General features: G+C 36.2%; 110 protein-coding genes, 1 tRNA gene, 4 pseudogenes and 3 other annotated features (2 of these 118 only partly in view). Of the genes and pseudogenes, 96 read left to right on the top strand and 19 right to left on the bottom strand.

The annotated features are described in order from the left end of the window. On the top strand, positions 1-559 hold the 3' portion of the coding sequence (sdhB, locus tag RCJ96_RS01970; protein WP_001291826.1) for a succinate dehydrogenase iron-sulfur subunit. Its footprint begins 203 nt before the window's first position; 559 of the gene's 762 nt are visible here — the last part of the coding sequence; the start codon falls outside the window, past its left edge; it ends in the stop codon at positions 557-559. A 92-nt stretch (positions 560-651) separates the two neighbouring features. Further along, positions 652-1,098, top strand: coding sequence for an acyl-CoA thioesterase (locus RCJ96_RS01975; RefSeq protein ID WP_000822740.1), 447 nt, complete (start codon positions 652-654; stop codon positions 1,096-1,098). A 36-nt stretch (positions 1,099-1,134) separates the two neighbouring features. Here the strand turns inward: RCJ96_RS01975 and RCJ96_RS01980 are convergent, their stop codons facing one another. Further along, entirely contained in the window at positions 1,135-1,914 is a 780-nt protein-coding gene (locus RCJ96_RS01980) for a M15 family metallopeptidase (RefSeq protein WP_074607620.1), read from the bottom strand. A gap of 267 nt (positions 1,915-2,181) precedes the next feature. On the opposite strand from RCJ96_RS01980, the gene motA reads away from it, so the two are divergent. Both motA and motB read left to right on the top strand, forming a co-directional pair. Continuing rightward, positions 2,182-2,976 carry a flagellar motor stator protein MotA gene (gene motA / locus RCJ96_RS01985; RefSeq protein WP_316148840.1) on the top strand — a complete coding sequence of 265 codons (795 nt, stop codon included), beginning with the start codon at positions 2,182-2,184 and terminating at the stop codon, positions 2,974-2,976. Beyond that, positions 2,966-3,751, top strand: a complete 786-nt coding sequence (motB, locus tag RCJ96_RS01990; protein WP_001256753.1) for a flagellar motor protein MotB — start codon at positions 2,966-2,968, stop codon at positions 3,749-3,751. Before motA ends, motB begins: the two co-directional genes overlap by 11 nt. A gap of 26 nt (positions 3,752-3,777) precedes the next feature. Here motB and RCJ96_RS01995 read toward each other — a convergent pair whose 3' ends face one another. Further along, positions 3,778-4,605 (bottom strand): 5'-nucleotidase, lipoprotein e(P4) family, encoded by an 828-nt coding sequence (locus RCJ96_RS01995; protein ID WP_316148837.1) that lies wholly within the window; start codon positions 4,603-4,605, stop codon positions 3,778-3,780. A gap of 344 nt (positions 4,606-4,949) precedes the next feature. Here RCJ96_RS01995 and RCJ96_RS02000 point away from each other — a divergent pair, with 344 nt between their 5' ends. The 3 genes from RCJ96_RS02000 (at position 4,950) to RCJ96_RS02010 (ending at position 7,607) form a co-directional block, all read left to right on the top strand. After that, positions 4,950-5,834 (top strand): ABC transporter ATP-binding protein, encoded by an 885-nt coding sequence (locus RCJ96_RS02000; protein ID WP_138321048.1) that lies wholly within the window; start codon positions 4,950-4,952, stop codon positions 5,832-5,834. A gap of 2 nt (positions 5,835-5,836) precedes the next feature. Further along, positions 5,837-7,057 (top strand): ABC transporter permease, encoded by a 1,221-nt coding sequence (locus RCJ96_RS02005; RefSeq protein WP_001225004.1) that lies wholly within the window; start codon positions 5,837-5,839, stop codon positions 7,055-7,057. Positions 7,058-7,175: 118 nt separating this feature from the next. Then, positions 7,176-7,607: an Rrf2 family transcriptional regulator gene (locus RCJ96_RS02010; protein ID WP_000512998.1), complete on the top strand. Its 432-nt coding sequence runs from the start codon at positions 7,176-7,178 to the stop codon at positions 7,605-7,607. A 59-nt stretch (positions 7,608-7,666) separates the two neighbouring features. Here the strand turns inward: RCJ96_RS02010 and RCJ96_RS02015 are convergent, their stop codons facing one another. Then, positions 7,667-8,332, bottom strand: a complete 666-nt coding sequence (locus tag RCJ96_RS02015) for an MIP/aquaporin family protein (RefSeq protein ID WP_316148831.1) — start codon at positions 8,330-8,332, stop codon at positions 7,667-7,669. A gap of 143 nt (positions 8,333-8,475) precedes the next feature. Beyond that, positions 8,476-9,441 (bottom strand): DMT family transporter, encoded by a 966-nt coding sequence (locus tag RCJ96_RS02020; RefSeq protein WP_074607626.1) that lies wholly within the window; start codon positions 9,439-9,441, stop codon positions 8,476-8,478. A 100-nt stretch (positions 9,442-9,541) separates the two neighbouring features. On the opposite strand from RCJ96_RS02020, the gene RCJ96_RS02025 reads away from it, so the two are divergent. After that, positions 9,542-10,114 (top strand): helix-turn-helix domain-containing protein, encoded by a 573-nt coding sequence (locus tag RCJ96_RS02025; protein WP_074607628.1) that lies wholly within the window; start codon positions 9,542-9,544, stop codon positions 10,112-10,114. Positions 10,115-10,184: 70 nt separating this feature from the next. On the opposite strand, the gene RCJ96_RS02030 is transcribed toward RCJ96_RS02025, so the two are convergent. After that, the gene (locus tag RCJ96_RS02030) at positions 10,185-10,370 is read right to left on the bottom strand and encodes a PspC domain-containing protein (protein WP_000044337.1); all 186 of its coding nucleotides are present in this window, start codon (positions 10,368-10,370) and stop codon (positions 10,185-10,187) included. Between the two features lie 180 nt (positions 10,371-10,550). Here RCJ96_RS02030 and RCJ96_RS02035 point away from each other — a divergent pair, with 180 nt between their 5' ends. From RCJ96_RS02035 to RCJ96_RS02055, 5 genes are all read left to right on the top strand, one after another. Further along, the gene (locus tag RCJ96_RS02035) at positions 10,551-11,792 is read left to right on the top strand and encodes an amidohydrolase family protein (protein WP_074607630.1); all 1,242 of its coding nucleotides are present in this window, start codon (positions 10,551-10,553) and stop codon (positions 11,790-11,792) included. Between the two features lie 97 nt (positions 11,793-11,889). Beyond that, positions 11,890-13,185 (top strand): purine/pyrimidine permease, encoded by a 1,296-nt coding sequence (locus tag RCJ96_RS02040; RefSeq protein ID WP_316148825.1) that lies wholly within the window; start codon positions 11,890-11,892, stop codon positions 13,183-13,185. A gap of 165 nt (positions 13,186-13,350) precedes the next feature. Next, positions 13,351-13,575 (top strand): spore germination transcription factor GerE, encoded by a 225-nt coding sequence (gerE, locus tag RCJ96_RS02045; RefSeq protein ID WP_000659484.1) that lies wholly within the window; start codon positions 13,351-13,353, stop codon positions 13,573-13,575. A gap of 101 nt (positions 13,576-13,676) precedes the next feature. Beyond that, entirely contained in the window at positions 13,677-14,339 is a 663-nt protein-coding gene (locus RCJ96_RS02050; RefSeq protein ID WP_074607634.1) for a type 1 glutamine amidotransferase domain-containing protein, read from the top strand. 155 nt (positions 14,340-14,494) lie between these two features. Continuing rightward, complete coding sequence (locus RCJ96_RS02055) at positions 14,495-15,133, top strand: TetR/AcrR family transcriptional regulator (protein ID WP_001233029.1); 639 nt, start codon at positions 14,495-14,497, stop codon at positions 15,131-15,133. A 42-nt stretch (positions 15,134-15,175) separates the two neighbouring features. On the opposite strand, the gene RCJ96_RS02060 is transcribed toward RCJ96_RS02055, so the two are convergent. Beyond that, positions 15,176-15,865, bottom strand: a complete 690-nt coding sequence (locus RCJ96_RS02060; RefSeq protein ID WP_074607635.1) for a type 1 glutamine amidotransferase domain-containing protein — start codon at positions 15,863-15,865, stop codon at positions 15,176-15,178. Between the two features lie 359 nt (positions 15,866-16,224). On the opposite strand from RCJ96_RS02060, the gene RCJ96_RS02065 reads away from it, so the two are divergent. The 10 genes from RCJ96_RS02065 (at position 16,225) to RCJ96_RS02110 (ending at position 24,335) form a co-directional block, all read left to right on the top strand. Then, positions 16,225-17,550 (top strand): MFS transporter, encoded by a 1,326-nt coding sequence (locus tag RCJ96_RS02065; RefSeq protein WP_316148796.1) that lies wholly within the window; start codon positions 16,225-16,227, stop codon positions 17,548-17,550. Between the two features lie 210 nt (positions 17,551-17,760). After that, on the top strand, positions 17,761-18,570 hold the full coding sequence (gene racE, locus RCJ96_RS02070) for a glutamate racemase (RefSeq protein ID WP_074607639.1): 810 nt from the start codon (positions 17,761-17,763) through the stop codon (positions 18,568-18,570). Between the two features lie 132 nt (positions 18,571-18,702). Then, positions 18,703-19,752: a spore germination protein GerM gene (gerM, locus tag RCJ96_RS02075; protein ID WP_001126762.1), complete on the top strand. Its 1,050-nt coding sequence runs from the start codon at positions 18,703-18,705 to the stop codon at positions 19,750-19,752. Positions 19,753-19,880: 128 nt separating this feature from the next. Then, positions 19,881-20,618 (top strand): ribonuclease PH, encoded by a 738-nt coding sequence (rph, locus tag RCJ96_RS02080; RefSeq protein ID WP_048551039.1) that lies wholly within the window; start codon positions 19,881-19,883, stop codon positions 20,616-20,618. A gap of 11 nt (positions 20,619-20,629) precedes the next feature. Continuing rightward, positions 20,630-21,238 (top strand): XTP/dITP diphosphatase, encoded by a 609-nt coding sequence (locus RCJ96_RS02085; RefSeq protein WP_071728517.1) that lies wholly within the window; start codon positions 20,630-20,632, stop codon positions 21,236-21,238. 13 nt (positions 21,239-21,251) lie between these two features. Further along, positions 21,252-21,755 (top strand): metallophosphoesterase, encoded by a 504-nt coding sequence (locus RCJ96_RS02090; RefSeq protein WP_316148794.1) that lies wholly within the window; start codon positions 21,252-21,254, stop codon positions 21,753-21,755. A gap of 109 nt (positions 21,756-21,864) precedes the next feature. Continuing rightward, positions 21,865-21,938 (top strand) — tRNA-Gly (locus tag RCJ96_RS02095). 773 nt (positions 21,939-22,711) lie between these two features. Beyond that, complete coding sequence (locus RCJ96_RS02100) at positions 22,712-22,912, top strand: hypothetical protein (protein WP_000124456.1); 201 nt, start codon at positions 22,712-22,714, stop codon at positions 22,910-22,912. Between the two features lie 327 nt (positions 22,913-23,239). Beyond that, the gene (locus RCJ96_RS02105) at positions 23,240-23,425 is read left to right on the top strand and encodes a hypothetical protein (RefSeq protein ID WP_074607642.1); all 186 of its coding nucleotides are present in this window, start codon (positions 23,240-23,242) and stop codon (positions 23,423-23,425) included. Between the two features lie 40 nt (positions 23,426-23,465). Next, complete coding sequence (locus RCJ96_RS02110) at positions 23,466-24,335, top strand: hypothetical protein (protein ID WP_074607719.1); 870 nt, start codon at positions 23,466-23,468, stop codon at positions 24,333-24,335. A gap of 205 nt (positions 24,336-24,540) precedes the next feature. Here RCJ96_RS02110 and RCJ96_RS02115 read toward each other — a convergent pair whose 3' ends face one another. Further along, positions 24,541-25,155 carry a PH domain-containing protein gene (locus RCJ96_RS02115; protein ID WP_000475206.1) on the bottom strand — a complete coding sequence of 205 codons (615 nt, stop codon included), beginning with the start codon at positions 25,153-25,155 and terminating at the stop codon, positions 24,541-24,543. A 156-nt stretch (positions 25,156-25,311) separates the two neighbouring features. Here RCJ96_RS02115 and RCJ96_RS02120 point away from each other — a divergent pair, with 156 nt between their 5' ends. The 8 genes from RCJ96_RS02120 (at position 25,312) to ysxC (ending at position 35,451) form a co-directional block, all read left to right on the top strand. Then, on the top strand, positions 25,312-25,725 hold the full coding sequence (locus tag RCJ96_RS02120) for a group I intron-associated PD-(D/E)XK endonuclease (protein ID WP_000274735.1): 414 nt from the start codon (positions 25,312-25,314) through the stop codon (positions 25,723-25,725). Positions 25,726-26,012: 287 nt separating this feature from the next. Next, positions 26,013-26,261: a hypothetical protein gene (locus RCJ96_RS02125; RefSeq protein ID WP_001983650.1), complete on the top strand. Its 249-nt coding sequence runs from the start codon at positions 26,013-26,015 to the stop codon at positions 26,259-26,261. Between the two features lie 197 nt (positions 26,262-26,458). Beyond that, the gene (locus tag RCJ96_RS02130) at positions 26,459-27,457 is read left to right on the top strand and encodes a hypothetical protein (RefSeq protein ID WP_270795182.1); all 999 of its coding nucleotides are present in this window, start codon (positions 26,459-26,461) and stop codon (positions 27,455-27,457) included. Between the two features lie 309 nt (positions 27,458-27,766). Then, positions 27,767-29,044: a trigger factor gene (gene tig / locus RCJ96_RS02135; protein ID WP_000729258.1), complete on the top strand. Its 1,278-nt coding sequence runs from the start codon at positions 27,767-27,769 to the stop codon at positions 29,042-29,044. 264 nt (positions 29,045-29,308) lie between these two features. Continuing rightward, a complete protein-coding gene (clpX, locus tag RCJ96_RS02140; protein ID WP_000472282.1) occupies positions 29,309-30,568 on the top strand; it encodes an ATP-dependent protease ATP-binding subunit ClpX in 1,260 nt (419 codons plus the stop codon). A gap of 106 nt (positions 30,569-30,674) precedes the next feature. Then, the gene (gene lonB, locus RCJ96_RS02145) at positions 30,675-32,345 is read left to right on the top strand and encodes an ATP-dependent protease LonB (protein WP_029141203.1); all 1,671 of its coding nucleotides are present in this window, start codon (positions 30,675-30,677) and stop codon (positions 32,343-32,345) included. Between the two features lie 182 nt (positions 32,346-32,527). Further along, positions 32,528-34,858, top strand: coding sequence for an endopeptidase La (gene lon / locus RCJ96_RS02150; RefSeq protein ID WP_316148792.1), 2,331 nt, complete (start codon positions 32,528-32,530; stop codon positions 34,856-34,858). After that, a complete protein-coding gene (gene ysxC / locus RCJ96_RS02155; protein WP_000869113.1) occupies positions 34,855-35,451 on the top strand; it encodes a ribosome biogenesis GTP-binding protein YsxC in 597 nt (198 codons plus the stop codon). The genes lon and ysxC overlap by 4 nt, the downstream gene beginning before the upstream one ends. Positions 35,452-35,483: 32 nt before the next feature. On the opposite strand, the gene RCJ96_RS02160 is transcribed toward ysxC, so the two are convergent. After that, positions 35,484-35,900, bottom strand: coding sequence for an organic hydroperoxide resistance protein (locus RCJ96_RS02160; RefSeq protein WP_074607658.1), 417 nt, complete (start codon positions 35,898-35,900; stop codon positions 35,484-35,486). 2 nt (positions 35,901-35,902) lie between these two features. Continuing rightward, positions 35,903-36,355, bottom strand: a complete 453-nt coding sequence (locus tag RCJ96_RS02165) for a MarR family winged helix-turn-helix transcriptional regulator (RefSeq protein WP_000133920.1) — start codon at positions 36,353-36,355, stop codon at positions 35,903-35,905. A 416-nt stretch (positions 36,356-36,771) separates the two neighbouring features. Here RCJ96_RS02165 and hemA point away from each other — a divergent pair, with 416 nt between their 5' ends. The 18 genes and pseudogenes from hemA (at position 36,772) to RCJ96_RS02255 (ending at position 58,941) form a co-directional block, all read left to right on the top strand. After that, positions 36,772-38,106 carry a glutamyl-tRNA reductase gene (gene hemA / locus RCJ96_RS02170; RefSeq protein WP_074607660.1) on the top strand — a complete coding sequence of 445 codons (1,335 nt, stop codon included), beginning with the start codon at positions 36,772-36,774 and terminating at the stop codon, positions 38,104-38,106. 17 nt (positions 38,107-38,123) lie between these two features. Next, positions 38,124-38,957: a cytochrome C assembly family protein gene (locus RCJ96_RS02175; protein ID WP_000008995.1), complete on the top strand. Its 834-nt coding sequence runs from the start codon at positions 38,124-38,126 to the stop codon at positions 38,955-38,957. A gap of 15 nt (positions 38,958-38,972) precedes the next feature. Next, positions 38,973-39,902: a hydroxymethylbilane synthase gene (gene hemC, locus RCJ96_RS02180; protein WP_074607662.1), complete on the top strand. Its 930-nt coding sequence runs from the start codon at positions 38,973-38,975 to the stop codon at positions 39,900-39,902. A gap of 2 nt (positions 39,903-39,904) precedes the next feature. Continuing rightward, positions 39,905-40,657, top strand: coding sequence for a uroporphyrinogen-III synthase (gene hemD / locus RCJ96_RS02185; RefSeq protein ID WP_074607663.1), 753 nt, complete (start codon positions 39,905-39,907; stop codon positions 40,655-40,657). 20 nt (positions 40,658-40,677) lie between these two features. After that, positions 40,678-41,667, top strand: coding sequence for a porphobilinogen synthase (hemB, locus tag RCJ96_RS02190; protein ID WP_001087058.1), 990 nt, complete (start codon positions 40,678-40,680; stop codon positions 41,665-41,667). Further along, a complete protein-coding gene (hemL, locus tag RCJ96_RS02195; protein ID WP_000712928.1) occupies positions 41,667-42,956 on the top strand; it encodes a glutamate-1-semialdehyde 2,1-aminomutase in 1,290 nt (429 codons plus the stop codon). Before hemB ends, hemL begins: the two co-directional genes overlap by 1 nt. A 78-nt stretch (positions 42,957-43,034) precedes the next feature. Further along, complete coding sequence (gene spoVID / locus RCJ96_RS02200) at positions 43,035-44,048, top strand: stage VI sporulation protein D (RefSeq protein ID WP_316148791.1); 1,014 nt, start codon at positions 43,035-43,037, stop codon at positions 44,046-44,048. A 62-nt stretch (positions 44,049-44,110) separates the two neighbouring features. Further along, positions 44,111-45,136, top strand: a complete 1,026-nt coding sequence (gene ysxE / locus RCJ96_RS02205) for a spore coat protein YsxE (protein ID WP_242304582.1) — start codon at positions 44,111-44,113, stop codon at positions 45,134-45,136. 121 nt (positions 45,137-45,257) lie between these two features. Further along, positions 45,258-45,490: a binding site (T-box leader), on the top strand. Positions 45,491-45,528: 38 nt separating this feature from the next. After that, positions 45,529-48,174 (top strand): valine--tRNA ligase, encoded by a 2,646-nt coding sequence (locus tag RCJ96_RS02210; RefSeq protein ID WP_074607668.1) that lies wholly within the window; start codon positions 45,529-45,531, stop codon positions 48,172-48,174. A 92-nt stretch (positions 48,175-48,266) separates the two neighbouring features. Then, positions 48,267-49,568 (top strand): bifunctional folylpolyglutamate synthase/dihydrofolate synthase, encoded by a 1,302-nt coding sequence (locus RCJ96_RS02215; RefSeq protein ID WP_074607669.1) that lies wholly within the window; start codon positions 48,267-48,269, stop codon positions 49,566-49,568. A 165-nt stretch (positions 49,569-49,733) separates the two neighbouring features. After that, positions 49,734-50,696, top strand: coding sequence for a stage II sporulation protein B (locus RCJ96_RS02220; protein ID WP_316148790.1), 963 nt, complete (start codon positions 49,734-49,736; stop codon positions 50,694-50,696). Positions 50,697-50,917: 221 nt separating this feature from the next. After that, complete coding sequence (locus RCJ96_RS02225; protein ID WP_270795199.1) at positions 50,918-51,493, top strand: Maf family protein; 576 nt, start codon at positions 50,918-50,920, stop codon at positions 51,491-51,493. A gap of 46 nt (positions 51,494-51,539) precedes the next feature. After that, positions 51,540-52,067: pseudogene (radC, locus tag RCJ96_RS02230) on the top strand (DNA repair protein RadC); the annotation flags it as partial. 92 nt (positions 52,068-52,159) lie between these two features. After that, positions 52,160-53,242 (top strand): tyrosine-type recombinase/integrase, encoded by a 1,083-nt coding sequence (locus RCJ96_RS02235; RefSeq protein ID WP_001031894.1) that lies wholly within the window; start codon positions 52,160-52,162, stop codon positions 53,240-53,242. After that, positions 53,232-53,546, top strand: a complete 315-nt coding sequence (locus RCJ96_RS02240; protein WP_000110210.1) for a helix-turn-helix domain-containing protein — start codon at positions 53,232-53,234, stop codon at positions 53,544-53,546. The genes RCJ96_RS02235 and RCJ96_RS02240 overlap by 11 nt, the downstream gene beginning before the upstream one ends. Then, positions 53,509-55,392 (top strand): hypothetical protein, encoded by a 1,884-nt coding sequence (locus RCJ96_RS02245; protein WP_154317595.1) that lies wholly within the window; start codon positions 53,509-53,511, stop codon positions 55,390-55,392. The genes RCJ96_RS02240 and RCJ96_RS02245 overlap by 38 nt, the downstream gene beginning before the upstream one ends. 133 nt (positions 55,393-55,525) lie before the next feature. Then, positions 55,526-55,627 (top strand): annotated as a pseudogene (locus RCJ96_RS02250) (hypothetical protein); the annotation flags it as partial. Positions 55,628-55,818: 191 nt separating this feature from the next. After that, positions 55,819-58,941, top strand: a complete 3,123-nt coding sequence (locus RCJ96_RS02255; protein ID WP_446699717.1) for an Eco57I restriction-modification methylase domain-containing protein — start codon at positions 55,819-55,821, stop codon at positions 58,939-58,941. Between the two features lie 97 nt (positions 58,942-59,038). Here RCJ96_RS02255 and RCJ96_RS02260 read toward each other — a convergent pair whose 3' ends face one another. Continuing rightward, entirely contained in the window at positions 59,039-59,302 is a 264-nt protein-coding gene (locus tag RCJ96_RS02260) for a helix-turn-helix domain-containing protein (protein WP_000036416.1), read from the bottom strand. Between the two features lie 111 nt (positions 59,303-59,413). Here RCJ96_RS02260 and RCJ96_RS02265 point away from each other — a divergent pair, with 111 nt between their 5' ends. The 21 genes and pseudogenes from RCJ96_RS02265 (at position 59,414) to pheA (ending at position 77,792) form a co-directional block, all read left to right on the top strand. Further along, a complete protein-coding gene (locus RCJ96_RS02265) occupies positions 59,414-59,638 on the top strand; it encodes a helix-turn-helix domain-containing protein (protein WP_000355838.1) in 225 nt (74 codons plus the stop codon). Between the two features lie 31 nt (positions 59,639-59,669). Beyond that, positions 59,670-59,828 (top strand): annotated as a pseudogene (locus RCJ96_RS02270) (JAB domain-containing protein); the annotation flags it as partial. A gap of 157 nt (positions 59,829-59,985) precedes the next feature. Beyond that, positions 59,986-61,005, top strand: a complete 1,020-nt coding sequence (gene mreB, locus RCJ96_RS02275; RefSeq protein WP_000466737.1) for a cell shape-determining protein MreB — start codon at positions 59,986-59,988, stop codon at positions 61,003-61,005. 41 nt (positions 61,006-61,046) lie between these two features. Further along, on the top strand, positions 61,047-61,898 hold the full coding sequence (gene mreC, locus RCJ96_RS02280; protein WP_001135483.1) for a rod shape-determining protein MreC: 852 nt from the start codon (positions 61,047-61,049) through the stop codon (positions 61,896-61,898). A 14-nt stretch (positions 61,899-61,912) separates the two neighbouring features. Continuing rightward, positions 61,913-62,458, top strand: a complete 546-nt coding sequence (gene mreD, locus RCJ96_RS02285) for a rod shape-determining protein MreD (protein WP_000975746.1) — start codon at positions 61,913-61,915, stop codon at positions 62,456-62,458. A 35-nt stretch (positions 62,459-62,493) separates the two neighbouring features. Further along, a complete protein-coding gene (gene minC / locus RCJ96_RS02290; RefSeq protein WP_000391517.1) occupies positions 62,494-63,180 on the top strand; it encodes a septum site-determining protein MinC in 687 nt (228 codons plus the stop codon). 2 nt (positions 63,181-63,182) lie between these two features. Next, positions 63,183-63,980 carry a septum site-determining protein MinD gene (gene minD / locus RCJ96_RS02295; protein ID WP_000503310.1) on the top strand — a complete coding sequence of 266 codons (798 nt, stop codon included), beginning with the start codon at positions 63,183-63,185 and terminating at the stop codon, positions 63,978-63,980. Between the two features lie 133 nt (positions 63,981-64,113). Further along, entirely contained in the window at positions 64,114-64,860 is a 747-nt protein-coding gene (gene spoIVFA, locus RCJ96_RS02300; protein ID WP_316148789.1) for a stage IV sporulation protein SpoIVFA, read from the top strand. After that, on the top strand, positions 64,853-65,713 hold the full coding sequence (gene spoIVFB / locus RCJ96_RS02305) for a stage IV sporulation intramembrane metalloprotease SpoIVFB (RefSeq protein WP_316148788.1): 861 nt from the start codon (positions 64,853-64,855) through the stop codon (positions 65,711-65,713). Before spoIVFA ends, spoIVFB begins: the two co-directional genes overlap by 8 nt. 67 nt (positions 65,714-65,780) lie before the next feature. Then, on the top strand, positions 65,781-67,169 hold the full coding sequence (locus tag RCJ96_RS02310) for an Rne/Rng family ribonuclease (protein ID WP_316148787.1): 1,389 nt from the start codon (positions 65,781-65,783) through the stop codon (positions 67,167-67,169). Between the two features lie 77 nt (positions 67,170-67,246). After that, positions 67,247-67,324 (top strand) — a sequence feature (ribosomal protein L21 leader region). A 14-nt stretch (positions 67,325-67,338) separates the two neighbouring features. Further along, positions 67,339-67,647, top strand: a complete 309-nt coding sequence (gene rplU, locus RCJ96_RS02315; RefSeq protein WP_000270908.1) for a 50S ribosomal protein L21 — start codon at positions 67,339-67,341, stop codon at positions 67,645-67,647. An 11-nt stretch (positions 67,648-67,658) separates the two neighbouring features. Next, positions 67,659-68,003 (top strand): ribosomal-processing cysteine protease Prp, encoded by a 345-nt coding sequence (locus RCJ96_RS02320; protein WP_087954200.1) that lies wholly within the window; start codon positions 67,659-67,661, stop codon positions 68,001-68,003. Positions 68,004-68,006: 3 nt separating this feature from the next. Beyond that, on the top strand, positions 68,007-68,297 hold the full coding sequence (rpmA, locus tag RCJ96_RS02325; RefSeq protein ID WP_000944958.1) for a 50S ribosomal protein L27: 291 nt from the start codon (positions 68,007-68,009) through the stop codon (positions 68,295-68,297). A gap of 63 nt (positions 68,298-68,360) precedes the next feature. Next, a complete protein-coding gene (locus tag RCJ96_RS02330; RefSeq protein WP_316148786.1) occupies positions 68,361-68,909 on the top strand; it encodes a sporulation initiation phosphotransferase B in 549 nt (182 codons plus the stop codon). Then, positions 68,909-70,195: a GTPase ObgE gene (obgE, locus tag RCJ96_RS02335; protein WP_000497125.1), complete on the top strand. Its 1,287-nt coding sequence runs from the start codon at positions 68,909-68,911 to the stop codon at positions 70,193-70,195. The genes RCJ96_RS02330 and obgE overlap by 1 nt, the downstream gene beginning before the upstream one ends. 139 nt (positions 70,196-70,334) lie before the next feature. Further along, a complete protein-coding gene (locus RCJ96_RS02340; RefSeq protein ID WP_000276721.1) occupies positions 70,335-71,042 on the top strand; it encodes a response regulator transcription factor in 708 nt (235 codons plus the stop codon). Then, positions 71,032-72,114: a HAMP domain-containing histidine kinase gene (locus RCJ96_RS02345; RefSeq protein ID WP_316148785.1), complete on the top strand. Its 1,083-nt coding sequence runs from the start codon at positions 71,032-71,034 to the stop codon at positions 72,112-72,114. The genes RCJ96_RS02340 and RCJ96_RS02345 overlap by 11 nt, the downstream gene beginning before the upstream one ends. A 93-nt stretch (positions 72,115-72,207) precedes the next feature. Then, positions 72,208-72,984 (top strand): ABC transporter ATP-binding protein, encoded by a 777-nt coding sequence (locus tag RCJ96_RS02350; protein WP_316148784.1) that lies wholly within the window; start codon positions 72,208-72,210, stop codon positions 72,982-72,984. After that, positions 72,959-74,881: an ABC transporter permease gene (locus RCJ96_RS02355; protein WP_316148783.1), complete on the top strand. Its 1,923-nt coding sequence runs from the start codon at positions 72,959-72,961 to the stop codon at positions 74,879-74,881. The genes RCJ96_RS02350 and RCJ96_RS02355 overlap by 26 nt, the downstream gene beginning before the upstream one ends. Positions 74,882-74,930: 49 nt before the next feature. Beyond that, a complete protein-coding gene (locus RCJ96_RS02360) occupies positions 74,931-76,844 on the top strand; it encodes an ABC transporter permease (RefSeq protein WP_316148782.1) in 1,914 nt (637 codons plus the stop codon). A 96-nt stretch (positions 76,845-76,940) separates the two neighbouring features. Continuing rightward, positions 76,941-77,792 (top strand): prephenate dehydratase, encoded by an 852-nt coding sequence (pheA, locus tag RCJ96_RS02365; RefSeq protein WP_000621725.1) that lies wholly within the window; start codon positions 76,941-76,943, stop codon positions 77,790-77,792. Between the two features lie 63 nt (positions 77,793-77,855). Here the strand turns inward: pheA and RCJ96_RS02370 are convergent, their stop codons facing one another. The 3 genes from RCJ96_RS02370 to RCJ96_RS02380 form a co-directional block, all read right to left on the bottom strand. Beyond that, complete coding sequence (locus RCJ96_RS02370) at positions 77,856-78,503, bottom strand: MOSC domain-containing protein (RefSeq protein ID WP_316148781.1); 648 nt, start codon at positions 78,501-78,503, stop codon at positions 77,856-77,858. A gap of 85 nt (positions 78,504-78,588) precedes the next feature. Next, a complete protein-coding gene (locus RCJ96_RS02375) occupies positions 78,589-79,131 on the bottom strand; it encodes a transcription repressor NadR (protein ID WP_000812272.1) in 543 nt (180 codons plus the stop codon). A gap of 2 nt (positions 79,132-79,133) precedes the next feature. Then, positions 79,134-80,273: an IscS subfamily cysteine desulfurase gene (locus tag RCJ96_RS02380; protein ID WP_316148780.1), complete on the bottom strand. Its 1,140-nt coding sequence runs from the start codon at positions 80,271-80,273 to the stop codon at positions 79,134-79,136. Between the two features lie 152 nt (positions 80,274-80,425). Here RCJ96_RS02380 and nadB point away from each other — a divergent pair, with 152 nt between their 5' ends. The 5 genes and pseudogenes from nadB (at position 80,426) to RCJ96_RS02405 (ending at position 87,037) form a co-directional block, all read left to right on the top strand. Further along, a complete protein-coding gene (nadB, locus tag RCJ96_RS02385) occupies positions 80,426-81,955 on the top strand; it encodes an L-aspartate oxidase (RefSeq protein ID WP_316148779.1) in 1,530 nt (509 codons plus the stop codon). 19 nt (positions 81,956-81,974) lie between these two features. Further along, entirely contained in the window at positions 81,975-82,808 is an 834-nt protein-coding gene (nadC, locus tag RCJ96_RS02390; protein ID WP_071728493.1) for a carboxylating nicotinate-nucleotide diphosphorylase, read from the top strand. 30 nt (positions 82,809-82,838) lie between these two features. Beyond that, positions 82,839-83,945, top strand: a complete 1,107-nt coding sequence (nadA, locus tag RCJ96_RS02395) for a quinolinate synthase NadA (RefSeq protein ID WP_071728492.1) — start codon at positions 82,839-82,841, stop codon at positions 83,943-83,945. Between the two features lie 374 nt (positions 83,946-84,319). Then, a pseudogene (gene safA / locus RCJ96_RS02400) lies at positions 84,320-84,482 on the top strand (SafA/ExsA family spore coat assembly protein); the annotation flags it as partial. Positions 84,483-86,395: 1,913 nt separating this feature from the next. Beyond that, on the top strand, positions 86,396-87,037 hold the full coding sequence (locus tag RCJ96_RS02405; protein WP_316148777.1) for a YhcN/YlaJ family sporulation lipoprotein: 642 nt from the start codon (positions 86,396-86,398) through the stop codon (positions 87,035-87,037). A 33-nt stretch (positions 87,038-87,070) separates the two neighbouring features. Here RCJ96_RS02405 and RCJ96_RS02410 read toward each other — a convergent pair whose 3' ends face one another. Then, the gene (locus tag RCJ96_RS02410; protein WP_139302770.1) at positions 87,071-87,505 is read right to left on the bottom strand and encodes a branched-chain amino acid ABC transporter substrate-binding protein; all 435 of its coding nucleotides are present in this window, start codon (positions 87,503-87,505) and stop codon (positions 87,071-87,073) included. 477 nt (positions 87,506-87,982) lie between these two features. Between RCJ96_RS02410 and RCJ96_RS02415 the strand changes: the two genes are divergently transcribed. Beyond that, positions 87,983-88,513: a BofC C-terminal domain-containing protein gene (locus RCJ96_RS02415; protein WP_000871182.1), complete on the top strand. Its 531-nt coding sequence runs from the start codon at positions 87,983-87,985 to the stop codon at positions 88,511-88,513. 12 nt (positions 88,514-88,525) lie between these two features. Here RCJ96_RS02415 and RCJ96_RS02420 read toward each other — a convergent pair whose 3' ends face one another. After that, complete coding sequence (locus RCJ96_RS02420; RefSeq protein ID WP_242304674.1) at positions 88,526-89,470, bottom strand: iron-hydroxamate ABC transporter substrate-binding protein; 945 nt, start codon at positions 89,468-89,470, stop codon at positions 88,526-88,528. A gap of 188 nt (positions 89,471-89,658) precedes the next feature. Between RCJ96_RS02420 and ruvA the strand changes: the two genes are divergently transcribed. Genes ruvA through yajC form a run of 6 tightly spaced genes read left to right on the top strand, consistent with a single transcriptional unit; the run spans position 89,659 to position 93,992 of the window. Further along, entirely contained in the window at positions 89,659-90,276 is a 618-nt protein-coding gene (gene ruvA, locus RCJ96_RS02425) for a Holliday junction DNA helicase RuvA (protein WP_000464508.1), read from the top strand. Between the two features lie 5 nt (positions 90,277-90,281). After that, a complete protein-coding gene (gene ruvB / locus RCJ96_RS02430) occupies positions 90,282-91,283 on the top strand; it encodes a Holliday junction branch migration DNA helicase RuvB (protein ID WP_000344459.1) in 1,002 nt (333 codons plus the stop codon). Further along, complete coding sequence (locus RCJ96_RS02435) at positions 91,280-91,480, top strand: DUF2905 domain-containing protein (protein WP_242304677.1); 201 nt, start codon at positions 91,280-91,282, stop codon at positions 91,478-91,480. Before ruvB ends, RCJ96_RS02435 begins: the two co-directional genes overlap by 4 nt. A gap of 19 nt (positions 91,481-91,499) precedes the next feature. After that, the gene (gene queA / locus RCJ96_RS02440; RefSeq protein WP_000354030.1) at positions 91,500-92,552 is read left to right on the top strand and encodes a tRNA preQ1(34) S-adenosylmethionine ribosyltransferase-isomerase QueA; all 1,053 of its coding nucleotides are present in this window, start codon (positions 91,500-91,502) and stop codon (positions 92,550-92,552) included. 12 nt (positions 92,553-92,564) lie between these two features. Then, a complete protein-coding gene (tgt, locus tag RCJ96_RS02445; RefSeq protein WP_000125362.1) occupies positions 92,565-93,704 on the top strand; it encodes a tRNA guanosine(34) transglycosylase Tgt in 1,140 nt (379 codons plus the stop codon). 27 nt (positions 93,705-93,731) lie between these two features. Further along, complete coding sequence (yajC, locus tag RCJ96_RS02450; RefSeq protein ID WP_001068066.1) at positions 93,732-93,992, top strand: preprotein translocase subunit YajC; 261 nt, start codon at positions 93,732-93,734, stop codon at positions 93,990-93,992. Between the two features lie 36 nt (positions 93,993-94,028). Here yajC and RCJ96_RS02455 read toward each other — a convergent pair whose 3' ends face one another. Further along, positions 94,029-94,412 (bottom strand): TIGR04086 family membrane protein, encoded by a 384-nt coding sequence (locus RCJ96_RS02455; protein WP_016718530.1) that lies wholly within the window; start codon positions 94,410-94,412, stop codon positions 94,029-94,031. A gap of 102 nt (positions 94,413-94,514) precedes the next feature. On the opposite strand from RCJ96_RS02455, the gene RCJ96_RS02460 reads away from it, so the two are divergent. Further along, complete coding sequence (locus RCJ96_RS02460) at positions 94,515-95,162, top strand: DUF421 domain-containing protein (RefSeq protein ID WP_242304679.1); 648 nt, start codon at positions 94,515-94,517, stop codon at positions 95,160-95,162. 29 nt (positions 95,163-95,191) lie between these two features. On the opposite strand, the gene spoVB is transcribed toward RCJ96_RS02460, so the two are convergent. Beyond that, positions 95,192-96,751, bottom strand: a complete 1,560-nt coding sequence (gene spoVB / locus RCJ96_RS02465; RefSeq protein WP_000198282.1) for a stage V sporulation protein B — start codon at positions 96,749-96,751, stop codon at positions 95,192-95,194. Between the two features lie 185 nt (positions 96,752-96,936). Between spoVB and RCJ96_RS02470 the strand changes: the two genes are divergently transcribed. From RCJ96_RS02470 to RCJ96_RS02520, 11 genes are all read left to right on the top strand, one after another. Beyond that, entirely contained in the window at positions 96,937-97,221 is a 285-nt protein-coding gene (locus RCJ96_RS02470) for a post-transcriptional regulator (protein ID WP_000886978.1), read from the top strand. Positions 97,222-97,491: 270 nt separating this feature from the next. Then, complete coding sequence (gene secDF, locus RCJ96_RS02475; RefSeq protein ID WP_152155029.1) at positions 97,492-99,756, top strand: protein translocase subunit SecDF; 2,265 nt, start codon at positions 97,492-97,494, stop codon at positions 99,754-99,756. 153 nt (positions 99,757-99,909) lie between these two features. Continuing rightward, entirely contained in the window at positions 99,910-100,803 is an 894-nt protein-coding gene (locus tag RCJ96_RS02480; RefSeq protein WP_000409725.1) for a cation diffusion facilitator family transporter, read from the top strand. Between the two features lie 101 nt (positions 100,804-100,904). After that, entirely contained in the window at positions 100,905-103,244 is a 2,340-nt protein-coding gene (gene recJ / locus RCJ96_RS02485) for a single-stranded-DNA-specific exonuclease RecJ (RefSeq protein WP_061132116.1), read from the top strand. Positions 103,245-103,291: 47 nt separating this feature from the next. Continuing rightward, positions 103,292-103,804 (top strand): adenine phosphoribosyltransferase, encoded by a 513-nt coding sequence (locus RCJ96_RS02490; protein WP_000346214.1) that lies wholly within the window; start codon positions 103,292-103,294, stop codon positions 103,802-103,804. Positions 103,805-104,014: 210 nt separating this feature from the next. Beyond that, the gene (gene relA, locus RCJ96_RS02495; protein ID WP_446699718.1) at positions 104,015-106,198 is read left to right on the top strand and encodes a GTP diphosphokinase; all 2,184 of its coding nucleotides are present in this window, start codon (positions 104,015-104,017) and stop codon (positions 106,196-106,198) included. 17 nt (positions 106,199-106,215) lie between these two features. Then, positions 106,216-106,656: a D-tyrosyl-tRNA(Tyr) deacylase gene (locus RCJ96_RS02500; RefSeq protein WP_001266956.1), complete on the top strand. Its 441-nt coding sequence runs from the start codon at positions 106,216-106,218 to the stop codon at positions 106,654-106,656. Between the two features lie 187 nt (positions 106,657-106,843). Then, positions 106,844-107,020, top strand: coding sequence for a hypothetical protein (locus RCJ96_RS02505; RefSeq protein WP_001242605.1), 177 nt, complete (start codon positions 106,844-106,846; stop codon positions 107,018-107,020). 54 nt (positions 107,021-107,074) lie between these two features. Continuing rightward, positions 107,075-107,305 (top strand) — a binding site (T-box leader). Between the two features lie 69 nt (positions 107,306-107,374). Beyond that, on the top strand, positions 107,375-108,646 hold the full coding sequence (gene hisS, locus RCJ96_RS02510) for a histidine--tRNA ligase (RefSeq protein WP_000027087.1): 1,272 nt from the start codon (positions 107,375-107,377) through the stop codon (positions 108,644-108,646). A 12-nt stretch (positions 108,647-108,658) separates the two neighbouring features. Then, the gene (gene aspS / locus RCJ96_RS02515; protein WP_074607704.1) at positions 108,659-110,434 is read left to right on the top strand and encodes an aspartate--tRNA ligase; all 1,776 of its coding nucleotides are present in this window, start codon (positions 108,659-108,661) and stop codon (positions 110,432-110,434) included. Between the two features lie 653 nt (positions 110,435-111,087). Next, a complete protein-coding gene (locus RCJ96_RS02520) occupies positions 111,088-111,855 on the top strand; it encodes a tRNA threonylcarbamoyladenosine dehydratase (protein WP_000903179.1) in 768 nt (255 codons plus the stop codon). Positions 111,856-112,371: 516 nt separating this feature from the next. On the opposite strand, the gene RCJ96_RS02525 is transcribed toward RCJ96_RS02520, so the two are convergent. Then, on the bottom strand, positions 112,372-113,013 hold the full coding sequence (locus RCJ96_RS02525; RefSeq protein WP_316149179.1) for an RsfA family transcriptional regulator: 642 nt from the start codon (positions 113,011-113,013) through the stop codon (positions 112,372-112,374). A 37-nt stretch (positions 113,014-113,050) separates the two neighbouring features. Then, positions 113,051-114,337 (bottom strand): replication-associated recombination protein A, encoded by a 1,287-nt coding sequence (locus RCJ96_RS02530; RefSeq protein WP_000812935.1) that lies wholly within the window; start codon positions 114,335-114,337, stop codon positions 113,051-113,053. Between the two features lie 292 nt (positions 114,338-114,629). On the opposite strand from RCJ96_RS02530, the gene cymR reads away from it, so the two are divergent. Further along, on the top strand, positions 114,630-115,046 hold the full coding sequence (gene cymR / locus RCJ96_RS02535; RefSeq protein WP_000704116.1) for a cysteine metabolism transcriptional regulator CymR: 417 nt from the start codon (positions 114,630-114,632) through the stop codon (positions 115,044-115,046). 35 nt (positions 115,047-115,081) lie between these two features. Continuing rightward, a protein-coding gene (locus RCJ96_RS02540) for a cysteine desulfurase family protein (RefSeq protein ID WP_000439909.1) crosses the window boundary here: on the top strand, positions 115,082-115,343 show its 5' end (the start). The gene runs 884 nt beyond the window's last position; 262 of the gene's 1,146 nt are visible here — the first part of the coding sequence; it begins with the start codon at positions 115,082-115,084; its stop codon lies beyond the right edge, outside the window.

Here is a 115,343-nt window from a genome sequence, read left to right on the forward strand (position 1 = left end):
TGGTGCATGTTCGATGGTGATTAACGGAAAACCACGTCAATCATGTACAGCGCTTATCGATCAATTAGAACAACCAATTCGCTTAAAACCGATGAAGACATTCCCGGTTGTTCGTGACTTACAAGTTGATCGTAGTCGCATGTTTAATGCTCTAAAACGTGTTAAAGCTTGGATTCCAATTGATGGTACGTATGACTTAGGACCAGGACCAAGAATGCCAGAGAAGAAACGTCAATGGGCTTATGAGCTTTCAAAATGTATGACATGTGGTGTTTGCTTAGAATCATGTCCAAACGTAAATAGTAAATCGGACTTTATTGGACCAGCACCGTTATCACAAGCTCGTTTATTTAACTCACATCCAACGGGTGAAATGCATAAAGCAGATCGCTTACGTGCAATTATGGGTGATGGAGGACTTGCAAACTGTGGTAACTCTCAAAACTGTGTGCAATCATGTCCAAAGGGTATTCCATTAACAACTTCAATTGCGGCGTTAAACCGTGATACAACAATTCAATCGTTCAAAGATTTCTTTGGTAGCGACAATAACTATTAAAAAATATTGCCTCTTCATTTCGAAGGGGCAATATTTATAACTGTATTTTTCTGTTTATTCTGTTTATTTTAAAATGAAAAGGAGAGGGAACAATGAAGAGGATTTCTTATATTGAAGACTTTGAGCAATGGGAAAGTGGTTTTTCGTTTTACAATCCTGTAAAGGTTCGTTTTGGTGAAGTAGATATGTTTGGACATGTAAATAATGTCGTTGCCTTCACCTATTTTGAAGAAGCGCGTATCGCATTGTTTAAAGAACTTGGATTTATGCAAGAATGGACGCATGAATCTTCAGAAACGATGATTGTTGTTGCGGATTTACAATGTAATTTTATTAAACAAATATATTTTGATGAACAGTTGAAGGTGTATGTAAAAGCGGGATCAGTTGGAAATTCTTCATTAGATTTGCATTATATGGTGAAGAATGCAGAAGGAGAGGTTTGTTTAGTTGGTCGTGGAATGATGGTCCAAGCGTCGAAAAAAACAGGAAGAGGCGAACCGTGGCCTGAAGAGTGGAAGAAAAAATTACTACAATAATAGAGTGAAAGAAAAATAAGAGAGCAACATGCTCTCTTATTTTTTGTCTTCCATCGCTTCTTCTAATGTTAAATGATGTTTATATATGTATGTAGCGTATGGATTTCCAACGTAGCGCAAATGCCACGGTTCATATGAGTATTCTGTTGTTTCTGTTTTATCTTCTAAATAACGAATGACAAAGCCAAATTCATGAGCATGTTTTGCAACCCATTTACCTTCGGCTGTCTCTCCAAAAATAGGCTCTAATTGGAATTTAGCAGATTTTGAACTAATATCCATTGCTAAACCAGTTTGATGTTCACTCGTACCAGGAATGGCGCTTACTGAATCTGCCTCAGCTTTTCCTTGACGTCTAACGTATGTATCATGTAATGATTTTTGGCGTTTGTATGAACGATAACCAGATACAGCTGTAAGTTCAAGTCCTTCTTTTTTTGCTGCTTCAAACATATTTTCAAGCGCATCTGCAGCATCTTTGCGTAGCAATGTTTTTTCTTTATCTTTTGGACTAGTAAATGGTACATTTGGTCTTGTTAAGTCTTCAGGTGTGTATCCATCTGGTAGTTTTCGATGTTTATTAACTAATACAAGGTTAGAATCTGGATTTGTTACAACGGAAAAATCATTGTCTAGCTTCTTGGCGTTATGATCAGCTTTTGGAAAAGCAGGAATCTCTTCTTTTTGGTGATTATTATGCTGTTGACTTTCGACAGCTTTCGCCTCATTTTGTAGTGGCGATTTAGAATCAAAGTAAGCGAAAGAAGTGATACCGATTACAATAGTAGCGGCAGAAATAAGGATTATTTTTTTCATGATGCCTTGTAATCACAATCCTTTCTTAATAAAATATGTATCGTTTTTTATTATAAGTCTAGTTTACTGAAAAAGAAATATAAGAGTCGTAACGTAATAGAAATGCAAAGAAAATGTCAGAAAATGTGTGGAATTGTAGTATTTTTTTATATAATTCATTTCTTATCTTTCATGAAATTCATTTTTTATGTAATATATATATACATAAGAAGATGTAGCGATTATCGAGAATAAAGAACTTCTTGTATAGACTAGGAGTGAATGGGAATGGATTTTGCAACACTTATTGGAATCATTTTAGGAGTAGTGGCGGTAGTTGTAGGGATGGTCGTCAAGGGCGCTGACGTAATGGCCTTAGTTAATCCTGCTGCAGCATTAATTATTTTTGTTGGTACATTTGCTGCAGTATGTATCGCATTTCCGATGGAGCAATTAAAAAAGATTCCAAAATTATTTAAAGTTCTTTTTGGTTCTAATAAAAAAGATTTAAGTTATGAACAGTTGCTAGAATTGTTTGTTCATTGGACATCTGAAAGTAGAAAATACGGTATTTTGTCTTTAGAGCAGCAATTAGACAAAATTCAAGATGAATTTCTTTTGCGTGGTATGAAGTTTGTGATTGATGGCGTATCTGCAGAAGATTTAGAGCAGATTTTAGAAGCTGAATTAGAAGCAATTGAAGAAAGGCATGCAAAGGGGGCAGCAATTTTTTCTCAAGCTGGTACATATGCACCAACATTAGGGGTTTTAGGTGCTGTTATTGGTCTTGTAGCTGCACTTGGTAATTTAACTGATATTGAAAAGTTAGGTCACGCTATTTCGGGTGCATTTATTGCAACGATTTTTGGTATTTTCTCAGGTTATATACTATGGCATCCATTTGCAAATAAATTAAAGCAAAAATCTGCAGCTGAATTAGAGAAAAAACGTTTAATTATTGATTGTTTATTAATGTTACAAGAAGGTACATATCCGTTTATTATGAAGAACCGCATTTTAGGTGCACTTTCTGCAACTGAGCGCAAAAAGCTTGAAAAAGGGGCAGAAAAAAATGCGGAGTAAAAAAAATAGAAGAAGTAAAAAGAAAAAACACGAAGAACATATCGATGAAACTTGGCTAATCCCTTATTCTGATATGTTAACGTTGTTGTTTGCATTGTTCATCGTTTTATTCGCAATGAGCAGTATAGATGCTGCTAAGTTTAAACAGATGGCTGTTGCTTTTCGAAGTGAATTAGCTGGTGGAACAGGTAACAAAGAATTTTTAAGTGATCAGAAGCCAAATGATGAAAAGGAATTATCAGCAAGTAGTTTAGAGTCTGAGAAGATTAAAAAGAATGCTGAAGCTGAAGTAAAGCAACAAGAAATGAACGAATTAAAAGCGGTACAAAAAGGTATTGATAAGTATATTGAGGAAAATCGATTATCTTCTTCTTTTAAAACTGATTTAACAGAAAAGGGATTGAAGGTAACGATATTAGAAAATGTACTATTTGATTCTGGGAAAGCGGACGTAAAATTAGAATCGTTAAGTATTGCGAAAGAAATGTCTAATTTACTTGTTTCAGCATCACCTCGTGAAATCACAGTATCTGGACATACAGATAATGTTCCTATTGCAAATGCGCAATTTGCATCGAACTGGGAATTAAGTACGCAGCGGGCAGTTAATTTTATGCAAGTATTACTGCAAAATAAAGAATTACAACCAGGAAAATTTAGTGCAGTTGGTTACGGAGAATACCGGTCAATTGCTCCAAATGATACGCAAGAAGGAAAAGCGAAAAATAGACGTGTAGAAGTGTTTATTTTACCTTTAACGAGAAATATGCAATAAAAGAGGAGGGCACATGCCATCCTCTTTTATTTTGCATCAAATGATTTTAAGTTGTCATGGCGGATTTTATCTTTTTCTGCATCTGATTTTTTGAAATCATAATCATATAAAGCGCCTTCCCAATCGCCATACATCGGATTAGGGAAAATAATAAATTTCTCACCAAATTGTGCTTTTGAATCTGTTACTGCTTGATTGCGATCTTTTACAGACTTTCCATCAAAACCAGTGAAGTCAGATAAGTTATCACCGAAGAATAAGACGATATCATGTGTTTGAGAAACGAGTTCACGTCGTTTTTCTTTTCCTTTTTCTTTCGGGTCTTGTAGTAATATATGTTCTTTTGTTGCTTGAGGAGCACCTACACGCTCAAGATTTTTAATTGTTGCATCTAGTTGGTTCGTTTTACGATTTGAGATGTAGTAAATATCTACACCTTTAGACTCTGTATATTTTAAGAAATCAATTGCACCTGGGAGGGCTTCAGCTTCAGCCTTATTAATCCAATCATCCCATTTATATGGATAGCCTTTGCCTGTTTTTACGCTCATTGCTTGATGAGGACTGTTGTCTAAAACAGTTTCATCTAAATCAAGTACGATAGCAGTTTTTTTTTCTGTCCCTTTTGCAAGAACTGCATCAAGCTTCAATTGACCGATATTGTATCCTTGGTAGTACAGTGCTTTCATTTCACCGGCTGTTTGATACCATAAATCAGCCATTAATTGCTGGTCTGTTAATTTTACTTTCTCTTCTTTCGCCACTGTTTTCTCTGTTATTCCTGAACATGCTACAAGCGATGTAGATAGAACCGCTACAGATAATAAAGTGGTAATGCCCCTTTTCATCTTCATATGTACCCTCCTTGATGTTAGAAAACCAGTTAATATTATATATCGAAAAATAATATTTTTTGTATGAACATTTGCATATTGTCTTTTGTATATATAGTAGTATGTCCTATATTAGAAAGATGAGAAAAAATGATGGGAATTATTTTGTCAATTATAATTGTCGAAATGACAATTATAATTGACGAATCACGTAATTTTATTTACAATTTTAACTAAATGAAACAAATGATGGATTAGAGAGATGCTACATAATAAGAGGATGGAGTGTAGTGCTATATTTTATCCTGAATAAACATAGTCTTTGAAAGAGAGTATGAATGATACTAAAGGGGAGGCTTTATACTTTGAGTTTACAAATTCAAAACTTAACGAAACAATTTGGGGAATCAAAAGCTGTTAACAGCTTGCAAATTTCATTACCAAAAGGTGAAGTGTTAGGATTGCTTGGACGAAACGGTGCAGGAAAAACAACGACAATCAAAATGCTTCTCGGACTATTAACGCCTAATGAAGGCTCTATTACATGGGATGGAAAACCATTTGGGACTAGTGGGGTAACGATAGGATACTTACCAGAAGAAAGAGGTTTATATACAAAAAGTAGAGTAATAGACCAGTTGCGATATTTTGGTAGATTAGAAGGAATGACGAAAAAAGAAGTAGATCTTGCTATTGATCACTGGTTAGATCGATTAGCAATACCAGAATATAAATTTAAAACAGCAGGAGAGCTTTCAAAAGGGAACCAGCAAAAAATTCAATTAATTGCTGCTCTTCTTCATAATCCAGAACTTCTCATTTTAGATGAGCCATTTAGCGGACTGGATCCAGTGAATGCTGGAATGTTAGCTAGCATTATTGAAGAACAAGTACAGAGCGGAAAGACAATTATTTTATCTAGTCATCGTATGGAACAAGTAGAGGCTTTTTGCCAACATGTATGTATTTTGAAAAAAGGCGAAGCAGTCGTAAAAGGCCAATTAAGTGATATTAAAAAACAATATGGTTTCCGTAATTTAACGATTGAAGATACAGAAGTGAATGAGAAGGGACTAGAAGCTATACATGTATCGTATGAAAAACAACAAGGCCTTCTTTATGTGCGAGTACAAGATGATGCAGAAGCTCTAAACATTTTACAACAATTACAAGAACAAGGCGTTACCTTACGACAATTTAAGATGTTAGAGCCGACGTTAAACGAAATCTTTGTAGAGAGGGCGAAATAACGATGCGTAAATTTTCTCACGTATTTTCATTTTATTTTAGAGAAGCATTTTTATCTAAAAAATCATTAATTACGAGTGCGATTTTATTTTTAGTTGTGTTTGGGCTTTTTGCTTTTAATCATTTCACAGCTGATAACGATAAAGGAAAAGATAAATTTGCTGTAGTAACAGAAAGCGATACGTATAAAGTGCAAGAAAGTGATGTAACAAAGTTACTCCCGTCTGCTAAAGTAACGGTAGAAAATAAGGATAAGTTTAATGAGTTACGTAAGCAAGTAGAAGATGGGGATTTAGACGGTTTATTCCGTATTACAGAAAAGAATGGTATTCCAGAAGTGACGTATATGTATAGTGGTTTTCCAAGTCAATCAACTGCTACACTTATGGCGAGTTATTTAAAAGAACAATATACAGCGGTAATGATCGAAAAAAATAATGTATCTGCAGAAGTAGCCAAACAGTTACAGATGGAAATTCCGTTAAAGCAAGAGGCAGTAAAGGATCATGCATCTTCCTTTGGAATTGGTTATGTTTTCTCGTTTGCTTTATATATGTTTATTGTTATCTTTGGTGCTGCAATTGGAACAACTGTGGCATCTGAAAAATCATCCCGTGTTATGGAGTTAATGCTTCCGAAAGTAAAACCATTAACAATGCTACATGCCAAAATTTTAGCAATTGTTTCTAGTGCTTTACTATTACTTGTTATTGCTTCTTTCGGTTTTCTTGTACCAAATTTATTAGGGTGGGTGGATTTAGATAATGCATCTTTAATAGGACTCACACTAGATTTTTCTAAATTGGATGCTGTAGTAATTAGTATGTTCTTTGTGTATTTTGTTACGGGTTACTTACTATACGCAATGCTATATGCAGCGGTTGGTGCTGTTGTATCAAAAATTGAGGATGTGCAATCTCTTTCGTTCCCAATTACAATGTTAGGTATGGCGGCATTTTTTATTAGTCTTAAATCATTATTTGATCCAAATAGTACATTAGCTATAGTTAGTTCATATATTCCATTCTTTACACCTATGGTTACTTTTTCAAGACTTGTATCTGGTGAAGCGGGCACTGTAGAAATTATTGTGACGTTAGTCATTTTATTGGTGACTATTGTTATCGTCAATATGCTAACAAGCCGCATTTACGTAAATGGTGTAATGAATTACTCAGACAAAGTGAAATTTAAAGACTTAGCGAAATTTATAAAGCGTCAATAATGAGAGAAAAGCATGATTTCCTAATGAAATCATGCTTTTTCTTTATGTATAAATTAAAAATAGTATATAATAATAAGAGTCGTCTTTTAATAGAATGAATAAAAAGGAGGGTGTGCAGATGGGAATTAGTAGTCGTTTTACAGTAGGTGTTCATATGCTGACATTACTTGCGATAGATCGAAACTCTCGCTGTACCTCTGAATGGATTGCCGGTAGTGTGAATACAAATCCAGTTGTGATTCGTCGCATTACAGGAATGTTGAAGAGAGCAGGACTTGTTGATGTACAAGCTGGTAAAGGTGGTACGACACTTGCTCGTGATTTAGAAGAAATTACATTACTTGATGTATATAAAGCAGTGGAAGTTGTAGAAGAAGGACAGCTATTTTCCTTCCATGAAAATCCCAACATTGAATGTCCAGTAGGAGCTAATATTCAATCAGTATTAGAAATTATTTTAATGCAAGCACAAGAAGCGATGGAAAATGTACTTGCAAATGTAACGGTAGATCAACTAGTTACAAATTTAAAGTCTAAAATGAAAGAGTAAAAAAGCGAGCATCCTCATAATGAGGGCTCGCCTTTTTTTATTCAGAAATATTGAAAATTCTATTTTTCAGTATTTAAAATGAATTTACCTACGATAGCTGCTACGATACCACCAAGAATTGGTGCAACGATGAATACCCATAGTTGAGAAAGGGCTTCTCCGCCAGCGAATAAAGCTGGGGCGATACTACGAGCTGGGTTAACAGAAGTTCCAGTTAACGGAATACCTAATAAGTGAACTAAAACTAATGTGAAACCAATTACTAATCCTGCTAGAGAAGAACTTCCTTTTTTACCTGTTACAGCAACGATCACTAAAATGAATACGAAAGTTAAAATAAATTCAACTAGAAATGCTCCAGATAAACCAAGAGTTCCAAAACCATTTTGTCCTAAATTATCTAAAGGTGTTTTAGCAGATTTTAAAGTTGTTACTAACGTTGCAGTTCCTAATAAACCACCTAAAATTTGAGCTAATACATAATAACAAAGTTCCATAGCGTTCATTCTTTTATTGATGAACATAGCTACTGATACTGCTGGGTTAATGTGACATCCAGAAATTGTTCCGATGCTATATGCCATAGCCACAATAGATAGACCGAAAGCCATAGCGATTCCTAATGTTCCAATTCCTTCAATTCCGCCGCCAATGACAGCTACTCCAGTTCCGAATAATACTAGTACAAATGTACCAATAAATTCAGCGATTGCTTTTTTTAACATAATTTACCTCCTATTGTTGCGCATGAACCGTATTATAACATAGGTTTTAGTATAAACCGTTAATGAAATACTATTCTGATAAGGCGCAATAGGGGGACAATAAAAAAGAGTATAGTTCTTTGTCACAGAACCATACTCTTTTTTTATGCTGTTTTTTTCTGTTTAACGACTGGAACAGAACGGTTTAAAATGCTATTTGCAACCATTCCTAACATAATAATAATCATTCCAAGTAGGGAAAGCCCGCCAGGAAATGAACCATTTAAGAAAACAATTTCGCCAAGCACGGTAAAGACCATCGTTCCAGCTTGCGTTGCTTCAACAGCTCCAAGTAGAGCGAGATTATCTTTGGCTAAGTCAGTAGCGAAGAAAAATGTCATTGTCGCTATAACGCCAGAACATAATGCTAACAAAAATCCTTGTAGCATTTGGCTTGATGTTGGAATACCAGTAGTAGAAAATCCGTATATACCAAGTAAAATTGTTATAGGAAGACTACCTATTGCCATTCCTAATACACGTTGGAATGTATCAAGACGCCCGCCAACAAGTTCCATCATTTTTCGGTTACCGAACGGATATAAGAAAGCAGCTAACACGACAGGTAAAAACCCTGAAATGAACTGAGTTATTGTAATGTGACCTGCTGCGGTTGCTTGCATACAAATTACACCAAGTAAAATAAATAAGGCGACATATAAACTACGAAGTGGAATTTTTCCGCGTACAAGTTTTGTACCTGATTTCGATTCTATTTTAACGAAAAATAGTGGTGATAGTAGTAAACCTGCTAATATCGTAACTTGCCAAGTTCCAGCAACGAGCCAAGCTGGAGAAAAGACAGCTGCAAAACTTAATAAAGAATAGAAACCAATACCAGCAACAGAACCCCACCCGATCCACGCCAATGGATGTTTCTTTAATTCTTCCCATAACTCCCTTAAGTTTTTGCGAAATAAAACGATAAGGAATAAAATAGGGAGAGCAAATAAAAAACGGAAGGAAGCTGTCCAAGCCCAGCTCGTTCCAGATACATTCATCGCTCTATTAATAATAAAGGTTGCAGAAAAAAAGGCCGATGATAAAAGTCCTAATAATATTGCGCGCATGAAGTATAACACTCCTTTTGGAATTAAATGATTATGTATAGTATAATATACTTTAATGTTTTAAAAGTAAACTATTTTATACTTTAAGGTGGTTTTATAGATGAAAGAACATGAAGATATGCAAACGAAAGAAGTCATTCAGCAAGTAGGTCAGCTATTAAGACAAATTCGAAATGAACAAAAATTAAGTTTAGAAGAATTAGCTCAAAAAACAGGAGTTAGTAAATTAACGTTAGGAAAGATTGAAAGGGGTGAAACGAATCCGACGTTAGCCGTCATTTGGAAAATAACGAAAGGATTATCGATTCCTTTATCGAGATTGATGGTTGTTGGAGAACCTGTAGCGGTTGCGCGCTGCGGAGAAGGATTTGCAGTAGACGTAGGACAAGCATGGCATCTAGAAACGATGTTCCGTTATACGAAAGAAACGGGGATGGAAATGCACCGTGCTTGTTTAAGGGCGAATAGTATATATGAACCAGAAGCTCATCATGAAGGTGCTATTGAGCTTGTAACAGTAATGAAAGGAAAAGTATCGATTCAAGTAGAAGGCGACGTATACGAATTAAATGAGTTTGACTCCATTCAATTTGAAGCGAATAAGAAACATAGTTATAAGAATGAAGAAGATGAAGTGGCAGTATTACATTTAACGATGAAATATTCTTCATGACAAAATCCCCTATAGAAAAATTTATAGGGGATTTTGTATACGCTATGCTCAAATGTATGAAAGAAGGTTATTAGTAAGAGCGTGGCATAAGTAATAGACAAATAAAATAAACTAAAAATCCCGTCCCAAAACATAAAACAGCAATGACCCAAAGTATGCGAATGAGAGTAGAGCTAATATCAAAATATTCTCCTAAACCACCGCATATACCAAATAGCATTTTATCAGTTTCGGATTTACATAACCTTTTTGACATCTTCCAATCCACTCCTTTTTATAGCAAACTCTATACTTTTATTCTATATGGAAATCTATGAGGAGACTATGAGGTTGTATTACATTTTTTTAGGGGACAGTCATATTAATTGTCTTAATTTTCAGTTGATATTAAAATTATAGTAAGACGTAACTTTTAATAAAGGGTGGGGAAATAGAGATGACAGCATATTGGTTGACTAATGTAACGCTTGAATCGGGGTATACATATGAAGAGGGGAGAATTTCAAAAACAGAAACAGAGTTATGTAGTTTACTTATTGAAGAGGGACGAATTAAAAACATCATAGCAGGGACTGTTCAAGAGGAAGGGTTACTCATTCTTGATGCCAATCGCTTATTAATTTTACCGGCTTTTGAAGAGATGCATATTCATATTGATAAAACCTATTATAGTGGCCCGTGGAAAGCTTGTATGCCAGCAGAAAGTATCTTTACACGTTTTAAAGAAGAAGAAAAGATTTTGCCAAAGCAACTAGCAACTGCTCAAGATAGAGCGGAAAATATGCTAGCGTTATTGCTTCGAAACGGTGCGACGAATATAAGAACGCATTGTAATGTTGATCCGATTATTGGACTTGGTAATTTGGAGGCGACGTTAGCGGCGTTGGAAACATATAAAGATCAGGTTTCTAGTAGAATCGTTGCGTTTCCGCAACATGGATTATTGCGCAGTAATTCTGTGCAACTCGTGAAAGATGCGATGCGTATGGGTGCGCAACTAGTTGGTGGAGTGGATCCAGCTACAGTGGATAATGATATTGAAAAATCATTACATACCATTATGGATATCGCGGTAGAATTTAATGCGGACGTTGATATTCATCTGCATGATGCGAACAATCTTGGAACGTTTACGATGAAAAGATTGGCAAGTTTAACAGAGGAAGCGGGATGGCAAGGGCGCGTAACGGTTAGTCATGCGCTTGGACTTGGTGGTGTTACGGATAAAGAAGCTGAAGAAGTGGCAGAAAGACTAGCTGCTTTAAACATTGATATTACTTCAACGGTTCCAATTGGGAAACAAGTAATTCCAATTCCGTTATTAGATAAAAAAGGTGTGAAAGTTTCATTAGGAAACGATAGTATTACAGATCATTGGTCACCGTTTGGAACGGGTGATATGCTGCAAAAGGCAAATCGATTAGCGGAACGTTTTGGATGGAGTGATGAAAGATCTTTAGGAAAAGCACTTCGCTTTATTACGGGAGGAAAAGAAACGTTAAACGATGATGGGAAGCGAGTTTGGCCGAATGTAGGAGATGAAGCGAGTTTTGTTTTGACGAATGCAACATGTACTGCTGAAGCGGTAGCGCGTCAAACAGAGAAGCGTTTAGTCGTGCATAAAGGAAATATTGTTGTTGGAAGTTTAAATGAGGTGGAATTAAATAATCTTGTGTAAAGGAATCGTTTAAATGTTTTGGAAGGGTTCTAATTGTGTGTGTAGAACCCTTCTTTTTTATGCTTACAATATATTTTTTATAAGGAAGCTAGAAGGGATGAAAAATTTGGACAATCAACATAATCAAAATCATATTATGGGAACTTTGCAATGGTTTATATTTTTATTAGCGAATTCAATCGCATTACCAATTGTCGTTGGCGGATTATTTCATCTTACGACGGAAGAAATATTTTATTTAATGCAGCGTACATTTTTTGTAGTTGGTATATCATCTTTTTTACAAGGGTGGCTTGGACATAGACTTCCAATTGCGGATGGACCAGCTGGATCTTGGGTTGGCGTATTTACCGTACTTGCTTACGCAACGGTCGGGCAAGGTCAATTACATAGTACGTTGCAAATTTTAGAATTGGGAATGATTATTTCTGGTGTTATTTTAATAGGATTAGGCGTAACTGGTTTTATCGGACGTATTTTATTTTTATTTACACCGCTTGTGACAGGGACGTTTTTACTTTTATTATGTTTACAATTAAGCGGTGTATTCCTAAAAGGGATGTTAGGAATTACTGCTACTGCTTCTCAAATTGATGGATTTACAGCGATAATTGCGTTTAGTATATTTCTTTTCGTTATTATACTATCTAATTTTGGGAAAGGTTTTGTCAAAAGTTATGCGGTTTTAATAGGATTAATTAGTGGGTGGATTCTTTTTCTAATTGCAGGAAAAGTGACGATTCCATCTCAAGTAACTCATTTTGTGCAACTTCCGCAAATATTTACTTGGGGACTTCCAAAATGGAATACAGGTATGGCAGTATCAAGTTTCGTTATGGTATGTATTTTAGTTTCAAATACAGTGGCAGCTATTATAGCGATTAATCAAGCTACCATTCAAAAAGCGACTATTGAACAGAAACAGTTGAAGGATGGAACGTGGGTTGGAGGCATTTCACACATCATTTCTTCCATATTTTCAACTGTAGGTGTCGTACCGTTACCGGCAACGGCAGGATTTATACGTTTAACGAAACAAAAATATATACGTTCGTTCTTACTAGCATGTATGTTACTAGTCGTAATGTCGCTGTTTCCAAGTATTATTCGTTATTTAGCATCTTTACCATCCGCTGTTGCATCTGCGGTTTTAATGGCTTCTTTCGTACAGTTAATTGGAATTGGGTTCAATAATATAAAACAAGTGGAGCTTAATGAAAGGAATGTAACAATTTTAGGCGTTGCAGTATTATTTGGTAGCGGCGTTATGTTTTTACCGTCTGGAGCACTCCAATCATTGCCGTCTGTTATACAATATATATTCGGAAATGGTTTGTTTGTAGGTACTGTTGTCAGCGTATTACTAGAACAAATATGGCGTATTGAAAAGTAAGTGGATAAAAAGAGTGTACGCACTGTATAAAAGTCTAAAATAACATGTGAAATAAAGCCCATTTTCATTCACCACCCGCACATTTCGTTCATACAATATCTTGACTAAATAAACACCCAACTTACACATACACAGCTCTGGCTTAAGCAAGGAGGGTTATACCAGTTGAAGGAAAAAGCGTATCAATCTAAACCTTTACTCACAAAGAGAGAGAGAGAAGTATTTGAATTACTGGTTCAAGATAAAACAACGAAAGAAATTGCAGGTGAACTTTTTATCAGTGAAAAGACAGTTCGCAACCACATCTCAAACGCAATGCAAAAGCTAGGGGTTAAAGGACGTTCACAAGCAGTTGTTGAGCTTCTTCGTATGGGAGAGCTCGAGTTATAAAAAGAAAGCCGACTTTTATAAGAGAGTCGGCTATTTTTTTGTTTGTTTCATACGCAATATTTAAGAACACTCCATATATAAATAGGTAGTAAGGAGGGGATATGTTGAAAAGGATATTGTTAGTTTCAACAAGCGCTCATGATATGAATGGACACCCGACTGGTTTGTGGTTGGAAGAGCTCGCAGCTCCTTATAATGTATTTAAAAAGGCTAAGTTCGATGTTGATATTGTGTCGATAAAGGGCGGTAAAGTACCGATTGATAGAGTGTCTATTCCGAACGGGATACCTCGTGAATTTAAGCATGTCGCTTCTTTATTGCAAAATACGAATCCGATCTCAACGGTTCATTTTTCGGATTATGATGCGGTTTTATTTGGTGGTGGGCACGGAGCGATTGTAGATTTTCCAGGTAATCCATATGTTGCAAGTTTAATTGAGAATATGTACAACAATAACCGGATTGTGGCGGCTGTTTGTCACGGAGTAAGTTCTTTAGTCGGTGTGAAAAATAAAGATGGCTCGTTTTTTGTTGCCGGTAAGCGTATAACAGGTTATACAAATGATGAGGAAAAAGCTGTGCATTTAGAAAAGCGAGTGCCGTTTTTACTAGAAAGTAAATTGAAAGAAGAAGGAGCTTTGTTTTATGTGGCTCCAAATTTCACGCCGCATGTTGTAGTAGATGGGCGTTTAATTACAGGGCAAAATCCACAGTCTAGCATGGAAATAGGGAAAGCGATAAGAAGAGCTGTAAATAAAGTATAGAAAAAGTGCTCGTTACTAATAAAGGTAGCGGGCATTTTTCTATAGTATAAATGACCCCTTAAACTAAAAAGATGTATTGAGTATAGTGACTTCATTTATAATTAATCGTGAATTTGCTATACTATTTTGTATGGACAAAAGGGGAGGCTCTTTTAATGAGAAAAGTTGCGTGTGCAAACACTTATATTAATAAAATAAAGCCTGTTATTAGAAAAACGAGTTTTAGTCAATTGAAAATAGATGAAATTGCGAAGTATATGGATATTAGTAAAGCTACTTTATATAAACGTTTTTCTTCAAAAGATGAGATTATTGAAGCTGTGGTAGAAGATTTTATGAACTATCTTCTTGAAGGAGATGCGTATAATCAAGATGAAAGTATGTCTTTTGCAGAACGTTTCCAAAAGACGTTTATTCACTCTTTAAAATGTGTGACGTATATTTCAGATGTCTTTTTACAAGATTTGAAAGAGGCATATCCGCACTTATCTGATCAGTTAGTCGCTGCACAACAAAATCGTAATCATAATTTGCAAATCTTTTTTGAAGCTGGTATGGAACAAGGCTACTTTAATAAAATGAACGCACAATTATTTATGGTGCAAGATGATGTGATGTTAAGACGTATTATAGATCATTCTTTTTGTATTCAGTACGATATTACGTTAAAGAAAGCGATACTTGATTTTTATCAACTAAAGAAGTATCAACTTTTTAAACCAGAGTATATAGAAGCAATTGATGATTCGGAAATTGAAAAAGAAGTTATTGCTATTTTGCAAATGATTTCGTAAAAAAGCAGGTTTTCCTATAGTAATGGAAAACCTGCTTTTTTATTACATGTTATTTTTTGCGTGTTGTAATACTAATTCAGCTACTGCACCACCTGAAGCTGGGTTTTGACCAGTGATAACACGATTATCTTCTACAGCGAAAGCTTCCCAAGGCTCTGCAGCTTTTTCGTAAAGTCCTCCATTTTTAATGAGTTCATCTTCTGTTAAAAATGGAACAAATTGATCTAATTCAGCTAGTTTTTCTTCTTCATTTGAGAATCCTGTTACTTTTTTACCACTAATTAAACGTTCCCCATTACTCAATGTGATATAAAATAAACCAGCAGCTCCGTGACAAACAGAGGAAACGATTCCGCCATTTTCATAAATGTTACGGCTAATCATTTGTAGTTCTTTATTTTCTGGGAAGTCCCAAATCACACCGTGACCACCTGCGTAATAAATAACAGCATAGTCTTCTGGATTCACCTCACTCGGTTTCATTGTAGAACCGAGACGATTCATAAATTCTTTCTTTTGATACCATTCCCAATCGATGCTCTCCGCCATTGCTAAACTATGCGGATCAATCGGTGTATAACCACCTTGTGGGCTAACATAATCTACTTCGTAACCAGCTTCTTCAACTTTTTTAACGAAATGGACAGCTTCGCCAAGCCAAAGGCCAGTAGCTCGATTTAAATTTGGATATTTTTCTACGCTCGTTAATACAACTAACATTTTTTTCTTCATCATAATCCTCCTGTAATGTTTCTTCTATATAAAAGTTTATTATTTTATTAAGTTAGAAATTGTGAATTTGAATAACCATGTCAGCCCTCCTTATATCGGATTCGAAATTAGTGTATAACAATTTTTAAACAAAGTAAACTAAAAACACTAAATTAGTTTACTTTGTATATTTTTCGTTGACAAACTGGAATGCCGAAACTATGATAGTTCCATGAATATCGAACAACGTACATGTTTCGTTTCGAATTCAATTTGTCGCGCGATAAATGTATACATTTGATGAAGTTGTTTAGCGGCGATAGAAGCGCTAACAACTTTATTTTCATTAACAGTTACTACAATCAGGAGAGGTGTTACACATGGGGAAAGATATAAGTAACCATTCAAAATGGTTTGTTTTCACATTATGTTTTATCGTTTTATTAGGACCGATGAATGCGGTTTTATTTAATGTTGCGTTAGAGGATATGGCTCATGATTTCTCCATTAGTCAATCGAAAGTAAGTTGGGTTGTAGTAGGTTATTCCTTATTTGTCGGTATTGGTTCGATGATATATGGGAAGCTTGCTGATCGTTATAGTGTAAAAAAACTATTGATTATTTCAATCATCATATTTGTAGCTGGGTCCATTATTGGATTTGTAAATCAATCATATGCGATTGTCATTTTTGCAAGATTAGTGCAGGCGAGTGGGGGCGCGGCGTTTATTGCGCTTAGTATGATTGCGGTAGCAAAATTAGTCGTTCCTGCTAAGAAGCCTGGTGCTTTAGCGATGATTAGTTCTTCTATTGCATTAGCGGTTGGTATTGGTCCTTTAGTTGGTGGGGCTATTACAAATACACTAGGGTGGCCATATTTATTTTTATTTATGGTTATTTCAGTATTGGGGATTTTCTTGCTTATAAAATTTATGCCAGAAGAAGCGCGTCATACGGAAGAAGCGTTTCATTTTGATTACATTGGAGCGGCGTTACTATTTGTATTGATTACGACTGTTTTGTTAGGTGTCAATATGAATAGTTGGCTGTTTGTGTTATCGATAATTTCCTTATTTTTATTCACGGTTCGTATGAAGAAAGCGGAGCATCCATTTATCGATATTGAGTTATTTTCGAACAAAGCATTTCTTCGTTTAATAACAGTTGGATTTATAATTAATGTGGCGCTATGTGCTAATTTATTATTATTGCCATTACTGTTAGGAAGAGTACACGGATTGTCGCCATTTGTTATCGGAATTGTATTATTTGTTGCATCACTTTTCGGTATTGTGTCTAGTTTTATTACTGGAAAGATTATCCCTTCGTTTGGAAATGTGAATATGATTAATGTGGCGTCTGTCATTATGATTGTTGGTTTTTTAATTTTTGGGTTTATTCCGAATGGAAGTATAGTCGTTATTGTATTGGCGATTATTTTAACGTTTATGAGTTATTCTGCCATTCAAGTATCATTGAACACATTTATACCGAAAACATTACATGTAGCTAAAGTTGGAGTCGGTCTTGGTTTATATAATTTGATTAACTTTTTCGGTATGGCATTTGGACCAGCTGTAGCGAGCAGAATTATGGAATCCACAAATAGTTATCGTTTGAATTTTATTTTAATCGTTCTGTTAATTTCTGCCCATTTCTTCTTATTAATAGGAATGTCTTCTTTCCAAAAAAAGATGGAGCATTAAATATGCGCTTTATATAGAAGAAACCGACTTTCCTATAGAAGGTCGGTTATTTTTCTGTCTTGCAAATTATGAAAAAAAGGAGCAAAATAAAAAAGGTCCTAGTCTATACAGGTACAAATGAAAATTTTCATACAGAAGCAGTTTAAGTGCGCGAACTTAAAGTGTGTAAAATATAATGATAAAATAAGATGATGAATGAGAAAACGGGTGATGAAGTTGAATAGAGCAATCGGTGTTATCGATTCAGGAGTTGGTGGCTTAACAGTAGCGAAGGAATTAATTCGTCAGTTGCCGAAAGAGCGCATTATATATTTAGGGGATACAGCACGTTGCCCTTATGGTCCACGTTCTCGAGAAGAAGTGCGCCAATTCACGTGGGAAATGACGGAGCATTTACTAGATTTAAATATCAAAATGTTAGTTATTGCATGCAATACAGCAACTGCGGTTGTATTAGAAGAGATGCAGAAGCAATTACCAATTCCAGTGGTAGGAGTTATTCACCCAGGATCACGTACAGCTTTAAAAGTGACAAACACATACCATGTTGGGATTATTGGAACCATTGGAACGGTGAAAAGTGGTGCATACGAAGAGGCGTTAAAGTCTATTAATAACCGTGTTATGGTAGAAAGTTTAGCGTGTCCACCTTTTGTTGAGCTTGTAGAGAGCGGTAATTTCGAAAGTGAAATGGCGTATGAAGTTGTAAGAGAAACGTTGCAACCGCTGAAAAGCACTGATATTGATACGCTTATTTTAGGCTGTACACATTATCCAATTTTAGGTCCTGTTATTAAACAAGTAATGGGAGATAAAGTGCAACTCATTAGTTCTGGTGATGAAACGGCGCGTGAAGTAAGTACCATTTTATACCATAGTAAAATGTTGAATGAGGGAGAGGAACAAAGTGATCATCTCTTCTTAACAACAGGGAAAATAGGTCTATTTAAAGAAATTGCATCAAAATGGTTCGGTCAACCGATTGAAAATGTGAAACATATTTATTTAGAAAAAGAATAATAATAGAATCCATATAAGTGAGCTCCTGAGAAATCAGGAGTTTTTTTTGTTTATAGGGAGCACAGCTTGTTCTAAAAAGAGAAACAGCTCGTATACATAATAGTACAAACTTAGATTTTAGGGGGGAATGGCATGCCTAAATCCACTTTTAAATGGGTTGTTGGTGCTACTGTGAGCGCTGTTTTACTAACAGGGTGTGGCTTTATAAATCAAGAGAAAGCAACGGAGCAAATTGATCCGCCAAAACAAGTTACGTATACAGAGGGTGGAAAGAAAGAAGTATCTAAGAAAGATAAGCAAGGACAAACGGTGAATAGAGAACTATACCTTGTTGATAAAAATGGCTATGTTGTACCGCAAACGTTAGCTATACCTACTCCGAAAGCAAATGAGGTTATTCAGCAAACGTTAGAGTACCTTGTGAAAGATGGACCGGTAACGAATTTGTTACCGAATGGGTTCCGTGCAGTCATTCCGGCGAATACATCGATGACCCTAAACTTGAAAAAAGATGGGACGGCAGTCATTGATTTTTCTAAAGAAATGAAAAACTATGCAAAAGAGGAAGAACGTCAAATCGTTGAATCTATTGCATGGACGTTGACGCAATTTAAAGAAATAAAACAAGTGCAGTTCCAAATAAATGGTGAAAAATTAGCGAAGATGCCTGTTGGTGGTACACCGCTCGGTGAAGGGGTGAGCCGTGCGAACGGTATTAACTTCGATGATGAGCAAGTAGCGGATGTAACAAATACAAAACCAGTAACACTTTATTTTATGGCACAAAATAATAATAAACAGCAATACTACGTACCAGTAACACGTCGCGTTGTAGAAGGGAAAGAAAATGATTATGCAGCCATTGTAGATGAACTTGTAAAAGGACCGATTCATCAATCGCTCTTAAATGATTTTAATCCAGGAGTTAAGCTGATTACGAATCCGAAATTACAAGACGGAAATCTTACATTAAACTTTAATGAAAATATATTTATAAACCCAGATAAAAATATGATTTCAAATTACGTATTGAAGTCGTTAGTTTTATCTTTAACAGAAAAGAAAGGCGTGAAAAGTGTTTCTATTGAAGTAAATGGCAAAGCAAATCTTATAGATGAAAAGGGCGGAAAGTTAATAAAACCTGTAGATCGTCCAGAAAACGTGAATACAGGTAGTTTTTAATCGCTAATAATTTGATATACTTAAGTAAGAAAGAGGAATTGCTTTTTGGGTTCCTCTTCTTTTATTGTATACATATCATACATTTAAATTTGGCTATACTAACAAGTAGTTATGAGGAGGTTATTTTTATGCGAGTAGATGGTAGAGAGAAAACAGAGTTACGCCATATACATATTCATACTAATTATTTAAAACATCCAGAAGGATCAGTATTAATTGAGGTTGGGGATACAAAGGTAATTTGCTCAGCGACAATTGAAGAGCGCGTCCCGCCATTTATGCGTGGAGAAGGAAAGGGATGGGTAACAGCTGAATATGCGATGATTCCACGTGCGACAGAACAACGTACAATTAGAGAGTCAAGTAAAGGAAAAGTAACAGGACGTACAATGGAAATCCAGCGCTTAATTGGACGAGCGTTACGTGCGGTAGTTGACTTAGAAGCGCTTGGCGAGAGAACGGTTTGGATTGATTGTGATGTTATTCAAGCGGATGGTGGAACGCGAACTGCTTCTATTACAGGTGCATATGTAGCGATGGTATTAGCTTTTGAGAAATTATTACAAGCAGAAAAAGTATCTAAAATTCCAGTAAAAGATTATTTAGCAGCAACGTCAGTAGGAATTGTTGAAGAGCAAGGCGTTGTTTTAGATTTAAACTACGCAGAAGATTCTAAAGCAGACGTTGATATGAACGTGATTATGACTGGAAAAGGCCAGTTTGTTGAAGTGCAAGGAACTGGAGAAGAAGCGACGTTTAGCAGAGCACAGTTAAATGAATTACTTGATGCTGCGGAACAAGGCGTTTTCCAACTGATTGATATGCAAAAAGAAGCATTAGGTGACATCGTATCTCATATAGAGTAGAGGTGGAAAATATGAAACAAGTTGTTGTAGCGACAAAAAATATGGGGAAAGTACGTGAATTTGCTGAGTTATTTGAGCAATTTGATTTAGAGGTAAAATCATTACACGATTTCCCTCATATTGAAGAAGTCGAAGAAACTGGTGAAACATTTGAAGAAAATGCGATTTTAAAAGCGGATAGTTTGAGTAGACAGTTGAATGCAATCGTAATTGCGGATGATTCAGGTCTTATTGTAGATGCTTTAAACGGAAAACCAGGCGTGTATTCAGCTCGTTTTGCTGGAGAGCCGAAAGATGATCAAGCGAATATTGATAAAGTTTTACAAGAATTAAATGAAGTAGCGTTTGAAAAGCGTAAAGCTCGTTTCTACTGTGCATTAGCAGTGGCTTTCCCTGAAGGGGATAAAAAGCCTGTCATTGTAAACGGGACATGTGAAGGATTTATTTTAGAACAACGCCGCGGGGAAAACGGCTTTGGATATGATCCAATCTTTTATGTGGAAGAATATAAAAAAGCGATGGCGGAACTAAGTTCAGATGAAAAAAATGCTATTAGTCACCGCGGACGTGCTCTACGTAAACTAGAAGAAAAAATCCCTGAATGGTTTTTAGGAGAATAAGGGAGAGAGATTGATGAAAGCTTTAATCGTAAGCGATAGTCATAGCTCTGTGAAGGAATTACAGCAGTTAAAAGAGAAATATGAAGGGAAAGTAGATATCATGATTCATTGTGGTGATTCAGAGCTAACGCCTGCTCATGAAGAATTGCAAGGTTTCCATGTTGTAAAAGGGAATTGTGATTATGCTAACTTTCAAGACGAAATTGTAACTGATGTAGATGGTATTCGTTTCATAGTTGTGCACGGACATCGTCATAACGTGAAAATGACGTTACAAACATTAGCGTACCATGCTGAAGAGGTAGGGGCGCAAGTTGCATGCTTCGGACACTCTCACGTATTAGGTGCGGAATTAATCGACGGCGTTTTATTTATTAATCCAGGCAGTATTTTATTACCGCGTCAGCGTGTAGAAAAGACATTTGCTTTATTAGAAATGGATGAAAATCAAATGGAAGTTCGTTTTGAAACACTAGACGGACAGCTAGTTGAACAAGCAGTTTTTAAAAGAGGATAAGAAAAATTATCCTCTTTTAAAAAAGGTGTTGACTTTATGTATGGTTATACATATAATAAATATTGTCGATAGGGCAACGGCGCTAACGAATGAAAATAAAATAACGTATGCGGGTGTAGTTTAGTGGTAAAACAAGAGCCTTCCAAGCTCTGGTCGAGAGTTCGATTCTCTTCACCCGCTCCATGTCCCAGTAGCTCAGCAGGATAGAGCAACGGCCTTCAAGAAAAATAGGAGCCTTTATAGGGAAACAAGAACCTATAAAGTGGACGACACTATATCGGTGAAGCCTTAACAGTTCGGCTGATGGTAATACCGAGGAAACTTACGATCTTGAAAAAGATTAAGGAGTTTTGAATGATTAAGTGAAACTTAATGGTAAAGACTCTGAAGTATGATGAAAATCATCGTGAGGTTCCGTAGAGACTACACGTGTCGCACCTGAAATGGTGAAGATATAGTCCAGACTACAAACAGTAATTGCTGGTAGCGAAAGCTATGGTGGTAAGCTAAGCCGTCGGTCGGGAGTTCGAATCTCTCCTGGGACGCTAACAAAACCTTGTTATCTTTTGATAACAAGGTTTTTTGTTTGTCTACAAATTGATATATGTGCAAAAGGTGTAAAAAAATAACGTAATATATGGTAATTATTATGTGTAACGGATTAAAGTGTATGAAGAAAAGAGCACCATTTATGCACCCTGTTCCTCATATTTAATTTTAAAAATCAATAGGCTTATAATGGAACTCAAATCCATATCCGTATTAACTTAATTTTTTACTTAGAATGTTATAAAACTCTTTACCATTCTAGTACGATTGAGCAACCGTTATCGAAACTTATCCCTGTTAGTGTGTTACAATGAATAGAAGCGGAAAACGAGAATCTCCAATTGACTAGACCTGTGATTGGTTAGACAGTTTAAGAAGGTTGTATAAAAAAGGGAGATGGCGCAAAGATGGCGAGATCAAATGAGAACGATTTAACGGAGAAATTGGCAGAAGGTCACCGAAAATATGGTGATGGCAACTTTACAGTACAGAACATCGGTGATGAAACCAACCCGGATTGGACTATCGTAAAAAATGTGAGGAAAGGATCGGCAGGTATTCGAGAAGAGGAAGATATATTAAGACTGCGATCAAAATATATAAAATAGTACGGAAATGGGCGGGCGGAGAGTTCGAACCTCTCCTAGGGCGCTAACAAAACCTTGTTATCTTTTGATAACAAGGTTTTCTGTTTGTTTAAAAATTGATTTTTGTTTAAAAATGGAAGATTATCACAATGGAATATGTGATAATAATTATATAGAAAAAATAAAATCGTATTACATATTGCTGATTAAATGGAGTAGTCGACTATTTCTGTAGAATAAGATACGTGATTAAGTTACTTGTTTGATTCGGCTAGAGGTATGGTGCGAGGATCTAGGCCAGAGGATACGAAAAAGAAGTAAGAGAAAAGTTGGTGTAGCAAAATTACAATGAAAAAGGGAAAGAAGGATACTATCAATCTAATGACGATTGCATTGCTGATGCTAATAGTTACAGGTATTATAGGAAATTCAATATTAGGTGGGCTTGCGGTAGTGTTAGCAATGGCTGTAGTCGCTGCGGTTATTACTGCACGGATTGGCAATTTTATACGAAAGAGGAAAGAAGACTCTTGAAGTTCGATTCAAAGAAGGTAAAGAGGGGAATTATACTGTGATGTTTAATAAGAAAGCATTTAAAAAGTTGTTTTTACTAGGTGCCATGTCTCTATTAACTCTTAGTGCTTGCTCCGCGAAAGAAAAAGCGAACTATGAGCCATATAAGAAACATGAATCTGTTGAAAATGCGCAGGGGGAAGAGGGCACATCTAATTCGGATAAGGGCGAGAAGATTGACGAAGAACCTGCTAAGGACGAGGAGTTACAACAAGTGGAGGAAACGACAAAAGAAGATAAGGAGATTAACGACAGGCGTCCATATTATAAAGATGCGAATAATGATGCACCAACCGTGTCGTTAGAACAGTACGAAGGAATTAAGGTTGGAATGTCTGCGAATAAAGTTAAAGAAATAGCGGGTGCGCCTAGATTTATCGAGAAATATAAGTCGTTTTCTATTTACGGGTATTTAGGTCATGGTGGAGAAGGCACCATGACTATAACGTTTAATCCTGATGGTAGTGTAACGAAGAAAGAGCAAGATGGCCTTAGAAATACTAGGATTCAAGATGCGAAAGCTAACGGAGGAAACGAAGGTCGAGTTACAAGCAACCATGAGCGTGATTCTAAACCAGCTACGAAATCTAATGCTAAAATTCCGAACGATTATTGTGGACACGGACATGATGAAACGAAGGAGTTAGCACACGGCTGCGACAAGATTATTGATAGGGAAGCTCATAGAAGGCATATAGAACAGCAGGAAAGAGAATATGAGGAACAACAACGTAAAGAAATGGAACAATATGAACTATCTGAAGAAGACAAGATGAGAATCAAAAGACAGGAAAAACGTTGGAATACGCCTAGCGGTGGTATCGGTGGTACGTGGCAAGATGAAATGAAAGAGATGGAAAGTCAGGAATAAAGTAACGTATATTTCATTTGTATATATAATAAGAAATTTAATTTTATTATATATCACTAATCTGAGTAGAAGATTAGTGCGGAAGGAAAGAAATTTTTGCTGGATTGTAATAGAACATAGGTAATAGATGGATCAGGAATTTAACTTTCTCCTGAGATAAAAACCTTGTTATCTTTTGGTAACAAGGTTTTTTGTGTATTTTAAATTAGTTATTAATAAACTTCTCAAATACAAAACCATAATCTTTCACATTATATTGTTTCTTCGTATCAACGAGCCAGTTAAAGGCGATTTCGTTCATTTCTTTAAATTGCTCTGCTAAATTTACTTGTGCATTTGAAATACGGCTAAAAGCGTTAGATGCCATATCTAAACTTTTATGTGCATACTGCAATGTAATATCGTTGTCGTATGAAATTTCTTCGATTTTAAGTAAAGCTTTATATAAATCTTTTAATTCCTCGATATGTTTTTTATGAACATCAATTGAATAATGTTCATCTCCCATTTGAAATTTAATTTCTACATCTAAATCAATCGTTCCCGCAGTTTCAAGCGCTACGTTTTTAATTTGATATTTACTATAGCTAAAGCGGCGTAGTGTACGTTTTTTGCTTGTCGCACTTGTACCATCTAGGTGAAGTAATCCTTTGTTTGTGAAGCAATATTCATCTGATTTCGATTTAATTAGAAAATAAATTTTCTCTCCATCTTCATGCATTACGTAATCATCAGCATCGACCTTGTCATAATCTTTCGGTGTAATGACAGAACCTACATCACTCAACCCTAAAACATCAGCAGCTACTTTTTTGAACATATATAATCCCCCTTATAAATTAAATTCTTAATTATACAAAAATATATTAACATGGTTTTAACAAAGAGTTTTCTTTTAATGAGAAAATGTTGGGAGGTAAGTTAAGAAAAGGAACGAATATTATTTTGAAAATATGTAAAAAGGTGCTGAGAAAAAGTGTACCATCATACAAAAACAAAAGGAGATTTAGCTGTTTTAAAGGCACAAGTTGATTTGTATGAAAAAGGATATATGATTTTAATACCACAAACAGAGCATTCGCCCTTTGATCTTGTAGTATATAAGGGCGGGGTATTTAAAAGGGTGCAAGTGAAATATAGAGAGTTGAATGCAAGAGGGATACTGGAAGTAAGATTCCGATCTAGTTATTCTACAGCAAGCGGAGTTGCTACAAAAGAAGTGAATAAAGAAGAAATAGATGTGTATTGTGTATATTGTCCTCAAACGGATTGTTGTTATTATTTCAATCCGAAATTATTTAGTAAATCTATTAGTTTAAGAGTGGATTCTCCGAAAAATAAACAAGAGAAAAAAGTTAATTTTGCAAGTGATTATAGAGAAATTCCGTGAAAGCACCTCAAGCGATATGGGGTGTTTTTTCAATCTCTCTTTGAAATCTTACAATTCTGTAAGGTAACTGTAAGGTAGTTCGATGGTAACAAATTGCTAATCCTCTATAATGAAGGTAACAACGATAAAACGAGGAGGAAGAAGTGATGAAAGGATTAATCGTAACGGGTTTAACAGTTGCTTTTGGATTTGTAGCGTATGAGAAATTAACGTATGTAGTTGATGTTGTAAAACATTTAATCGCGTAGAGGAAACTACCATGAGAGGGAAAGGGAATGAGTGAATGAATGGAATGGTTATTTGGAATTATAGGTACTTGTAGTGTTGTGTTATTGTTCTTTGTCCCAAGTGGTATACTTAGTTCGACAACGAGTTTGTTCTTCTTAAGTTTGTTTGCTTGTACAATGCTCATCATTATGTTTTTAATGAAGCGAAGTAAACCAATCTTCTACTTTAGCATGATTGTTATGGCAATTATTGTTCTCCAAATTATTACCCTTGTTATATACCCCACTATTATAAAAGCTTTCCATTAATGATGAATCCTCTGCTTGAATTGCTGAGGGTTTTTATTTGCATATTTTTAATTTTGAGTAAGAATTCACTTGTATTGAAATGTAAAAATTAAATATTTCTATATTTCAAACAAAGGGTTTCGGGATGTTGTGTTCTCATTACTCATTTGATATATTTACTTTAAAGATAATTAAAATCTAGAAAAAGAGGCGGACGTATGGATAAAAAAGAAAATACGGTCGTATTGTTTCCGCAACTATCAGAGCGCTATATTGATGAAGGTTTTTTAGCGCTGAAAGAGCGGAAATTCGAAGATGCATTGCGCTGCTTTGAAATATTACGTCAGTATAATGCAGAAACGGAACAAACGGAACTAGCTTCGGTTATTTGTTTGTTAGAATTAAAACATATGGAAGAAGCGAAAGAGAAATGTGAACAGTTACTGGAAACAGGAGCGGTCTTATTTGGTGATATTCTTGAAACGTATGTGACAATTTTAGTTCAAACAAATGATTATGAAGGCGTTATTGAAACTGTTGAAAAAGTTTTGCAAACGAAAGATGTAATGCCTGAGCAAAAGGACAAATTAGCACAGCTCGCTTTATTTGCAGAAGGTATGTTAAATGAAGTAGATACATCACGAGTTGATTCGAATTTCGAGTTAGATGAATTTACTAATGAAATATTTGGAGAAAACTTTGGGCAAAAGCTAAGAGCGATTCAGCAACTTTCGTTAAAAGACTTGGATCTTGCATTACCTATTTTAAAGAAATTTTTAATAGACGAAAAACAGCACCCTTATTTGAAAACTTCTATTTTATATAAAATGATAGAAAATCAAATAGAAGAAGAGATAGAGGTAGAAAAGTTTGGGAATACGATCAAGGTAATTCCGGCATTTACAGGTCATAATGAGGAGCAATCCGATAACATTATACATAGATTATCAAGTCGATTAGAGCAAAATTATCCTGATATATTTGATGCGATGGTTACATATTGGAAAGAATTACAAATTAGCATTTTCCCATTCGCTCTATTAATGGATAAAGTGGAGATTTGGGCTGCTGTTTTAGAGAGAATTGGTAGAAAGCGTTTCGGGTTGACTATTGATGAAGAAGAGCTTATGACAGCGTATAATATTGAATTAGAAGAGTTTCATATTGCCTATCAATGGTTATTACGTGTCGAAAGAGAAGGATATTTGCCCGTATAATTACGAAAAAGAATCGTTCGGTTCTTGAAACGAGCATATTCTATGTTATAATGTAAGGGTTGCAAAAGGCAGAAATCTGCCTGTTTGTAAGAGAAGAGAAGTGTAATTCTCTTACTTAATATGTTTCATATTATTCTCGAACAAAATATACCGTAGTTGTCTTTTAGGCAATTAGTAGATTGGAACATTATATCTGAAAGCTTTTGCTAGAGGATTATTTGTACTTTTGTTATTTCAAAAAAGAGATAATGAAGATCTTAATCTATAGAGGTATGTGCATACATTATTATAGTTGGAGGGAAAGAATAAATGGCTGCAAAATGGGAAAAATTAGAAGGTAACGTAGGCGTTTTAACAATCGAAGTTGATGCTAAAGAAGTAAACAACTCTATCGACGCTGCGTTCAAAAAAGTAGTAAAAACAATCAACGTACCAGGTTTCCGTAAAGGGAAAATGCCTCGTCCGTTATTCGAACAACGCTTTGGTGTTGAATCTTTATACCAAGATGCTTTAGATATCATCTTACCAAAAGCATACGGTGAAGCAATCGATGAAGCTGGTATCTTCCCAGTTGCTCATCCTGAAATCGACATTGAGAAGTTCGAAAAAAATGCTAACCTTATCTTCACTGCAAAAGTTACAGTGAAACCTGAAGTTAAATTAGGTGAGTACAAAGGTTTAGCAGTAGAAAAAGTTGAAACAACTGTAACTGACGAAGATGTAGAGAACGAATTAAAATCTTTACAAGAGCGTCAAGCTGAGCTAGTTGTTAAAGAAGAAGGAACTGTTGAAAACGGTGATACAGCTGTAATCGACTTCGAAGGTTTCGTTGATGGCGAAGCATTTGAAGGCGGAAAAGGCGAAAACTACTCTCTAGCAATCGGTTCTGGTACATTCATCCCAGGTTTCGAAGAGCAATTAATTGGTCTTAAATCTGGTGAGTCTAAAGACGTTGAAGTATCATTCCCAGAAGAGTACCATGCTGCTGAATTAGCTGGCAAACCAGCAACATTCAAAGTAACAGTTCATGAAATCAAAACAAAAGAACTTCCTGAGTTAAACGACGAGTTCGCTAAAGAAGCTGACGAAGCGGTTGCAACTCTTGATGAATTAAAAGCAAAACTTCGCACAAACTTAGAAGAAGGCAAAAAGCACGAAGCTGAGCACAAAGTACGTGACGAAGTAGTAGAATTAGCTGCTGCTAACGCTGAAATCGACATTCCAGAAGCTATGATCGACACTGAGTTAGATCGTATGGTTCGTGAATTCGAGCAACGTTTAAGCCAACAAGGTATGAACCTTGAGCTTTACTACCAATTCACAGGTACTGATGCTGACAAGTTAAAAGAGCAAATGAAAGAAGACGCTCAAAAACGCGTAAGAATCAACCTTGTTCTTGAAGCTATCATTGAAGCTGAAAACATCGAAGTTACTGAAGAAGAAGTAACTGCAGAAGTTGAAAAAATGGCTGAAATGTACGGTATGCCAGTAGACGCTATCAAGCAAGCTCTTGGAAGCGTAGACGCTTTAGCTGAAGATCTTAAAGTTCGTAAAGCTGTAGACTTCTTAGTAGAAAACGCTGCATAATAAAATAACAAGGCGCGATTTTAATCGTGCCTTGTTTTATAAATATAGAAATATATTTATAAAACTTTTCGATGAAGAAGGAAAACTTCCTTAATAAGTCGAATATACATATTTCAAAAGTTTTAAAAACTTTTTATTTGTACATAACTAGTCATATTATTTGTATTTCTCGCCACGTAGTGACATAATATGTATTTACATACGATACATTTATCGTGTACATACGAAGGCAAGAGGTTAGCACTTTGTAAGGGGTGTGAAAATATGTTTAAATTTAATGATGAAAAAGGGCAATTAAAATGTTCTTTCTGTGGTAAAACACAAACGCAAGTCCGAAAGTTAGTTGCAGGTCCAGGTGTTTACATTTGTGACGAGTGTATCGAACTTTGTACTGAAATTGTACAAGAGGAGCTTGCGAAAGACGAAGAAGTAGAATTCAAAGATGTACCGAAACCGGTAGAAATTCGTGAAATTTTAGATGAGTATGTCATCGGACAAGATAACGCGAAAAAAGCACTAGCGGTAGCGGTATATAACCATTACAAACGCATTAATTCTAACAGCAAAATTGATGATGTAGAATTAGCGAAGAGTAATATCGCACTTATCGGGCCAACAGGTAGTGGTAAAACATTACTGGCACAAACGTTAGCGCGTATTTTAAATGTTCCATTTGCAATCGCGGACGCAACATCTTTAACTGAAGCTGGGTACGTTGGGGAAGATGTAGAAAACATCTTACTTAAATTAATCCAAGCAGCTGATTATGATGTAGAGAAAGCGGAAAAAGGAATCATTTATATTGATGAGATTGATAAAGTGGCACGTAAGTCCGAAAATCCATCAATTACACGTGATGTATCTGGTGAAGGTGTGCAGCAGGCACTTCTGAAAATTTTAGAAGGTACTGTAGCAAGCGTTCCACCTCAAGGTGGCCGTAAGCATCCGCATCAAGAGTTTATTCAAATTGATACAACGAATATCTTATTCATCTGTGGTGGAGCGTTTGATGGCATCGAGCCAATTATTAAACGTCGTCTTGGTGAAAAAGTAATTGGATTTGGTTCTGAGAAGAAAAATGCTGATGTAAATGAGAAGCATGTTTTATCTCACGTATTACCAGAGGACCTTTTAAGATTTGGTTTAATTCCAGAGTTTATCGGTCGTCTTCCAGTTATTGCGAACCTAGAGCCGCTTGATGAAGATGCTCTTGTTGATATTTTAACGAAACCGAAAAATGCACTTGTTAAGCAATTCCAAAAACTATTGGAGCTTGACGATGTTGAGTTAGAGTTTGAAGAAGGCGCACTAATTGAGATTGCGAAAAAAGCAATTGAACGTAAAACAGGTGCTCGTGGACTTCGTTCTATTATTGAAGGCTTAATGCTTGAGGTAATGTTCGAGCTACCATCTCGCAAAGATATCGAGAAGTGTATTCTTACAAAAGAAACAGTAGCTGATAATGCAGCACCAAAATTGGTGTTACAAGACGGTACTGTACTTGATACAAAAACATCTGCATAATGCGAAGGAGAAACAGCAATTTTTATAATTGCTGTTTTTCTTTATGTTTAGCTATGTTCCTCCGCGGAAATACTAAGAGATAAAACATTGCGGGAGGAAATAAATGATGAGCTGGACAAATATATTTTTACTTGTTCAACTTGTTTTTGGTGTAATTGTCGGATTGTATTTTTGGCATTTACTTCGAAATCAGCGAACACAAAAAGTTTCAATTGATCGAGAATCGAAAAAAGAATTAGAACAGCTTCGTAAAATGCGCGAGATTTCTTTAACAGAGCCGCTTGCGGAAAAGGTGCGTCCTACATCCTTTTTAGATATTGTAGGGCAAGAGGACGGGATTAAGTCGTTAAAAGCGGCTCTTTGTGGTCCAAACCCGCAACATGTAATTATATATGGTCCGCCAGGTGTCGGAAAGACAGCGGCAGCGCGTCTCGTATTAGAAGAAGCAAAACGAAATCCAAAATCTCCATTTCGCACAAATGCAACATTTATTGAACTGGATGCGACGACAGCTCGGTTTGATGAACGTGGTATTGCAGACCCTTTAATCGGTTCGGTGCATGATCCAATTTATCAAGGTGCTGGTGCGATGGGGCAAGCAGGTATTCCGCAACCGAAAAAAGGTGCGGTAACAGATGCTCACGGTGGTATTTTGTTTATTGATGAGATAGGTGAATTACATCCGATTCAAATGAACAAAATGTTAAAGGTGCTAGAAGATCGAAAAGTGTTTTTGGAAAGTGCATACTATAGTGAAGAAAATACGATGATTCCAACGTATATACATGATATTTTTCAAAAAGGTTTACCAGCCGATTTTCGCTTAGTTGGGGCGACGACACGTTCGCCAGATGAGATACCTCCTGCTATTCGGTCGCGCTGTTTAGAAGTGTTCTTCCGTGAGTTAGATACAGAAGAAATTCAAAAAGTAGCGAAGAATGCGGCTGACAAAGTGGAAATGCAAATCGGTGAAAATGGTATTGAAATGATTGGGATGTATGCGAGAAATGGGCGAGAAGCGATTAATCTTGTACAAATTTCTGCTGGAATGGCAATAAATGAAGAACGTCCTTTCATTAAAGATGAAGATATAGAGTGGGTTGTTCACTCTAGTCAGCTCACACCGAAGTATGAAAAACGCATTTACCCTATTCCGAGAATCGGTCTTGTAAATGGACTTGCTGTATACGGACCAAATACAGGCGCGTTATTAGAAATTGAAGTAACAGCAATCAAGGCGAAAGATAAAGGATCGGTAAATGTTACCGGAATTGTTGAAGAGGAAAGTATTGGTAGTCAAACGAAATCCATTCGTCGTAAAAGTATGGCGAAAGGTTCTGTAGATAATGTATTAACAGTACTTCGATCTCTAGATGTATTGCCAGAAGGGTACGATATACATATTAATTTTCCAGGTGGTATCCCGATTGATGGGCCTTCGGCGGGAATTGCTATGGCAACAGGTGTGTATTCAGCAGTGCATCATACGTATGTGAATAATGAAGTAGCGATGACTGGAGAGATAAGTATACACGGGGAAGTGAAACCTATCGGTGGTGTGTACGCAAAAATAAAAGCTGCGAAAAAGGCAGGAGCTAAGAAAGTTATCATTCCTGCTGAAAACATGCAACCATTTTTGTATACAATAAAAGGAATTGAAATTATTCCTGTTCGGAAGTTGAAGGAAGTATTTGAGCTAACGTTTATACAGGAAAATATACATCGAGAGCTTGATGTACATACTACGATAGACGAAACAGATGCACAATCAATGTGAGAATGAACGATAATAGTATTTGCCAGACTTCGTTTAAGTTTGTATGCTTAAGCGGAGTCTTTTTTCTTTTATAAGGGAGAAAAAACGAGGGATTTACAGTTGCGGAGAATCTCTGCAATTGCATCTAGATGTATTGTAATATAAAATAGTTGAACAGGAGTTTAATTTATTATGGAGGTGCTATGTCTAGTATGAATACGAATGAAAGAATCGTGCCCCTCCTACCATTAAGAGGCGTTCTCGTATATCCAACGATGGTTCTGCATCTTGATGTAGGACGTGATAAATCGATACAAGCACTAGAGCAGGCGGCAATGGATGAAAATATCATCTTTTTAGCAATGCAAAAAGAAATGAATATCGATGATCCGAAAGAAGATGACATATATAGTGTAGGTACAGTGGCGAAAGTGAAGCAAATGTTAAAATTGCCGAACGGTACGCTTCGTGTCCTTGTAGAAGGTTTACATAGAGCAGAAGTAGTAGAGTTTATCGAAGAAGAAAATGTAGTGCAAGTTTCTATTAAAACGATAACGGAAGAAGTGGAAGCTGATTTAGAAGAGAAAGCCCTTATGCGTACATTACTGGAGCATTTTGAACAATATATTAAAGTTTCGAAAAAAGTTTCAAATGAAACATTTGCAACGGTAGCTGATGTAGAAGAGCCAGGAAGATTAGCTGATTTACTTGCTTCTCACTTGCCAATTAAAACGAAGCAGAAACAAGAGATTTTAGAGATCATATCTGTGAAAGAACGATTACATACACTTATTTCAATTATTCAAGATGAACAAGAATTACTTAGTTTAGAAAAGAAAATTGGACAAAAAGTGAAACGTTCAATGGAGCGCACGCAAAAAGAATATTTCTTACGTGAGCAAATGAAGGCGATTCAAACTGAACTTGGCGATAAAGAAGGTAAGGGCGGGGAAGTTGAAGAACTTCGTGAGAAAATTGAACAGTCAGGAATGCCTGAAGAAACAATGAAGGCTGCGCTGAAAGAATTAGATCGTTATGAAAAGTTACCAGCAAGTTCTGCGGAGAGCGGTGTTATTCGAAATTATATCGATTGGTTATTAGCGCTTCCGTGGACAGAAGCAACAGAGGATATGATTGATCTTGCTCATTCTGAAGAGATTTTAAACAAAGATCATTACGGTCTTGAGAAAGTGAAAGAGCGCGTACTGGAATATTTAGCGGTACAGAAGTTAACGAATTCATTAAAAGGGCCTATCCTTTGTTTAGTAGGACCACCTGGGGTCGGAAAAACTTCGTTAGCGCGTTCTATTGCAACATCATTAAATCGTAATTTTGTCCGTGTATCCCTTGGGGGTGTGCGTGATGAATCTGAAATTCGTGGTCACCGTCGTACGTATGTTGGAGCAATGCCAGGACGTATTATTCAAGGTATGAAAAAGGCGAAATCAGTTAATCCAGTTTTCTTATTAGATGAGATTGATAAAATGTCTAACGATTTCCGTGGAGATCCTTCAGCAGCATTACTTGAAGTGTTAGATCCAGAACAAAACCATAACTTCAGTGATCATTATATTGAAGAACCATATGATCTATCGAAAGTTATGTTTGTAGCAACTGCGAATACACTTTCCAGTATTCCAGGTCCGTTACTTGACCGTATGGAAATTATTTCGATTGCTGGCTATACAGAACTTGAAAAAGTTCATATTGCTCGTGAACATTTATTACCGAAACAATTACAAGAGCATGGCTTACGAAAAGGTAATTTACAAGTACGTGATGAAGCGCTTCTTGAAATGATTCGCTATTATACACGTGAGGCTGGTGTTCGTACACTAGAGCGCCAAATTGCAAAGGTTTGTCGTAAAGCAGCAAAAATTATCGTTACAGCAGAACGTAAGCGTATTGTAGTAACAGAGAAAAACGTTGTTGATTTACTTGGTAAGCACATATTCCGTTATGGGCAAGCTGAAAAAACAGACCAAGTTGGTATGGCGACAGGTTTAGCGTATACGGCAGCAGGCGGCGATACACTGGCGATTGAAGTGTCCGTAGCGCCAGGTAAAGGGAAATTAATTTTAACAGGGAAACTTGGGGATGTTATGAAAGAATCCGCACAAGCGGCGTTTAGTTATATTCGTTCTCGTGCAGAAGAGCTTCAGATTGATCCTGATTTCCATGAAAAAAATGATATTCATATTCATGTTCCAGAAGGAGCAGTTCCAAAAGATGGACCGTCAGCAGGTATTACGATGGCAACGGCACTTATTTCTGCGCTAACAGGTATTCCTGTAAGTAAAGAAGTGGGGATGACAGGTGAAATTACACTTCGTGGTCGTGTATTACCGATTGGTGGTTTAAAAGAAAAAACATTAAGTGCTCACCGCGCAGGTTTAACAAAAATTATTTTACCGGCGGAAAATGAGAAAGATTTAGATGATATTCCAGAGAGCGTAAAAGAAAACCTTACGTTTGTGCTTGCATCTCATTTAGATGAAGTATTGGAGCACGCATTAGTAGGAGTGAAACAATGAAAGTAACAAAAGCAGACATTGTAATTAGTGCTGTTAAACCAGAACAATATCCAGACGGTGACTTACCAGAAATCGCATTAGCAGGTCGTTCAAATGTCGGGAAGTCTTCCTTTATTAATAAAATTTTAAATCGTAAAAAGTTAGTACGTATTTCTTCTAAACCAGGAAAAACACAAACATTAAACTTCTTCTTAATTAATGAGATGATGCACTTTGTGGACGTTCCAGGTTACGGATATGCGAAAGTATCTAAAACGGAGCGCGCAGCTTGGGGTAAAATGATTGAAACGTATTTTACAACACGTGAGCAATTAGATGCAGCTGTACTAGTAGTTGATTTACGTCACAAACCAACAAATGATGATGTAATGATGTATGATTTCTTAAAGCATTATGACATTCCAACCATTATTATTGCAACGAAAGCCGATAAAATTCCGAAAGGGAAATGGCAAAAGCATTTAAAAGTTGTAAAAGAAACGCTTGATATTGAAAGTGGCGATGAAGTCGTTCTATTCTCTTCTGAAACAGGACTTGGGAAAGAAGAAGCATGGAAAGCAATTCATAAATTTACAAAAACAAAAAACGCGTGACGAATGTCGCGCGTTTTTTTCTTTATACACTTTTAGCGTACGTTTAATGTAACCTCAATATTTCCTCGTGTTGCTTTCGAATAAGGACATACGCCGTGAGCGGCTTCTATAAGTTCTTGTGCTTCGCTATGTGAAACGCCAGCGACATGTACATCAAGCACAGCGGATAGGCCGAAACCACCATCTGTATCTTTTCCGATAGAAACGTGAGCAGTTACTTCTGTACTTTCTACTTTCACACGTTTCGTACGAATGACAAGTTGTAACGCACTATCAAAACAAGCAGCATAACCAGCTGCAAATAGTTGTTCTGGATTTGTTGCCTCTCCGCCTGCACCACCTAGTGCTTTCGGCATTTTTACATCAAGATTTAATATGCCATCATCTGATACTACTTTTCCATTTCTTCCACCTGTAGCAGTTACTGAAGCAGTATATAATTTATCCATGTTTATTCCCCTTTTCTATCATTAATTGTTTTCATTGTTTCAATTAGTTTATTTAATTGAATTAATAAAGAACGATATTCTTGTTCTGTAATTCCTAAATTTGTTGCCATCGTTGTTGGCAATGAACAAGCCTTATCTTGTAAATCTTTTCCTTGTTCTGTTAATTCAATACACACTTTTCGCTCATCTTCTTTGGAACGAACGCGTTTTACAAGGTTTAATGATTCCATTCGTTTTAACATAGGTGTTAACGTACCGGAATCTAAAAATAGACGTTCTCCAATTTCTTTTACTGTTAGTCCATCTTGCTCCCATAGTACGAGTAAAGTAATGTACTGTGGATACGTAATGCCCATTTCTTCTAAATATGGTCGGTAAAAGCGTGTAACCTCTCTAGAACAAGCATAAATAGAAAAACAAAGTTGATTATCTAGATGCAAAGAATCTTCTGTCATGAATGACTCCTTTCTAATTAAGTTGTGCACAATTTAATTTTGTAAAATCAATATAACGAAAAATAAATACAATGTCAAATACATTGTATTGAGAAAGTTTGTGCTACAATTTGGAACAATCATACATATTTTCCTTCATGATGAAAGAAGATAGGAAAGATGATGTTATAATTCATATGGAATAGTTTCCATCACTTGATTATGAGGGCTTTTTTTGGTAACGTACAAATAGAGTTATTAATTTATAATCATTATAAAGTAGAAAGTTTTTATTCGTTTTACTGAATCTCCTTTCTTACATATGGAGAATAAATAAAAAAATAATCGGTTGTTCACACGATTGTCAGATTCATAAGAGGAAAGTTGTATTATGATAGTAGATAAAGTGATAAAACGGGTGAAGGGGGACATGCTGCGTGCATATTCTTGTTGTTAGTGTAAATTATCGAACAGCCCCTGTAGAATTTCGTGAGAAACTCACATTTCAGGCAGCAGAGCTAGAGCAAGCAATGACGACATTACAAAATCAAAAGAGCGTGTTAGAGAATGTCATTGTATCAACTTGTAATCGCACTGAGATTTATGCTGTTGTCGATCAATTACACACGGGACGGTATTATATTAAGAAGTTTTTAGCTGATTGGTTTCAGCTTGAAATAGAAGAAGTCGCACCATATTTAACTATATTTGAACAAGATGGTGCAATCGATCATTTATTCCGCGTAACGTGCGGTTTAGATTCTATGGTAGTTGGAGAGACGCAAATTTTAGGTCAAATAAAAGATAGCTTTTTAGAAGCGCAGCAAGTAAAAGCAACAGGGACAATTTTTAATGAATTGTTTAAGCAAGTCATTACATTAGCGAAACGTGCTCACTCAGAAACGACAATTGGTGAAAGTGCGATGTCTGTTAGTTATGCTGCTGTTGAGCTAGGAAAGAAAATATTCGGCGAGTTAACAGATTGTCACGTGCTTATTCTCGGTGCTGGTAAAATGGGTGAACTTGCACTACAAAACTTATATGGAAGTGGTGCTCGTAAAGTAACAGTCATGAATAGAACGCTTTCAAAAGCAGAAATAATGGCTGAGAAATATATGGGACACGCAAAACCTTTAAGTGAATTACAATGTGCATTATTAGAAGCTGATATTTTAATTAGTTCAACTGGTGCATCGGATTATGTCATTACGAAAGAGATGATGACAAAGGTAGAGAAAATGCGCTCTGGTCGTCCATTATTTATGGTTGATATTGCAGTGCCGCGTGATATTGATCCAGCAATTGATGAGCTAGAAGGTTCTTTCTTGTATGACATTGATGATTTGCAAGGAGTAGTAGAAGCGAACCGTGCTGAGCGTTTGAAAGAAGCAGAGAAAATTCAATTTATGATTGAAGAGGAAATTGTTGTATTTAAAACGTGGTTAAGTACACTTGGTGTCGTTCCGTTAATATCAGCTCTTCGTGATAAGGCACTTGCTATTCAAAGTGAAACGATGGAAAGTTTGGAACGAAAAATACCAACTCTTAGTGATCGTGAGAGAAAAGTAATTAGTAAGCATACGAAAAGTATTATTAATCAATTATTAAAAGACCCAATTTTAGTAGCGAAAGAAATAGCTGCTGAAGAGGGAGCAGACGAAAAATTAGCGTTATTTGCAAAGATTTTTGATTTAGAAATGGAAGACGTAGAGAGTCGTGCGGAAGAAGTAGAACATAAAAGAGCGTGGACACCATCCGTTCCATCTTTATAATTTGGAAGGATGATCGGATGAGTTTTTTAAATAACAGTATTATTTATCATATTGCAATTATTTTATATGCTTGTAGCATTAGTTTATATTTTATAGATTATTTCCAAAGTAACCGAAAGGCGAACCGATTTGCTTTTTGGTTACTTTCGATTGTATGGGTTCTGCATTCTATTTTTATGTTGCTTAGAGCTACAGATTCAGAAACGAACCCCCTTTTAACCTTATTATCAGGTATTTATTTTTATGTTTGGCTATTGATTACGATGTCGTTAGTCATTAATCGATTTATGAGAATCGATTTTTTAGTCTTTTTTACAAATGTTGTTGCATTTGGCGTAAGCGCTTTTTCTATTTTTACGCCGCTTGGAAAGATGTCGCCGGTACTTGCAGAGCAATTAGTTTCGGAGCTTGTATATGTACATGTCGGTATGGCTATTATTTCTTATGCAACTTTTACTGTATCGTTCATTTTTTCTATTATGTATTTATTGCAATATCGCCTATTAAAAAAGAAAAAATGGAATGCGAGATTAAGAAGGTTAGGGAATTTACCGAAGTTAGAATCGATGTCTTACGGATTAAATTTATTTTCTGTTCCATTTTTCTTACTAGCTATTTTATTAGGATGCATATGGGGATATACAAAATTGGACAATTTCCATTGGTATGATACGAAAGTAATCGGGTCTTTTGTCGTTTTATTTGTATATTGTGCGGGTCTTTATTTACGAGCGGCAGATGTATTGCTAGGGAAGAAAATCGTGCAGTGGAACATCGGAGCATTTCTCGTAATGCTAATTAACATTTTTCTATTAAGCAGTTTATCCAACTTCCACTTTTGGTATTTATAATGAGGAGAGAAAATTATGCGCAAAATTATTGTAGGGTCACGAAAGAGTAAATTAGCATTAACGCAAACAAACTGGTTTATTGATCAGTTAAAAGCGCTAGGTTTACCATATGAATTTGAAGTGAAAGAAATCGTCACAAAAGGTGATGTTATTTTAGATGTTACTCTTTCAAAAGTAGGTGGCAAAGGCTTGTTTGTGAAAGAGATTGAACATGCGCTACTTACGAAAGAAATTGATATGGCTGTACATAGTATGAAAGATATGCCGGCCGTACTTCCAGAAGGATTAATGATTGGTTGTACACCAAAGCGTGTTGACCCTCGTGATGCTTTTATCTCAAAAAACGGAGCGTCGTTTAAAGAGTTAGCAGAAGGCGCTATTTTAGGTACGAGTAGTTTAAGACGTAGTGCACAGCTACTCGCTGCGAGACCAGACTTACAAGTGAAGTGGATTCGCGGAAATATCGATACACGTTTACGCAAATTAAAAGAAGAAGATTACGATGCAATTATTTTAGCGACAGCAGGATTACAAAGAATGGGTTGGGATAATGAAGTTATTACAGAACATTTAGATGAGACGTTATGTGTACCTGCTGTAGGACAAGGTGCATTAGCGATTGAGTGTCGTGAGGATGATAAAGATTTACTGCAGTTGTTAGCTCATATGAATGATGGAGTAACAGAAAAAACAGTGGCAGCAGAACGCGTATTTCTTCATAAACTTGAAGGGGGATGCCAAGTTCCGATCGCTGGATATGCAACTCTTACGGAAAACGATGCAATCGAATTAACAGCTCTTGTCGGGTCTATGGACGGTTCTGTTTTATTGAAAGAGACAGTAGTAGGAACTGATCCAGAGAAAGTAGGATTAGAGGCTGCGGACCGTTTAATTAAACAAGGCGCAAAAGAACTCATTCTTGCTGCAAATAAGGGGCAACGATAAATATGAACGCTCTCGCTGGCAAAACGGTATTGGTTACGCGTGCCCAGCATCAAGCAAAACAAATGAGTGTAGCGGTGAAAGAAAAGAGCGGAATTCCATTGGAAATTCCGCTTTTGCGTATGGAAGGTATGTCTCATAGGCAAATTCAACATATAGCAGGGCAGTTACATTCGTATGACTGGGTTATTTTTACGAGTAAAAATGGGGTAGCTTTTTTTCTAGATCGTTTGAGACAGAAGCTACCTGTAACGACTAAAATTGCTGCAGTAGGTGTGAAAACAAAGTTAGAGTTAGAAAAGCGAGGCTATCGAGTGGATTTTGTTCCAACTTCATTTGTTGCAGAAGTATTTGCAGAAGAGTTTGTAAAAAGATTAAGTGGAAACGAACGTATTTTATTTCCGAAAGGGAATTTAGCAAGAGACGTAATTCCGGTTGCACTTCGCGAAATGGGTGTTTCTCTAGATGAGCTTATCGTATATGGTACGAAAGAAAATGTAGAGAAAAAGCAAGAGCTTATAGAAGCGTTAGAAGTAGGGAAAGTAGACATTATTACATTTACGAGCCCTTCCACTGTTACTAGTTTTGTTCGTTTACTTGAGGATACAAACTGGAGAGAATGGACAAAAAAATGTACAATTGCTTGTATAGGGCCTATTACGGAAAAAGAGGCGAGCCTTTATTTTCCGCATATTATTATGCCGAAAGAGTACACTGTAGAAGCATTACTACAATGTGTTTGTGAATCTATAAAATAAAAGAATGGGGATAGAAATCTATGAACTCTTTACAATTTAATCGTCATCGTCGCTTAAGACAAAGCGGGGGCATGCGTGCGCTTGTGCGTGAAACGTTTTTACATACGGAAGATTTTATTTACCCTATTTTTGTATTAGAAGGAGAGAATGTTCGTAATGAAGTGCCTTCTATGCCAGGCGTATATCAAATATCTTTAGATTTATTGCAAGCTGAAATGCAAGAAGTTGTTGATTTAGGTATTCGTTCTGTTATTGTATTTGGTTTACCTGCTGAAAAAGATGAAGTTGGATCATCAGCATATTGTGATCATGGAATTGTGCAACGTGCGATTCAGCAAATTAAAGGTGAATTCCCTGATCTAGTAGTAGTTGCGGATACATGTTTATGTCAATTCACAAGCCATGGTCATTGCGGTGTAATTGAAGATGGTATTATTTTAAATGACGAGTCTCTTGCAGTTCTTGCAAAAACAGCTGTAAGCCAAGCGAAAGCAGGAGCGGACATTATTGCGCCATCAAACATGATGGACGGATTCGTAACAGCAATTCGCCACGCATTAGATGAAAATGGTTTTGGACATGTACCAGTTATGTCGTACGCTGTTAAATATTCATCAGCATTTTACGGGCCATTCCGTGATGCGGCGCACGGTGCACCGCAATTTGGTGATCGTAAAACATATCAAATGGACCCAGCGAACCGCATGGAAGCATTCCGTGAAGCAGAATCAGATGTAATGGAAGGGGCAGATTTCTTAATTGTAAAGCCAGCTCTTTCTTACTTAGATATCGTTCGTGATGTGAAAAATAACTTTAATTTACCAGTCGTTGCTTATAACGTAAGCGGTGAATATTCAATGATTAAAGCGGCAGCGCAAAATGGCTGGATTAATGAAAAAGAAGTTGTACTTGAAAAATTAATTAGTATGAAACGCGCAGGAGCAGATTTAATTATTACGTATCATGCGAAAGATGCAGCGAGATGGTTACAAGAAGGAGGCGCTAAATAATGAAAAAGTTTGATAAGTCGATTGCAGCGTTTGAAGAGGCTCAAGATTTAATGCCTGGTGGCGTAAATAGCCCAGTTCGTGCTTTTAAGTCTGTCGGTATGAATCCGTTGTTTATGGAGCGTGGAAAAGGCTCTAAAGTATATGATATCGATGGAAATGAATACATCGATTACGTATTATCATGGGGTCCATTAATTCATGGTCATGCAAATGATCGTGTTGTTGAGGCTTTAAAAGCTGTTGCTGAAAGAGGTACGAGCTTCGGTGCTCCAACGGAAATTGAAAATAAATTAGCGAAACTTGTTATTGAGCGTGTTCCATCAATTGAGATTGTGCGTATGGTTAACTCTGGAACAGAAGCGACAATGAGTGCGCTACGTTTAGCTCGTGGTTATACAGGGCGTAACAAAATTTTGAAATTTATCGGTTGTTATCACGGTCATGGTGACTCGTTATTAATTAAAGCGGGTTCTGGTGTAGCAACGCTAGGTTTACCAGATAGCCCTGGTGTACCAGAAGGTGTAGCGAAAAATACGATTACAGTAGCGTATAACGATTTAGAAAGTGTGAAATACGCTTTCGAACAATTCGGTGATGATATTGCTTGTGTCATTGTAGAACCAGTAGCAGGGAATATGGGTGTTGTTCCTCCGCAACCAGGATTTTTAGAAGGTCTTCGTGAAGTAACAGAGCAAAATGGCGCATTGCTTATTTTTGATGAAGTAATGACAGGATTCCGTGTTGCTTATAATTGTGGACAAGGTTATTACGGTGTAACACCTGATTTAACTTGTTTAGGTAAAGTAATCGGTGGTGGATTACCGGTAGGAGCATACGGTGGTAAAGCAGAAATTATGCGCCAAGTTGCACCGAGCGGACCGATTTATCAAGCAGGTACTTTATCAGGTAACCCACTAGCAATGGCAGCAGGTTATGAAACGTTAGTACAGTTAACGCCAGAATCGTATGTAGAATTTGAGCGTAAAGCTGAAATGTTAGAAGCTGGCTTACGTAAAGCGGCTGAAAAACATGGCATTCCACATCATATCAATCGTGCGGGTTCTATGATTGGTATCTTCTTTACAGATGAACCAGTTATTAATTACGATGCAGCAAAATCTTCAAACTTAGAGTTCTTTGCGGCTTACTATCGTGAAATGGTAGAACAAGGTGTATTTTTACCGCCATCTCAATTCGAAGGTTTATTCTTATCGACAGCACATAGTGATGCAGATATTGAAGCGACGATTGCAGCGGCTGAAATTGCAATGTCAAAATTAAAAGCTTAATTGAATAAAAAAATCGCTCTCCGTAAGGGGAGCGATTTTTTTTATTCATAAAGTCAGCTTTCCGTACATAAATCTGTAATGACATATAGTTTGGGAGGGGGAAAAGAAGTGGCAACAGATCATTCATTACGTTTTTCATTAAAAGAATCTGTTTGGTTCCAAAAAGGACAGGAAGTCGAAGAACTTTTGTCAATTTCGTTAGATCCAGACGTTGAGATAGAAGAGCTTGATCATGAGGTAATTGTGAGAGGGCAATTAGATTTAACGGGAGAGTATGTTGCAAGGCAAGATGATTCAGCTTATTCATTAAGAGATCTATCGCCAGCGAAGTCCATTGATTATGTAGAAACGAGAGAAGATGGGGTTAATGAACTTGTTCATTCCTTCCCGCTTGAAATATCAATCCCAAGAAACCGTGTGAAAGTAATTGAAGAACTATATGTATCCATCGAGGAATTTGATTATGAATTAAAGGAAAATGGTTGCTTACAATTATTAGCGGATATATCTATTACAGGATTATGTGATGAAGAACGCATCGAGGATGAAGAGGAAGAGGAAGAAACGGCGTATGCTGAGTTGGAAGTTGATTCAGCGCAAGAGGAGGAAAATAGACCAACACCGCACGTAGAAGAACCAGCTTATAAGGAATCAGATGAGTGGGAAGATTACGCATTTGAACCGTTCCAACTAGAAGAAAGAAAAGAGCAGGAAGTAGAGGAAGAGGAAATAGAAGAACATGAATTTGTAGAGCGTGAAGAGGATATAGAAACAACGCCACAATTTGAATTGTTCGGACGAAAAGATTTCAAGAAAGAACACGCGAAAAAACAAGAAGAACAAGAAGAGGAAACGTATTCACAGCGAGATGAAAATGCACTTTATTTAACGAAATTATTTACGAAAGAACCGGAAGAAGAATTTACAAAGTTAAGAATGTATTTCGTGCAAGAAGGAGATACGATTGAATCGGTTGCAGAACGGTATGAAACATCTGTACAAAACTTATACCGCGTCAATCAAACAGAAGATATATATTTAACTACAGGACAAATTATTTATATTCCTGTTTCAAGAGCAAAAGCGAAATAAGTGAGTGTTTTCACTCACTTATTTTTCTAAAGGCTATGTTTTGAATAGAAAGGGTTATTCGTATGGATATGGAATTACGAAATCGCTATGAACCCATTGTAAGGCAATATAGATTGGATACGCAGCATATGGAAGAGCACGGAAGCGTAACGAAAATTTATACGAATCAAGGTCCATATGCGCTCAAGAAAATAGAAGGCAGGAAGTTAGAGCGGAATAATTTTCTGCACCATATTCAATATTTGAAGGAGAAAGGTTTTTCAAATTATGTACCTATATACCATGCGACGGACGGAAATTATATTTTAAGTGACGGTACGTATAATTATTATTTAATGCCTTGGTTAGAGCGTGCGGAAGGAAACGGTGAGGATAATGATCAATACCATAAAATGTTTCAGACTCTTGGAATGTTGCATCAAAAAACGGTAAAAGAAGAAACGTATACAGAAGAGGATTTAGAAAAACATTATACAAATATATCCGAGCGCTGGGAAAATGATGGCGAGATGCTAGAAGAGTTTCTTGTAGAATCGGAATCGAAGTGGTATATGTCTCCGTTTGAACTGCAATATTGTACGTATTATCATCATGTAATGAGGGCGCGTGAGTTTGCAACGAAGCAATTAAATGAGTGGAACGATGCGATGAAAGAAAAAGAGACAACACGCATTACTTTTGTACATGGTAATGTATCATTGAATCATTTTTTATTTGATTATGAACGGAACGGCTATTTTATTAGTTTAGAAAAATCGAAGTTTGCAACACCTGTGCAAGATATTGTAGGGTTTTATTCTCGGTCGTTAAACACATATCCAATTGCGCGAAGCGATCGGTTTGAATGGTATCAAATGTATCAAAAAAACTTCCCTTTTACGAAAGAAGAGCAACTACTCATGTTTGCGTATATGACGTATCCATCGCAATTTATTCGGCAAATCCAGTCTTATAAGAAAAGAAGAGAGCGTCGTAATGAGCAAAATGAACTTCTCGGAGTAAAGAGTTTGCAACAAGCGCATTGGCTCGTTAGTAATATAGAATATTTCCTTTCGCAATTACAAGCTGCCCAGCAAGGGAACGGATAAAAAGATAAGTAGAGGGTGCTACTTATCTTCTTTTTTTTACTCAAAAAGCTGTAGTATTAAATTTATCTTGACGAATAAGGTTTCGTTTTTTACACTATTGTATATAATAATTAACAATCATATAAATGCCTTGAAGGGGAAGAGTATAACAAGAAACGTCTTCAGAGAGGAGGATCATTAGCTGGGAGATTCTCTAGATAGTTATGTTAGAAGGTAGCCCTGGAGCATCTTTTCTGAACGGAATAGTTCTCATTAGGAAAAGACGGATTTGTCCGTTATCAAGTTAAGAGTATAAGCAAATTCCTGAATTTGTTTGTAAATAAAGGTGGTACCGCGATGTCCCTCGTCCTTTTTTGGATGAGGGGCATTTTTTATTTTAAGGAGGGAAAATAATGTCAAACACGGAAAAGAATTTACCAACTAAATATGATCATATGTCCGTTGAAGAAGGCCTTTATCAGTGGTGGCTAGAAGGCAAATATTTTGAAGCAACAGGAGACGAGAAGAAACAACCGTATACAATTGTAATTCCACCTCCGAACGTAACTGGTAAGTTACACTTAGGTCATGCATGGGATACAACACTTCAAGATATTTTAACTCGTACGAAGCGTATGCAAGGTTACGATGTATTGTGGCTTCCAGGAATGGACCATGCGGGTATCGCAACACAAGCGAAAGTAGAAGGAAAACTTCGTGAAGAAGGTATTTCACGTTACGATCTTGGCCGTGAGAAATTCCTTGAAAAAGCTTGGGAATGGAAAGAAGAATACGCTTCTCACATTCGTCAACAATGGGGGAAAGTTGGTTTAGGACTAGACTATTCTCGCGAACGTTTCACATTAGACGAAGGTTTATCTGATGCGGTTAATAAAGTATTCGTTCAATTATACGAAAAAGGCTTAATTTACCGCGGTGAATATATTATCAACTGGGACCCGGCAACACGCACAGCTCTTTCTGATATCGAAGTAATTCATAAAGAAGTTCAAGGTGCATTCTACCATATGAACTATCCGTTAACAGATGGATCTGGTCATATTCGTCTTGCAACAACTCGTCCAGAAACGATGCTTGGTGATACAGCGGTAGCGGTTCATCCAGAAGACGATCGTTACAAGCATTTAATTGGAAAAACAGTTACACTTCCAATCGTAGGCCGTGAGATTCCGATTATTGCTGATGAGTATGTAGAAAAAGATTTCGGAACAGGTGTTGTAAAAATTACACCAGCTCATGACCCGAATGACTTTGAAGTAGGTAACCGTCATGACTTACCACGTATCTTAGTAATGAACGAAGATGGAACGATGAACGAAAAAGCTGGTAAGTATAACGGTATGGATCGTTTCGAGTGCCGTAAAGCGTTAGTAAAAGATTTACAAGAAGCGGGCGTATTAGTAGAAATCGAGCCTCATATGCATTCAGTAGGTCATAGTGAGCGTAGTGGTGCAGTTGTTGAGCCTTACTTATCAACACAATGGTTCGTAAAAATGGCTCCACTTGCTGAGAAGGCAGTAGCGCTTCAGCAAAAAGAAGAAGAGAAAGTAACGTTCGTACCAGATCGTTTCGAAAACACATATTTACGTTGGATGGAAAACATTCACGACTGGTGTATTTCTCGTCAATTATGGTGGGGACACCGCATTCCAGCTTGGTATCATAAAGAAACTGGTGAAGTATACGTAGGTACAGAAGCACCAGCAGATATTGAAAATTGGAATCAAGATAACGACGTACTTGATACATGGTTCAGTTCAGCACTATGGCCATTCTCAACACTTGGTTGGCCAAATGAAGATGCAGCAGACTTCAAGCGTTACTATTCAACAGATGCACTAGTAACTGGTTATGACATCATCTTCTTCTGGGTATCTCGTATGATTTTCCAAGGTTTAGAGTTTACAGGCGAGCGTCCATTTAAAGATGTATTAATTCACGGTTTAGTTCGTGATGAGCAAGGACGTAAAATGAGTAAATCTCTTGGTAACGGTATTGACCCAATGGAAGTTATCGAGAAGTACGGTGCAGATGCAATGCGTTTCTTCTTATCAACGGGAAGTGCACCAGGTCAAGACTTACGTTTCAGCATGGAAAAAGTAGAATCTACTTGGAACTTCATTAATAAAATTTGGAATGCATCACGTTTCGTATTAATGAATATGGATGACATGAAGTATGAAGAAATCGATTTAACTGGTGAAAAATCAGTTGCAGATAAGTGGATTTTAACTCGCTTAAATGAAACAATCGAAAGCGTAACACGTAACATGGATAAATATGAGTTCGGTGAAGCGGGCCGTTCATTATACAACTTCATCTGGGATGATTTCTGTGACTGGTACATCGAAATGGCGAAACTTCCTCTATACGGTGAAGATGAAGCAGCTAAGAAAACAACTCGTTCTATTTTAGCTTACGTATTAGATCAAACAATGCGTCTGTTACACCCATTCATGCCATTCGTAACAGAGAAGATTTGGCAACATTTACCGCACGAAGGCGAATCTATTACAGTAGCAGCGTGGCCAACAGTTCGCGAAGATTTACAAGATACAGAAGCTGCAGCAGAAATGCACCTTCTAGTTGATATCATTCGCTCTGTTCGTAACATTCGTGCAGAAGTTAATACGCCAATGAGCAAAAAAGTTCAAATGCAAATTAAAGCAAAAGATGAGGCTGTACTTGCTCAACTTACGAAAAACAGTTCTTACATTGAGCGTTTCTGTAACCCAAGTGAATTAACAATTCAAACGGATTTACAAGCGCCAGAAAAAGCAATGACTGCAATCGTAACGGGTGCAGAGTTATTCTTACCGTTAGCTGATCTTATCAATCTTGATGAAGAGAGAGCACGTCTTGAGAAAGAGCTTGAGAAGTTCGACAAAGAAGTAGAACGTGTACAGAAGAAACTTTCAAACCAAGGTTTCGTAGCGAAAGCTCCTGCAGCAGTTATTGAAGGAGAGCGTGCGAAAGAGCAAGATTACCTAGAAAAACGCGAAGCAGTTCGCCAACGTCTAGCAGATCTTGAGAAATAAAATGCTTTTTAGAGACTCACTATATTGGTGAGTCTCTTTTCTTTGCGTATAATAGGGTTATGAAGGTTGTTTTTTGAAAGGGGAAAGCATACGTGATACATACATACGAAGAAGCGATAGGGTGGATTCATAGCCGATTGAAGTTTGGTATTAAACCAGGATTAGAAAGAATGAGATGGATGCTAGAAGAACTCGGAAATCCAGAACGTCACATAAAATGTGTTCATCTTGCTGGTACAAATGGAAAAGGTTCAACGTTAACATATATGCGCTACATGTTAGAAAATGCAAAATATAAGGTAGGAACATTTACCTCCCCTTATATTGAAACATTTAACGAGCGTATTAGTGTGAATGGAACACCAATTGCAGATGAAGAGATTACTGAACTTGTAAAGATGGTAAAGCCAGTCGTTGAAAAACTAGATGAGACGGATTTAGGGGAAGCGACTGAGTTTGAAATTATTACTGTTATGGCAATTTGTTACTTCGGTAAAGTTAATTTCTGTGATGTTGTTTTATTTGAAACAGGGCTTGGAGGGCGCTTTGATTCTACGAATGTGATTCACCCAGTTCTCACGATTATTACGAATATCGGTCACGATCATATGCATATTTTAGGTAATACACTAGGGGAAATTGCATATGAAAAGGCGGGAATTATTAAGTCTGGTGTTCCGGTTATTACTGGTGTGCAAGATGAGGAAGCACTGCAAGTCATTCAAAAAGTTGCAAAGGAAAATCATGCAAATGTATACGAGATGGGCAACCATTTTACATCGTTACATAAACAGTCTAGCGAAGATGGAGAACATTTCGATTTCACTTGCCCTTTCGCCTCTTTTGAAGATGTGCGAATTTCAATGAAAGGCAGCCATCAAGTAGGAAACGCAGCGCTTGCGCTTATGGCAGTCATGTATGTAAAAACATACTTATCATTTTTAATTGAGGAAGAAGAAATAAGAAGGGGATTACAGGAAGCGTATTGGGTGGGGCGCTTTGAAAAACTGCAAAGTAATCCGGATATTATTATAGATGGTGCTCATAACCCAGAAGGTATTGAAAGTCTTGTGAAAACGGTAGAATCACATTACAAAGATAAAAATGTAATAGTTTTATTTACTGCCCTTGGTGACAAACAATTGCACAATATGGTAGATCAATTAGAAACCATCGCCGATGAAATTATTTTTACAACATTCGCCTTTGATCGTGCTATTTCAGCAGGCGAGCTTGCATCGTATGCAAAGAAAGAGTCAAAATTAGTTTTTGAAAATTGGAAAGAGGCAATTGATACGAAGGTTGAAATGCTTGGAGAAAATGATGTTTTTATCATAACAGGTTCTCTTTATTTCATTTCGGAAGTTCGAAAATATATTCGCGAAAAAAACTAGATAGTCTTTGCTATCTAGTTTTTTTGTTCTACAAATGAAGTCAAATGCATACATATAAGATAAATATATAGGGTTATTTGGCGAATTCCTCTGACAAATATCTCGTTTTTTTGTGAAATGAATATGATATGATGCGGACAACGATAAGAGGTGAGGTGTGAGTGTATGGACAAGCAATCACGAACGATCTCAGTGAAAGTGAATGGAACAGAAGCGAAGTATGAGGAGAAGAAGAAAGATGAATTTGACTGGATGGTAGTAGAAAGTGAAAGGCCAAAAAACGTTGTTCCGTTTCAAAAATCGAAAGTAGCGTCTACGGAAAAAAATCGAAAGAAGTGGAGCAATACGTTAATTGCAATCGTTGCAACTGCAATTATTATTGGTACGGCGTTTGGGATGGGGATGCTACAGTTACTGAAAGGACAAGGTGCGACAGGAGGAAGCGAAGTAACAGCTTCGAAGCAGATGCGAAAGGAAGAATCAAAGGTGGGTGGAACGGCAGAACAAACACAAGCACCAAAAGAGGAAAAAACAAAAGCACAGACAGGAACGTCATTAGATCCAATGAAATTATTTTTTGTTCAAGGGGGAATGTATTCTTCTGAAGAAAAGGGACAGGCCGCTCTTGAAGAGTGGAAAGGTAATGGAGGTGTAGCAGCCTTAAAACCGAGCGGTGATAAGTATGCATTAGTTGTTGGTATTGCTAGCGATGAACAAGGCATAAACCAATTAATGACGCAGTATAAAAAAGATAATGTCTCCGTATTGAAAAAGGACTGGGATATAACAGATAAAGCGTTACTTAAAGATGATAAAGAAGTTGGAGCGTTTTTAACAAAAGTACAGCCATTATATACTCATTTAGCAAAATATGCTTCTAGCGTACAAGCTAGTGAAAAAAGTAATGCAAAAGATATAAGTGCAATCGAAAAAGAGTGGAAAGCGATTGAAAAAGAAGGGAAAAGTATGAAGCAGGAAGAAGCGAAGAAATTGTATATGTATACGTCGGTAGCTGTGCAAACAGTGAAGGACGGAAAAGATGATAAGGAATCTTTAGCGAAATTAAATCAAGTTATCATTGATGGTATACTTTCATACGAAAAAATTGTTTCACAAAAGGTGAAATAATAGGATAATGAAATGACGAAGGAAGAAGTATAGATGCTTCTTTCTTTTCTTTTGAATTTAGAGTAAAGTGCTTTCTTTATGACAGAAATATAATCGTGTTTTAGTAAGGAAGTATTATTTTGTTTAGAGAAAATAATATTTCTTTTATTTGTGGACAAACTATTCCTTTGATACGATTGATGTAAATGATTCTGTTTCATGTGAGAAAGGAAGGAGAAAATATGAGAAAAATTATTTTAGCTTCAGGATCACCTCGCAGGAAGGAATTGCTTGAGTTAGCGGGTGTGCCATTTGAAATTATTGTAAGTGAAGTAGAAGAAACGATTGGTGCGTATTCATCACCTTCTGATATTGTTATGTCCCTTGCCCTGCAAAAAGCATCTGCGGTAGCAGAAAATAACAGTGATCATATTGTGTTAGGTGCAGACACAATTGTTACATATGAATCGCGTATTCTTGGAAAGCCATCTAATGAGGCTGAGGCGAAAGAAATGTTGCAATTATTATCAGGAAAAACACATGAAGTGTATACTGGTGTTGCAATTATAGAAAAAGACAAAACAGTCACTTTTTACGAACGTACAGAAGTTACGTTTTGGGAATTAACAGAAGAGGAAATTGACGCATACATTGCATCAAAAGAGCCTTTGGATAAAGCCGGAAGTTATGGAATTCAAGGTAAAGGATCTATTTTTGTTCAACATATTCAAGGGGACTACTATAGTGTAGTTGGATTACCAATTTCACGTCTTGTTCGGGAATTAAAACAATTTAATATTGATGTAACCCATGCGTAAAATTGCATGGGATTTTCTTTGAGAGAACAAATAAAGGGGTGGAGAAATGAACGGTATTCGTGATGTTGTCAAAGAAGAACAGCCACGGGAGCGTTTATTGTTAGAGGGAGCTGGAAGTTTATCTAATCGGGAGCTTCTTGCAGTGTTACTGAGAACAGGTTCTAAAGAAGAATCAGTTTTGAAGTTATCAGATAAAATTTTACATCACTTTGATGGTTTACGTATGCTGAAAGATGCAACGTTAGAAGAGCTTGTCAGTATACATGGTGTCGGGGTTGCAAAGGCAACTCAGCTTATAGCCGCTTTTGAACTCGGTAGAAGAATGGTGCGTTTAGAATATCAAAATAGATACAGCATTCGAAGCCCGGAAGATTGCGCCACATACATGATGGAAGAAATGCGCTTCTTGCAGCAGGAGCATTTTGTATGTCTCTATTTGAACACAAAGAATCAAGTCATACATAGGCAAACGATTTTTATCGGAAGTTTAAATACTTCAATTGTACATCCAAGAGAAGTTTTTAAAGAAGCGTTTCGCCGTGCAGCAGCCTCTATCATATGTCTTCATAACCATCGGATTATGTGTAAGTTCGACACTTAATTTACCTTATGATATTATGGTAATACCTAAAAAAATTAGGTATTACCTAAATATAGGGGTGACTTATGAATAAATTTAAAATAGTAAATAATAATACATGTTCAAAAATAAATGTATTAGACCTAGATTTAGAGAAGTTCCAATATAAATTGATTGAAGATTGGGAAAGGCAGCAAGTGGTTAAGGGGTTTACTAAAGAGACGGTTGCTCTAAATTTAAGGAATATAGATGAATTTATTAAGTTTAATAAAAAGTATGTTTGGGAAATTTCAGCAGAAGATGTAGAAAAATTTTATTACAGTTTGGTTGGGAAGGGGTTATCTCATAGCACTAGAAGGAAATATCAGTCTAACATATCAACATTTTATTCATTTTTAAAAAGTCGTAAAAGTTTAGAGCTTTATAATTCGATTGGGGTTTTAGTTCCTGAAGTTATAGATGAGTTTAATAAATTTTTTCATAGGAAAGATGATGATGATGTCAGAGTGATACCACCTAAGAAGGAGATACTAGATATGTTTTTTAACGAACTTAAAAGTAGGATATTAACCAGTAGAAAATATTATACAGTTGCAAGAGATTATGTTTTCTTTAAAACTTTATCATTGAGTGGTTTAAGAATAAACGAGTTAGTAATGCTTGATATAAATGATTTAAGGTTTGATTTGGGGCATAATGGGAAAATTCATGTTCGTTATGGAAAAGGTAGTAGAGGGACTGGGCATAAACCTAGATGGGTACCTATGCTTTCTGGATTAGACAAACTATTAGAATGGTATCTGGAAGAAATTTTACCAGGTTTAAAAAATAATCAAGTTAATGCAGCTCTTTTCTTATCAGAGGCTGGAGAACGAGTTGGCAGAGACACCATGAGGAGCAACCTTATTAGAAGGCAAAAAGAAATAGGAATTCCAAAATCTGAGCAGTTTAGTGCTCATCAATTAAGACATGCATTCGCTACAAATTATGTGGAATTAGGAGTAGATATCTTAACAATGAGCAAACTGTTAGGACACTCTAATGTTTCAACTACAGCAGGATATTTAGAACCTAGCAGTAATTTTATAGAAAATAGAATTAGATTAGCTCAAAACAAATGGAAATCGCAATTAGAAGAGGTATTAAGGGAGGAGAAAAATGAGTGTTGAATGGAAATTGAGGCAAGTGATGGCTAAAAATGAAATATGGTCTGGTACAGAATTAGCGAGATTGATGTATGAAAAGACAGGTTATAAAATGTCAGCCCCATCAATATCAGCTTTAATTAATGAATCTCCTAAGCAAATGAAAATGACAACTTTGGATGCTCTTTGTACGACTTTAAATTGTAAGCCAGATGAATTATTAGTTCATACTCCAACTTTATTAGTTTCTAAAACTACAGTGCAAAATGAAGGAACAAATGAGGGGAAAGTTGTTAACGGAACTAATAGGAAGTTGCCTCCTGTATAAGATGGGTTACACAAGTTGCCCAAATTGTTCAAATAGAGTATCAGAAAATACAATTAAACTTTCTGGGGTATGTAATAATTGTTATTGTCATAGGACTTTGCAACGGTATAAAGATGATTATGAATTCTTAAAAAGTAGACTTAAAGATCCTTCATATGCAAGCCATGTTTTAAATGTAATTAATTTTGTGAGTAAAAGTAAATTTTCTAATGTGATTAAGTATCGAACAGTTGTTAATTTCATAAAAGTTCTTAATCAAATAAATGACTTGAAGTTAATAAAAGAACACTTGATTGAAAAAATATACTTTGAGAAATGTGCAGTAAAATCACCAAAAATATTGGAAATAATTAAGATATATTTTTATTCATTAGATTTAATAAAGTTTGATGAAGTATCAAATCCTTTTCCTAATATAGATATTAGACATACCTCAAGATATAGAGCTGATATATTAGATTATTTTTTTGATGATAATAGGTGTTCAGATTGTGGAGAGCAATTAACTGTAAAAAGTAAATATAGTTTTTGTTATAGTTGTGTGGATTATAGGTCCTTATATGTGTGTACTACTGAAAATTTCATCAATGAAGAGTTTAGTAAAGATCTAGCTAAAAATATGTATAGAGATTATTTGGAATATCTAAACCAATTGATCGTAAGTCCTTGTACATTTAACGAGGCACTCAGAGAAGCTGTGAAATTTATTAATTTTACAGTAGATTATTTACCTAATAATTTTAGTTTAAATAATCATATGAAAAATAATAATCAGTTATTATTAGTACATAATAGCGATAAACTATTTGAGTTTCATTTATCAGAGAAGTGGCTGGAAATTTTTAATGGGAAGTTTAAATCTTATAAGAAAAAGCACTTTATACAGTATCTAATAACTCTTGGATTAATAATAGAAAATGAAGATAAACCTAAAGAAAAAATATTAATAAAAATAAAGAAATTACCTATTAAATTTCAAAAATCACTATGTGCTTTTGTAGAAAAAAATGAACAAGAAATTGATAATTATCGAAAGAAAAATGCTTCTAAGGAAAAAAAGTGGGTCACAGTTAATCAGTATATTGATAATCTAATCTTATTTGTAAAATGGTTAATTGAGAATTATGAAATTGATAATTGGAGTCAAGTAACTGATAAAGAAGTTAATATATATTTACTTACTTTCCCAGAGAAAAGAAGAACTATCTTAAAAAGGTTACTATTTAATTTTTTTGAATTTTCTTTGAAAAAAAGGTGGATTTTTAATAATCCTATTGAAGAGTTTGTAGCAAGGGATTTTAAAGTAGATTCAAAACCTTTATCCTTAAAAGAACACGCAGAAATATATAATTCAATATTAAAGTATAAATCAGAGTTTGTTATAGAGGTCTTTATTACTTGTTTAGTTTATTTCCATTCACTTACTCCAAAACAAATTAGTGCAATAAAATTATCTGATATCAAATCATCATCTAAATTAATTGAAATACCTAATAGAACAGCAGTTTATTTATCAGATTTAGAGTTACTATTACTTACAAAGATTTTAATCTTAAGAGAAGAACAATTAAAAAACAGACCTAGTGAATATTTATTTTGTTCATTTAATTACTCGGTACAAAAAAGTGTGAGTAGAGTAGTGATAAAGAGATATGTAAAAAAAATTACAGGATATACAGCTAAAGATCTAAGAACAGCAAGTATACAGTACTGTACGCAATACTTTGGGATTGAATATGTTCATCAGTGTATAGGTTTGTCTTTAACACAAGCTAGCAGATATGGTGATATAGAAGACTATTTGATTGATGAAATAGTTGAAGAAAGTATAAATAAATTAAAGTAATTAAAAACCAATAAATACTATTTTAGATTTCTATGAAAAGACACCGATTAAAGAAAGAATGGGAAACTTATATTCAAGACTATAAAATAGCGGATTATCAAAGGTTTCCTGGTGTCAAAAACAGAACCTACCGGTTCATCGGCTATATTACTGGCTACACAAATTATCATCTGAAACGGAAAATCAAAATAAAATTGAACATTTTGGAGTTACTTTACGTTTATTTATAAACTGACCATCGGTATTATGGTGTAAAAGAAACCCCTGAGAAATCAGGGGGGTTCTTTTTTATGTGGAAAATTTGTAGAAAAACTTTTAATTTCAAAAAATAAAGATCTTATTTTAGCTGAGATATATTTATACTGTATAATATTAACTGTGAAAAACAATATCTATTCCTTTTGGGATATGAAGGAGGACTAGGAAATGCAGGGTTTGCTTTTTGATAGATACATTTTAAATAATAAAATTGATAATATTAAAATTGATGATATAGATAATAAACTAAAAATTTTAAAGGGGTGGGTAAATAAATTTGAAATCTTGAGTCAAAAAAATGAGAAAAATTTACAACCAATATTCTTTGAAACAATTTTTAAAAAGGTTTTAGACTATACGGATTTAATTACAGATGAAGATGTTTGGTCGATTCAATTTGAAGAAAAAACAGAAGTAGATTCTACAAAACCAGATGGGATCTTAGGAGTTTATACTAATTCAACAGCTGCTACATATGCAGTAATAGAATTGAAAGGCTTTGATGTAGATTTAGATAAAAAGCAAATGCGTGAAGGGAAAAATTATGGAACTCCTGTAGATCAAGCATATTCATATGCCCATAAATTTGATGATTGTGAATGGATAATTGTTTCTAATATGCTGGAGATTCGATTATATAAAAACGGTACTTCTCAAAACTTTTATGAAAGTTTCTATCTAAATGATATTCTCAATGAAGCTGACTTTAAAAAATTTTACTTTTTATTGACTAAAAACTCTATTGTTCAACCTGCAAAAAAATCACCTTTGCTAAATTTAGTTGAGAAAACTAATACTCAAAAACAAAAAATTACAAAGGAATTCTATACATACTACTCTCAAACACGTAGTTCATTATGGGAAACTTTGAAGAAAAATAATTCTGGATATGATGATGAAATCTTATTAGAAAAATCTCAAAAAATACTAAATAGAATTACATTCATTCGATTTTGTGAAGCGAATAATTTATTAAAGGCTAATACATTAAAATCTTTTTATGAGGAGGGAAAAAACTCTAAGTTATCATCTTGGGAATTTTTAGAAACTCTATTTAATTACATTGATAAAGGTAATACCAAAAATGATATAAACAGGTATAATGGTGGGTTATTTAAAGAAGATACTGTGTTAAACAATATCGTAATTCCAGATAAAGATTTTGAAGTTATAGAAAAGTTTTTTGATTATAATTTTAAAGATGAATTAACAATTGATATATTAGGGCATATTTTTGAACAATCTATTTCTGATATTGAAGCTCTGAAAGGAATTAAAAAAGAAGAAATTGGTTCTCGTAAGGCCAATGGGGTTTTTTATACTCCTGAATACATTACTTCTTATATAGTAAAAGACGCAATTGATGATTGGATTGAAAATGAAAAAGTGAGATTGGATTTTAATTCACTAACTGATTGGAAAAATGCTAAAAGTAAAAGTGCGGAGTCAAGAAGTATAAATCGACACATTGAAAAATTGAAAGAACTCAAAGACGCACTTAATAATATAAAAATATTAGATGCTGCTTGTGGTAGTGGAGCATTTTTAATAAAAGTATTTGAATATCTAGTTCAAAAGCATAAAGAAATTCAAAAAGAAATAGCAGATTTAAATGCTTTACATACAGGTGGGATAGAAAATAATTTAGCTTTAGATTTGGATATGGATAGAGAAATTCTAAAAAATAATATTTATGGAATTGATTTAAATAAAGAATCTGTTGAAATTACTAAGTTATCTTTATGGCTACAAACAGCTAATAATAAAAAACCTTTAACTACTTTAGATGACAATATTATTGTTGGTAATTCGATAGTCAATGATGAAGAAATAGCTCCAGCACGAGTAATCAACTGGGAAAAAGAATTTACCAGTGTACAAGAAAAAGGCGGATTCGATATTATAGTGGGGAACCCACCATATGTACCTATAGATTTTCTTGATAGCGATACTTCGGAATATTTCCAAGAAGAATACCAAGATATTCTCAAAAATAAATGGGATATTTCAGTTATTTTTATGCATAAGTGCGTAAGCTTTTTAAATTCTTCAGGAGTTTTGTCTATGATTGTTCCTAGGACTTGGTTAACAGGAGCAAACTATACTAAATTTAGAGAAGTATTTTCAAGTGAATTGAATCTAAATAAAATTATTAGTTTACCAAAAGATGTATTTCCAGATGCGAATGTAGATACCTGCATTTTTATTGGAACTAAAGATAATCCAGGTAACAAGATTGAAAAAAATTATTTAGCTTATAAGTATGACATAAAAGCTAAAATTTCAGTACTTAATGTTATCGATGATGATATGGATTCTATTCCCATCGATTTTATTAAACAACATCATATGAATAAAATCTTTACAGATATTAATTCTTATAAACTATATAACAAAATACAAGTATTATTAAAAGACGAAAGTAACTATACTCAATTAGGAAGTATTACAGATTCTACACAGGGACCTGTAGAAAGTAAATTTGAATATTCAACAAGACCTATTACTAAATATCACATTCCATATTTAAAAGATGGACAGGGATACCGTTACCGTTTAAATGTGGAAAGTTCTAATTATATTAATTTATCTGAAAAACAAACGCTGATATCTTATTATGTTAAACAACCTAGATTATACTGTCGGCGCATTGTTAATAGACAAGATAGATTAATGGTTTCCTATTGTGAAAATGACTTAGTTACAAAAAAAGAATTGAATCCATTTATTGTTACTGACAATAGATTTCATATTAAATATATATATGCACTGTTTAATAGCAAATTGTTGTCATATATTTATATTAATTTTTCGACGCTAGCACTAAAAGATGATTATCGTCAAACTACTTTAAAAGAATTACGGGAATTGCCAATCAAAATTATAAATAGTGATAAGCAAATACAGGTAGTGAAAAAGGTTGAAGAATTAGAACATAACATTTATCAATTTGATAAATTATATGAACAAGCATGTGCACAATTATCTGCTATATTGAATATAAAGCTTAATCAAGCATTGAAGAATTTTTATCGACTTAATTTTGCAGACTTCTTAAAGGCAGTAAAAAAAGTGACTAAGTTAAACAAAAATCTCATTCAAGAACTTGACGAACTACGAGATGTATATTCTATGGAATTATTAGAGTTAGAGAATAGTATTTTGGAAATTGATAATGAAATAGAGAACATTGTATATAAACTATATGAACTTACTGATGAAGAAATACAAAAAATAGAAGAACATTATTCTACTTTTACAAATAGTTCATCTTTATTCTCTTTAAAATAAGTTAAAAATCTGGCGTTTACATCTTTACAGTAGAATAAGTGATTAATAAAAAAATCAGATAGAGCCTATAAAAGTATAGGGCTTTATCTGATTTTTTTTATTTACTAACAGATAATATTTCAATTGCACTTTTTAAAATCTTAATTTCTTTTTTTAACTTGCGATTTTCAATGAGGATATCATTTAATTTAGTAATGTTATTTTTGTTGGTTTGATTTTTTACTTTAATTTCTTTAGTCCACCTATATATAGTACTTTTGGAAATTGAATATTTTTCAGTTAGTTCATTAATAGATGAGCCATTAATGTAATTACTGACTATCTCATCTTGCACTTTTTTGTTATATCTAATTTTGCTCATCGATATCGTTGCCTCCTTTAATTAAACTATATAAACAATATTCATTATGATGACTATAGTCTGTAGAGTCAATGGTGCTTCTTCTTAGTTAATTAGTTAAGAGGTGAGTACATGGATATTGTTAATGCATTTGGAACGGTATTAAAAAAACATAGAAAGTTAAATGGGCTATCACAAGAACAGCTAGCATTTTTATGTGATCTTGATAGGACGTATATTGGGTTACTAGAGAGGTCACAAAGACAGCCTTCATTAAAAACGATATTTAGAATTGCAAATGAATTAAATATATCAGCTTCGGACTTAATAAGAGAAGTAGAGGAACTAATTAACTGATTTAGATTAAACATCTATAAACGAACATACACATTTCCATCCCTCAGGAGACCCAGCGCCGAGCCGAGAAGATATTGAAGTAACAAAACGCTTAGTAGAATGCGGCCGAATTATCGGAATTGAAGTGCTTGACCATATTATAATAGGTGACCATAAATTCGTGAGTTTAAAGGAAAAAGGTCATATTTAAGACTATGCTTTTTACTTATTTTGTTTTATAATGTGATTTATGAGTTTTTTGTAGAAAATTATCTACAAAAAGGATAAAGATATAAAAAACGTACTGTTTTTATAATATAAAGTAAGAAAAAATGAGTCCGTGAAAACAAGAAAGGAAGATAAATAATATGTTTGGATTTGGTGGCTTTACTCGCGATCTTGGAATAGACTTAGGAACTGCGAACACGCTTGTATATGTAAAAGGAAAAGGTGTAGTGTTACGTGAACCTTCAGTAGTAGCGTTACAAACTGATACGAAACAAATCGTTGCTGTAGGTAGCGATGCAAAACAAATGATTGGTCGTACACCAGGAAACGTTGTGGCACTTCGCCCGATGAAAGACGGTGTAATTGCTGATTACGAAACGACAGCAACAATGATGAAATATTACATTCAACAAGCTCAAAAATCAAATGGATTCTTCTCACGTAAACCATACGTAATGGTATGTGTACCATCTGGTATTACAGCTGTAGAAAGACGTGCAGTAATCGATGCGACTCGTCAAGCTGGTGCTCGTGATGCTTATCCTATCGAAGAACCATTTGCAGCAGCAATTGGTGCAAACTTACCTGTTTGGGAACCAACTGGTAGCATGGTTGTTGATATTGGTGGCGGTACAACAGAAGTTGCAATCATTTCTTTAGGTGGTATTGTAACAAGTCAATCAGTTCGTGTTGCTGGTGATGATATGGACGATTCAATCATTCAGTACATTAAGAAAAGCTACAACTTAATGATCGGTGAAAGAACAGCTGAAGCATTAAAATTAGAAATCGGTTCTGCAGGCGAGCCAGAAGGTATCGAGCCTATGGAAATTCGCGGTCGTGATTTAGTAAGTGGTTTACCAAAAACAGTACTAATTCAACCAGAAGAAATTGCAGATGCATTAAAAGATACAGTAGATGCCATTGTAGAATCTGTTAAAAATACGTTAGAGAAAACTCCACCAGAATTAGCGGCAGACATTATGGACCGTGGCATCGTATTAACAGGTGGCGGAGCATTACTACGTAATTTAGATAAAGTAATTAGTGAAGAAACAAATATGCCAGTTCTTGTTGCAGAAGATCCATTAGATTGCGTAGCAATTGGAACGGGTAAAGCATTAGACAATATCGATCTTTTCAAAACTGCTGCTCGATAATATTGCAAAATAAAAATCAATGAAATTAAGAGGGTGTGAACGTGCCACAGTTTTTCTTAAACAAAAGATTAATTGTTTTGTTAGTTAGTATTATTCTTCTCGTGGCATTGATTGGAATCTCATTGAAAGAACGGAACAGTTTAACATGGCCAGAGCAGTTTGTTAAAGACACTGTCGGTGTTGTAGAACGTGTATTCCAAAAGCCAGCGAAATACGTAGCTGGATTCTTCGAAAATGTAGAGGATGTAAAGCGCACGTATGAAGAGAATAAAGAATTAAAAGCAAAATTAGACAATTATGCAGGTCTATCAGGGAAAGTAAAACAATTAGAAGATGATAACAAGAAGTTACAAGAGTTAACGGGTAAAGATAAGTTAAATAGCGGTTATACTGAAATTCCAGCGACTGTTGTTTCTCGTAATCCAGATAAATGGTACGATTTAGTTGGACTTGATAAAGGGGCACAGCAAGGAATAAAAAAAGATATGGCTGTATTAACTCCACAAGGTTTAGTGGGACGAGTGAAAAGTGTATCTCAGTTTACATCATCAGTAGAATTGTTAAGTTCTATGAGCCGAACAAATCGTGTTTCTGCTATCGTACAAGGGAATGAGAAAATCTTTGGATTGATTGAAGGTTACGATAAAGAAAAGCACTTACTTCTTTTCACAAAGATTGGTTCTGATGCACCGGTAGATAAGGATCAACTAGTTGTAACATCTGGGCTCGGTGATATTTTCCCGAAAGGTCTTGTAATTGGAAAAATCGTTGAAGTTCAGCAGGATCCATACGGTTTAACAAAAACAGCTTATGTAAAGCCAGCCGCTGATTTAAATGACGTAGAGCATGTTGTAGTTGCGAAACGTGAAACGCCTTCAGCGCCATTAGAATAGGAGGGGGAGAAGAGATGATGAAGATTTTAAAAAGAGCAGCTCTTCCTCTTTTGCTCCTTTTTGCTTTTTTATTTGAAAATATGTTTGCTACTATTGTTCCAACAGAGGTTTTTTGGAAAGACAGTATAGCATCACCTCATTTCTTTATCATTGTGTTATGTTTTATTACTGTGTACTATAGTCCGGTCCAAGGGATTTATTACGGACTATTATTTGGTTTCTTATTTGATACCGTATACACGGAACTTGTTGGTATATATATTTTTGCGTATCCGATTTTAGTTTATTTAGTTTATAGTGTGATGAAGGTACTACAATTGAATTTATTTATTGTTACTTCTATCGTACTAGCTAGCATAGTAGCATTAGAGTATTATGTGTATGGATTTTTAACTTTGTTAGGACGTACTCATATGTCGGCGTATGTCTTTTTCACAGATCGTCTCCTGTCTACTTTATTGCTAAATGCAATTTTCTTATTGATAGTTTGTTTCCCACTGAGACGATATTTAGTGCGTCTTTCAAAAGCGATGGAAGAAAAAGAAAAAAGGATTTTCTAATTTTATGTCGAATTGAATCGGTGGGGTGAACTTTAGTGGAAGAAAAAAAGCAACAAAATGTAACAATAAAAGGGACAAAAGACGGAATAACCCTTCATTTAGATGATTGTTGTTCATTCTCTGAATTATTGAAGGAATTGGATGAAAAGCTTTCTACACATTACTATGATGGTGATGGACGCTCTTTAATTGAAGTGCATGTGAAAGTAGGAAACCGTTATTTAACAGAAGTCCAACAAGAAGAGATTCGTACGTTAATTCGTAATAAAAAGAATCTCGTTGTGGATTCGATTGAAAGTGATGTTATAACGAAAGAGGAAGCAATAGCTTGGAAAGAAGAAACAGAAATCGTCCCTATTTCCAAAATTGTTCGCTCTGGACAAGTTTTACATGTAAAAGGAAATTTATTGTTAATTGGTGATGTTAATCCAGGCGGAACGGTTATCGCTGGGGGGAATATTTTTGTCGTAGGATCATTAAGAGGAATTGCACATGCGGGGTATTATGGGGATTCAGATGCTGTAATCGCTGCATCTGTTATGAACCCGATGCAACTTCGAATTAGTGATGTGGCAATGCGGGCTCCGGAAGAGAAAGAAGACGGAGCGGAGGCGGCAGAATGTGCATATATTAATGAGAACAATCACATTGTTGTCGATCGACTGCAACTTCTCACTCATCTTAGACCTAATTTAACAAAGTTAGAAAGGGGAATTGTATAGCTGTGGGAGAGGCAATAGTAATTACATCTGGAAAAGGCGGTGTAGGTAAAACTACAACGTCTGCGAACATTGGGACAGCCCTAGCGTTATCTGGAAAGAAAGTGTGCTTAATTGACACAGATATCGGTCTTCGAAACTTAGACGTAGTAATGGGGCTGGAAAATCGTATTGTATTTGATCTTGTTGATGTCGTTGAAGGGCGTTGCCGTTTACCTCAGGCTCTTATTAAAGATAAACGTTTTGATGATCTTTATTTATTACCTGCAGCACAAACGAGTGATAAATCAGCGGTAACACCTGAACAAATGGATGAATTAATACAAGTATTACGTCAAGATTATGATTACATATTAATTGATTGTCCTGCGGGGATTGAGCAGGGATTTAAAAACGCGGTAGCTGGTGCGGATAAAGCAATTGTTGTTACGACGCCAGAAGTATCCTCAATGCGCGATGCGGATCGTATTATCGGGCTTTTAGAAAAAGAGGATATTGAACCACCGAAACTTGTTATTAATCGTGTGCGTAGTCATATGCTTCATGAACAGGATATGTTAGATGTTGATGAAATCGTACGTACATTGTCAATCGAGCTTCTTGGTGTTGTCGAAGATGATGATGAAGTTATTCGTGCTACAAATACAGGTGAGCCTGTAGCGTTGCAACCGAGCGGAAAAGCAGCGTTAGCTTATCGTAATATTGCAAGACGTTTGTTGGGTGAGAATGTCCCATTACAAGCATTTGAACAAGAAAAGGTATCGGTATTTACAAAGATGAAAAACTTCTTTGGAATCCGTTAAAAGCACTTCGCATATTTGCGGAGTGCTTTCTTTTTTCTTCACACGAATATCTTTCTTTCCTAGCTCATACATATGTACAAACTGTATACAACTGTTTCTATGTAAATTAGCTGAACGAAAGAAGGGAGACAGTATGAAGAATAGACGTGTAGAAGAAATTAAAAAACGGATTGCGAAAAGGAAGGCAGAGCAAGAAAGGATGGAGGAAGAGCAGTATTTTGCTGGAGAGAATTTTGATAGTGAAACAGTATTTATTGAAGATGGAGAAAAGGAAATTCATCCTTTATTTCGAAAAGAAGTATTTTTCTTCAAAGTATTGTTATCAGCAATATTAGTTCTTTCTGTCGCTATTTTATATAAGAATGCACCTTCTTCTTTTGACGGTGCGAAAGTTGTTACAGAAAAAGTGATGAAAGAAGAATTTCAATTTGCTACTGTAGCGAAATGGTACGAAAAACAGTTTGGAAAACCTCTCGTGTTCTATTCGCCTAATGAGAAAAAAGAAGGGACCATTCAGCAAAAAGATTATGCAATTCCTGCTTCCGGAAAGGTGATGCAAGGGTTTCAAAAAAATGGCCAAGGTGTATTTGTTCAAACAGCTACAAATGCAACTGTTGAGTCAGTGAATGAGGGGCTAGTTGTTTTTGCAGGAAAGAAAGAGGAACTTGGTAATACAGTTCAAATTCAGCATGCAGATGGCACGGAGTCATGGTATGCAAATTTAAATGATATGTCAGTGAAATTATATGATTACGTTTCAAAGAAACAAAAAATTGGAACGGTGAGTAATGATACAAACGACAAAAATGGTAAGTTTTATTTCGCAATAAAAAAGGATGAAAAATTTATTGACCCGATTCAGGTGATTTCATTTGATTAAATATAGAGAGGTTTTAACGAAAATTTCAGTGCATCCGTTGTTTTGGGTTATTATTGTCATTGGTATTTTTACGGCACGTTTTAAAGAGTTACTATTGTTATTTTGTATCGTTCTTATCCATGAACTCGGGCATGCTTTTGCAGCAGCACACTATAATTGGCGCATCAAAAAAATTCAACTTTTACCGTTTGGTGGTGTAGCTGAGCTTGAGGAGCATGGGAATAAGTCATTGAAAGAGGAGCTTGTTGTCGTAATTGCAGGACCTAGTCAACATATTTGGATGATGGCGATAGGCTATATGTTGTTTGAAGCTGGTTGGCTTCATGCGGAATTATATTATTTCTTTATGTGGAATAATATAATTATTTTAGCATTTAATTTACTACCTATTTGGCCGCTTGATGGTGGAAAAGTATTGTTTAACGTCTTATCATATCGTTTTCCTTATTTACAAGCACATGAAAAGATGATGAAATTATCATGTGTTTTTTTTAGTGTCATACTAGTGTGGCAGTTACTTTGGAATAGTAATAATATTATGATGTGGGTACTGCTTATATTTTTAGCGGTGTCGTTATATCAAGAATGGAAACAAAGACGATATGCCTTTATGCGTTTTTTATTAGAACGTTATTATGGGAACAAAAGAGGAATTGAAAAGATTGCACCAATTGAAGTGAAAACAGAAGATCGTTTATATACAATCTTCACAAAATTTCGTAGAGGATATAAGCACTCTATTATCGTCCATGGGAAATATAAAGAACATTACACATTGGATGAAAATGAATTGCTTTATGCGTATTTTACTGAAAAACGAACAACTTCATCTGTTGAAGAATTAATCGGTTAGTGTTGACGTTAGCACTAACCTTTTATTATTGTAAAAGCAAAGAAGATTATAAAGTGAGGAAAGAATTTTGAAAACGTTATATATAAACTATACTGGATCGGAAAAACGCGTTGCAATTGAAGAGAAGAAGAAAATTGTTGAGTTTTTATGGAAACGAAATGAAGAACAAGAGATTGTTGGGCATATTTATGTTGGACGTATCGTAAGAACGATTGCTGGAATGAACGCAGCTTTTGTAAATATCGGTTTAGAAAAACATGCGTATCTTTCGTACGATGATGTACCATCTTCTTATCGAATACATGAAGGACAAGCGGTACTCGTACAAGTTGTAAAAGAGGCAATTGATACGAAAGGGCCGAAATTGACAGCAAATATAGAATTTACCGGGAAATATGTCGTTTATATGCCCTATGATGAAATGCGTGCGGTTTCTCGGAAAATAAAAAACAATAAAAGAAGGCAACAACTACTCCAAATTGAAGTAGAAGGGACAGGAGGTTATATTTTTCGCTCTGCTTCTGAAAAAGGAGAAATTGAAGAAATACAAGCTGAAATGCAAAGATTACAGCAGTTATATGAAGAGTTAAAAAGAAAAGAGGGCCAAGGAAAGGCACCGTTACTACTTCATCGACCGGCAACTTTTTTAGATCGTGTATTTCAAGAAAATCCAATTGAAACGATTGAAAAAGTAGTTGTAGATACAAGGAGTATAGTAAAAGAATTAGAAGAAAAGGTCGGTAAAGAGAAAGTATCTTTTTATAACGAAAAATCTTCCCTGTTTAACCATTTTGGAATAGAACGTGAAATTGAGAAAGCACTTCAAAAAATTGTTTGGCTTCCAAATGGTGCTTATTTAATTGTGGAGCAAATGGAGACGATGACTGTAATTGATGTGAATACAGGTAAGTTTACTGGAAAACAGAATTTACAAGATACAGTTCTTCGTACAAATGAAGTAGCGGCTGAAGAGATAGCGCGTCAATTAAGACTGCGTGATATCGGTGGTATGATATTAATTGATTTTATTAATATGAAAAGAAGAGAAGATAAAGAAAAGGTAAGAGAATGTCTCGTGGCTGCTATGCAAAATGATCGCACATATACAAGAGTACTCGGGTTTACAGAGTTAGGGATTTTAGAGATGACACGTAAACGTAAGAAACATTCTTTACGCGACGTACTACTTGAAGAGTGTACACCGTGCAAAGCGACAGGGTATGTGATGTCATATGAAACGGTTGCGTATGAGCTAGAGAGAGAGCTAATTACATATGGCAATATAGAAGATGAGGCAGTATTAATCTCTGCACCTAAAGAACTGCAAAAACAATTTTTGCAAAAAGAATTACAAAAAAATATTCCATTTGAAATTTATTTCAAAGATGATATGATCGAAAAGTACGCTATTATCCGTTTTGGAAGTAAAAAAGAAATTATAGAACGGAAAAAATAGTTAGTAGAACTTTCATTGACAACCGTCTATGATTCATGATAACATCTTTATGTTATAGTTTATAGCACCTAAACGGCTATATGCTACAACCGCACAAGACAGGTTCCTTAAAGGCATTTATGTCTACCTCGTTTTTGGCGAGTCTTAGTAATTAAGAGGAGGTGCAAGTATGTACGCAATTATCGAAACAGGTGGAAAACAAATCAAAGTTGAAGCTGGTCAAGAAATCTACATTGAAAAATTAGATGTTGAAGCTGGTGAAACTGTTACTTTTGACAAAGTTCTTTTCGTTGGTGGCGAAAACGTGAAAGTTGGTAGCCCAGTTGTAGAAGGTGCAACAGTTACTGCGAAAGTTGAGAAACACGGTCGCGCTAAGAAAATCATCGTTTTCAAATACAAAGCGAAAAAGAACAATCGTAAGAAACAAGGTCATCGTCAACCTTACACTAAGCTAGTTGTTGAAGCTATCAACGCTTAATTCTGGTTAACATGATTAAAATTACGATAAGTCGCACGAAATTAGGACGTATCCAATCATTTAAAATGACTGGACATGCCGATTATGCGCCGCATGGACAAGACCTTGTCTGTGCTGGAACTACAGCGGTTGTGTTTGGTTCTATAAATGCAGTGGAAGAACTTTGTAATGTGCAGGCAACTATTGAACTCGGAAGTGATGGCGGATTCTTAACGTATGAATTGCCTAATGATTTAGACGTTCATGCAGCAGAAAAAGCACAGATACTTTTAGAAGGATTGGTTGTTTCGCTTAAGACGATCGAACTTGATTACGGAAAGTATATCCGTTTAATAGAAAAAGTGCAGGAGGTGTAACGTATGTTAAGATTAGATCTTCAGTTTTTCGCATCTAAGAAAGGTGTAGGTAGTACAAAGAACGGTCGTGACTCTCAGTCAAAACGTCTTGGTGCTAAACGCGCAGATGGTCAAACGGTTACAGGTGGTTCAATTCTTTACCGTCAACGCGGTACAAAAATTTATCCAGGTGTTAACGTTGGTCGTGGTGGCGATGACACTTTATACGCGAAAGTTGACGGCGTAGTACGCTTTGAGCGTCTTGGCCGTGACCGCAAACAAGTGAGCGTATATCCTGTTGCTCAAGAAGCATAAGAACTCACGGAAAACTCTAACCTGAGTGCAGGTTAGAGTTTTTCTATATTAAGGGGTATCTAAATGAATAAAAAATGGACAATTATAGATGCATTGCGCCATTCAAGACATGATTGGCTCAATCGTATGCAGATGGTGAAAGGAAACCTTTCCCTTGGAAAAGTGGAAGAAATTCATAGTCTCATCGATCGTTTTGTCCAAGAAGCGAGACAAGAATCCAATCTGATGGGGCTATCAATGCCTTTATTTTCAGAGTGGATTTTAACATATAATTGGAAACAGCAGCCGTGCTTATTGGAGTACGAAGTATTAGGGAATTTACATAACTTATCTCACTTAGATGAGACTGTATGTACATGGACGAATCAATTTTTCTCAATGCTTCAGCATAGTTTAGACGTATATGTTGAAAATTATGTTTGTATCACAATTGAATGTGACGCGGAGAATGCTCGTTTCTTTTTTGATTTTCGTGGTAAGCTAACGAGTGTAGAAGAACTACAGAATTGGCTTGCGAACCAAAACCATAAATGGTATTCCATTTCTTATACAGTAAGAGACGAAGAAGTCTCAGTTATATTACAACCAATTGAAAAAAGTGTGGTGAAATAATGTTTGTAGATCAGGTCAAGATATATGTAAAAGGCGGCGACGGTGGTAACGGAATGGTTGCGTATCGTCGTGAGAAGTATGTTCCAAAAGGTGGTCCAGCAGGTGGCGACGGTGGTAAAGGTGCAGATGTTGTTTTCGTTGTTGAAGAAGGCTTACGTACATTAATGGACTTCCGCTACCAACGTCATTTCAAAGCTGATCGCGGTCAGCACGGAATGAGTAAAGGGCAGCACGGCCGTAAATCTGAAGATTTAATCGTTAAAGTTCCGCCAGGAACAGTAGTAAAAGATGAAAAAACTGGTCAAATTCTTGCCGATTTAGTAACGCATGGACAAACAGCTGTAATTGCAAAAGGTGGCCGCGGTGGTCGTGGTAACTCACGTTTCGCAACAGCTACGAATCCAGCGCCAGAAATCGCTGAGAACGGGGAACCAGGTCAAGAGCGTGATGTCATTCTAGAACTGAAAGTACTAGCAGACGTTGGACTTGTTGGATTCCCAAGTGTAGGTAAATCTACATTATTATCTGTCGTATCATCAGCACGTCCGAAAATTGCAGAGTATCACTTCACAACAATCGTTCCAAACCTTGGTGTTGTTGAAACAGGTGATAACCGCAGCTTCGTTATGGCTGACCTTCCTGGATTAATTGAAGGGGCACATGCCGGCGTTGGACTTGGTCATCAATTCCTGCGTCATATTGAGCGTACACGTGTAATCGTGCATGTTATTGATATGTCTGGTTTAGAAGGCCGTGATCCATATGAAGATTACGTAACGATTAATAATGAATTAAAAGAATACAATCTTCGCTTAACGGAGCGTCCACAAGTTGTTGTTGCAAACAAAATGGATATGCCAGATGCAGAAGAAAACTTACAAGCATTTAAAGAGAAAGTGGGAGACGAAGTAAAAATCTTCCCAATCTCAGCTGTAACGAAACAAGGTGTTCGTGATTTACTATTTGAAGTAGCGAACTTATTAGAAACAACACCTGAATTCCCAATACATGAAGTTGCGGATGAGTCTGATACAAGTGTAATGTACAAACTTGAGACTGAAGGTGTTAAATTTGACATTACACGTGAAAGTGATGGCACGTTTGTTATCTCTGGTTACGATATCGAGAAAACATTCAAGATGACAGACTTCTCACGTGATGAATCTGTACGTCGTTTCGCTCGCCAAATGCGCGGAATGGGTATTGATGAAGCGCTTCGTGCACGTGGTGCAAAAGACGGAGATATTGTAAAAATTCTTGAATATGAATTTGAATTTATCGACTAAGACTGCCGAAATATGGCAGTCTTTTTTTATATCGCAAAAGTCTGATTTATACAGGAAAAAATCCCCACTAATTAAATTTTCAATTTATAATAGAAAAAGAAGTGGTTTTATAAGAACTTTTTATGGGGAGAAAGTGAACATGTATAAAATATTAATTGTAGAAGACGATGAAAAAATCGCGGGAATATTAGAAGAGCATTTAGAAAGATATGGCTATCAGTCATTTCGAGCGAGTGATTTACGACATATAAAAGATGAGTTTGTAAATGTAAATCCACATCTTGTGTTACTTGATATTAATTTACCGTATTTTGATGGTTTCTATTGGTGTCGTCAAATCCGCACTGTCTCGAATGCACCAATTATTTTTGTTTCTGCAAGAACGGGGGAAATGGATCAAGTAATGGCAATTGAAAATGGAGGAGATGATTACATTACGAAGCCATTCCATTTAGACATTGTAATGGCTAAGGTGAAAAGTGCACTTCGTCGTGGGTATGGTGAGTATGCTTCTGCGGCAGAAAGCGATTGTTTAGGTGTAAATGGACTGTTGTTATTCCCATCTCAGCACGTTGTTGAGTGGCAAGGGCAACAAACAGAACTGACAAAAAATGAATTTTACTTATTAGAGTGTTTAATGAAACAAGCAAATCAATATGTAACGCGCGAAGAACTGTTAGAAGCTCTGTGGGATGAAGTAGCCTTTGTTGATGATAATACATTAACCGTGAATGTGAAACGTGTAAGAAAGAAACTAGAGGAGCTAGGTATTAAAAATGCAATTGTAACGAAACGTGGATACGGTTATGCGCTTCTTACAGAGTGGGGAGAAGGGCATGAAGGTTAAAAATTACCTCATGGACCGCTTTTCTTTAATTCTTTGTTATATTGTTAGCCTTTGTTTATTTGGGCTTGTTTTGCAGTTGCAAAGTCTTTTAGAAAAGCGATCCATTGATTGGAATACATGGTTATACGGACTTTTATTAGGGACAGTTGTTTTTACTGTATATCTTATTTACGATTACCGAAAACGGAGTGTGTTTTTAAAGAGGGTTGAAAAGTATGTTACTGGCGGAAATACATTACATGATTCCTTACTTATTGATACTTCTTATACGGCAGAGCAAGAGATGATCGTTGAATCGTTTACGTTGTTAAGACAGCAATATATGAATGAAGTTCATAAACAACATGCAAAAGAACAACAGCAAATGATATTTATGAATCAATGGATTCATCAAATGAAAACACCAGTATCTGTTATTGAATTACTATTACAGAAGTTTGGTAAAGAGCATCGTGAAGCAAGAGCAACAGTTGAAAGTATTCGTGAAGAAAATAACCGTATATTAAATGGTTTAGATTTAGCGTTACACATGGCAAGGTTAGAGCAGTTTGCGAAAGACTATAAAGTAGAAGTAGTAAATGTGATAGATATTATTAGAGGTATTATTAATGAAAATAGAAAGTCTTTCATTCAATCGTCTGTATTTCCGAAAGTGATGTTTGAGGAAGATACTTGTATGGTTGCCTCTGATAGAAAATGGCTCAGTATTGCTATAGGACAAATTGTTGTAAATGCAATTAAGTATACAAAAATTTCGGAAGCAGAGAAAAAGGAAATTCAATTTCAAATTGAAGAGAAAGATCAAAAGGTGTTATTACATATTAAGGACAATGGAATCGGTATTCCAGAGCAAGATGTAAAGCGTATATTTGATCCATTCTTTACAGGGGTAAATGGCCGGAAAACGAGAGAAGCGACTGGAATGGGTTTATATATTACGAAGGAAATTTGTGATAATTTACATCACGGTATGTATGTGCAATCGGCTGAAGGGGAAGGGACAACATTCACGTTCCAATTTGCAAAAGATGAAGAATATCATACATTAATGAGAAAAATGACAAAACTGTAAGATAACAAAACGTTTTGTAAGGGAAATCACTCGTTTCTTTTTCTTATTTTTCTTATAGTAAATGTAAGAAGAAAACACATAGGGGGATTAGAAATGAGTGTTCTTGAAGTAAAAGGATTAACGAAGGTGTACCAATCGAAAGGTTCAGTAGCAACGACTGCTTTAAATGATATAAATTTTAAAATAGAAGAAGGCGAATTTGTAGGGATTATGGGTCCTTCAGGGAGCGGAAAAACAACGCTTTTAAATTTATTAGCAACAATTGATAAGCAAACTTCAGGTCATGTGCTTGTAAATGGGGAAGAAATTAATCAAATGCGTGCTGCAAAATTAGCGGAGTTTCGCCGTACACATTTAGGATTCATTTTCCAAGATTTTAACTTACTTGATACGTTATCGATTAAAGAAAATATCATTTTACCACTTGTAATGGCGAAGAAATCTGTAAATGAAATCGATGTAAAAGTGCTTGAGATTGCAAAGTTTTTAAATATCGAGGGCATTTTAAATAAAAAGGTATATGAAGTATCAGGTGGCCAACAACAACGTGCAGCAGCTGCGAGAGCGATCATTCATGAACCGACGCTAATTTTAGCAGATGAGCCAACTGGAAACTTAGATTCCAAGTCGGCAAAATCATTAATGAGCGCGTTGCAAGATTTGCATGAACAAAAGAAAGTAACAATTGCAATGGTAACGCATGATCCAGTAGCGGCGAGTTATTGCGAACGTATTCTTTTCATTCGCGATGGAGAGATTTTCTCAGAAATTCATAAAGGAAGAACGAAGCAAGCCTTTTTCCAAGAAATTCTGGACGTACTTGCGATGCTAGGAGGGGAATATCATGAACTTTCGCCAGCTCGCGCTTAATAATGTAAAAGGAAATTGGCGTAACTATAAAGCGTTTCTTATAAGTAGTTGTTTATCGATTGTCGTATTTTTCATGTATGCTTCCTTCATTTATCATCCAGATGTTGTAGGCGGTAATATTAGTATGAGGGAGATGATTTCAAAAGGGTTAGAATCAATGAATTATATTGTAGTCATCTTCTCAGCACTCTTTATTTTATATGCAAATTCAACGTTTTTACGAGCAAGGAAAAAAGAGTTTGGTCTATTAACATTAATAGGCGGAACAAAATCGCAGCTCGGCCGAATGATTATATTAGAGCAGCTTATGTTAGGTAGTATTGCAATTGTAGTAGGTATTGGGGTCGGAATGCTTTGCTCAAAACTATTTTTCCAAGCACTGAGTGTATTACTAAAAATTGATAAAACACTACCGCTCGTATGGAATAGTAAAGCAGTTCTTATTACAGCTGGTGTGTACTTTATTCTCTTTTTAATCCTATCATTGTTTAGTGTTTGGACAGTAGGGCGCTTGCAAATTATTGATTTATTAAGAGAAGCAAGAAAACAAAAAGTAGAGCCTTTTGCATTTACATGGTTATGCATAGTTGGTATAGGATGTATTATTGTTGCATATGTTCTTTGTTTCCAAGTAACCATTATGAATTTTATTATATATTTCTTACCAATTGTAGGATTGACCATTGGCGGAACGTATTTACTATTTACACAAGGAAGTACAGTTGTATTAAAAGCATTGCAAAAACGAAAACAATCTTTTTATACATACCCAAATATGTTCGTACTTAGCAATCTTATTTATAAAATGAAGGATAATGCTCGTTTTTTATTTGTAATTTCTATCATTACGGCGGTAGTATCTTCAGCAGTAGGTACACTGTACGTATATTTTGAAAATATGAGTGCGAAAACGATAGAGCTTACGCCACATGCTATTTCATATGAGGAAAAGGGATTAAATACGCATAGCCTTATTAATGAAGAAAAAGTACAAGAGATTGTAAAAAGAAATGGGTTTGAAGATGCACGAAAAGTAACCTATGTAAAACTACCTGCAACACAGAAAATAATGTTGTTTAACAGTGAACGTGAAGTACCGATGACGATTATTTCAGAAAAAGAATATAACGCGGAAGTGCGTAAACAAAAGAAAGAGCAAATTACAGAGGTTCATAATGCACCAGGTAGCGCGACGATGGTTATGGTTGATGCAGCAAATGAACTTATGAAAATAGATCGTACGAAACCGTATGAATTTAAGATTAACGGACAAAAGCAGTCTGTTCAATTAAACGAGCCAACGTCATATTCTGTTTTTAACGATAGCGAATATCTTATTGTGAATGATCAAGACTTTGAGAAATATGCAAAGCTTGTACCAGATGAAGAAAAGACGAAATATTATGGTTATTATATTGAAGATTGGAAAAGTACCGAAGATCTTGTGCTAGATTTGAAAAAGGAAATTGCACCAGAAAAGCAAGGGGAATTGAGAAATTCAGTGTTTGCGTATAAGGCTATAAGAGAAGGTGGTGCAATTACAATGTTTATCGGTTTCTTCGTAGCAGTACTATTCTTCTTCTTCGCTTGTAGTATGACATACTTTAAATGGTTTAACGATAAAGAACAAGATCGTATTCAATTTAAATCGTTAAAGAGAATCGGTATGACAGATAAAGAAATTCGCAAAATTGCGATTCGACAAATGGGCGTTATCTTCTTTATCCCAATTGTCATCGGTGCTATTCATAGTGGATTTGCTCTTCATACGTTAGGAAAAATGCTTTATCTCGATTTATGGAAATCAGGTGCGCTTGTAATTGGAGCATACATTTTAGCTTCTGCGATTTACTTTATGATCGCGCAAAGAGGATATTTAAAACACGTAAAAAGCTAGGGGAACCTCTAGCTTTTTGCCTATGTAGTAAGTTACAGGAGGACGATAGATGAACATTCGGCAACTAGCGCTGCAAAATATAAAAGGAAATTGGCGTAATTATAAAGTGTTTTTCTTAAGTAGTTGTTTTGCGATATTTGCGTCTTTTGCATACATGTCCGTCATTGTACATCCGTATATGCAAGAGACGATGTGGTATCAAAACGTACGCTGGGGACTGATCATATGTAATGTTATTATCATTTCTTTTTTCGTCATATTTATTTTGTATTCTACTTCTATTTTCATAGAGGCACGTAAGAAAGAATTAGGATTATATATGTTAATGGGAGCAACGAAATCTAACGTAATTGGCGTAATTATGACCGAGCAAATGTTGATCGGGGTATTTGCTAATATTTTTGGTATTGGGCTTGGCATGATTTTTTTAAAACTCTTCTTTATGGTGTTTAGTATGTTACTGGGGCTTCCGAAAGAACTCCCTGTCATATTTGACTTGAGAGCAATTGGGGGAACATTTATTGCGTATATGGTCGTATTTGTTGTCTTATCATTCATAAGTGCTTTACGTATATGGAATATAAAAATCATTCGGTTATTGAAAGAATTTCGAGCAGATAAAAAAGAGAAGAAAACATCAATGTGGCTTTGTATATTCGGATTTATTTGTTTAGGTATAGGATATGCGTTAGCGTTACAAGCGACCATACTAACGATAGCGGTCTATTTTTTCCCTGTGTCTATACTTGTCTCTTTCGGAACGTATTTTTCTTTTACACATGGTACTGCTCAAATATTAGAAATGATAAAACGAAATAAAAAGATTATGTATACATATCCGTATTTATTTATAGTGAATCAATTGTCACATCGAATGAAGGAAAATGGTCGCTTTTTCTTTCTGATGTCTATGGCAACGACGTTTGTAGTTACAGCAACAGGTACGGTGTTCTTATATTTTTCTGGTATGCAAGATATGTGGCGGGGCGGAGGAGTGCACTCATTTTCTTACATAGAAAAAGGTACTTCTTCTCATGAAGTCTTTGCGGAAGGAACGGTTGAACAATTATTGCACCAATATGGGTATGATGATTTTCAATATATGAGTTTTGTTGGAGTGTATGCATCTTTTCAGTCCAATAAGGGAGAAACAACAATAGTACCGCTTATAAAAGGAAGTGAATATAACCAAGAAGCGAGGAAACAAAAACAGAAAACGTATTATCCTAAAAAAGGTACAGTGACACTCGTTTATTATAATAAATACAATAATTCGAATGTATATAATCAAAAAGAGATTCAATTGCAAGTAATGAATCAACCATATCAATTTGTATTTAACGGCCAGAAAGAAGGGATTCAATTTAACTATCATCCTTCTTACATTAATGGTCTGTTCTTCGTTATGAATGATGAAGATTTTGATAGTATAGCAAATCAGGTTCCTGATTCTGAAAAAATGATATATAGAGGCTACACATTACCAAATATCGAAAATACGAAAAAATTAAATGAAGATTTACGGAAACATATGAAACAAGATAATAATAATGCATTTCGAAGCAATATGGAGTTGTATGTAAATATGAAAGAAGGCGGCAATATTACTCTATTTGTAGGCTCATTTATTAGTATATTATTCTTTCTTACTTCATGTAGTATCGTGTATTTTAAATGGTTCCATAATATTGCATCGGACCGAAAGCAGTATGGTGCACTCTCTAAACTTGGAATGACGAAGGAAGAAGTATGGAAAATTTCTCGCTGGCAATTATGTATGCTATTTTTTGCGCCAATTATAGTAGGGAGTATGCATAGTGCAGTTGCGTTATATACGTTTCATAATACGATGTTTATGGATGGTTCATTACGAAAAGTAGGCTTGTTTATTCTATTTTATATCGCCGCATGCATCATGTATTTCTTTTTCGCGCAAAGAGAATATAAGAAACATTTAGACTAGCGAATGCTAGTCTTTTTTTAATATTCGAAATTTACATAGAAGAATATAAAAAAGTATGGTATAACAGTAAGAAAACGAAAAAGAGGGGAAAAGACGATGATTCGAGTAGGATATTTAGGACCAGAAGCAACATTTACAAATATGGCGGTGAGTCGTTTTTTTCCGGAAGCAGAGCATGTACCGTATCGAACGATCCCAGATTGTATGGATGCAGCTGCAAATGGAAATGTAGATTATGCAGTGGTACCACTAGAAAACGCTATAGAAGGTTCAGTGAATATAACAGTTGATTACCTCGTGCATGAGCAACCACTTTCTATTGTAGGAGAAATTACAGTACCAATTCAGCAACATTTACTTGTGCATCCGCAGTATGCAGAAGTGTGGGAAGAAGTATATGCAGTGCATTCTCATCCGCACGCTATTGCCCAATGTCATAAGTTTCTAAATGAAGAATTAAAAGGGATAACTGCTCGAGATATGACATCAACAAGTGCCGCTGCACAATATGTGAAAGAACATCCTGAAGAAAAAATTGCTGCCATTGCAAATGAAGCAGCTGCAGAGAAATACGGATTGACGATTGTAAGACGAAGTATTCATACACATAAAAATAATCATACACGTTTCCTCGTGCTCCATAAGAAAAAGAAAGCAATACTCTCAAATAATGGAGAAAACCGCGGAGAGAAAACGACGCTTATGATAACGTTACCTGCTGATTATGCAGGAGCACTATATCAAGTGTTATCAGCTTTCGCATGGAGAAAATTAAACTTATCAAAAATCGAATCGCGTCCGATGAAAACAGGACTTGGAAATTACTTTTTCTTAATCGATGTCGACAAAGCATACGATGACGTATTATTGCCAGGTGTAACGATGGAACTTGAAGCACTCGGTTTTTCTGTTACGGTGCTGGGGAGTTATTCTTCTTATTGGTTATAAGGGGGAGTTAGGTTATACCGTGTGATAGATCAATAAAATCCCACCTATAAATGGTGGGATTCTTTATTTTAACTTCGCAAGACGCTCTTCTAATTGACCGCGCCAAACGTCAGCTAGTTCTGGAACAGCAAGAATCTTTTCGATGCCATCTCTATCTTTTCTATTCTGAAAATAAATTTCGTTAGAGAACAAGACAGAAACATTGCTCGGTTGACGTTTTAGTAATGTGATTTTTGAATCTTTACGTACAGTACCTTCTTGAAGAACGCGGCATAGATAGCCAGTAAAGCCAGTTGCTACAATGCGCGGCAGTATGCCAGGGATGCCAAGACGTTTTGAAATTGTGCTACAAGGTACTCTTGCTTGTGTTACTTGAATGATTGCTTCGCCTAGTTGATATGTATCTCCGATGCAAACATCACGCTCTAACATATTTGTTACGGTAATGTTTTCGCCAAATGCGGAAGCTGGAAGTGTTGTTTGGAATTCTTTTTCCCATAGCGCGTAATGTTCGTGTGAGTACACACAAACTGCGCGATTAGGTCCACCGTGGTGTTTTAAATCTGCTACATCATCACCAAGGAAGCCATCTTTTGATAGGAAAGCTTCTTCGGTAAGTTCTTTACATATACCAGTAATCATTTCTTTATCTTCGCTATATTTCATTTGTTTCGGTTTGCCAATGCTAAAGTGAACGAGTTCAATTCCCATATGTAATCTCCTTTACGATTGATTACAATATTATACCACTTACAAAATAAAAGCACAGAGAATTATAAAAACTCTGTGCTTTACATTAATAAACGAGAAATCCTGCTTTATCTAAAGCTTCGCAAGCAGCATCTAACTTCTCTTTAGAATCTGCTTCAATTGTATGTAAGTGAATACCATCTGTTAATTGCGATAGATAGGAAGCATTTGTGTTTTCTATTTTTTGTAAATATTGCTCTACATCAAAGCGATTACTTACCATGATGGATGCTGTTAAGTCACCGTATACAGGATGCTCAACTTTTACATCTTTAATCGTAACGCCGTGGTCAACAAGCATTGTAAGTTCTTGACGTACTTCTGCTGGCTTATGTTGGCATACAATTACGCGTTCGAAAGCTTGTTGTTTTTCTTGTGGTTTTAAATATAAATAGCCTTGAGCAGTCGCAATGATCGGTTCGTTTCGTGCTTTAAGCAAGGAAATATCTTGCACGATAACTTGTCTACTTACGTTTGTCTTTTTCGATAGCTCATTTCCGGATAACGGTTCATTTGCAGCGAGAAGCCACTGAAGGATAAGCTGTCGTCTTTCTTCACCTAAAATCTTTTTTTGTTCATTTTGTTTCATTATCATTTAACACCTCTATAAAATTGATTTCCAATTGTGTGTAGTGCATGAATAGTAGTATCAATTTGATCTTTCGTTGTTTGTTGTCCGAAAGAGAAGCGGACATATTGTTTTGCCTCTTCATACGTTTTTCCAATTGCAAGCATTGTTTTCGAAGGTTCTTGTTTACCAACTTGGCAAGCACTTCCGGTAGAAATGGCAATACCGCGGCGATTACATTCTAGCATTGTATATTGGCCTTCTATTCCTTTTATTGTAACCCCAATAATATGTGGTAAACAAGAAGTAGAATGACCTTCTACTTCAATTTTTAGCGGAAGTGTTCGTATTTGCTCTAAAAAGTAAGATCGTAACCCTTTAAAACGTAAACTTTCTTCTTGTTGATTTTTTAATATATTCTCAGCAGCTGTTAAAAAAGCTGCGATGCCAGGAACGTTCACTGTACCTGGACGAAATCCTTTTTCGTGAGAAGTCCCCGGAAATACTTGTGTCCAGCGAACTTGCGGATTGATATAGCAAGCGCCAACACCCTTCGGTCCGTATATCTTATGTGCTGAAACAGAAAGACTATCAATTCCCATCTCAAAAACATGGATAGGAAGTTTACCAAAGGTTTGTACACAATCTGAATGAAATAAAACGTTATATTTTTTTAAAAGTGCCCCAATCTCTGCGATATTTTGAACGGTTCCGATTTCAGAGTTTCCGTGCTGTATACTTGCTAGAACAGTATCTTCTGAAATAGCTGCTTCTAAATCTATTAAACGAATGAGTCCATTTTTATCAACAGGAATTTCAGTAATTGTATACCCTTTTGATTGTAAGGATTGAAAATAACTTCGAATGGATGCATGTTCCATAGGTGTCGTAATAATATGCTTCTTATTTTGGGCATTGAGAAGGGACTGAATCGCAAGGTAGTTCGATTCTGACCCACCGCTCGTGAAGAATATCCCTTGTTCCTTTCCACCGATCATGTCGGCAAATGTTTTTCTACAAACTTGTAATAAAGAAGAGGCCGTTCCTCCAATATCGTGTAAACTTTGTTCATTTCCGAAGTATTGCGATGCTGCTTTCGTATATGTTTGTAATGCTTCCGCGCTCATAGGTGTAGTAGCTGCATAGTCAAGATATATCATCATGTAAGTTCCTCTCTCTAGTAAGAGTTACATTTCTTTTATTTTTTAAATGGTAGTGAAAATAAGAATTATAAAAAAACTCTTGTCATTATTTTAAAACTATGTAAATATAGGTGTCAAGACAGTTGAAAAGTGTAAAGTAGGAGGCAACAATTATGCCAAGTGCAGATGTCTTAATTATTGGAAGTGGTATTGCGGCACTTCGTGTTGCAAAAGAGATTTGTCACGAAAAGAATGTGATTATTATCACAAAGGAAACGGATCGTAATAATAATACACATTTAGCGCAAGGTGGAATTGCCGCAGCGGTTGCTACATATGACAATCCGAATGATCATTTTGAAGATACGTTAGTAGCAGGATGTCATTATAACAATGAGGATGTGGTCCGTTATTTAGTTGAAGAAGGACCGAAAGAAATGAAGAATCTCATTGAAAATGGAATGAAATTTGATGGAGATGAAACGGGTCCCCATCTTGGAAAAGAAGGTGCACATCGAAAGCGTCGTATTTTACATGCAGGTGGCGATGCAACAGGAAAGAATTTATTAGAGCATTTCATTCAAGAAGTAGTTCCGCATGTTACGGTAGTGGAACAGGAAATGGTGCTTGATTTTATTATAGAAAGTGAAAAATGTGTTGGAGTTTTAACGCGAGATAGTGAATGGAAGTTGAAGCGTTATGATGCAGATTATACTGTGCTAGCCTCAGGCGGGGTTGGTGGTTTATACGCCTTTACTTCTAATGATAAAACAATTACGGGTGATGGACTTGCGATGGTATACCGCGCAGGCGGCGAGCTTGTAGATTTAGAGTTTGTACAATTTCATCCAACAATGTTATATACGGGCGGGCGATGCTGTGGTCTCGTTTCTGAAGCTGTCCGTGGTGAAGGAGCTGTCCTTATAAATGGAAAAGGGCAGCGTTTTATGATGGATATACACGATGATTACGATCTCGCACCGCGTGATGTGGTGGCAAGAGCGATTCACGAACAGCTTTTGTCGGGTGAAAAAGTGTATTTGAATATCGAGTCTATTCAAAATTTCGAAGAACGTTTTCCAACTGTATCAGCATTATGTAAAAAGAATGGTGTTGATATTACTAAAAAACGCATTCCGGTCGTACCTGGTGCTCATTTTCATATGGGTGGCGTGAAAACAAACATTGATGGGGAGACGTCCATTCCAAATTTATATGCAGTCGGTGAAGTAGCTTGTAACGGTGTTCATGGAGCAAATAGATTAGCGAGTAATTCGTTATTAGAAGGTCTCGTGTTTGGAAAAAGAATAGGACAACATATTTTAACGAAAGCGACACAAGACAGATTGAGCGACTTCGCTGAGAAGGAAAAGAAATTTATCGTTCTAAATCATTTGCCGACGAAAGAAGAAATACAAGAATGCATGATGAAATATGTTGGGATTGTACGAACAGAGCAAAGTTTATCTTATGCGAAGAGATGGCTTAATAAATACGGTGTTCGAAATATGATATTACAACATGATGCTCTTACAAATGAAGAGATAACGCTTATTAATATGTTAACAGTTTGTGAGCTTATCGTCGTATCAGCTTTACAAAGAGAAGAAAGCATTGGTGGTCATTATCGAAGTGATTATCCACATAGAAATAGCGCACAAAAAGAGATCATTCGAGTGAAAAGAAAACTACAACTTGTGTAATGAGGGGAAGAGGGGTTTTATGAATACGATAAAGGTTAAAGAAGCATTAAATCGATTTTTTCTAGAAGATATAGGAGAAAGAGATGTAACATCTCAGCTTATTTTTCCAGACAATTTATTTTCAAAAGGAACGTTTCTTGCGAAGGATACAGGGGTCTTTGCGGGACGTTTAGTCATTGAAGAAGGGTTTAAATTAATTGATGAGAGAATTAAAGTGGAGCTTCATAAAAAAGATGGAGATCTTGTAGAAAAAGGCGAAATAATTGCAACTGTCCAAGGGCCAATCGCATCGTTATTAACGGCAGAGCGCGTTATATTAAATGTTATCCAGCGTATGAGCGGAATAGCGACGATGACGCGTAAAGCGGTTCTCGCTTTAGATAGCAGCCATACACGCATTTGTGATACGCGAAAAACGATGCCAGGGCTACGTATGTTTGATAAGTATGCAGTTGTATGCGGAGGCGGATTTAATCACCGCTTCGGCCTATATGACGGTGTCATGATCAAAGATAATCATATTGCTTTTGCTGGTTCTATTACGAAAGCTGTTACATCGGTAAAAGAAAAATTAGGGCATATGGTGAAAGTAGAAGTGGAAACAGAAACGGAGGAGCAAGTAAGAGAAGCTGTAGCTGCTGGTGCGGATATTATTATGTTTGATAACCGTACGCCAGATGAGATTCGGGAGTTTTCAAAGATTGTGCCAAGCGCTATCGTGACGGAAGCTTCAGGGGGCATTACAATTGAAGATTTATCGAAATACGGAAAAACAGGGGTAGATTATATTTCACTTGGAGCGTTAACACATTCAGTGAAAGCACTTGATATTAGTTTCAATATTGAGGCGTAAGGAAAGTGGCTTAGAGGGGGAGAAAGAAATATGAGTATTTTAGAAAAAGTACAACCGATTGAAACGATGTTACCAGAGCGTTATTACACGATGTCAACAGAAGATATGGAAAAGCGGGTTCGTGAAATTAAAGAAAAAATGGGGGAAACGCTATTTATTCCAGGACATCATTACCAAAAAGATGAAGTGGTACAATTTTCTGATGCGGCAGGAGATTCACTTCAGCTTGCGCAAGTTGCAGCGAGCAATAAAGACGCAAAATATATTGTATTTTGTGGTGTACACTTTATGGCAGAAACAGCAGATATGTTAACGACAGATGATCAAATTGTTATTTTGCCAGATATGCGTGCAGGGTGTTCGATGGCAGATATGGCAGATATAGAACAAACAGAAAGAGCGTGGAAAGAGCTCAAAAAATTATTTGGAGATACGATGATTCCGTTAACGTATGTGAACTCTACAGCTGCCATTAAAGCGTTTTGTGGTCGTAATGGCGGAGCAACAGTAACGTCTTCTAATGCAAAACAAATGGTATCTTGGGCTTTTACGCAAAAAGAGCGTCTCGTCTTTTTACCGGATCAACATTTAGGGAGAAATACAGCGTACGACTTAGGTATCCCGTTAGATAAAATGGCAGTATGGGATCCACATACTGATTCATTAGAGTACGATGGAGATATAGAAGAAATTCAAGTGATTTTATGGAAAGGGCATTGTTCAGTTCACCAAAACTTTACAGTGAAAAATATAGAGAATGTACGGAAAAATCATCCGGATATGAAAATTATTGTACATCCGGAATGTTGCTATGAAGTTGTAGCTGCTTCGGATTATGCAGGTTCAACGAAATACATTATTGATATGATTGAATCGGCTCCATCCGGAAGTAAATGGGCGATTGGTACAGAAATGAATTTAGTGAACCGAATTATTCAACAACATCCAGATAAAGAAATTGTTTCACTTAATCCATTTATGTGTCCATGTTTAACGATGAACCGAATTGATTTGCCGCACTTATTATGGGCACTTGAAACGATAGAAAGAGGAGAAGAAATTAACGTTATTAGCGTAGATAAACAAGTAACTGAAGAAGCGGTTCTTGCATTAAATCGTATGTTAGAGCGTGTGTGAAGCAGCGGGATTCCCGTTGCTTTTTTTCATACATGTAATCATAACGAGAACGAAATGGGCATACATTGTTTTGAAGAAATCATTGTGATTTTTTTATCCCGCGTTAACGGGCAGTAAATCTCATACTTCAAAGTTGGATTGGAACAAAGAAGTTAGGCGGAGATCAACTGCCCGTAAACGTCCGATTGGTTCAACTAATAATCAGTGGGGGATGAATCTCCCCACTGATTAAAGTTTCACTTTATGCTTATTCCACTTCAAATGATATTAAAAATCGAAGAAGTGATGAAAGTGAAAACAAGTTAACGTTATGTAGAAAGAGTTACTTCATGAGATTTGTTACTTATAGATAAGTTATACAGGAGGGGGAAAATTTGAAAATTCATATCGTGCAAAAAGGGGATACCCTTTGGAAAATTGCGAAAAAGTACGGAGTGGATTTTGATACGCTGAAACAAACAAATACACAACTTAGTAATCCGGATCTCATCATGCCAGGTATGAAAATTAAAGTACCATCAAACGGCGTTCAGGTGAAACAACATGCTGGTGCAGGCTCAGCACCTCCAAAACAATACGTAAAAGAAGTGCAACAAAAAGAATTTGCAGCAACTCCAACTCCACTTGGAATAGAAGATGAAGAAGAAGTTACGTATCAATCAGCGCCAATTACACAGCAGCCTGCTATGCAACAAACACAAAAAGAAGTGCAAGTAAAACCACAGAAGGAAATGCAAGTGAAACCACAAAAAGAAGTACAGGTAAAACCGCAGAAGGAAATGCAGGTGAAACCGCAAAAAGAAGTACAGGTAAAACCGCAGAAGGAAATGCAGGTGAAACCGCAAAAAGAAGTGCAGGTAAAACCACAAAAAGAAGTGCAAAAAGAAAAGCCAATTCAAATAGAAAAACCAGTTGAAAAACCGTCTGTTATCCAAAAACCACCTGTTATAGAAAAGCAAAAACCAGCAGAGAAAGAAAACACGAAGTTTTCGGTAAATGTGTTACCACAGCCACCGCAACCACCAATAAAAGCGAAAAAAGAATATAAAATTTCAGATGTAATTAAAAAAGGAAGCGAATTAATTGCTCCTCAAATTACTAAAATGAAACCTAATAACATCATTTCTCCGCAAACGAAAAAAGATAATATAGTATCACCGCAAGTAAAGAAAGAAAATGTAGGGAATATCGTATCACCACAAGTGAAGAAAGAAAATGTAGGAAACATAGTATCACCACAAGTGAAGAAAGAAAATGTAGGAAACATAGTATCACCGCAAGTAAAGAAAGAAAATGTAGGGAATATAGTATCACCGCAAGTGAAGAAAGAAAATGTAGGGAATATAGTATCACCGCAAGTGAAGAAAGAAAATGTAGGGAATATAGTATCACCGCAAGTGAAGAAAGAAAATGTAGGAAATATAGTGTCGCCAAATGTATCGAAAGAAAATGTAGTGATTCCGCAAGTAATACCGCCAAATATTCAAGTGCCAAACATTATGCCAATCATGGACAATAATCAACCACCAAACATTATGCCAATCATGGACAATAATCAACCACCAAACATCATGCCAATCATGGATAACAATCAACCACCAAACATTATGCCAATCATGGATAACAATCAACCACCAAACATCATGCCAATCATGGATAATAATCAACCACCAAACATCATGCCAATCATGGATAATAATCAACCACCAAACATCATGCCAATTATGGATAATAATCAAATGCCAAATATGATGCCAATTATGGATAATAATCAACCACCAAACATCATGCCAATTATGGATAATAATCAAATGCCAAATATGATGCCAATTATGGATAATAATCAAATGCCAAATATGATGCCGATTATGGATAATAACCAAATGCCGAATATGATGCCATATCAAATGCCGTATCAACAGCCTATGATGCCGCCGAATCCGTATTATCAACAACAAAATCCATATCAAATGCCATATCAGCAAGGAGCACCGTTTGGACCGCAATATACGTCTATGCCAAATCCAAATATGATGCCGATAGATAATAATATGCCGCCGCTCGTGCAAGGAGAGGAAGATTGTGGATGCGGAGGAGAGAGTAGGCTATATAGTCCGCAACCTGGAGGGCCACAATACGCGAATCCTTTATATTATCAACCAACCCAATCCGCATATGCACCACAGCCAGGAACGATGTACTATCAACCAGATCCGCCAAATGTATTTGGGGAACCAGTTTCAGAAGAAGAGGATGAAGAAGAAGTTTAAAAAAGGTGGGATGATTCCCACCTTTTTTTGTGTGTAGATTCGTTCTGGAAACGGAAGATTTACACCAAATGTTAGAAAATCCCCAGTGAAATATTAACAGTGTAAAAACCTTCTCTGTTACTCATCATAAGAGGGAGCTTTTCAGAAGAGAAGCTCATTCTAACAGAGGGGGTTTTTGTATTGAATACGAAATTAAAAGTGATTGCTGCTTCTTTGTTAGTTACTAGTGCATTAGCTGCATGTGGTACACCAAAAAACAATGCAATGGATGGACGTAACTACAATTACGAGCGTACATCTTATAATGATACACATCAGTATCGTGATAATGTGACGCGTAACGATCGTTATACAGACTATGTAACATATAGAAATGGTCGTAACGATACAGGATATAACTATTACCGTGATGTAAATTATAACGGTCAAATTGCTAATCCGCATCCAACACGTAATATTACAATGAACAATTCATACATCAACAATGATGGTAAAACTGCAGAAAGAATTACAAATCGTGTGAAACGTATGAATAACGTAGACCGTGTGTCTACAGTTGTATATGGAAATGATGTAGCGATTGCGGTAAAACCACGTAACACAGTGACAAATGAAACGGCAATGGCGAACGAAATTCGTCAAGCTGTTGCAAATGAAGTTGGAAACAGAAATGTATATGTTTCTGTAAGAAATGACATGTTTACTCGTGTCGATGCAATGAGTACACGCTTACGTAACGGTACAGTTACAAACGATTTTAATCGTGACATAGTGAATATGTTCCGAGACATTCGTTACGGTTTAACTGGTACTGTGCGATAACAAAACAAAAGAGGAAGGGTGAGCCCTTCCTCTTTATTCATCGTCGTCTTGTAAACGATGCTTTTTAATAAAATAACTAATGGAATAAGAAACTAAAAAGCATATGAAGAGAATACTACCTGTTAAAATAGCTTCCAATAGAGGTCTTTCTGGACTGAAAATGATATAAATAATAGCCATAACGATTCCTACAATAAGAGAGCGTAAAACAAGTTTGTAATAAGGAGTTAACTTTATTTCCTTTTCGCCTTCTTCTACATCGATTGAAACACTTAACTGTAAATAAGCAAGTAAAATACTCGTAAGCATAAATAATAGCCACAATGGAGTTTTCGTAATTTGATCCATTCCTTCAGTGAATCCAATATAGCCTAAAATTCCAACTACGCCAATGTATTGAAAAAGAAAGACAATACGTATATTTTTCAATGTTTGCAGAATAAGACGTTCATCCTTAATTTTTTTCATAATATCCATCTCCTGTTTATTATGATTTCGCTGTTATATTAATTGTAACATATATATTACAATTATCAATTTATAATTTACATATAATTCATTTGGATGAAAGAGGAAATAAAATATTTTTTATAAACATGTTGCACTTATACTTTATTAATGTTATATTAGCAAAGCGATGAGCTAATTTACGTAAGACGAGAGATATGCTTAAGTGCTAAACACGCGAATGTGGTCGCCTGGTCTCTCGCCGTAAACGCATCAAGACGCCTGCTTTGCAGGCGTCTTTCATTTTATATGAATGTAAAGGGAAGAATGGAGGAATCCAATCTTCCCTTTTTTATTTGAATAAAAGTCGGAATATAAATAGGAATAATTGAACTCTATAATTCTTGATGTGAGCAATCTATGAATTAGGGATAAAACCCCCATTTCCGGAAAAACTACTAATGAAAGTATGATCTTGCCTAAAAGAGGTGAACGGAAATGAAATGGATACTGATTGCGATGCAAGCTTTCGTTATGATGTTTTGTTTCGTTTATGGAACGAATGCGAAGGCGGAAGGGCCGGTACCAGAAGTAACAGAAAAAGAACCGGAAGTTACAATTTTATTAGAGCGAATGTATGTTGATGGCGAAGTAAGTGAGGAAATCTTTACAGAAAAAGTGGCGGATTTAGAAAAATTTTTACAGCAGTATAAAGAATGGCAACTCGTTGATCGTGATGATGTGCAAATTGTATTACAAAAGAAAGTTGATGATATTTCTCCGTTATTAAAAACTAGCGGTTATTTTGGAGTATCAGAGGAAGGGATATTACAAATTTTCAAAGGTGTACCGAAAAGTGATAATGCGATTCATTCCTTCTTTCAAATTGATATGAAAAAGTTGGAGAGTTATGAGCGTGCGAAATTGAAGCGTGGTATTCGCATTAAATCAAAAGAAGGTTTTGTGAAGACGATTGAAAAAATGAAACAATACGCAGTGCAAAATAAGAAAAAAAGCAGCTCATGGTGAGCTGCTTTTTTCTTATTTATTCTTAGCTAAAATTTCTTTTGCGATTTCATCAATTAGCATATCTTTTCCGATTGGATTGAAAGCTTTCGTATTGAAGACTTCGTTTGATGCTTCATATACATGATTGTTTTTCACAGCTTTATTGTCTTTCCAGACGGCACTGTTTTTGTAGTCTTCGTAAACTTTATCAGCTTCGCCGCCAAAGTTTACAATAAACATTTGGTCAGGTTGGAATGCAACAAGACCTTCTAGCGATACTTGCGCCATCGTTTGTTTTAAATCTGTACCTTTTGTTGCTGGAAGTTTTAAGTCGTTAAAGATGATGTCACCGTACCCGAAGCTACCGTATACACGGAAGTTTTGTGGTGTAACTGCGACGAACATAAAGCTGTCATCTTTTGTTTTCTCTTTAATCTTTTTAGATAAAGAGTCGGCTTTTTTATTGTAGTCTGCAATCCATTTGTCTGCTTTTTTCTCTTCGTCAAATAGTTTACCTACTTCTTTAAACTTACCGCGCCAGTCTTCTAAGTTTGTTTCTAGAACAACTGTCGGTGCAACCTTTTCTAGTTGATCATAAATTTTTAATTGACGATTGTTCAAAATAATTAAGTCTGGTTTCAAAGCAGTAACAGCTTCTAAATCAACTTTAGGTGCCCAGTACCAACCTACTGCCTTTACTCCATCTAGCTTTTCTGTCAAATGCTTTTGGATTTTATCTTTATATGTATTTGCTGTACCAACAGGTTTGTGTCCAAGAAGTAATAATTCTTCTGTTGATCCAGATAAGTCAACAATTCTCTTTGGATTTACTGGAATTGTAGCTTCCCCTTTAGCGTGTTTTACAACTTTTGTTTTCGGTTGTTCTTTTGCTTTTGATTCTTCTTTTTGAGAAGAACATCCAACGATAGAAAGAACAACTAGCATAATAGTAAATAAAATAAATAGCTTACGTTTCATCCTAATGTAACCCCTTTAATTAGTATTGATAATCATTATCGACTTCTGTATATTAATGTGCTTTAACCTTTCTGTCAATGGAAAATCACAGAAGTTTCAAATAGAGAACATTTGTTGGGGTAGTCTCGCTTTTCTATCATTAAATATGTTAAAATGGAATACATGATTTAAGAGGGAGAGATCGTATTTTGTTTGAATATGTTACAGGTTACGTGGAGTATGTAGGACCGGAATATGTCGTAATTGATCATAATGGAATTGGTTATCAAATTTTCACACCGAATCCGTATGTATTTCAAAGAAGTAAGCAAGAAATCCGTGTCTATACATATCATTATGTGAGAGAAGATATTATGGCACTTTACGGGTTTAAAACACGTGAAGAGCGTTTATTATTTACAAAGTTGTTAGGGGTGTCTGGTATTGGACCAAAAGGTGCTCTTGCAATTTTAGCTTCTGGTCAAACAGGACAGGTCGTTCAAGCGATTGAACATGAAGACGAGAAGTTTTTAGTGAAGTTCCCGGGCGTCGGAAAGAAAACAGCACGCCAAATGATTTTAGATTTAAAAGGAAAACTAGCAGACGTTGTACCAGATGCATTTGTTGATTTATTCTCAGACGAAGAACGTTTTGATGAGAAGAAAGGTTCGTCAGCTGAGCTTGATGAGGCGCTGGAAGCTCTGCGCGCACTTGGATACGCAGAACGAGAAGTTTCTCGCGTTGTACCAGAGTTATTAAAAGAATCATTAACGACGGATCAGTATATTAAAAAGGCACTTAGTCTTTTACTAAATGGTAAGAGGTGAGTATAATGGACGAACGTCTCCTTTCAGGGGAATCTGCATATGAAGATGCGGATTTAGAATATTCATTACGGCCACAGACGCTCCGTCAGTATATTGGCCAAGATAAAGCGAAACATAATTTAGAAGTGTTTATTGAAGCGGCGAAAATGCGTGAAGAAACGTTAGATCACGTGCTTTTATATGGACCACCAGGACTTGGTAAAACGACGCTTGCGAATATTATTGCCAATGAAATGGGCGTAAATGTTAGAACAACTTCAGGTCCAGCAATCGAAAGGCCAGGAGATTTAGCAGCTGTATTAACATCGCTTCAACCAGGGGATGTATTATTTATTGATGAAATTCATCGTTTGCATAGATCAATTGAAGAAGTACTATATCCTGCGATGGAAGATTTTTGCCTTGATATTGTCATTGGAAAAGGACCGTCAGCGCGATCTGTACGTTTAGATTTACCGCCATTTACATTAGTTGGAGCAACGACACGTGCGGGAGCATTATCAGCGCCATTACGTGACCGTTTCGGTGTACTTTCAAGATTAGAGTATTACACAGTAGATCAGCTTTCTGCGATTGTGGAACGTACAGGAGAAGTATTTGAAGTTGAAATTGATTCGTTAGCTGCACTAGAAATTGCAAGACGTGCTCGTGGCACACCTCGTATTGCGAATCGTTTATTACGACGTGTACGAGATTTCGCACAAGTTCGTGGTAACGGAACAGTTACGATGGAAATTACGCAAATGGCGTTAGAATTGCTGCAAGTAGATAAATTAGGTCTAGATCATATTGATCATAAATTATTGCTTGGTATTATTGAGAAATTCCGCGGTGGCCCAGTTGGACTAGAAACCGTTTCGGCAACGATTGGAGAAGAATCTCATACGATTGAAGATGTGTATGAGCCGTATTTATTACAAATTGGCTTTTTACAACGAACGCCAAGGGGCCGAATTGTAACGCCGCTTGCATATGAGCATTTTGGAATGGAGATGCCAAAAGTATGACGGAGATGCCGAAATTGCTTATTACAGCAGGTATCTTACTTGTCGTTGTTGGATTAGCTTGGAAGTTCATTGGAAGGCTTCCAGGCGATATTTTTGTGAAAAAAGGAAACGTTACCTTTTATTTTCCTATCATTACATGTATTGTGTTAAGTATTGTATTATCTTTTATTATGTATATAATAAATCGATTCAAATAAGAAATAGGTGGATATAGTTATGGATATTAATCTGTTTGATTTTCATTTACCAGAAGAACTTATTGCACAAGTCCCATTAGAAGAGCGTGAAACATCAAGATTAATGGTGTTAGACCGCGAAACAGGTGATATTGAGCATAAACATTTTACGGACATTCTTTCTTACTTACATGAGGGGGATTGCTTAGTTTTAAATGAAACGAAAGTAATGCCAGCTCGTTTGCACGGTGTGAAAGAAGATACAGGCGCACATATTGAAGTACTTCTTTTAAAACAAGAAGAAGGCGATAAGTGGGAGACACTTGTTAAGCCAGCGAAACGTGTAAAAGAAGGAACTGTTATCTCTTTTGGCGAAGGGAAATTAAAAGCAACTTGCACAGGAACTGCAGATCAAGGTGGACGTCAGCTTGAATTTTCATATGACGGCATCTTCTATGAAATTTTAGATGAACTTGGAGAAATGCCACTTCCTCCATATATTAAAGAGACGCTAGAAGATCGCGATCGCTATCAAACAGTATATGCGAAAGAAATCGGTTCAGCAGCAGCGCCTACTGCAGGACTGCATTTTACAGAAGAGTTACTGGAGAAGTTAAAACAAAAAGGCGTTGAGTTAGCATTTATTACACTTCACGTAGGGCTTGGAACATTTAGACCAGTTTCTGCTGATACAATTGAAGAACACCATATGCACGCAGAATATTACCATATGTCTGAAGAGACAGCGGCATTATTAAACCGTGTAAAAGAGAATGGTGGACGTATTATTACGGTAGGTACGACTTCAACTCGTACGTTAGAAACAATTGCGACAGATCATAATGGCAAGCTTTGTGCTGCTTCTGGCTGGACAGACATTTTTATGTACCCAGGTTATGAATTTAAAGCAATTGATGGTTTAATTACAAACTTCCATTTACCGAAATCAACATTAATTATGCTTGTAAGTGCATTTGCAAACAGAGATAATGTACTTCATGCTTATAATGAAGCAGTAAAAGAAAAATATCGTTTCTTTAGCTTCGGTGATGCAATGTTCGTTGCATCTCACGCTAAAATGGGAAACAAATAAAAGGAGTAAATTATGACAGCAATTCGTTATGAATTTATTAAAACTTGTAAACAAACAGGTGCTCGTTTAGGACGTGTACATACGCCGCACGGTTCATTTGATACACCAACATTTATGCCAGTTGGTACACTTGCAACAGTTAAGACAATGTCACCAGAAGAATTAAAAGCAATGGATTCTGGCATTATTTTAAGTAATACGTATCATTTATGGCTACGTCCAGGTCACGAAATTATTCGTGAAGCAGGCGGTTTGCATAAATTTATGAACTGGGATCGTGCAATCTTAACGGACTCTGGTGGTTTCCAAGTATTCAGTTTAAGTGACTTCCGTCGCATTGAAGAGGAAGGCGTTCACTTCCGTAACCACTTAAATGGAGATAAATTATTCTTATCGCCAGAAAAAGCGATGGAAATTCAAAATGCATTAGGTTCAGATATTATGATGGCATTTGATGAGTGTCCACCATTCCCAGCTACTTTTGAATATATGAAGAAGTCTGTAGAGCGTACAAGTCGCTGGGCAGAGCGTTGCTTAAAAGCGCATGAACGTCCACAAGATCAAGGTTTATTCGGTATTGTACAGGGCGGAGAATTTGAAGAGCTTCGCCGTCAAAGTGCAAAAGACCTTGTTTCAATGGACTTCCCTGGTTACGCGGTAGGTGGTTTATCTGTAGGTGAGCCGAAAGATATTATGAACCGTGTACTTGAGTTTACAACACCACTTCTTCCAGATAATAAGCCACGTTACTTAATGGGAGTAGGTTCTCCGGACTCATTAATCGATGGTGCAATTCGTGGTATTGATATGTTTGACTGCGTACTGCCAACTCGTATCGCTCGAAATGGTACATGTATGACAAGTGAAGGCCGCCTTGTTGTCAAAAATGCGAAATTCGCAAGAGACTTCGGTCCGCTTGATCCAAATTGTGATTGCTACACATGTAAAAATTATTCTCGTGCGTACATTCGTCACTTAATGAAATGTGATGAAACGTTCGGAATTCGTTTAACGTCTTATCACAACCTTCATTTTCTGTTAAACTTAATGGAGCAGGTGAGACAAGCTATTCGTGAAGACCGTCTTGGCGATTTCCGCGAAGAATTCTTTGAACAGTATGGCTTTAATAAACCGAATGCTAAAAACTTCTAATACATAATTTAAAAGGAGGAATAAAAGATGAATCCAGGTATGATGAATATCGTTATGATCGTTGCGATGTTTGCGATTTTCTATTTCTTATTAATTCGCCCGCAACAAAAACGTCAAAAAGCAGTTGCTCAAATGCAAAGTGAGTTAAAAAAAGGTGATGCTATCGTAACAATCGGTGGTTTACACGGTACAATCGAATCAGTAGATGAGACGAAAATCGTTATTAAATCTGGTGGTTCACACTTAACTTTCGATCGTAATGCGATTCGTGAAGTTGTGAAAAACTAATGAGGAAGGCCCTGCATGAAATGTGCAGGGCCTTTTTTAGTTATTTTGTTTGGACATATTTACACCGAAAATGCCACCAAGTGTACTCGCGCCCATTAATGCTAATTGATAAAGTAACTGTGAGTTCGATAAAGTTTGAGAGAAACCTAAATAGTTAACTAGAAAAACAAGTATAGTGAATGTAAGTCCTGTTGTGAAGCCTACTAGCCAACCTTTTCCTTGTGCTTTTTTGCCGGCAGAAAACCCGGATATAAGCATAGATAAAAGTGCTAGTATAAAAATAGTAACAGCTAATGTTCCTTCATTCATATCTGTAAATTTTAATAAAAGAGCCATAATCATGCTAGTAACTGTTGCGAGAATTAATAGGATAACGATACCGAAGCCGATTGCAGTTGATAATTTTTTCGTTCCATCCATTTATACATTCCCCCTTTTTAATACAAGCATATTTTCCTTTTGCCTAAGTTAGACTATTTTCTTTTTTATAGGGGAGTCTATACGTAAAAAGGAGATGTAGAAATGGAATGGGTATCAATCATTGGCCGGACGATGCTGTTGTATATTATCATCTTAATTATCTTTCGTCTTATGGGTAAACGTGAGATAGGAGAATTAAGTGTATTAGATTTAGTCGTATTCATTATGCTTGGTGAAATGGCTGTAGTCGCAATTGAAAATACGGATAAATCACTTTGGCATCAATTAGTCCCGATGGTCTTTCTTATGTGTATACAGATCATTTTGTCTGTCATTTCTTTAAAGTTTCAACGATTTCGGCATTTAATAGAAGGAGAACCAGCAATCATTATTAATGCTGGAAAAATTGATGAAAAAAAGATGAGAAACCAGCGATATAATATAGATGATTTAATGATGCAATTAAGAGAGCAGGGAGTCGGAGATATTAGGGATGTAGAATACGCTATTTTAGAACCATCTGGGAAGTTATCTGTCTTTCAAAAACAAAAAGGCGGGCAGGGTGCATTGCAGTTTACGCTTCCCCTTATTATCGATGGAGAAATTCAATCGAATCATTTAAAAATGATTGAACATACAGACGAGTGGCTTGTTGAAAAATTAAAAAACTTAGGCTATAACGATGTAACACAAATTTTATACTGTAGTTTTCAAAATGGAAAATTTTTTGTTGATTTGAAAGAAAACTAGAGGCTTACTATACGACGTAGTAAGCCTATTTACTTCAAAAATGAAAGTTTTCGAATGATAGGGAGACGACTTAACTCTTCTTTTCGAATGAGCTTGAAAATGAAGAGGAGCACAATATAAACGAGTGTTGTTAAAGTGATTTCCCATAATGTTTGTACGCCAAGTGAATGAGAGAAAACTATATACTTATGAAGATAAAAACCGAAGGAGCCTGCGATACCGATGGCAAGTCCGCCAAAAATATAGTCTTTTGCGTAAATGGTAAATGTAATTTTCTTTAAAACAGTAGCGTAATGAAGAAATGTTACTGTTACGATATTTGCTGCAATTGCAAGGGCAACCCCCATCATTTGAAACTCTGGCCTTGAAGCTAGTACAAAAATAACGATTAATTTCACGATTGCACCAATAAATGTATTCATCATGGCCGCACGTGCTAAGTTTAAAGCTTGTAAAACAGAGGTAAGTGGACTTTGAAAATAGTGAAATAAAAAGCAAGGTGCAAGAAGCTGGATGAATGCTGTTGCACTATCCGATCCATACATAAGAGTTAAAACAGGAGAAGCAAATACGTATAATATAACGACTGACCATCCACCAGTAATCAATGAGATCCGAAGAGCTTGTTGTAAACGGTGTTCTACTAATTTATGCTGCCTCTTTGCCATTGCCTCGCTAATAGATGGAACGAGTGCTGTAGAGAGAGCGTATGTAATAAAGGCTGGCAGTGAAAGGAGCGGGAATGCATACCCGTTTAATATACCGTATTGCTGGGTTGCGACGGAGGCAGCAACGCCGGCAATCGCTAAGCTTTGCATAACGACGATAGGTTCAAAAAAATAGGAAACGGAACCGATTAAACGACTTCCTGTAGTTGGAAGTGCAATATCCATAAGAGAATAAAATGTTCCTTTGCTCTCCTTTACAGTAGTGAAAAATCCAGAGCGTATAGATAAATGTTTTTCGCGCTGGAATAAAGTAAGTAAAAATAATAACGATGCTACTTCACCGAGAACGGCTGATAACATAGCGCCAGCTGCAGCATATTCTACGCCGTAAGGTAAAAATAATTGAATACATATAGCGATAATTGTAATACGGACAATTTGTTCAATAACTTGGGCGTAAGCGCTAGGTTTCATATTTTGTTTCCCTTGGAAATAACCGCGTAAAACAGAAGAAACAGCAATAACAGGAACGACAGGTAGAATAGCCATTAATGGATAATATGTTCGTTCATCAGTTAATAATGTTTTTGCTAAAATAGGTGTGAGGAGCATAATTCCAATTGTTAAAATGATGCTAATAACAGATGTAACAGCTAATGATACGGTTAATATTTTTTTTACTTTTTGTTTATCATTCACAGCTTCCGCTTCTGCTACAAATTTTGCGATTGCGACAGGAAGACCGATTTGTGTTAATGTAATTGCTAGAATAAATGTAGGGACGGCCATCATATAAAGGCCAACGCCTTCTTCTCCTAAAATACGAGCCATTACAATACGATTAATAAATCCTAGAATTTTGGTAATAAAGCCGGCGATCATTAAAATAAATGCGCCTTTTAAAAAGCTTTGTCTCGTCATGGTCTTCTCCTACCTTCTCAAAATCAGTGGAATGATTTACAATAATTTATATGCACGTACGAGACAAGAATGACAAGCATTTGAGAGAGTGAAGTATGATAGTGCTCTTGAAAGTAGTTATTGCTGTCCATTAGAGCGGGATTAAAGGCGACTTTTCGTGCTGAAATAAGAAGGAGATGTTATGTATGTTAGATAGAGAGGCTTTGGTAGAATCGTACCGCGGACAGTTACAAGTCGTTTTAGAAAGTAAAGTAGAAGAGTTCCAAATGTTCGGTTACGACCGAGTGACAGATGATGACATTTGGAAGTTTCTTAAAGTGAAAAAGTGGAAGAAGATAGACAGCGATGTTAGATTGTATGAATTAGTTAATGACGTATTAACAGTAAGTGCTAATGAATATATGACTTATTTAACTGTTGAAGCATATCAAGCGCCGCTTTGGTCATTTGATGAATATGAAAATAAATAACCGACTGCAATTGGTTTGTTCTTCCTTTTGCAGTATAATGATAGGTATTGATAATGAGGAAATAATTATGTCTAAGATTATATATAAAGGGGGTAGTGAAGAGAGAAAATAAATAATGAAAGTGTAGGTAATGTGAAAAACTTATCGACACAGCTGGTGATGAACTAGCAAAATTATAGAAAGGAAGTCTACTAACTAGGCGTATGCACACGTGTAAAAGTGAATCGTAAAAGATTTATTTGAAGTGTTAGTAGCGGAAAGAGGGTACATATGGCAAAGCGTGGTACGAGAATTGCCGCCTTTTTCCTCATCGTTTTATTAATCGGTGGAGTAATTGGTGCGGCAGGAAAAGACATAGCAAAAGGAATTAGTCTAGGACTAGACCTTCGCGGTGGTTTTGAAATTCTGTATGAAGTAAAACCAGCCAAAAAAGGTGATAAAATCGATCGAGATGTACTTGTAAGTACAGTAGGTGCTCTTGAAAATCGTGTCAATGTTCTCGGTGTAAGTGAGCCGAACATTCAAATCGAAGGGCAAGATCGAATTCGTGTACAGCTTGCTGGTGTACAAGATCAGCAAAAAGCACGTGAAATGTTATCAACACAAGCGAAATTAACATTCCGTGATGTAGATGACAACCTTCTTATGGATGGAACGGATTTAAAAGGTGGCGGAGCGAAGCAAACATTTGATGAGCAAGGCCGTGCGAGTGTAGGTCTTACACTAAAAAGCGCTGAAAAATTCCGTGAAGTAACTGAGAAAATTTCAAAAATGCCACCACCAACGAATTTAATGGTAATTTGGCTTGATTTTGAAGAAGGAAAAGATTCGTACAAAGCAGAATCTGCAAAACCGAATCCGAAATTCTTATCAGCAGCAACAGTAAGTCAAGTATTTAACCAAGCTGAAGTATCTATCGTAGGTGGAAACTTCACAGTTGAAAGTGCAAAACAACTTTCATCTTTATTAAACGCAGGTGCACTTCCGGTTGATTTAAAAGAAATGTATTCAACATCTGTTGGAGCGAAATTTGGTCAACAAGCGTTAGAGCAAACGATTTTCGCTAGTGCGATTGGTATCGCTCTTATTTTCTTATTTATGCTTGTATTCTACCGTTTACCAGGACTTGTAGCGGTTATTATGTTAGGTTTATACATTTTCGTTACATTACTTGTCTTTAACTGGATGCATGCAGTTCTGACGTTGCCAGGTATTGCGGCGTTAGTGCTCGGGGTAGGTATCGCAGTTGATGCGAATATTATTACGTACGAGAGACTAAAAGAAGAACTGAAAATTGGTAAGTCAATGATGTCAGCATTCCGTGCTGGTAACCATCGTTCATTAGCAACAATTTTAGATGCGAACATTACAACACTTGCAGCAGCTGGTGTATTATTCGTTTACGGTAATAGCTCTGTAAAAGGATTCGCAACAAGTTTAATTGTAAGTATTTTAGTTGGTTTTATTACGAACGTATTCGGTACTCGTTTCTTACTAAGTTTACTTGTAAAGAGCCGTTACTTTGATAAAAAACCAGGATACTTTGGTGTGAAACAAAAGGATATTATTCCGTTAACAAAAGGTGTAGTACATCCACCAACGAAATTTGATCGTATTAACTTTGTAAATGTCGGTCATAAATTCCTTATCTTCTCGATTGTAGTTGTAATTGCAGGTGCAATTATTTTACCAATTTTCAAAATGAATCTTGGTATTGACTTTGCGAGTGGTACACGTATCGACTTGCAATCAAAACAATCAGTTACTGTGTCTGACGTTCATAAAGATTTTAAAGAATTGAACATTGATGTGAAAGAAGAAAATATTGTACCGACTGGAGATGACAATAAAGGATTCGCAGTTCGTACATTAGGTGTTCTATCAAAAGATGAAATTGCGAAAACAAAAACATTCTTCCACGATAAATATGGTACAGATCCAAATGTAAGTACAGTTTCACCGACAATCGGTAAAGAAATTGCACGAAATGCATTTATCGCAGTATTAATTGCTTCTGCAGTTATCATTTTATACGTAAGTATTCGATTCCGATTTACGTACGCATTATCTGCAGTACTTGCATTACTACATGATGCATTCGTTATGATTGTTATATTTAGTATTTTACAATTAGAGGTAGACTTAACGTTTATCGCTGCGGTATTAACAATCATCGGTTATTCTATTAATGACTCGATTGTTACGTTTGATAGAAACCGTGAATTATACAAACAGAAAAAACGAGTTCGTGATATAAAAGACTTAGAAGAAATCGTAAATGCAAGTATTCGCCAAACGCTTGGTCGTTCGATTAACACTGTATTAACAGTGTTATTCCCAGTAATTGCGTTACTTATCTTCGGTAGTGAGTCACTACGTAACTTCTCGTTTGCGTTACTAGTTGGATTAATTGTAGGTACGTATTCTTCTGTTTTCGTTGCCTCTCAAATTTGGTTAATGCTTGAAAACCGTCGTTTGAAAAAGGGTAAAAACAAGAAGAAGGTTGAGAAAGTAGAATCTGAACCGCAAGTATAAAAAAGATGATGTCTCTTTAGGAGGCATCTCTTTTTTCGTTTGTGGATACAATAAGATAGCAACTTTGAAATGATAAAATGGAAGAAAGTGGTGATGTTATCGCTGTTTTTGTTACAATAAAAAGATAGGTTAAGAAAAGAAGGGATTTTAATTATGGAAAAAGATGAACGTTTTAAACAGGCCGAGTTTGGTGCTATTGTCGGGATCGTTGGTAATATTATATTAGCGATTATAAAGGCGGTAATTGGTTATATTGGGAACAGTAAAGCGCTATTAGCGGATGCCGTGCATTCTGCATCGGATGTAATTGGTTCGCTAGCTGTACTGTTTGGATTGCGAGCGGCGAAGCAACCGCCCGATGAAGATCATCCGTATGGTCATGGTAAAGCGGAATCGATTTCAGCGATTATTGTTGCAGTATTATTATTTATTGTGGGAATTGAGATAGCGATTTCGTCTATAAAAGCTTTTTCGCAAGAACTAGAACCACCGAAAGGGATTACGATTTTTGCTGTCGTTCTTTCGATTGTTGTAAAAGAAGGGATGTTTCAATATAAATTCCGATTAGGGAAAAGGGTAAATAGTGATGCAATTATTGCAAATGCATATGAGCACCGTTCAGATGTATTTTCTTCAATTGCAGCCTTAATCGGTATTTGTGCAGCGATTATCGGTGGTAAGTTCGGATTAGATTGGCTTGTATATGCTGATCCAATTGCAGGATTATTTGTTTCACTTCTTGTTGCAAAAATGGCATGGAGTATTGGGGCAGAAGCGATTCATGCAACGCTTGATCATGTTCTTCATGAGGAAGATGTTATTCCGCTTAGAGAAGCCGTACTTCAAATAGATGGTGTGAAAAAAATCGGCTCGTTATACGCAAGGGAACATGGTCATTACGTTATTGTTGATATTAAAGTTTCTGTAGATCCATATATTACTGTAGAAGAAGGACATCGCATTGGAAAGCATGTGAAAGAAACGCTTATGAAACAAGATAACGTACAAAATGTGTTTGTACATATAAATCCGTATTCTCCAAATTAAACATTATTAACATTTTAGTATATAGATATTGCATCGTAGTTTGCATTATATTGTCACCCCTTAATCTGTCTTGTATAATGAACAGGTTAAGGGGTGATTTCGTGTTACAACCGAAGACGCGTTGGAAAGAAAAAGAATATAATGGCGAGCGAGTGAGTGAATTAGCAAGTAAATTACAATTATCACCACTTGTCGTTTCGTTATTCCTCGGTAGAGGACTAGATACAGAAGATAAGATTTTAGATTTTTTAAATACAGAAAATCAAGAATTTCATGATCCATTTTTATTAGAAGGAATGGATAGAACGGTAGAACGTGTAAATAAGGCGATTCAAAATGGAGAGCAAATATTAATATTTGGTGACTACGATGCGGACGGAGTAAGTAGTACGACTGTATTATATCTTGCCTTACAAGAATTAGGTGCAGACGTAGAATTTTATATCCCAAACCGTTTTACAGAAGGTTATGGACCAAACGAAGAAGCATTCCGTTGGGCGCATAGCGCGGGATTCTCACTTATTATTACTGTTGATACTGGTATCGCAGCTGTACATGAAGCGAAAGTAGCGAAGGAGCTTGGGATAGATCTTATTATTACAGATCACCATGAGCCGCCACCAGAATTGCCAGAAGCACTTGCGATTATTCATCCGAAATTAGATGGCGGTGTGTATCCGTTTCACTATTTAGCGGGCGTTGGTGTTGCGTTTAAAGTTGCGCATGCACTACTTGGCCGTGTACCAGAACATTTATTAGAAATTGCAGTAATTGGTACAGTAGCCGATTTAGTATCACTTCACGGTGAAAATAGATTGCTAGTGAAGCGCGGTTTAAAACATATGCGCATGACGAAAAATATTGGACTAAAGGCGCTATTTAAAGTAGCTAATGTTTCGCAAAGTGAAATTACAGAAGAGAGTATTGGCTTCTCAATCGCACCTCGTATTAATGCAGTTGGACGTTTAGAAGATGCTACGCCGGCTGTACATCTTTTATTATCAGAGGATCCGGAAGAAGCGAAAGAGCTGGCTGAAGAAATTGATGAACTGAACAAACTGCGAAAAGATATTGTAAAGCAAATTACAGAAGAAGCTATCGCTGAGGTGGAAAATAATTTCCCGCCTGAAGACAATAAAGTATTAGTGCTTGCAAAAGAAGGATGGAATCCAGGTGTAATTGGAATTGTCGCTTCTAAATTAGTTGAACGTTTTTATCGTCCAACGATTGTATTATGCATTGATCCTGTAAAAGAAACTGCAAAAGGTTCAGCGCGTAGTATTGCAGGATTTGATTTGTTTGCAAACTTGTCAGATTGTAGAGAGTTATTGCCACACTTCGGAGGACATCCGATGGCAGCGGGAATGACGCTACATATGAATGATGTAGATGAATTACGCCGCCGTTTAAATGAACAGGCAGATACAATTTTAACGGAAGAAGATTTTATTCCAATTACAGCTGTCGATGCTTTTTGCAAAGTGGAGGACGTAACACTTGCAGCAATTGAAGATATGCAAAAGTTAGCGCCATTTGGTGTTGGAAATCCAAAGCCACGTATTGCAGTGAAAGATGCGGAGTTAGAAAGTATTCGTGCAATCGGATCAGATGGTTCTCATTTAAAGATGTCTCTTCGTGATGGACAGGCAACACTGGATACAATCGGGTTTGGATTTGGAGCGTATGCGAAAGAAATTTCTCCAGTTGCAAAAGTATCTGTAATAGGAGAAGCGTCTATCAATGAATGGAATAATTTTAAGAAGCCGCAATTAATGGTGCAAGATATTGCTGTAGAGGCATGGCAATTATTTGATTGGCGTAGTATGCGTAACGTAGAAGCAAATTTAGCAGAACTTCCGAAAGAAAAAATCACGATGTTGTATTTTTCTAAAGAGGTATTGAATAAATTTTCTTTAGAAGACTATAAAGAGCATATGATGCATGCATCAGAAGTAACCGAGTTAGATGAGCAATACATCGTGTTACTTGATTTACCAAAAGGAACAGATGAATTACGAGATCTATTTAAAGTTGGGTTCCCATCGCGAATCTATACGCTATTTTATCAAGAGAATAATCATTTATTTAGCACTGTTCCAACGAGGGATCACTTTAAATGGTACTATTCATTCTTGAGCCAAAAATCACCATTTTCTTTAAGACAATATGGAGAACAACTATGTCAACATAAAGGTTGGTCAAAAGATACAGTAAATTTCATGACACAGGTGTTTTTTGAGTTAGAATTTGTTACAATAAAAGATGGCGTCATTTTTATGGCAGACAAAAAACAAAAGCGTGATTTAATTGAATCGAACACATATCGTGAGAAAATGAACCACTTACAATTAGAAAAAGAATTGGTTTATAGCACATATCAGCAACTATATACATGGTTTGAAACGATTCGTAATCATAAAGAAGTAGAACAGTTAGGGTAAAGGATTTGTATTTACAAACCTTTTAGATCTGAGGAGGATTCAGAAATATGGATTTCAAGCAACATATCGCAATTGTACCGGACTATCCAAAAGAAGGTATTGTGTTTAAAGACATTACACCGTTAATGAACGACGGTAAAGCATACAAAGCAGCAACAGATGCGATCGTTGAGTATGCAAAAGAGAGAGACATCGACCTTGTAGTAGGTCCAGAAGCTCGTGGCTTTATTATTGGTTGCCCAGTTTCTTACGCATTAGAAGTAGGATTTGCGCCAGTTCGTAAATTAGGAAAATTACCACGTGAAGTAATTACAGTTGACTACGGTAAAGAATATGGTAAAGATGTTTTAACAATCCATAAAGATGCAATTAAGCCAGGCCAACGCGTATTAATTACAGATGATCTATTAGCTACAGGTGGAACAATCGAAGCGACAATTAAGCTAGTTGAAGAGCTAGGCGGAGTTGTAGCAGGAATTGCATTCTTAGTAGAACTTACTTACTTAGATGGTCGTAAAATGTTAGATGGTTACGATGTATTAGTATTAGAAAAATACTAATCGCTATATAGGTAAAACTACGGTGATAAGAAGTACCCGTGAATCTCTTGGAGAGGAGCGGGTACTTTTGTATAATTGAACAAAAAATTATGGTGAAATGTCAGTAAAATCTTTTCCTTTTCACAATTCACAATCATTGGGTTATAATGATAGAATATAATTTATTCTATTTAATAAAGATAAAGTCAATTTTCAATAAAAGGTGATTCGATGGCAAATGAGCAGGTACTAACAGCTGAACAGGTACTCGAGAAAGCAAGTCAATATTTAGTGGATGAAGATATTGAGCTAGTAGCACGTGCCTATGAATATGCACGCGATGCGCATAGCGAACAATACAGAAAATCGGGTGAACCATACATTATTCATCCAATTCAAGTTGCAGGTATTTTAGTTGATTTACACATGGATCCAGCTACAGTATCAGCAGGTTTTTTACATGATGTAGTAGAAGATACAGAGATTACATTAGAAGATATTGAACGGGAATTTAATAAAGAAATTGCTATGCTTGTTGATGGTGTGACAAAGCTTGGAAAGATTAAATATAAATCTCATGAGCAACAACAAGCAGAAAACCATCGCAAAATGTTTATTGCAATGGCTCAAGATATTCGAGTTATTTTAATCAAACTAGCTGATCGTCTTCATAACATGCGTACATTGAAACATTTGCCTCAAGAGAAGCAGCGTCGCATTGCGAATGAAACGTTAGAAATCTTTGCACCTTTAGCACATAGACTCGGAATTAGTACTATTAAATGGGAGCTAGAGGATACTTCACTTCGCTACTTAAATCCACAGCAATATTATCGTATTGTAAATTTAATGAAGCGTAAACGTGCAGAACGTGAAGAGTATTTAGATGAAGTAATGACTGGTATTCGTGAGAAATTAGACGAAGTTGCAATTCAACCTGAAATTTCTGGAAGACCAAAACATATTTACAGCATTTATCGTAAAATGGCACTGCAAAATAAACAGTTCAATGAAATTTACGATTTATTAGCTGTACGTGTCGTTGTAAATAGTATTAAAGATTGTTATGCAGTACTTGGAATTATTCATACGTGCTGGAAGCCGATGCCAGGTCGTTTTAAAGATTATATTGCAATGCCGAAAGCAAATCTATATCAATCTCTTCATACGACTGTAATTGGACCGAAAGGTGATCCGCTTGAAGTGCAAATTCGTACGAAAGAAATGCATGAGATTGCAGAATTCGGGATCGCGGCACACTGGGCGTATAAAGAAGGAAAAACAGCAGAAACAACAGGCACATTAGAGAAGAAACTTACATGGTTCCGTCAAATATTAGAATGGCAAAATGAAGCTTCTAATGCAGAAGAGTTTATGGAGTCGTTAAAAATTGATTTATTCTCTGACATGGTATTCGTCTTTACACCGAAAGGCGATGTAATGGAATTGCCACTTGGATCTGTTCCAATTGACTTTGCATATCGTGTGCATTCAGAAATTGGGAATAAAACAATTGGTGCAAAAGTAAACGGGAAAATGGTGACACTTGACTATAAATTAAAAACAGGTGACATCATTGGAATTTTAACATCGAAACATTCGTATGGACCAAGTCAAGATTGGGTGAAACTAGCTCAAACATCTCATGCCAAAAACAAAATACGTCAATTCTTTAAGAAGCAACGTAGAGATGAAAATATTGAAAAAGGCCGTGAACTTGTTGAGAAAGAAGTGCGTAGCCTAGAGTATGAGATGAAAGAAGTGTTAGCTCCTGACAATTTAAAACGTGTTGCTGAAAAATTCAACTTTGCAAATGAAGAAGATATGTTTGCGGCAGTTGGATATAATGGCATCACTGCATCACAAATTGTTACGCGACTAACGGACAAGTTCCGTAAGCAACGTGAAGAAGAAGAGATTGTTGAAGTTAAAGAAGTTCGTAAACCGATGAAAATTCGAAAATGGGATTCTGGCGTTAAAGTGAGCGGTGCGGATAATTTATTAATTCGTTTATCAAAATGCTGTAACCCAGTACCTGGTGATGATATCGTTGGATATATTACGAAAGGCCGAGGCGTATCAATTCACCGCCGTGATTGTGTAAATGTTCATACAGAAGAAGCAGTAGAGCGTTTATTAGAAGTAGAGTGGGAAGGTAGTCCTGAAAAAGAAATTGAGTATAACGTTGATATTGAAATTTCAGGTTACGATCGCCGTGGTTTATTAAACGAAGTATTACAAGCTGTTACAGAGACGAAAACGTACATTTCAGCAGTTTCTGGTAGAAGTGACCGTAATAAGATGGCGACAATTAATATGTCAATCTCTATTCGTAACTTACAGCACTTGAAAAAAGTAGTAGAACGCATTAAACGTGTTCCAGAAATTTATGCAGTACGACGCATGATGCATTAATAGGGAGTGTAGAAAAGATGAGAGTTGTTTTACAACGATCAAAAGAAGCGTCTGTCACAGTAGACGGTGAGATCGTAGGACAAATTCCGTTCGGTTTAACATTACTAGTTGGCATTACGCATGAAGATACAGAAAAAGATGCAACTTACATTGCAGAAAAAATTGCGAACTTACGTATTTTTGAAGATGAGAGCGGAAAGATGAACCATTCTGTACTCGATGTAGAAGGACAAGTTCTATCCATCTCGCAATTCACATTATACGGAGATTGCCGCAAGGGAAGACGTCCAAACTTTATGGATGCTGCCAAACCTGACTATGCAGAGCGTTTATATGATTTCTTTAATGAAGAAGTACGTAAGCAAGGATTGCATGTAGAAACAGGGAAGTTCGGAGCAATGATGGATGTTTCTTTAATCAATGATGGTCCGGTGACCCTTATTGTGGAAAGTAAATAGTGTTACTTAAAAAGAGAGGATGATATCATCCTCTCTTTTTTATACATTGTTGTATGTTTTGTTCATTTATCCCGCTATTTGGATTCTTATTTTTAGAATTAATAGCTGTTTCAGTTATGTATAACTCTCTAATCAATATGGAACAATAAAAAGTAAAACATCCATATTGAATGTGAGGGATATACGTATGCGTATGAATGAAAAAGGGCATTCTGTTACAAATGGTGCAAATCAACTGTTTAACGTAAATTTTCATGATTTTATTTCAAAAGAGCAAAACAATACTTCAATGGAGCTTGCTTCTGAGTTTGGCATTTCTCTTCAAGATGTAAAGCGTCTAAAGAAGCAGATTGAACGCTCTTAGAGCACTTGACAATCCTACTGAACAAACGTATAGTAATTTTATATTTACATATGAATATAACCGTTGATAGAGAAGAGTAAATGAGACACACATGGAAAGAGAAGAAATGTCTTAGGCTGAAAACATTTCTACATGATGACTAATTGAATGACACTCTAGAGGTTTCAACTTGAACGGCGTATACGCTTAGTAGGGATGAACGCACATTTAAGCGTTATTAAAAAAGTGGAAGCATACGTGCTTCAATTAGGGTGGCACCACGGGTATAATACTCTCGTCCCTACTGTTCAAACAGTAGAGGCGGGAGTTTTTTTATTTTTATTAAGATTAAAACAATTTGAGGAGGAACTGAATATGTCTATTCAAATCCCACGCGGAACGCAAGATATTCTTCCAGGCACTGTTGAGTTATGGCAGTATATCGAAGGGCAAGCGCGCGAAATTTGCCGTCGTTACAATTATAAAGAAATTCGTACACCAATTTTTGAACACACTGAGCTATTTTTACGTGGTGTTGGTGATACGACAGATATCGTACAAAAAGAAATGTACTCATTCCAAGATCGTGGAGAGCGTAGTTTAACATTACGTCCAGAAGGTACTGCACCTGTTGTACGTTCTTACGTTGAAAATAAAATGTTCGGTGACGCAACGCAACCAACGAAATTATATTATATCGGTCAAATGTTCCGTTACGAAAGACCGCAAGCAGGTCGCTATCGTCAATTCGTACAATTTGGTATTGAAGCAATCGGTAGTAACGATCCTGCAATTGATGCAGAAGTAATTGCACTTGCTGTAGAGTTTTACCGCGGCATGGGCTTAAAAAATATTAAAGTTGTATTAAACAGCTTAGGTGATGCAGCAAGCCGTCAAGCACACCGTGATGCATTAATCGCACACTTTGAGCCACGTATCGGCGAATTCTGTTCTGACTGTCAATCTCGTTTAGAAAAGAACCCTCTTCGTATTTTAGATTGTAAGAAGGACCGTAACCATGAATTAATGGGAACAGCACCATCTATTACAGAATACTTAAACGAAGATTCAGCAGTATACTACGAAAAAGTTCAAGAACTATTAACGATGATGGATGTTCCATTTGAAAAAGATCCGAACTTAGTACGTGGTTTAGACTACTACCAACACACTGTATTTGAAATTATGAGTGAGGCAGAAGGTTTCGGTGCTATTACTACATTAAGCGGTGGTGGACGTTACAACGGACTTGTACAAGAAATCGGTGGACCAGAAATGCCAGGTATCGGTTTTGCGATGAGTATTGAACGTTTAATTATGGCACTAAAAGCTGAAAACATTGAATTGCCAATCGAACATAGCATTGATTGTTACGTTGTAGCGCTTGGTGAAAAAGCAAAAGACCATGCTGCAAAAGTTGCGTTTGATCTTCGTAAAGCTGGATTATCAGTTGAAAAAGATTATTTAGATCGCAAAATGAAGGCACAATTTAAATCAGCAGATCGTCTAAAAGCGAAATTTGTAGCTGTATTAGGGGAAGATGAGTTAGATAAAGGTATCATCAACTTAAAAGATATGGCAACAGGCGAACAAGAAGAAGTAGCATTAGATGTATTTGCTTCATACGTAGCAGAGAAATTAATATAGGGGGAACTTACAGTGGCTGAAAGAACACATGCATGTGGAAAAGTAACAGTAGAAGCAGTTGGACAAACAGTTCAATTAAAAGGTTGGGTACAAAAACGCCGTGATTTAGGTGGATTAATCTTTATCGACTTACGTGACCGTACAGGTATCGTACAAGTTGTATTTAACCCAGAAACATCAAAAGAAGCGCTAGAAGTAGCAGAAACAATTCGTAGCGAATACGTATTACACGTAGAAGGTACAGTTGTTGAGCGTGGTGAAGGCGCAATTAATGACAATATGGCAACGGGTCGTATTGAAGTACAAGCAACAAAGGTAAGCGTATTAAACGCAGCGAAAACAACGCCAATCATTATCGCTGATGATACAGATGCATCAGAAGATGTGCGTTTAAAATATCGTTACTTAGACTTACGTCGTCCTGTAATGTTCAACACATTTAAAATGCGTCATGACGTAACAAAAACAATTCGTAACTTCTTAGACACAGAAGAGTTCCTAGAAGTGGAAACACCAATTTTAACGAAGAGCACGCCAGAAGGAGCTCGTGATTATTTAGTACCAAGTCGTGTACATGATGGTGAGTTTTATGCATTACCACAATCTCCACAGCTATTTAAACAGCTTCTTATGGTCGGCGGATTTGAGCGTTACTATCAAGTAGCACGCTGTTTCCGTGACGAAGATTTACGTGCGGACCGTCAGCCAGAATTTACGCAAATCGATATTGAAGCTTCATTCTTAACACAAGAAGAAATTTTAGATATGATGGAGCGCATGATGACGAAAGTTATGAAGGATGCAAAAGGTGTAGAGATTAGTGCACCATTCCCTCGTATGACTTACGCTGATGCAATGGCTCGTTACGGTTCTGATAAGCCAGATACACGCTTTGAAATGGAACTAACAGACTTATCTGAGTTTGCAGCAGGTTGTGGATTTAAAGTATTTACAAGTGCTGTAGAAAGCGGCGGACAAGTAAAAGCAATTAATGCAAAAGGTGCTGCGAGCAAATACTCTCGTAAAGACATCGATGCATTAACTGAATTCGTAAAAGTATACGGTGCAAAAGGTTTAGCTTGGCTTAAAGTGGAAGAAGACGGCTTAAAAGGACCGATCGCGAAATTCTTCGGTGAAGAAGATGCAAACGTGTTAATGACTACATTAGAAGCTACTGCTGGTGACTTATTACTATTCGTAGCAGATAAGAAGAGCGTTGTTGCAGATAGCTTAGGTGCACTTCGTTTACGTCTAGGTAAAGAGCTTGAGTTAATTGACGAAAGTAAATTTAACTTCCTATGGGTAACGGATTGGCCGCTTCTTGAGTACGATGAAGATGCAGATCGTTACTTCGCAGCTCACCACCCATTCACAATGCCATTCCGTGAAGATGTTGAGCTATTAGAAACAGCACCAGAAAAAGCACGTGCGCAAGCATATGACCTTGTATTAAACGGTTATGAGCTTGGTGGTGGATCACTTCGTATTTACGAGCGTGACGTGCAAGAAAAAATGTTCAAAGCACTTGGATTCTCACAAGAAGAAGCACAAGAGCAATTCGGATTCTTATTAGAAGCATTCGAATACGGTACTCCACCACACGGTGGTATTGCATTAGGTTTAGACCGTCTTGTTATGTTACTTGCAGGCCGTACGAACCTTCGTGATACAATTGCATTCCCGAAAACAGCAAGCGCAAGCTGCTTATTAACAGAAGCTCCAAGCCCAGTTGCAGAAGCACAGCTTGAAGAATTAAACTTAAAATTAAGCTTAAAAGAAGAGAAGTAAGAATAAAGTCTAGATGGTTATACTAATACCATCTAGACTTTTTTTGAGAGGTTGTTTAAAAAGTCCGGTCCAGATGGCTGTCGCATCTCGTCGTTACGTATGCTAGTCCGGTGCTCGAGTAGTAACGCTACACGGCGCTCCTCCTGGCATACGTGCCTCGATCTGCTCGGCCCTCTGAATCCTCCTTTTTAAACGTGTATTGGAAGGAAGTTTAAAAAGTCCGGTTCAGATAACTGTCGCATCTCGTCGTTGCTTTGCCAGTCCGGTGCTCGAGTAGTAACGCTACACGGCGCTCCTCCTGGCATACGTGCCTCGATCTGCTCGGCCCTCTGAATCCTCCTTTTTAAACGTGTATTGGAAGGAAGTTTAAAAAGTCCGGTCCAGATGGCTGTCGCATCTCGTCGTTACGTATGCTAGTCCGGTGCTCGAGTAGTAACGCTACACTGCGCTCCTCCTGGCTTCAGCGCCTCGATCTGTTCGGTTCTTTAAACCCTCTTTGTTAAACGTGTATTTAGGAAGAAATAAAATTCTGGTCTATGTTTTCATTCTCGAAATATGTATTTTTAGGAATTCTATAACTTTTTCTATACAAATAGTCGGAAAAACGCTAGAATACATGGTAGACCATTTTTGTAATAGGAGTGTAGAGCTGAATGTTACATCAATTTTCACGTAATGAATTAGCCTTCGGTAAAGAAGGACTTGAAATATTAAAAAATAGTACAGTCGGTATTTTAGGAATTGGCGGCGTAGGTTCTTTTGCAGCTGAAGCGTTAGCACGTTCTGGAGTTGGGCGTCTCGTATTAGTAGATAAAGATGTTGTAGATATTACAAACGTAAACCGTCAAATTCACGCTTTAGTATCTACTGTAGGACGTTCAAAAGTAGAATTAATGAAAGAGCGTATTGCAGACATTAACCCAGAGTGTGAAGTAATTGGACTAGAAATGTTTTACACAGATGAAACATATGAAGAGTTCTTTAAGTACGGTTTAGACTTTGTAGTGGATGCATCTGATACGATTACGTTCAAAATTCATTTAATTAAACAATGTTTACGTCGTAAAATTAAAATTATCTCAAGTATGGGTGCAGCAAATAAAATGGATCCGACTCGTTTCCGTATTGCAGACATCTCTAAAACACATACAGATCCAATTGCGAAAGTAATTCGTACGAAGCTTCGTAAAGAGGGTATTAAAAAAGGTGTAAAAGTTGTCTTCTCTGATGAAAACCCAATCGTAATTCGTGAAGAAGTACGTAAAGAAATTGTACCAGACGAAAATGCAAAAATTCGTAAAGCGAAATTACCACCTTCATCAAATGCATTCGTACCATCTGTGGCAGGCTTAATTATGGCAAGTCACGTTGTACGTGAACGCATTAAAAATGTAGAAGTGAAACGTGTAGGGCAAGAATAAAGTGAAAGCATATATCCATTTTCGGATATATGCTTTTCTATTATATTTTAAAGAACTGCTGATATTTGCAATACTAATACTTCAAGTGTAAGTAATCCTAATAAAAAATAATCATATTTGTTCGATTTATAAGCTGACGTCTTTTTTAAACTATGAATGGTAAAAAGACCTAATATTAGGACGAGAATGCCAAGCGTTATTTTGAAGACTATTAATGAAATAGCAATCATCTCCCTTCGATCGTATATGTTCATATTAACATTTAAGTGAAAAATATCCAATTAATCTTAAGTATTTATTTTTATAACAAATCGACTTATTTTGTCAACATTTGTCGGTAAATCGATGTTCCTTGTCGAATAGTCGATATAATTAAAAAATCTTTGATATATTGTAAGTTACGATAGATATATTCGAAAAATCGTCGATATAATTTCATTTACCAATATGCTATCCACCGAAGAGACAAAAAAAGGATGTCACTTAGCCGGAAAATTGGGCTAGGTGACATCTTTTTTAATTCTCTGCAGAATAAATAATATCTAAGTTTCCATTTTGATCTGTTTTGAAAATCGGAGCAATTTGCTCTTCTTGTTCTTCAACTGAAACAAGTTTTCGAGCACGGTCCATAATTCTAACGAGCATTGCGTAATCTTCTTCGATTGCTTGTTGTTTTTTTGTGAGTGCGGCTAATTTAGTTTCAAGCTCATCATTCGTTTTTTGCAAGGAAGTGAGCTGAGTTTGTAGTACATCATTTTCAGTTTGTAACTTTGTGAGTGAAGGGTTGGTATGCTCTAAGTTTTGCAAAAACGAGATGACATTTTGCATTGTAAGTTCTTGTTTACTTGGCGCAATATCTTCTGAAAACTCAGCATCGATTACGAGTTGTTTCGTTTTCGTGAAATGCTCTTTTTCTATTTTAGCTTCAGAGCGCTTTAATTCTTTCCGTTGTTTTTTTGCAAGTTGCACCGCATCTTCGTAGTTCGGTCTCACTTCAGCATTCCATCTAAATCCGCAAGCTGCGGAAGTCCGGTTTAAAGCATCGCCGACTTCATCGAATGCTTTTATTTGTGTACTGCCGCTGCGAATATGCCGTAAAACAGTTTCGGCTAAAAGGAGATCGTCTTCTTTTGTCCATGCATCTTGACGTGTTTTCATAAGCGAAGCCTCCATAATGGTGACGTTTTCGCTTATGTTACCCTTTATTTTTCGTTTTATTCGAACTTTGTAATCTTTCATATACAGTAGAAAGTGCTTGTTCAAATTTCCCTGTCGTTTTCGGTTTATAATATTGTTTGTTTTTTATTTTATCAGGTAAGTATTGTTGTTGTACCCAGCCATTTGGTTGGTCGTGTGGGTATAAGTATCCAATGCCTCTTCCAAGTGCCTCTGCGCCTTTATAATGACTATCTTTTAAATGACTTGGAATGTCTCCTGTTTGACCGTTACGTAAATCGTGTAATGCAGCATCAAGTGCTTTATAAGCTGAGTTCGATTTGGGTGATAAGCAAAGCTCGATAACAGCATTTGCAAGTGGTATGCGTGCTTCTGGGAATCCAACTCGTTCCGCTGATTCTATAGCTGCTAGCGTACGTGGTCCAGCTTGCGGGCTAGCAAGTCCAATATCTTCATATGCCATAATAAGAAGACGTCTACCGATGCTTTGTAGGTCACCAGCTTCAATAAGACGTGCTAAATAGTGAAGTGCTGCATTTACATCACTTCCGCGCACCGATTTTTGAAATGCCGATAATACGTCATAATGAGCATCTCCGCCTTTGTCATGAACGAAGCTCTTTTTTTGTAAGCATTCTTCGGCGATTTCTAGCGTAATTTCCGCAGCTTTATCATCAGTTGTAAAGCTAGATAAAACAGCTAGTTCCAGTGCATTATAAGCGGAACGCATATCTCCGCCTGATGCATTTGCGAAGTGATGTAATGCTTCAGGCGTAACAGTTACATCGTATTCCCCAAGACCTTTTTCTTTATCTTCAAGTGCTCGTTTTAAGCCAATTAAAAGATCATCTTCTGTTAATGCATGTAATTCGAAGATTTGACAACGACTTCGAATAGCAGAATTAATAGCATGGAACGGATTACTCGTCGTTGCACCAATTAAAGTAAGGAGTCCACTTTCTAAATGGGGTAATAAAAAATCCTGTTTTGCTTTATCTAGACGGTGTACTTCATCTAAAATTAAAACGAGGTGTCGATGCATCTTTGCCTCTTGTACGACAACTTCCATATCTTTTTTATTATGAGTAACAGCGTTTAATAGGCGAAAAGGGGTTCCGGTACTTCCGGCAATTGCGCTCGCGATAGATGTCTTTCCAGTGCCTGGAGGGCCATATAAAATCATAGATTGAAAATGATTCGCTTGGACCATTCGCCATAAAATTTTTCCTTCGCCAACTAAATGTTGTTGTCCGATAATTTCTTGAATATTTGTAGGGCGCATTCGATGTGCGAGTGGTTGTTTCATATTTACCGTCTCCCTTAATGTATAATCTCTTTCTATCGTATCATTTTTTTTAGTGGAATTTGAAATAGGATGCTGTTTTGTGGGAAAAATGAATATGAATATTTTCATTTTTCTTTCAATTGTAATAATTTCCGAGTTTTTCAATGTGATTTTATGTTATCATTTTGATACACAAGTTGAAATTTCTTATAATACTATATTATGCTATAATTTCATAGGATTTTAAATTGTGTTCTTTTATAAATAAGATATAACCAATAGAAGTGAAAATTTGAAAAGAGGTGCAAAATAGATGAAGATTTCAACGAAAGGCCGCTACGGCTTAACAATTATGATCGATCTTGCAAAAAAGTTTGGTGAAGGTCCGATTTCATTAAAATCAATTGCGCAGGCACATGACTTATCTGAGCATTACTTAGAGCAATTAATTTCACCACTTCGTAACGCGCGTCTAGTAAAGAGTACACGCGGGGCATATGGCGGATATGTATTATCAGATCAGCCGGCTAACATTACAGCTGGGGATGTAATCCGTGTATTAGAGGGTCCGATTAGTGTTGTAGAAATGATAGAAGAAGAAGAGCCAGCGCAACGCCAATTATGGATGCGTGTTCGTGATGCGGTGCAAGAAGTGTTAGATAGTACAACGTTAGAAGATTTAGTACGTTATGAGGAAGAAAATCACGGGGGCTATATGTTTTACATTTAATTCCTTGTGAAACGATTTGGAAAGAAGGAGATTTAATGGAACGCATTTACTTAGATCATGCTGCGACATCTCCGACTCACCCAGAAGTGGTCGAAAAGATGATTCCATATATGACAGAAACATTCGGAAACCCGTCTAGTATTCACTTTTATGGACGTCAAACGCGCCATGCAGTAGATGAGGCGAGACGCGCATGTGCACGTAGCATTCATGCGAATCCGAATGAAATTATATTTACGAGCGGTGGTACAGAAGCTGATAATTTAGCACTTATCGGTGTAGCGCGTGCGAACCGTC

The organism is Bacillus sp. BSL6 (assembly GCF_052928345.1).

What these genes read in the sequence shown, in the direction of transcription:
- obgE (WP_000497125.1), top strand. Translation starts at nt 68,909, where the DNA reads ATGTTTGTAGATCAGGTCAAGATATATGTAAAAGGCGGCGACGGTGGT.
- queA (WP_000354030.1), top strand. Translation starts at nt 91,500, where the DNA reads ATGGATATTAATCTGTTTGATTTTCATTTACCAGAAGAACTTATTGCA.
- nadB (WP_316148779.1), top strand. Translation starts at nt 80,426, where the DNA reads ATGCCAAGTGCAGATGTCTTAATTATTGGAAGTGGTATTGCGGCACTT.
- RCJ96_RS02350 (WP_316148784.1), top strand. Translation starts at nt 72,208, where the DNA reads ATGAGTGTTCTTGAAGTAAAAGGATTAACGAAGGTGTACCAATCGAAA.
- relA (WP_446699718.1), top strand. Translation starts at nt 104,015, where the DNA reads ATGGCAAATGAGCAGGTACTAACAGCTGAACAGGTACTCGAGAAAGCA.
- RCJ96_RS02490 (WP_000346214.1), top strand. Translation starts at nt 103,292, where the DNA reads ATGGATTTCAAGCAACATATCGCAATTGTACCGGACTATCCAAAAGAA.
- RCJ96_RS02380 (WP_316148780.1), bottom strand. Translation starts at nt 80,273, where the DNA reads ATGATGATATATCTTGACTATGCAGCTACTACACCTATGAGCGCGGAA.
- RCJ96_RS02345 (WP_316148785.1), top strand. Translation starts at nt 71,032, where the DNA reads ATGAAGGTTAAAAATTACCTCATGGACCGCTTTTCTTTAATTCTTTGT.
- ysxC (WP_000869113.1), top strand. Translation starts at nt 34,855, where the DNA reads ATGAAAGTAACAAAAGCAGACATTGTAATTAGTGCTGTTAAACCAGAA.
- RCJ96_RS02040 (WP_316148825.1), top strand. Translation starts at nt 11,890, where the DNA reads ATGAAAAATTTGGACAATCAACATAATCAAAATCATATTATGGGAACT.
- RCJ96_RS02265 (WP_000355838.1), top strand. Translation starts at nt 59,414, where the DNA reads ATGGATATTGTTAATGCATTTGGAACGGTATTAAAAAAACATAGAAAG.
- RCJ96_RS02090 (WP_316148794.1), top strand. Translation starts at nt 21,252, where the DNA reads ATGAAAGCTTTAATCGTAAGCGATAGTCATAGCTCTGTGAAGGAATTA.
- RCJ96_RS02355 (WP_316148783.1), top strand. Translation starts at nt 72,959, where the DNA reads ATGAACTTTCGCCAGCTCGCGCTTAATAATGTAAAAGGAAATTGGCGT.
- mreD (WP_000975746.1), top strand. Translation starts at nt 61,913, where the DNA reads ATGATGAAGATTTTAAAAAGAGCAGCTCTTCCTCTTTTGCTCCTTTTT.
- spoVB (WP_000198282.1), bottom strand. Translation starts at nt 96,751, where the DNA reads ATGACGAGACAAAGCTTTTTAAAAGGCGCATTTATTTTAATGATCGCC.
- RCJ96_RS02110 (WP_074607719.1), top strand. Translation starts at nt 23,466, where the DNA reads ATGTTTAATAAGAAAGCATTTAAAAAGTTGTTTTTACTAGGTGCCATG.
- RCJ96_RS01995 (WP_316148837.1), bottom strand. Translation starts at nt 4,605, where the DNA reads ATGAAGATGAAAAGGGGCATTACCACTTTATTATCTGTAGCGGTTCTA.
- RCJ96_RS02415 (WP_000871182.1), top strand. Translation starts at nt 87,983, where the DNA reads ATGAAATGGATACTGATTGCGATGCAAGCTTTCGTTATGATGTTTTGT.
- spoVID (WP_316148791.1), top strand. Translation starts at nt 43,035, where the DNA reads ATGACATATAGTTTGGGAGGGGGAAAAGAAGTGGCAACAGATCATTCA.
- gerM (WP_001126762.1), top strand. Translation starts at nt 18,703, where the DNA reads ATGCCTAAATCCACTTTTAAATGGGTTGTTGGTGCTACTGTGAGCGCT.
- nadA (WP_071728492.1), top strand. Translation starts at nt 82,839, where the DNA reads ATGAGTATTTTAGAAAAAGTACAACCGATTGAAACGATGTTACCAGAG.
- RCJ96_RS01980 (WP_074607620.1), bottom strand. Translation starts at nt 1,914, where the DNA reads ATGAAAAAAATAATCCTTATTTCTGCCGCTACTATTGTAATCGGTATC.
- hemB (WP_001087058.1), top strand. Translation starts at nt 40,678, where the DNA reads ATGAACTCTTTACAATTTAATCGTCATCGTCGCTTAAGACAAAGCGGG.
- RCJ96_RS02320 (WP_087954200.1), top strand. Translation starts at nt 67,659, where the DNA reads ATGATTAAAATTACGATAAGTCGCACGAAATTAGGACGTATCCAATCA.
- RCJ96_RS02530 (WP_000812935.1), bottom strand. Translation starts at nt 114,337, where the DNA reads ATGAAACAACCACTCGCACATCGAATGCGCCCTACAAATATTCAAGAA.
- RCJ96_RS02235 (WP_001031894.1), top strand. Translation starts at nt 52,160, where the DNA reads ATGAATAAATTTAAAATAGTAAATAATAATACATGTTCAAAAATAAAT.
- RCJ96_RS02035 (WP_074607630.1), top strand. Translation starts at nt 10,551, where the DNA reads ATGACAGCATATTGGTTGACTAATGTAACGCTTGAATCGGGGTATACA.
- motA (WP_316148840.1), top strand. Translation starts at nt 2,182, where the DNA reads ATGGATTTTGCAACACTTATTGGAATCATTTTAGGAGTAGTGGCGGTA.
- RCJ96_RS02060 (WP_074607635.1), bottom strand. Translation starts at nt 15,865, where the DNA reads ATGAAGAAAAAAATGTTAGTTGTATTAACGAGCGTAGAAAAATATCCA.
- RCJ96_RS02005 (WP_001225004.1), top strand. Translation starts at nt 5,837, where the DNA reads ATGCGTAAATTTTCTCACGTATTTTCATTTTATTTTAGAGAAGCATTT.
- tgt (WP_000125362.1), top strand. Translation starts at nt 92,565, where the DNA reads ATGACAGCAATTCGTTATGAATTTATTAAAACTTGTAAACAAACAGGT.
- RCJ96_RS02420 (WP_242304674.1), bottom strand. Translation starts at nt 89,470, where the DNA reads ATGAAACGTAAGCTATTTATTTTATTTACTATTATGCTAGTTGTTCTT.
- RCJ96_RS02505 (WP_001242605.1), top strand. Translation starts at nt 106,844, where the DNA reads ATGCGTATGAATGAAAAAGGGCATTCTGTTACAAATGGTGCAAATCAA.
- RCJ96_RS02360 (WP_316148782.1), top strand. Translation starts at nt 74,931, where the DNA reads ATGAACATTCGGCAACTAGCGCTGCAAAATATAAAAGGAAATTGGCGT.
- motB (WP_001256753.1), top strand. Translation starts at nt 2,966, where the DNA reads ATGCGGAGTAAAAAAAATAGAAGAAGTAAAAAGAAAAAACACGAAGAA.
- RCJ96_RS02260 (WP_000036416.1), bottom strand. Translation starts at nt 59,302, where the DNA reads ATGAGCAAAATTAGATATAACAAAAAAGTGCAAGATGAGATAGTCAGT.
- pheA (WP_000621725.1), top strand. Translation starts at nt 76,941, where the DNA reads ATGATTCGAGTAGGATATTTAGGACCAGAAGCAACATTTACAAATATG.
- RCJ96_RS02210 (WP_074607668.1), top strand. Translation starts at nt 45,529, where the DNA reads ATGTCAAACACGGAAAAGAATTTACCAACTAAATATGATCATATGTCC.
- RCJ96_RS02065 (WP_316148796.1), top strand. Translation starts at nt 16,225, where the DNA reads ATGGGGAAAGATATAAGTAACCATTCAAAATGGTTTGTTTTCACATTA.
- RCJ96_RS02255 (WP_446699717.1), top strand. Translation starts at nt 55,819, where the DNA reads ATGCAGGGTTTGCTTTTTGATAGATACATTTTAAATAATAAAATTGAT.
- spoIVFA (WP_316148789.1), top strand. Translation starts at nt 64,114, where the DNA reads ATGAAGAATAGACGTGTAGAAGAAATTAAAAAACGGATTGCGAAAAGG.
- nadC (WP_071728493.1), top strand. Translation starts at nt 81,975, where the DNA reads ATGAATACGATAAAGGTTAAAGAAGCATTAAATCGATTTTTTCTAGAA.
- RCJ96_RS02010 (WP_000512998.1), top strand. Translation starts at nt 7,176, where the DNA reads ATGGGAATTAGTAGTCGTTTTACAGTAGGTGTTCATATGCTGACATTA.
- hemD (WP_074607663.1), top strand. Translation starts at nt 39,905, where the DNA reads ATGAACGCTCTCGCTGGCAAAACGGTATTGGTTACGCGTGCCCAGCAT.
- RCJ96_RS02410 (WP_139302770.1), bottom strand. Translation starts at nt 87,505, where the DNA reads ATGAAAAAAATTAAGGATGAACGTCTTATTCTGCAAACATTGAAAAAT.
- RCJ96_RS02015 (WP_316148831.1), bottom strand. Translation starts at nt 8,332, where the DNA reads ATGTTAAAAAAAGCAATCGCTGAATTTATTGGTACATTTGTACTAGTA.
- RCJ96_RS02480 (WP_000409725.1), top strand. Translation starts at nt 99,910, where the DNA reads ATGGAAAAAGATGAACGTTTTAAACAGGCCGAGTTTGGTGCTATTGTC.
- rplU (WP_000270908.1), top strand. Translation starts at nt 67,339, where the DNA reads ATGTACGCAATTATCGAAACAGGTGGAAAACAAATCAAAGTTGAAGCT.
- lon (WP_316148792.1), top strand. Translation starts at nt 32,528, where the DNA reads ATGTCTAGTATGAATACGAATGAAAGAATCGTGCCCCTCCTACCATTA.
- hemL (WP_000712928.1), top strand. Translation starts at nt 41,667, where the DNA reads ATGAAAAAGTTTGATAAGTCGATTGCAGCGTTTGAAGAGGCTCAAGAT.
- RCJ96_RS02225 (WP_270795199.1), top strand. Translation starts at nt 50,918, where the DNA reads ATGAGAAAAATTATTTTAGCTTCAGGATCACCTCGCAGGAAGGAATTG.
- RCJ96_RS02220 (WP_316148790.1), top strand. Translation starts at nt 49,734, where the DNA reads ATGGACAAGCAATCACGAACGATCTCAGTGAAAGTGAATGGAACAGAA.
- racE (WP_074607639.1), top strand. Translation starts at nt 17,761, where the DNA reads ATGAAGTTGAATAGAGCAATCGGTGTTATCGATTCAGGAGTTGGTGGC.
- RCJ96_RS02455 (WP_016718530.1), bottom strand. Translation starts at nt 94,412, where the DNA reads ATGGATGGAACGAAAAAATTATCAACTGCAATCGGCTTCGGTATCGTT.
- RCJ96_RS01975 (WP_000822740.1), top strand. Translation starts at nt 652, where the DNA reads ATGAAGAGGATTTCTTATATTGAAGACTTTGAGCAATGGGAAAGTGGT.
- RCJ96_RS02435 (WP_242304677.1), top strand. Translation starts at nt 91,280, where the DNA reads ATGACGGAGATGCCGAAATTGCTTATTACAGCAGGTATCTTACTTGTC.
- RCJ96_RS02470 (WP_000886978.1), top strand. Translation starts at nt 96,937, where the DNA reads ATGTTAGATAGAGAGGCTTTGGTAGAATCGTACCGCGGACAGTTACAA.
- RCJ96_RS02330 (WP_316148786.1), top strand. Translation starts at nt 68,361, where the DNA reads ATGAATAAAAAATGGACAATTATAGATGCATTGCGCCATTCAAGACAT.
- RCJ96_RS02500 (WP_001266956.1), top strand. Translation starts at nt 106,216, where the DNA reads ATGAGAGTTGTTTTACAACGATCAAAAGAAGCGTCTGTCACAGTAGAC.
- RCJ96_RS02105 (WP_074607642.1), top strand. Translation starts at nt 23,240, where the DNA reads ATGAAAAAGGGAAAGAAGGATACTATCAATCTAATGACGATTGCATTG.
- rpmA (WP_000944958.1), top strand. Translation starts at nt 68,007, where the DNA reads ATGTTAAGATTAGATCTTCAGTTTTTCGCATCTAAGAAAGGTGTAGGT.
- RCJ96_RS02050 (WP_074607634.1), top strand. Translation starts at nt 13,677, where the DNA reads ATGTTGAAAAGGATATTGTTAGTTTCAACAAGCGCTCATGATATGAAT.
- RCJ96_RS02025 (WP_074607628.1), top strand. Translation starts at nt 9,542, where the DNA reads ATGAAAGAACATGAAGATATGCAAACGAAAGAAGTCATTCAGCAAGTA.
- RCJ96_RS02020 (WP_074607626.1), bottom strand. Translation starts at nt 9,441, where the DNA reads ATGCGCGCAATATTATTAGGACTTTTATCATCGGCCTTTTTTTCTGCA.
- RCJ96_RS02370 (WP_316148781.1), bottom strand. Translation starts at nt 78,503, where the DNA reads ATGGGAATTGAACTCGTTCACTTTAGCATTGGCAAACCGAAACAAATG.
- RCJ96_RS02055 (WP_001233029.1), top strand. Translation starts at nt 14,495, where the DNA reads ATGAGAAAAGTTGCGTGTGCAAACACTTATATTAATAAAATAAAGCCT.
- RCJ96_RS02525 (WP_316149179.1), bottom strand. Translation starts at nt 113,013, where the DNA reads ATGAAAACACGTCAAGATGCATGGACAAAAGAAGACGATCTCCTTTTA.
- hisS (WP_000027087.1), top strand. Translation starts at nt 107,375, where the DNA reads ATGTCTATTCAAATCCCACGCGGAACGCAAGATATTCTTCCAGGCACT.
- RCJ96_RS02085 (WP_071728517.1), top strand. Translation starts at nt 20,630, where the DNA reads ATGAAACAAGTTGTTGTAGCGACAAAAAATATGGGGAAAGTACGTGAA.
- RCJ96_RS02375 (WP_000812272.1), bottom strand. Translation starts at nt 79,131, where the DNA reads ATGAAACAAAATGAACAAAAAAAGATTTTAGGTGAAGAAAGACGACAG.
- hemC (WP_074607662.1), top strand. Translation starts at nt 38,973, where the DNA reads ATGCGCAAAATTATTGTAGGGTCACGAAAGAGTAAATTAGCATTAACG.
- tig (WP_000729258.1), top strand. Translation starts at nt 27,767, where the DNA reads ATGGCTGCAAAATGGGAAAAATTAGAAGGTAACGTAGGCGTTTTAACA.
- yajC (WP_001068066.1), top strand. Translation starts at nt 93,732, where the DNA reads ATGAATCCAGGTATGATGAATATCGTTATGATCGTTGCGATGTTTGCG.
- cymR (WP_000704116.1), top strand. Translation starts at nt 114,630, where the DNA reads ATGAAGATTTCAACGAAAGGCCGCTACGGCTTAACAATTATGATCGAT.
- RCJ96_RS02165 (WP_000133920.1), bottom strand. Translation starts at nt 36,355, where the DNA reads ATGACAGAAGATTCTTTGCATCTAGATAATCAACTTTGTTTTTCTATT.
- RCJ96_RS02460 (WP_242304679.1), top strand. Translation starts at nt 94,515, where the DNA reads ATGGAATGGGTATCAATCATTGGCCGGACGATGCTGTTGTATATTATC.
- RCJ96_RS02115 (WP_000475206.1), bottom strand. Translation starts at nt 25,155, where the DNA reads ATGTTCAAAAAAGTAGCTGCTGATGTTTTAGGGTTGAGTGATGTAGGT.
- RCJ96_RS02175 (WP_000008995.1), top strand. Translation starts at nt 38,124, where the DNA reads ATGAGTTTTTTAAATAACAGTATTATTTATCATATTGCAATTATTTTA.
- ruvB (WP_000344459.1), top strand. Translation starts at nt 90,282, where the DNA reads ATGGACGAACGTCTCCTTTCAGGGGAATCTGCATATGAAGATGCGGAT.
- rph (WP_048551039.1), top strand. Translation starts at nt 19,881, where the DNA reads ATGCGAGTAGATGGTAGAGAGAAAACAGAGTTACGCCATATACATATT.
- mreB (WP_000466737.1), top strand. Translation starts at nt 59,986, where the DNA reads ATGTTTGGATTTGGTGGCTTTACTCGCGATCTTGGAATAGACTTAGGA.
- RCJ96_RS02100 (WP_000124456.1), top strand. Translation starts at nt 22,712, where the DNA reads ATGGCGAGATCAAATGAGAACGATTTAACGGAGAAATTGGCAGAAGGT.
- RCJ96_RS02160 (WP_074607658.1), bottom strand. Translation starts at nt 35,900, where the DNA reads ATGGATAAATTATATACTGCTTCAGTAACTGCTACAGGTGGAAGAAAT.
- RCJ96_RS02240 (WP_000110210.1), top strand. Translation starts at nt 53,232, where the DNA reads ATGAGTGTTGAATGGAAATTGAGGCAAGTGATGGCTAAAAATGAAATA.
- RCJ96_RS02030 (WP_000044337.1), bottom strand. Translation starts at nt 10,370, where the DNA reads ATGTCAAAAAGGTTATGTAAATCCGAAACTGATAAAATGCTATTTGGT.
- RCJ96_RS02125 (WP_001983650.1), top strand. Translation starts at nt 26,013, where the DNA reads ATGGAATGGTTATTTGGAATTATAGGTACTTGTAGTGTTGTGTTATTG.
- RCJ96_RS02130 (WP_270795182.1), top strand. Translation starts at nt 26,459, where the DNA reads ATGGATAAAAAAGAAAATACGGTCGTATTGTTTCCGCAACTATCAGAG.
- ysxE (WP_242304582.1), top strand. Translation starts at nt 44,111, where the DNA reads ATGGATATGGAATTACGAAATCGCTATGAACCCATTGTAAGGCAATAT.
- lonB (WP_029141203.1), top strand. Translation starts at nt 30,675, where the DNA reads ATGAGCTGGACAAATATATTTTTACTTGTTCAACTTGTTTTTGGTGTA.
- clpX (WP_000472282.1), top strand. Translation starts at nt 29,309, where the DNA reads ATGTTTAAATTTAATGATGAAAAAGGGCAATTAAAATGTTCTTTCTGT.
- secDF (WP_152155029.1), top strand. Translation starts at nt 97,492, where the DNA reads ATGGCAAAGCGTGGTACGAGAATTGCCGCCTTTTTCCTCATCGTTTTA.
- RCJ96_RS02340 (WP_000276721.1), top strand. Translation starts at nt 70,335, where the DNA reads ATGTATAAAATATTAATTGTAGAAGACGATGAAAAAATCGCGGGAATA.
- RCJ96_RS02520 (WP_000903179.1), top strand. Translation starts at nt 111,088, where the DNA reads ATGTTACATCAATTTTCACGTAATGAATTAGCCTTCGGTAAAGAAGGA.